The organism is Salirhabdus euzebyi (assembly GCF_014207435.1).
GTDB classification, from domain to species: Bacteria; Bacillota; Bacilli; order Bacillales; family Alkalibacillaceae; genus Salirhabdus; species Salirhabdus euzebyi.
In genome coordinates, this window is the sequence record NZ_JACHGH010000002.1 from 1 (window position 1) to 114830 (window position 114830).

The 114830-nt window shown below is 36.0% G+C and carries 132 protein-coding genes and 1 other RNA gene (1 of these 133 running past the window's edge); 110 read left to right on the forward strand and 23 right to left on the reverse strand.

Features of this window, described 5'->3' with window-relative positions; translation table 11 throughout:
• Positions 1-116 precede the first annotated feature (116 nt).
• Positions 117-365, reverse strand: a complete 249-nt coding sequence (locus HNQ94_RS03005) for a ferredoxin (protein WP_174495149.1) — start codon at positions 363-365, stop codon at positions 117-119.
• Between the two features lie 195 nt (positions 366-560).
• Between HNQ94_RS03005 and HNQ94_RS03010 the strand changes: the two genes are divergently transcribed.
• Genes HNQ94_RS03010 through HNQ94_RS03025 form a run of 4 tightly spaced genes read left to right on the forward strand, consistent with a single transcriptional unit; the run spans position 561 to position 4077 of the window.
• The gene (locus HNQ94_RS03010) at positions 561-1637 is read left to right on the forward strand and encodes a YpbB family protein (protein WP_174495148.1); all 1077 of its coding nucleotides are present in this window, start codon (positions 561-563) and stop codon (positions 1635-1637) included.
• Positions 1634-3181: a RecQ family ATP-dependent DNA helicase gene (locus HNQ94_RS03015; protein ID WP_174495147.1), complete on the forward strand. Its 1548-nt coding sequence runs from the start codon at positions 1634-1636 to the stop codon at positions 3179-3181. The genes HNQ94_RS03010 and HNQ94_RS03015 overlap by 4 nt, the downstream gene beginning before the upstream one ends.
• Positions 3165-3797 carry a CPBP family intramembrane glutamic endopeptidase gene (locus tag HNQ94_RS03020; protein WP_174495146.1) on the forward strand — a complete coding sequence of 211 codons (633 nt, stop codon included), beginning with the start codon at positions 3165-3167 and terminating at the stop codon, positions 3795-3797. Before HNQ94_RS03015 ends, HNQ94_RS03020 begins: the two co-directional genes overlap by 17 nt.
• Positions 3763-4077, forward strand: coding sequence for a hypothetical protein (locus tag HNQ94_RS03025; protein WP_174495145.1), 315 nt, complete (start codon positions 3763-3765; stop codon positions 4075-4077). Before HNQ94_RS03020 ends, HNQ94_RS03025 begins: the two co-directional genes overlap by 35 nt.
• Positions 4078-4896: 819 nt before the next feature.
• Here the strand turns inward: HNQ94_RS03025 and HNQ94_RS03030 are convergent.
• From HNQ94_RS03030 to HNQ94_RS03040, 3 genes are read right to left on the reverse strand one after another with little or no spacing between them, the layout of a single operon-like run.
• On the reverse strand, positions 4897-5466 hold the full coding sequence (locus HNQ94_RS03030) for a manganese catalase family protein (protein ID WP_174495144.1): 570 nt from the start codon (positions 5464-5466) through the stop codon (positions 4897-4899).
• 25 nt (positions 5467-5491) lie between these two features.
• The gene (locus HNQ94_RS03035) at positions 5492-5758 is read right to left on the reverse strand and encodes a spore coat protein CotJB (RefSeq protein WP_174495143.1); all 267 of its coding nucleotides are present in this window, start codon (positions 5756-5758) and stop codon (positions 5492-5494) included.
• The gene (locus HNQ94_RS03040) at positions 5755-5979 is read right to left on the reverse strand and encodes a spore coat associated protein CotJA (protein ID WP_174495142.1); all 225 of its coding nucleotides are present in this window, start codon (positions 5977-5979) and stop codon (positions 5755-5757) included. The genes HNQ94_RS03035 and HNQ94_RS03040 overlap by 4 nt, the downstream gene beginning before the upstream one ends.
• Positions 5980-6137: 158 nt before the next feature.
• Between HNQ94_RS03040 and HNQ94_RS03045 the strand changes: the two genes are divergently transcribed.
• From HNQ94_RS03045 to HNQ94_RS03270, 46 genes are all read left to right on the forward strand, one after another.
• On the forward strand, positions 6138-6773 hold the full coding sequence (locus tag HNQ94_RS03045) for a CBS domain-containing protein (RefSeq protein ID WP_174495141.1): 636 nt from the start codon (positions 6138-6140) through the stop codon (positions 6771-6773).
• 114 nt (positions 6774-6887) lie between these two features.
• Positions 6888-7664, forward strand: a complete 777-nt coding sequence (locus HNQ94_RS03050) for a metallophosphoesterase (protein ID WP_174495140.1) — start codon at positions 6888-6890, stop codon at positions 7662-7664.
• A 74-nt stretch (positions 7665-7738) separates the two neighbouring features.
• Positions 7739-8311, forward strand: a complete 573-nt coding sequence (locus HNQ94_RS03055) for a genetic competence negative regulator (protein ID WP_174495139.1) — start codon at positions 7739-7741, stop codon at positions 8309-8311.
• 114 nt (positions 8312-8425) lie between these two features.
• A complete protein-coding gene (locus HNQ94_RS03060; RefSeq protein ID WP_174495138.1) occupies positions 8426-9355 on the forward strand; it encodes a D-alanine--D-alanine ligase family protein in 930 nt (309 codons plus the stop codon).
• Between the two features lie 250 nt (positions 9356-9605).
• Entirely contained in the window at positions 9606-10886 is a 1281-nt protein-coding gene (locus tag HNQ94_RS03065; protein ID WP_174495137.1) for a Glu/Leu/Phe/Val family dehydrogenase, read from the forward strand.
• Positions 10887-11108: 222 nt separating this feature from the next.
• Positions 11109-12101 (forward strand): YpdA family putative bacillithiol disulfide reductase, encoded by a 993-nt coding sequence (locus tag HNQ94_RS03070; protein ID WP_174495136.1) that lies wholly within the window; start codon positions 11109-11111, stop codon positions 12099-12101.
• Positions 12102-12105: 4 nt separating this feature from the next.
• The gene (locus tag HNQ94_RS03075) at positions 12106-13062 is read left to right on the forward strand and encodes an asparaginase (RefSeq protein ID WP_174495135.1); all 957 of its coding nucleotides are present in this window, start codon (positions 12106-12108) and stop codon (positions 13060-13062) included.
• Between the two features lie 249 nt (positions 13063-13311).
• Positions 13312-13998 carry a glutamic-type intramembrane protease PrsW gene (prsW, locus tag HNQ94_RS03080; protein WP_174495134.1) on the forward strand — a complete coding sequence of 229 codons (687 nt, stop codon included), beginning with the start codon at positions 13312-13314 and terminating at the stop codon, positions 13996-13998.
• Positions 13999-14229: 231 nt separating this feature from the next.
• Positions 14230-15135 (forward strand): spore cortex-lytic enzyme, encoded by a 906-nt coding sequence (gene sleB / locus HNQ94_RS03085; RefSeq protein ID WP_174495133.1) that lies wholly within the window; start codon positions 14230-14232, stop codon positions 15133-15135.
• A 15-nt stretch (positions 15136-15150) separates the two neighbouring features.
• Positions 15151-16491, forward strand: coding sequence for a germination protein YpeB (ypeB, locus tag HNQ94_RS03090; protein ID WP_174495132.1), 1341 nt, complete (start codon positions 15151-15153; stop codon positions 16489-16491).
• A gap of 126 nt (positions 16492-16617) precedes the next feature.
• Positions 16618-17292, forward strand: coding sequence for a flagellar brake protein (locus tag HNQ94_RS03095; protein WP_174495131.1), 675 nt, complete (start codon positions 16618-16620; stop codon positions 17290-17292).
• A 45-nt stretch (positions 17293-17337) separates the two neighbouring features.
• Complete coding sequence (locus HNQ94_RS19790) at positions 17338-17499, forward strand: DUF5359 family protein (protein ID WP_174495130.1); 162 nt, start codon at positions 17338-17340, stop codon at positions 17497-17499.
• A 103-nt stretch (positions 17500-17602) separates the two neighbouring features.
• Positions 17603-18271, forward strand: a complete 669-nt coding sequence (cmk, locus tag HNQ94_RS03105; RefSeq protein WP_174495173.1) for a (d)CMP kinase — start codon at positions 17603-17605, stop codon at positions 18269-18271.
• 21 nt (positions 18272-18292) lie between these two features.
• Positions 18293-18889 (forward strand): lysophospholipid acyltransferase family protein, encoded by a 597-nt coding sequence (locus HNQ94_RS03110; RefSeq protein WP_174495129.1) that lies wholly within the window; start codon positions 18293-18295, stop codon positions 18887-18889.
• Positions 18890-19003: 114 nt separating this feature from the next.
• Positions 19004-20134, forward strand: a complete 1131-nt coding sequence (gene rpsA / locus HNQ94_RS03115) for a 30S ribosomal protein S1 (RefSeq protein ID WP_174495128.1) — start codon at positions 19004-19006, stop codon at positions 20132-20134.
• Positions 20135-20147: 13 nt separating this feature from the next.
• On the forward strand, positions 20148-21182 hold the full coding sequence (gene fni / locus HNQ94_RS03120) for a type 2 isopentenyl-diphosphate Delta-isomerase (RefSeq protein ID WP_174495127.1): 1035 nt from the start codon (positions 20148-20150) through the stop codon (positions 21180-21182).
• A gap of 48 nt (positions 21183-21230) precedes the next feature.
• Entirely contained in the window at positions 21231-21833 is a 603-nt protein-coding gene (locus tag HNQ94_RS03125; protein WP_174495126.1) for a YphA family membrane protein, read from the forward strand.
• A gap of 286 nt (positions 21834-22119) precedes the next feature.
• Positions 22120-23430 carry a ribosome biogenesis GTPase Der gene (gene der, locus HNQ94_RS03130; RefSeq protein ID WP_174495125.1) on the forward strand — a complete coding sequence of 437 codons (1311 nt, stop codon included), beginning with the start codon at positions 22120-22122 and terminating at the stop codon, positions 23428-23430.
• A gap of 68 nt (positions 23431-23498) precedes the next feature.
• Positions 23499-24539, forward strand: a complete 1041-nt coding sequence (locus HNQ94_RS03135) for an NAD(P)H-dependent glycerol-3-phosphate dehydrogenase (protein ID WP_174495124.1) — start codon at positions 23499-23501, stop codon at positions 24537-24539.
• A gap of 62 nt (positions 24540-24601) precedes the next feature.
• Positions 24602-24862, forward strand: coding sequence for a stage VI sporulation protein F (locus HNQ94_RS03140; RefSeq protein ID WP_174495123.1), 261 nt, complete (start codon positions 24602-24604; stop codon positions 24860-24862).
• A 245-nt stretch (positions 24863-25107) separates the two neighbouring features.
• Positions 25108-25305: a DUF2768 domain-containing protein gene (locus HNQ94_RS03145; protein ID WP_174495122.1), complete on the forward strand. Its 198-nt coding sequence runs from the start codon at positions 25108-25110 to the stop codon at positions 25303-25305.
• A 20-nt stretch (positions 25306-25325) separates the two neighbouring features.
• On the forward strand, positions 25326-26045 hold the full coding sequence (locus HNQ94_RS03150) for a YphF family lipoprotein (RefSeq protein WP_174495121.1): 720 nt from the start codon (positions 25326-25328) through the stop codon (positions 26043-26045).
• 387 nt (positions 26046-26432) lie between these two features.
• Entirely contained in the window at positions 26433-27911 is a 1479-nt protein-coding gene (gene spoIVA, locus HNQ94_RS03155; RefSeq protein WP_174495120.1) for a stage IV sporulation protein A, read from the forward strand.
• 639 nt (positions 27912-28550) lie between these two features.
• Positions 28551-28823 carry a non-specific DNA-binding protein Hbs gene (hbs, locus tag HNQ94_RS03160; RefSeq protein ID WP_174495119.1) on the forward strand — a complete coding sequence of 91 codons (273 nt, stop codon included), beginning with the start codon at positions 28551-28553 and terminating at the stop codon, positions 28821-28823.
• Between the two features lie 231 nt (positions 28824-29054).
• The gene (mtrB, locus tag HNQ94_RS03165) at positions 29055-29285 is read left to right on the forward strand and encodes a trp RNA-binding attenuation protein MtrB (RefSeq protein WP_174495118.1); all 231 of its coding nucleotides are present in this window, start codon (positions 29055-29057) and stop codon (positions 29283-29285) included.
• Positions 29286-29423: 138 nt separating this feature from the next.
• Positions 29424-30209 (forward strand): heptaprenyl diphosphate synthase component 1, encoded by a 786-nt coding sequence (locus HNQ94_RS03170; protein WP_174495117.1) that lies wholly within the window; start codon positions 29424-29426, stop codon positions 30207-30209.
• Positions 30210-30212: 3 nt separating this feature from the next.
• The gene (locus HNQ94_RS03175) at positions 30213-30920 is read left to right on the forward strand and encodes a demethylmenaquinone methyltransferase (RefSeq protein WP_174495116.1); all 708 of its coding nucleotides are present in this window, start codon (positions 30213-30215) and stop codon (positions 30918-30920) included.
• A gap of 34 nt (positions 30921-30954) precedes the next feature.
• Entirely contained in the window at positions 30955-31923 is a 969-nt protein-coding gene (gene hepT, locus HNQ94_RS03180; RefSeq protein ID WP_174495115.1) for a heptaprenyl diphosphate synthase component II, read from the forward strand.
• Between the two features lie 108 nt (positions 31924-32031).
• Positions 32032-32478 (forward strand): nucleoside-diphosphate kinase, encoded by a 447-nt coding sequence (gene ndk / locus HNQ94_RS03185; protein ID WP_174495114.1) that lies wholly within the window; start codon positions 32032-32034, stop codon positions 32476-32478.
• 182 nt (positions 32479-32660) lie between these two features.
• Complete coding sequence (locus tag HNQ94_RS03190; RefSeq protein ID WP_174495113.1) at positions 32661-33437, forward strand: CheR family methyltransferase; 777 nt, start codon at positions 32661-32663, stop codon at positions 33435-33437.
• A 281-nt stretch (positions 33438-33718) separates the two neighbouring features.
• Complete coding sequence (gene aroC, locus HNQ94_RS03195) at positions 33719-34885, forward strand: chorismate synthase (RefSeq protein WP_174495112.1); 1167 nt, start codon at positions 33719-33721, stop codon at positions 34883-34885.
• A 1-nt stretch (position 34886) separates the two neighbouring features.
• Complete coding sequence (aroB, locus tag HNQ94_RS03200; RefSeq protein WP_174495111.1) at positions 34887-35972, forward strand: 3-dehydroquinate synthase; 1086 nt, start codon at positions 34887-34889, stop codon at positions 35970-35972.
• Positions 35972-36334, forward strand: a complete 363-nt coding sequence (gene aroH / locus HNQ94_RS03205) for a chorismate mutase (RefSeq protein WP_174495110.1) — start codon at positions 35972-35974, stop codon at positions 36332-36334. Before aroB ends, aroH begins: the two co-directional genes overlap by 1 nt.
• Positions 36335-36348: 14 nt before the next feature.
• Positions 36349-37431, forward strand: a complete 1083-nt coding sequence (gene hisC, locus HNQ94_RS03210; RefSeq protein WP_174495109.1) for a histidinol-phosphate transaminase — start codon at positions 36349-36351, stop codon at positions 37429-37431.
• A gap of 11 nt (positions 37432-37442) precedes the next feature.
• Positions 37443-38546, forward strand: a complete 1104-nt coding sequence (locus tag HNQ94_RS03215; RefSeq protein WP_174495108.1) for a prephenate dehydrogenase — start codon at positions 37443-37445, stop codon at positions 38544-38546.
• A 19-nt stretch (positions 38547-38565) separates the two neighbouring features.
• A complete protein-coding gene (gene aroA, locus HNQ94_RS03220; protein ID WP_174495107.1) occupies positions 38566-39864 on the forward strand; it encodes a 3-phosphoshikimate 1-carboxyvinyltransferase in 1299 nt (432 codons plus the stop codon).
• Positions 39865-39914: 50 nt separating this feature from the next.
• Positions 39915-40763, forward strand: coding sequence for a hypothetical protein (locus HNQ94_RS03225; RefSeq protein WP_174495106.1), 849 nt, complete (start codon positions 39915-39917; stop codon positions 40761-40763).
• 25 nt (positions 40764-40788) lie between these two features.
• Positions 40789-42039 (forward strand): tetratricopeptide repeat protein, encoded by a 1251-nt coding sequence (locus HNQ94_RS03230; RefSeq protein WP_174495105.1) that lies wholly within the window; start codon positions 40789-40791, stop codon positions 42037-42039.
• A 42-nt stretch (positions 42040-42081) separates the two neighbouring features.
• The gene (locus HNQ94_RS03235; RefSeq protein WP_174495104.1) at positions 42082-42633 is read left to right on the forward strand and encodes a ReoY family proteolytic degradation factor; all 552 of its coding nucleotides are present in this window, start codon (positions 42082-42084) and stop codon (positions 42631-42633) included.
• A 401-nt stretch (positions 42634-43034) separates the two neighbouring features.
• Positions 43035-43499, forward strand: coding sequence for a DUF2487 family protein (locus HNQ94_RS03240; RefSeq protein ID WP_174495103.1), 465 nt, complete (start codon positions 43035-43037; stop codon positions 43497-43499).
• A gap of 204 nt (positions 43500-43703) precedes the next feature.
• Positions 43704-44219, forward strand: coding sequence for a Rieske (2Fe-2S) protein (locus HNQ94_RS03245; protein ID WP_174495102.1), 516 nt, complete (start codon positions 43704-43706; stop codon positions 44217-44219).
• 3 nt (positions 44220-44222) lie between these two features.
• Positions 44223-44897, forward strand: coding sequence for a menaquinol-cytochrome c reductase cytochrome b subunit (gene qcrB / locus HNQ94_RS03250; protein WP_174495101.1), 675 nt, complete (start codon positions 44223-44225; stop codon positions 44895-44897).
• A gap of 32 nt (positions 44898-44929) precedes the next feature.
• Positions 44930-45709 (forward strand): menaquinol-cytochrome c reductase cytochrome b/c subunit, encoded by a 780-nt coding sequence (locus tag HNQ94_RS03255; protein WP_174495100.1) that lies wholly within the window; start codon positions 44930-44932, stop codon positions 45707-45709.
• An 89-nt stretch (positions 45710-45798) separates the two neighbouring features.
• Positions 45799-46389 (forward strand): lipoprotein heptaprenylglyceryl N-acetyltransferase LhaT, encoded by a 591-nt coding sequence (lhaT, locus tag HNQ94_RS03260; RefSeq protein ID WP_376697726.1) that lies wholly within the window; start codon positions 45799-45801, stop codon positions 46387-46389.
• A gap of 56 nt (positions 46390-46445) precedes the next feature.
• Positions 46446-47234 carry a sporulation protein YpjB gene (locus HNQ94_RS03265; RefSeq protein WP_174495098.1) on the forward strand — a complete coding sequence of 263 codons (789 nt, stop codon included), beginning with the start codon at positions 46446-46448 and terminating at the stop codon, positions 47232-47234.
• A 54-nt stretch (positions 47235-47288) separates the two neighbouring features.
• A complete protein-coding gene (locus HNQ94_RS03270; protein ID WP_174495097.1) occupies positions 47289-47972 on the forward strand; it encodes a zinc metallopeptidase in 684 nt (227 codons plus the stop codon).
• Positions 47973-48201: 229 nt separating this feature from the next.
• On the opposite strand, the gene HNQ94_RS03275 is transcribed toward HNQ94_RS03270, so the two are convergent.
• Entirely contained in the window at positions 48202-49071 is an 870-nt protein-coding gene (locus HNQ94_RS03275) for a YitT family protein (protein WP_174495096.1), read from the reverse strand.
• 232 nt (positions 49072-49303) lie between these two features.
• Between HNQ94_RS03275 and HNQ94_RS03280 the strand changes: the two genes are divergently transcribed.
• The 18 genes from HNQ94_RS03280 (at position 49304) to HNQ94_RS03365 (ending at position 65323) form a co-directional block, all read left to right on the forward strand.
• A complete protein-coding gene (locus HNQ94_RS03280; RefSeq protein WP_174495095.1) occupies positions 49304-49651 on the forward strand; it encodes a nucleotide pyrophosphohydrolase in 348 nt (115 codons plus the stop codon).
• Complete coding sequence (dapB, locus tag HNQ94_RS03285; RefSeq protein WP_174495094.1) at positions 49648-50448, forward strand: 4-hydroxy-tetrahydrodipicolinate reductase; 801 nt, start codon at positions 49648-49650, stop codon at positions 50446-50448. Before HNQ94_RS03280 ends, dapB begins: the two co-directional genes overlap by 4 nt.
• A gap of 10 nt (positions 50449-50458) precedes the next feature.
• Positions 50459-50872, forward strand: coding sequence for a methylglyoxal synthase (gene mgsA, locus HNQ94_RS03290; protein ID WP_174495093.1), 414 nt, complete (start codon positions 50459-50461; stop codon positions 50870-50872).
• 20 nt (positions 50873-50892) lie between these two features.
• Positions 50893-52020: an N-acetyl-alpha-D-glucosaminyl L-malate synthase BshA gene (gene bshA / locus HNQ94_RS03295; RefSeq protein WP_174495092.1), complete on the forward strand. Its 1128-nt coding sequence runs from the start codon at positions 50893-50895 to the stop codon at positions 52018-52020.
• A gap of 6 nt (positions 52021-52026) precedes the next feature.
• The gene (locus HNQ94_RS03300) at positions 52027-53229 is read left to right on the forward strand and encodes a CCA tRNA nucleotidyltransferase (RefSeq protein ID WP_174495091.1); all 1203 of its coding nucleotides are present in this window, start codon (positions 52027-52029) and stop codon (positions 53227-53229) included.
• Positions 53205-54200, forward strand: a complete 996-nt coding sequence (locus HNQ94_RS03305) for a biotin--[acetyl-CoA-carboxylase] ligase (protein WP_174495090.1) — start codon at positions 53205-53207, stop codon at positions 54198-54200. Before HNQ94_RS03300 ends, HNQ94_RS03305 begins: the two co-directional genes overlap by 25 nt.
• Positions 54197-55036 carry a 3-methyl-2-oxobutanoate hydroxymethyltransferase gene (panB, locus tag HNQ94_RS03310; RefSeq protein ID WP_174495089.1) on the forward strand — a complete coding sequence of 280 codons (840 nt, stop codon included), beginning with the start codon at positions 54197-54199 and terminating at the stop codon, positions 55034-55036. The genes HNQ94_RS03305 and panB overlap by 4 nt, the downstream gene beginning before the upstream one ends.
• The gene (panC, locus tag HNQ94_RS03315) at positions 55033-55905 is read left to right on the forward strand and encodes a pantoate--beta-alanine ligase (protein WP_174495088.1); all 873 of its coding nucleotides are present in this window, start codon (positions 55033-55035) and stop codon (positions 55903-55905) included. The genes panB and panC overlap by 4 nt, the downstream gene beginning before the upstream one ends.
• A gap of 20 nt (positions 55906-55925) precedes the next feature.
• A complete protein-coding gene (panD, locus tag HNQ94_RS03320) occupies positions 55926-56309 on the forward strand; it encodes an aspartate 1-decarboxylase (protein ID WP_174495087.1) in 384 nt (127 codons plus the stop codon).
• Positions 56310-56405: 96 nt separating this feature from the next.
• Complete coding sequence (locus HNQ94_RS03325; RefSeq protein WP_174495086.1) at positions 56406-59144, forward strand: ATP-dependent DNA helicase DinG, 3'-5' exoribonuclease type; 2739 nt, start codon at positions 56406-56408, stop codon at positions 59142-59144.
• 59 nt (positions 59145-59203) lie between these two features.
• Entirely contained in the window at positions 59204-60004 is an 801-nt protein-coding gene (locus HNQ94_RS03330; RefSeq protein WP_174495085.1) for a ComEC/Rec2 family competence protein, read from the forward strand.
• A gap of 228 nt (positions 60005-60232) precedes the next feature.
• Complete coding sequence (locus HNQ94_RS03335; RefSeq protein WP_174495084.1) at positions 60233-60406, forward strand: YpmA family protein; 174 nt, start codon at positions 60233-60235, stop codon at positions 60404-60406.
• Positions 60369-60908 (forward strand): cell wall elongation regulator TseB-like domain-containing protein, encoded by a 540-nt coding sequence (locus HNQ94_RS03340; RefSeq protein WP_174495083.1) that lies wholly within the window; start codon positions 60369-60371, stop codon positions 60906-60908. The genes HNQ94_RS03335 and HNQ94_RS03340 overlap by 38 nt, the downstream gene beginning before the upstream one ends.
• The gene (locus HNQ94_RS03345; RefSeq protein WP_174495082.1) at positions 60908-62095 is read left to right on the forward strand and encodes a pyridoxal phosphate-dependent aminotransferase; all 1188 of its coding nucleotides are present in this window, start codon (positions 60908-60910) and stop codon (positions 62093-62095) included. Before HNQ94_RS03340 ends, HNQ94_RS03345 begins: the two co-directional genes overlap by 1 nt.
• 14 nt (positions 62096-62109) lie before the next feature.
• Positions 62110-63402 carry an asparagine--tRNA ligase gene (gene asnS / locus HNQ94_RS03350; protein WP_174495081.1) on the forward strand — a complete coding sequence of 431 codons (1293 nt, stop codon included), beginning with the start codon at positions 62110-62112 and terminating at the stop codon, positions 63400-63402.
• 211 nt (positions 63403-63613) lie between these two features.
• Complete coding sequence (locus HNQ94_RS03355; RefSeq protein ID WP_260400894.1) at positions 63614-64303, forward strand: DnaD domain-containing protein; 690 nt, start codon at positions 63614-63616, stop codon at positions 64301-64303.
• Between the two features lie 11 nt (positions 64304-64314).
• Positions 64315-64980: an endonuclease III gene (gene nth, locus HNQ94_RS03360; protein ID WP_174495080.1), complete on the forward strand. Its 666-nt coding sequence runs from the start codon at positions 64315-64317 to the stop codon at positions 64978-64980.
• Complete coding sequence (locus tag HNQ94_RS03365) at positions 64973-65323, forward strand: YpoC family protein (protein WP_174495079.1); 351 nt, start codon at positions 64973-64975, stop codon at positions 65321-65323. The genes nth and HNQ94_RS03365 overlap by 8 nt, the downstream gene beginning before the upstream one ends.
• 139 nt (positions 65324-65462) lie before the next feature.
• On the opposite strand, the gene HNQ94_RS03370 is transcribed toward HNQ94_RS03365, so the two are convergent.
• Together HNQ94_RS03370 and recU are read right to left on the reverse strand one after the other, a co-directional pair.
• Positions 65463-68015, reverse strand: a complete 2553-nt coding sequence (locus HNQ94_RS03370) for a penicillin-binding protein 1A (RefSeq protein ID WP_221452479.1) — start codon at positions 68013-68015, stop codon at positions 65463-65465.
• A gap of 17 nt (positions 68016-68032) precedes the next feature.
• Positions 68033-68623 carry a Holliday junction resolvase RecU gene (gene recU / locus HNQ94_RS03375; RefSeq protein ID WP_174495078.1) on the reverse strand — a complete coding sequence of 197 codons (591 nt, stop codon included), beginning with the start codon at positions 68621-68623 and terminating at the stop codon, positions 68033-68035.
• A 102-nt stretch (positions 68624-68725) separates the two neighbouring features.
• Between recU and HNQ94_RS03380 the strand changes: the two genes are divergently transcribed.
• Positions 68726-69676: a DUF2515 family protein gene (locus HNQ94_RS03380; protein WP_174495077.1), complete on the forward strand. Its 951-nt coding sequence runs from the start codon at positions 68726-68728 to the stop codon at positions 69674-69676.
• 27 nt (positions 69677-69703) lie between these two features.
• On the opposite strand, the gene HNQ94_RS19555 is transcribed toward HNQ94_RS03380, so the two are convergent.
• On the reverse strand, positions 69704-69826 hold the full coding sequence (locus tag HNQ94_RS19555; RefSeq protein WP_260400895.1) for a hypothetical protein: 123 nt from the start codon (positions 69824-69826) through the stop codon (positions 69704-69706).
• A 172-nt stretch (positions 69827-69998) separates the two neighbouring features.
• Here HNQ94_RS19555 and HNQ94_RS03385 point away from each other — a divergent pair, with 172 nt between their 5' ends.
• From HNQ94_RS03385 to HNQ94_RS03420, 8 genes are all read left to right on the forward strand, one after another.
• Positions 69999-70343 carry a hypothetical protein gene (locus HNQ94_RS03385; RefSeq protein ID WP_174495076.1) on the forward strand — a complete coding sequence of 115 codons (345 nt, stop codon included), beginning with the start codon at positions 69999-70001 and terminating at the stop codon, positions 70341-70343.
• Positions 70344-70473: 130 nt separating this feature from the next.
• Positions 70474-70821, forward strand: a complete 348-nt coding sequence (locus HNQ94_RS03390) for a DUF1798 family protein (protein ID WP_174495075.1) — start codon at positions 70474-70476, stop codon at positions 70819-70821.
• A gap of 51 nt (positions 70822-70872) precedes the next feature.
• Positions 70873-71280, forward strand: coding sequence for a cytidine deaminase (locus HNQ94_RS03395; RefSeq protein ID WP_174495074.1), 408 nt, complete (start codon positions 70873-70875; stop codon positions 71278-71280).
• Positions 71281-71459: 179 nt separating this feature from the next.
• Positions 71460-71792, forward strand: coding sequence for a CotD family spore coat protein (locus HNQ94_RS03400; RefSeq protein ID WP_174495073.1), 333 nt, complete (start codon positions 71460-71462; stop codon positions 71790-71792).
• A 95-nt stretch (positions 71793-71887) separates the two neighbouring features.
• A complete protein-coding gene (locus HNQ94_RS03405; protein WP_174495072.1) occupies positions 71888-72445 on the forward strand; it encodes an SLOG family protein in 558 nt (185 codons plus the stop codon).
• Positions 72446-72523: 78 nt separating this feature from the next.
• Positions 72524-72829, forward strand: a complete 306-nt coding sequence (gpsB, locus tag HNQ94_RS03410; RefSeq protein ID WP_174495071.1) for a cell division regulator GpsB — start codon at positions 72524-72526, stop codon at positions 72827-72829.
• Between the two features lie 88 nt (positions 72830-72917).
• Positions 72918-73301, forward strand: an RNA gene (rnpB, locus tag HNQ94_RS03415) — RNase P RNA component class B.
• 153 nt (positions 73302-73454) lie between these two features.
• Positions 73455-74591 (forward strand): THUMP domain-containing class I SAM-dependent RNA methyltransferase, encoded by a 1137-nt coding sequence (locus HNQ94_RS03420; protein WP_174495070.1) that lies wholly within the window; start codon positions 73455-73457, stop codon positions 74589-74591.
• A 60-nt stretch (positions 74592-74651) separates the two neighbouring features.
• On the opposite strand, the gene HNQ94_RS03425 is transcribed toward HNQ94_RS03420, so the two are convergent.
• The gene (locus HNQ94_RS03425) at positions 74652-75137 is read right to left on the reverse strand and encodes a PH domain-containing protein (protein WP_174495069.1); all 486 of its coding nucleotides are present in this window, start codon (positions 75135-75137) and stop codon (positions 74652-74654) included.
• 190 nt (positions 75138-75327) lie between these two features.
• Here HNQ94_RS03425 and HNQ94_RS03430 point away from each other — a divergent pair, with 190 nt between their 5' ends.
• From HNQ94_RS03430 to HNQ94_RS03440, 3 genes are all read left to right on the forward strand, one after another.
• A complete protein-coding gene (locus HNQ94_RS03430; RefSeq protein WP_174495068.1) occupies positions 75328-76830 on the forward strand; it encodes a carboxypeptidase M32 in 1503 nt (500 codons plus the stop codon).
• 173 nt (positions 76831-77003) lie between these two features.
• A complete protein-coding gene (locus HNQ94_RS03435; RefSeq protein WP_174495067.1) occupies positions 77004-77810 on the forward strand; it encodes a class I SAM-dependent methyltransferase in 807 nt (268 codons plus the stop codon).
• 204 nt (positions 77811-78014) lie between these two features.
• A complete protein-coding gene (locus HNQ94_RS03440; protein ID WP_174495066.1) occupies positions 78015-78545 on the forward strand; it encodes a hypothetical protein in 531 nt (176 codons plus the stop codon).
• A 106-nt stretch (positions 78546-78651) separates the two neighbouring features.
• Here the strand turns inward: HNQ94_RS03440 and HNQ94_RS03445 are convergent, their stop codons facing one another.
• From HNQ94_RS03445 to HNQ94_RS03455, 3 genes are read right to left on the reverse strand one after another with little or no spacing between them, the layout of a single operon-like run.
• Entirely contained in the window at positions 78652-80310 is a 1659-nt protein-coding gene (locus HNQ94_RS03445) for a b(o/a)3-type cytochrome-c oxidase subunit 1 (protein WP_174495065.1), read from the reverse strand.
• A 1-nt stretch (position 80311) separates the two neighbouring features.
• Complete coding sequence (locus tag HNQ94_RS03450) at positions 80312-80812, reverse strand: cytochrome c oxidase subunit II (protein WP_174495064.1); 501 nt, start codon at positions 80810-80812, stop codon at positions 80312-80314.
• Between the two features lie 29 nt (positions 80813-80841).
• The gene (locus tag HNQ94_RS03455; protein ID WP_221452480.1) at positions 80842-81018 is read right to left on the reverse strand and encodes a cytochrome c oxidase subunit 2A; all 177 of its coding nucleotides are present in this window, start codon (positions 81016-81018) and stop codon (positions 80842-80844) included.
• A 262-nt stretch (positions 81019-81280) separates the two neighbouring features.
• On the opposite strand from HNQ94_RS03455, the gene HNQ94_RS03460 reads away from it, so the two are divergent.
• The 3 genes from HNQ94_RS03460 (at position 81281) to HNQ94_RS03470 (ending at position 83443) form a co-directional block, all read left to right on the forward strand.
• Entirely contained in the window at positions 81281-81607 is a 327-nt protein-coding gene (locus HNQ94_RS03460; RefSeq protein ID WP_174495063.1) for a YnfA family protein, read from the forward strand.
• 22 nt (positions 81608-81629) lie between these two features.
• Positions 81630-82127, forward strand: a complete 498-nt coding sequence (locus tag HNQ94_RS03465; RefSeq protein ID WP_174495062.1) for a GNAT family N-acetyltransferase — start codon at positions 81630-81632, stop codon at positions 82125-82127.
• A gap of 635 nt (positions 82128-82762) precedes the next feature.
• Positions 82763-83443, forward strand: a complete 681-nt coding sequence (locus HNQ94_RS03470; RefSeq protein ID WP_174495061.1) for an NAD(P)H-binding protein — start codon at positions 82763-82765, stop codon at positions 83441-83443.
• Positions 83444-83483: 40 nt separating this feature from the next.
• Here HNQ94_RS03470 and HNQ94_RS03475 read toward each other — a convergent pair whose 3' ends face one another.
• Entirely contained in the window at positions 83484-84053 is a 570-nt protein-coding gene (locus HNQ94_RS03475; protein ID WP_174495060.1) for a hypothetical protein, read from the reverse strand.
• A gap of 135 nt (positions 84054-84188) precedes the next feature.
• On the opposite strand from HNQ94_RS03475, the gene HNQ94_RS03480 reads away from it, so the two are divergent.
• From HNQ94_RS03480 to HNQ94_RS03495, 4 genes are read left to right on the forward strand one after another with little or no spacing between them, the layout of a single operon-like run.
• Positions 84189-84962, forward strand: coding sequence for an SDR family NAD(P)-dependent oxidoreductase (locus HNQ94_RS03480; RefSeq protein ID WP_174495059.1), 774 nt, complete (start codon positions 84189-84191; stop codon positions 84960-84962).
• Positions 84963-85019: 57 nt separating this feature from the next.
• On the forward strand, positions 85020-86108 hold the full coding sequence (locus tag HNQ94_RS03485) for a type III polyketide synthase (protein ID WP_174495058.1): 1089 nt from the start codon (positions 85020-85022) through the stop codon (positions 86106-86108).
• Positions 86105-86614: an isoprenylcysteine carboxyl methyltransferase family protein gene (locus HNQ94_RS03490; protein ID WP_221452481.1), complete on the forward strand. Its 510-nt coding sequence runs from the start codon at positions 86105-86107 to the stop codon at positions 86612-86614. The genes HNQ94_RS03485 and HNQ94_RS03490 overlap by 4 nt, the downstream gene beginning before the upstream one ends.
• 16 nt (positions 86615-86630) lie before the next feature.
• Positions 86631-87449: a sulfurtransferase gene (locus HNQ94_RS03495; protein WP_174495057.1), complete on the forward strand. Its 819-nt coding sequence runs from the start codon at positions 86631-86633 to the stop codon at positions 87447-87449.
• Positions 87450-87506: 57 nt separating this feature from the next.
• Here the strand turns inward: HNQ94_RS03495 and HNQ94_RS03500 are convergent, their stop codons facing one another.
• Positions 87507-87707: a cold-shock protein gene (locus tag HNQ94_RS03500; protein ID WP_174495056.1), complete on the reverse strand. Its 201-nt coding sequence runs from the start codon at positions 87705-87707 to the stop codon at positions 87507-87509.
• Between the two features lie 727 nt (positions 87708-88434).
• Here HNQ94_RS03500 and HNQ94_RS03505 point away from each other — a divergent pair.
• Together HNQ94_RS03505 and HNQ94_RS03510 are read left to right on the forward strand one after the other, a co-directional pair.
• Positions 88435-89292 carry a DUF72 domain-containing protein gene (locus HNQ94_RS03505; protein ID WP_174495055.1) on the forward strand — a complete coding sequence of 286 codons (858 nt, stop codon included), beginning with the start codon at positions 88435-88437 and terminating at the stop codon, positions 89290-89292.
• On the forward strand, positions 89293-89934 hold the full coding sequence (locus HNQ94_RS03510; protein WP_174495054.1) for an HD domain-containing protein: 642 nt from the start codon (positions 89293-89295) through the stop codon (positions 89932-89934).
• 19 nt (positions 89935-89953) lie between these two features.
• Here HNQ94_RS03510 and HNQ94_RS19715 read toward each other — a convergent pair whose 3' ends face one another.
• On the reverse strand, positions 89954-90961 hold the full coding sequence (locus tag HNQ94_RS19715; RefSeq protein WP_174495053.1) for a C40 family peptidase: 1008 nt from the start codon (positions 90959-90961) through the stop codon (positions 89954-89956).
• Positions 90962-91146: 185 nt separating this feature from the next.
• On the opposite strand from HNQ94_RS19715, the gene HNQ94_RS03520 reads away from it, so the two are divergent.
• From HNQ94_RS03520 to HNQ94_RS03545, 6 genes are all read left to right on the forward strand, one after another.
• On the forward strand, positions 91147-92091 hold the full coding sequence (locus tag HNQ94_RS03520; RefSeq protein WP_174495052.1) for a thymidylate synthase: 945 nt from the start codon (positions 91147-91149) through the stop codon (positions 92089-92091).
• Between the two features lie 19 nt (positions 92092-92110).
• Positions 92111-92602 carry a dihydrofolate reductase gene (locus HNQ94_RS03525; protein ID WP_174495051.1) on the forward strand — a complete coding sequence of 164 codons (492 nt, stop codon included), beginning with the start codon at positions 92111-92113 and terminating at the stop codon, positions 92600-92602.
• 167 nt (positions 92603-92769) lie between these two features.
• Complete coding sequence (locus tag HNQ94_RS03530) at positions 92770-92976, forward strand: twin-arginine translocase TatA/TatE family subunit (RefSeq protein WP_282960544.1); 207 nt, start codon at positions 92770-92772, stop codon at positions 92974-92976.
• A gap of 21 nt (positions 92977-92997) precedes the next feature.
• Entirely contained in the window at positions 92998-93186 is a 189-nt protein-coding gene (locus tag HNQ94_RS03535) for a twin-arginine translocase TatA/TatE family subunit (RefSeq protein WP_174495050.1), read from the forward strand.
• Positions 93187-93268: 82 nt separating this feature from the next.
• Positions 93269-94021 carry a twin-arginine translocase subunit TatC gene (gene tatC, locus HNQ94_RS03540; RefSeq protein ID WP_174495049.1) on the forward strand — a complete coding sequence of 251 codons (753 nt, stop codon included), beginning with the start codon at positions 93269-93271 and terminating at the stop codon, positions 94019-94021.
• An 87-nt stretch (positions 94022-94108) separates the two neighbouring features.
• A complete protein-coding gene (locus HNQ94_RS03545) occupies positions 94109-94330 on the forward strand; it encodes a YozE family protein (protein ID WP_174495048.1) in 222 nt (73 codons plus the stop codon).
• A 56-nt stretch (positions 94331-94386) separates the two neighbouring features.
• On the opposite strand, the gene HNQ94_RS03550 is transcribed toward HNQ94_RS03545, so the two are convergent.
• Complete coding sequence (locus tag HNQ94_RS03550; RefSeq protein WP_174495047.1) at positions 94387-94710, reverse strand: YolD-like family protein; 324 nt, start codon at positions 94708-94710, stop codon at positions 94387-94389.
• Between the two features lie 101 nt (positions 94711-94811).
• Between HNQ94_RS03550 and HNQ94_RS03555 the strand changes: the two genes are divergently transcribed.
• The 4 genes from HNQ94_RS03555 to HNQ94_RS03570 all read left to right on the forward strand — a co-directional run bounded on the left by HNQ94_RS03555 (position 94812) and on the right by HNQ94_RS03570 (position 99651).
• Positions 94812-95015, forward strand: a complete 204-nt coding sequence (locus HNQ94_RS03555) for a WYL domain-containing protein (RefSeq protein WP_174495046.1) — start codon at positions 94812-94814, stop codon at positions 95013-95015.
• Positions 95016-95119: 104 nt separating this feature from the next.
• The gene (locus HNQ94_RS03560) at positions 95120-96268 is read left to right on the forward strand and encodes an exonuclease SbcCD subunit D (protein ID WP_174495045.1); all 1149 of its coding nucleotides are present in this window, start codon (positions 95120-95122) and stop codon (positions 96266-96268) included.
• 2 nt (positions 96269-96270) lie between these two features.
• Positions 96271-99384, forward strand: coding sequence for an AAA family ATPase (locus HNQ94_RS03565; protein WP_174495044.1), 3114 nt, complete (start codon positions 96271-96273; stop codon positions 99382-99384).
• 18 nt (positions 99385-99402) lie between these two features.
• Positions 99403-99651, forward strand: a complete 249-nt coding sequence (locus HNQ94_RS03570; RefSeq protein WP_174495043.1) for a DUF2584 family protein — start codon at positions 99403-99405, stop codon at positions 99649-99651.
• A gap of 97 nt (positions 99652-99748) precedes the next feature.
• On the opposite strand, the gene trhO is transcribed toward HNQ94_RS03570, so the two are convergent.
• Positions 99749-100711, reverse strand: coding sequence for an oxygen-dependent tRNA uridine(34) hydroxylase TrhO (gene trhO / locus HNQ94_RS03575; protein ID WP_174495042.1), 963 nt, complete (start codon positions 100709-100711; stop codon positions 99749-99751).
• 150 nt (positions 100712-100861) lie between these two features.
• Here trhO and yxiS point away from each other — a divergent pair, with 150 nt between their 5' ends.
• Complete coding sequence (gene yxiS, locus HNQ94_RS03580) at positions 100862-101167, forward strand: protein YxiS (protein WP_174495041.1); 306 nt, start codon at positions 100862-100864, stop codon at positions 101165-101167.
• A 256-nt stretch (positions 101168-101423) separates the two neighbouring features.
• Here yxiS and HNQ94_RS03585 read toward each other — a convergent pair whose 3' ends face one another.
• A complete protein-coding gene (locus tag HNQ94_RS03585; protein ID WP_174495040.1) occupies positions 101424-102299 on the reverse strand; it encodes an NAD(P)-dependent oxidoreductase in 876 nt (291 codons plus the stop codon).
• A gap of 455 nt (positions 102300-102754) precedes the next feature.
• A complete protein-coding gene (locus tag HNQ94_RS03590) occupies positions 102755-104734 on the reverse strand; it encodes a LysM peptidoglycan-binding domain-containing protein (RefSeq protein WP_174495039.1) in 1980 nt (659 codons plus the stop codon).
• A gap of 161 nt (positions 104735-104895) precedes the next feature.
• Here HNQ94_RS03590 and HNQ94_RS03595 point away from each other — a divergent pair, with 161 nt between their 5' ends.
• The 4 genes from HNQ94_RS03595 (at position 104896) to msrA (ending at position 108530) form a co-directional block, all read left to right on the forward strand.
• Positions 104896-105954 (forward strand): hypothetical protein, encoded by a 1059-nt coding sequence (locus HNQ94_RS03595; protein ID WP_174495038.1) that lies wholly within the window; start codon positions 104896-104898, stop codon positions 105952-105954.
• Positions 105955-105972: 18 nt separating this feature from the next.
• On the forward strand, positions 105973-106641 hold the full coding sequence (locus HNQ94_RS03600) for a uracil-DNA glycosylase (protein ID WP_174495037.1): 669 nt from the start codon (positions 105973-105975) through the stop codon (positions 106639-106641).
• Positions 106642-106846: 205 nt separating this feature from the next.
• Positions 106847-107470, forward strand: a complete 624-nt coding sequence (gene vrrA, locus HNQ94_RS03605) for a VrrA/YqfQ family protein (RefSeq protein ID WP_184351833.1) — start codon at positions 106847-106849, stop codon at positions 107468-107470.
• Positions 107471-107570: 100 nt separating this feature from the next.
• The gene (msrA, locus tag HNQ94_RS03610) at positions 107571-108530 is read left to right on the forward strand and encodes a peptide-methionine (S)-S-oxide reductase MsrA (RefSeq protein ID WP_174495035.1); all 960 of its coding nucleotides are present in this window, start codon (positions 107571-107573) and stop codon (positions 108528-108530) included.
• A 121-nt stretch (positions 108531-108651) separates the two neighbouring features.
• On the opposite strand, the gene HNQ94_RS03615 is transcribed toward msrA, so the two are convergent.
• Positions 108652-109323, reverse strand: coding sequence for a GNAT family N-acetyltransferase (locus HNQ94_RS03615; protein ID WP_174495034.1), 672 nt, complete (start codon positions 109321-109323; stop codon positions 108652-108654).
• Between the two features lie 112 nt (positions 109324-109435).
• On the opposite strand from HNQ94_RS03615, the gene HNQ94_RS03620 reads away from it, so the two are divergent.
• From HNQ94_RS03620 to HNQ94_RS03640, 5 genes are read left to right on the forward strand one after another with little or no spacing between them, the layout of a single operon-like run.
• The gene (locus HNQ94_RS03620; RefSeq protein WP_174495033.1) at positions 109436-110503 is read left to right on the forward strand and encodes an AbrB family protein; all 1068 of its coding nucleotides are present in this window, start codon (positions 109436-109438) and stop codon (positions 110501-110503) included.
• 19 nt (positions 110504-110522) lie between these two features.
• Positions 110523-110999, forward strand: coding sequence for a GNAT family N-acetyltransferase (locus HNQ94_RS03625; protein WP_246199927.1), 477 nt, complete (start codon positions 110523-110525; stop codon positions 110997-110999).
• 51 nt (positions 111000-111050) lie between these two features.
• Positions 111051-111254, forward strand: coding sequence for a DUF6501 family protein (locus HNQ94_RS03630; RefSeq protein ID WP_174495031.1), 204 nt, complete (start codon positions 111051-111053; stop codon positions 111252-111254).
• A gap of 18 nt (positions 111255-111272) precedes the next feature.
• Positions 111273-111986: a DNA/RNA nuclease SfsA gene (gene sfsA / locus HNQ94_RS03635; RefSeq protein WP_174495030.1), complete on the forward strand. Its 714-nt coding sequence runs from the start codon at positions 111273-111275 to the stop codon at positions 111984-111986.
• Between the two features lie 15 nt (positions 111987-112001).
• Positions 112002-112376: a VOC family protein gene (locus HNQ94_RS03640; protein ID WP_174495029.1), complete on the forward strand. Its 375-nt coding sequence runs from the start codon at positions 112002-112004 to the stop codon at positions 112374-112376.
• A gap of 23 nt (positions 112377-112399) precedes the next feature.
• Here the strand turns inward: HNQ94_RS03640 and HNQ94_RS03645 are convergent, their stop codons facing one another.
• Positions 112400-112786 (reverse strand): cytochrome-c oxidase, encoded by a 387-nt coding sequence (locus HNQ94_RS03645; protein WP_174495028.1) that lies wholly within the window; start codon positions 112784-112786, stop codon positions 112400-112402.
• A 198-nt stretch (positions 112787-112984) separates the two neighbouring features.
• Positions 112985-114175: a M14 family metallopeptidase gene (locus tag HNQ94_RS03650; RefSeq protein WP_174495027.1), complete on the reverse strand. Its 1191-nt coding sequence runs from the start codon at positions 114173-114175 to the stop codon at positions 112985-112987.
• Positions 114176-114350: 175 nt separating this feature from the next.
• Here HNQ94_RS03650 and HNQ94_RS03655 point away from each other — a divergent pair, with 175 nt between their 5' ends.
• Positions 114351-114587, forward strand: a complete 237-nt coding sequence (locus HNQ94_RS03655) for a ferredoxin family protein (protein WP_174495026.1) — start codon at positions 114351-114353, stop codon at positions 114585-114587.
• A gap of 78 nt (positions 114588-114665) precedes the next feature.
• On the opposite strand, the gene HNQ94_RS03660 is transcribed toward HNQ94_RS03655, so the two are convergent.
• A protein-coding gene (locus HNQ94_RS03660) for an acylphosphatase (RefSeq protein ID WP_174495025.1) crosses the window boundary here: on the reverse strand, positions 114666-114830 show its 3' portion. It continues 114 nt past the right edge of the window; only the last 165 of its 279 coding nucleotides appear in the window; its start codon lies beyond the right edge, outside the window; its stop codon occupies positions 114666-114668.

Consider the following 114830-nt stretch of genomic DNA (forward strand, 5'->3'; position numbering starts at 1 on the left):
GGGCTTAAATAAAATGACCCCGGAAGAATTCCGGGGCCATTTAATAGCCGTATAGGCGCTTTTTTTAAACTGTCCGTAAACGGGGTTACAGTTCATTTATGGACAAGGGCTTCCTTCTATTCAAATTTGTCTGGGTCACCATTAAATGTTTCTTCAGCTACCCGAATAGAATCAGTGGGGCAGCCATCAAAAGCATCTTCTAAGTCCTCGTGTAATTCCTCTGGCACTTCAGCTGTTCCAGTATTATCATCTAAAATATTAAAGGCAATGCCTTCATCATCATAATCAAAAATATCTGGAGCAGATGCTCCACAAGCTCCGCAAGCAATACATGTATCTTTATCTACTATCGTAAATTTTGGCATATATGATCCTCCTATGACTTAAAACAAGGTAAGTATTATATGAATAAAGCGTTTTTTATTTTGACTCATTAACATATTTTAAAACTGATAATAAAACTTTTCAATATATAACGTGTATAATATCATTTAAATAAGAACTTTGTTGAAAATTTGTAAATAAGTTGTCGGTTCATTATTGAATAAGGGTGATATTGTATGTTTCATACTATTCTATTAGATTCCTTCCAAAAGATACAAATGGAAAGAAGTGATTCCGCTATCTTTCATCTTTTAACGGGAAAAAAATCCTCACAAACCGTGCAAGATGCTAATACGCTAAACTTAAAAAACTACTTTGGCATATATAAAACGTTAAAAAGAAAAGATTTCGATAAAGAAATACTATATTTAATGAAACTAGGTTTTATTAAAAGTAACCCACATAATACTACATTTATTACGAACAAAGGTATAACCTTTCTTCAACATCATATGGAAAATAATAAAGGATTGCATTGGTTAAGTGGCTATCACCTACACCAAATGGCACCGGTTTTTTGGTCTCGAATTCAATTATTTATTCAAACAGCTTCTAATGTTACCCGAGGCAATAACAGATTTGTACCAATCGTCGATCAGGAATTAACTATTCAGTGGATGAAACAATTTTTTGTTCAATATAAAGGTCAATTGGATGTGATATTTAATGATATGTATGAGGAATTATGTAACCTACTCAGTAAGCAACCGAGTCAACAGGCAAGTATTTTTGTTTCTCAATTGACTGGGTTCAACAAAATAGGGTTGAGTAAATTTCAAACAGCAGATCGTTTTCAGATGACGAAGCACGATGTGGAAATGTATACGCAAAGTACACTTCATTTTATGATGAACCAAATTTATGAAAAAAAAGGACAATATAAAAGGTTATTAGATTTTATTCCAAATGATTTTCACAAGCTGCCATTGACAGAATCTGCGAAACAAACATTGCGATTTTTAAACAGTGGAATACCATTAAATACGATTGCAAAAAAGAGACGCCTTAAGTTAAATACGGTGCTGGACCATGTAATTGAAATAGCATTTGTTGATCCTAGGTTTCCAATAAGAAAATACGTGTCAGAAGAAGTGGAACAACAAATTTTAGAAGTTACGGAAAAGCTAGACACTAAACGTCTAAAAACAATTAAAGAACATTTACCAGAACATGTAGATTACTTTGCCATTAGATTAGTGCACGCTATTCATTTTCGTTCTAGCAATCCTACTAAGGAGTTGCCTACAATATGAGTTTACTTACGCAAGAAGTTGAAGAGTTAATGGAAAAGCATTTTGGCTTTTCTGGTTTTCGGGAGGGGCAAAAGGAAATTATTTCTGATGTGCTTTCTGATCATGATGTTTTAGGGATTTTACCGACGGGAACTGGTAAATCGCTATGCTATCAGTTGCCAAGTTTGTATTTAGAGGGGATAACAATTGTTGTCTCTCCTCTTATATCATTGATGGTTGACCAAGTGAAGCAATTAAAAGCGAAAGGATTTAAAAGGGTAACAGCTATTAATAGTATGTTAGACTTTCGCCAAAAAAAGCATAGAATTAATAATCTTCATCATTATAAACTGATATATTGTTCACCAGAAATGTTGCAAAACGAACACTTTATGACTCAAATTACGTCATTACACATTTCTCTATTTGTAGTCGATGAGGCCCATTGCATTTCCCAGTGGGGGCATGAGTTTCGAACAGACTATTTAAAGCTAAATGACGTAATAAAAAAATTAAAGTACCCTAGAGTGTTAGCTTTAAGTGCAACAGCTACTCCACAGGTTCAGGATGATATTGTAAAGTATCTAGAAAGACCTGAGATGAAGAAAAGAGTATACGCAATGGACAGGGAGAACCTTACATTTACGGTAGAACATGTAGAAAACTGGCAAGAGAAGATGGAACGGATCGAACACATATTGCGTATGCATCCGGTATCAACGATGATCTATTTTTCAAGCCGTGAGTGGTGTGAAAAAGTATGTTTTATGTTAAAAGAAAAAATTACAAATCTGAAAGTAGCCTTTTATCATGGAGGTATGGAACCAGATGACAGGCTGCTAATCCAACAGCAATTTATGAACGATCAGCTAGATGTTATTTGTTGTACAAGTGCTTTTGGAATGGGTGTGGACAAGCCGAATGTACGTCTCGTCATCCATTTTCATTTACCTACGCAAAAAGAGTCCTATATCCAAGAAGTCGGAAGGGCTGGCAGAGATGGGGATTCTAGTGTTGGTCTTGTTCTGTATAGCAAGGGGGATGAACAAATACCTATTCATTTAATGGAACTAGAACTGCCAACAGAAAATCAAATTAAACATGTATATGAATATGTGAATCCGCTGCAGTTAAATTCTATAGAAGAGAAACAAGAAGAAATAATTAGTCAATGTGAACTTAGTGAATCCCAATGGAAATTCATCCTGTTTCAGATGGAAAAATTTCACGTTGTTCAAGATGGGATAATTAGTAAAGACAAAGAAAAAATAGAAAACGCTTATAGACATACTGTGACGTACAAACAAGAAAGATTTTCACACAAGGTTCAAAAGTTTTATGAATTATTGGAATGGGTTCATGGGGATGAATGTAGAAGAAAAACAATATATCAGTCCTTTCAAAAGGGGTTTAAGGCGCCAACAGAAAATTGTTGCGATTTCTGTGGATTCACCTTCAACGAATGGGAACCGCTAATTGTTACGAGAGAAAGAAAAGTGCATAGTTGGATGGAAGAATTAAAAGAAATTTTTCATCAGGAGGGACCAGATGAGAAAACAATCTAGACAAGCAGAATTAATAAAAAGATTGACAGATAAAGAATTGCTTTTCCAATTATATTTATCACAAGGTTTTATTTTGCTATTAGCACTTGGGAGTAGCTATTTCTTGTTTGATTCATTTACGGATTGGAAAACGTTATATTTTTGGGACATTAATCAGTTAATTTATTTTGCTATTATACCAGCTGTCATAATCGTTATTATTGATTTAGTGCTTATGAAATATGTACCCAAAAAACATTATGATGATGGTGGAATCAATGAAAGAATTTTTACCAATCGTAGTTTTATTCAAATATTTATAATCACAAGTCTTGTGGCTATTTCCGAGGAAATGTTATTTAGGGGCGTGATCCATCATACTTTCGGGTATTTGATCGGGAGTCTGTCCTTTGCTCTTGTCCATTTTCGATATTTGTTTAAACCTGTTTTACTCATCTCTATTTTGTTTATTAGTTTTTTAATTGGATACATGTATGAATTAACCAATAATTTACTTGTTACGACAGTTTCACACTTTTTGGTAGATTTTTTGCTGGCACTTTTTATTAAATTTAAATGGGGTGGTCAAGGTGTCAACACGTATGGAGAGAAGACAGAAGAAGAAAAGTCACTTTAACGCTCAAATGGATGTCATCGAAGAAAAAAAAGCCGAGGATGTAGTGGATGTTTCTCAGCTACCTCCTCGCAGTAAGGTTCATACGAATAAAAAGGAAAAAAAGAAAGGGAAACGCTGGCATATCATAACTTTAAGGTCCATGGTTGTCCTTTTTTTCCTTATTCTTATTGCCATTCCCCTTTATTACTATTGGGGAGACATAACAAATAAAATTCAAGATAATGATAGCTTTAAATTTAACAATCCGCTTGGAGAAGAAATATTCTTTGAAAACCGGTAAAATGTAAGGGCGTCCAGTGATGGACGCCTTTTTTATAGAACTTTATGTGATGAATAGAGTTTTTGTTCCTTCGAATCATCATAGGTCCTCTCGACTTCGCTCAAGTTACTTTACGTTAGGTAAACAAGAGGATCGGTTGACGATGTTATGATTCACTAGGTCAGAAGTATAAAAAAGGATCTTTTCTAAAAGGTTATTTTCATTTATTTAACAGTTGATAGAAACTGCGACATAATTTAATGTGTCAGAATTCCACCGCTACGGAAATACACTACACGCACCTTAGGGCTCGCGCTGAGCCTCCTCACTCGCACAGAACGCTCGCTATGGGGTCTCAACGTCTTCGCTGTCCCGTGTATTCCCTTCGCTAAGCATGTGCTTATCTTTAATGTACGGATGAATTTGGAAAAAGAAAGTAGAAAAATAGTCGTATTGATAAGGAAGAATTATCTAACATGCCTATTTGGTTTACCGCTATCCTTGATTCAGAAAATCAATCTTAGCGTAGGCAGAATACACAGACTCCTACGGGATAACGCGTGTCTGAAGACCCCGCAGCAGTGGTTTTCCGCGAGGAGGCTGAGGCCGTGCCCGTGGAAAGCGAAGTATTCTGCCGAAGCGGTCGTATAGCACTCATCAAACTGCAAACCTATAGTTAAGTCGCAGTTGAAGAATATTGTGTAATCCAACAATCTATTAGAAACGGCTATAAAAAAAGATTAATTTTTCATCAAAAGAATAACTTAAACAAATAAGCAATTTAAGTGTGAATTAAGAGTTGGTGGAGTAATAGTTTCTAGATTCCATTCGTATCTTTTGCTAGAAGAAAATCTTTTTATCACGCTCCTCTTTTAGTATTTCAACTGCTTCTCTAAATCGCTGCGAATGGACAACCTCCCGTTCTCTCAAATATTTCAAACCATCGTTCAAATCAGGGTCATCGGATAAATTAATGATCCACTGATATGTTGCTCTCGCTTTTTCCTCTGCAGCAATATCTTCATATAAATCTGCAATTGGGTCCCCTTTTGCTTGGATATAGGTTGCCGTCCATGGTGCACCAGCAGCGTTGTGATAAAACAGTGCCGAATCATGGTTGACGTAGTGAGGATCTAATCCTGCTTGTTTCATCATTTCTGGAGTTGCGTCTTTTGTTAATTTATATATCATTGTTGCAATCATCTCTAGATGAGCAAATTCCTCTGTACCGATATCTGTTAGTAAACCAATAACTTTATCCGGTATTGTATAGCGTTGGTTCAAATACCGAAGTGCGGCGGCTAACTCACCGTCAGCACCTCCATATTGTTCAATTAAATATTTTGCAAGCGTCGGGTTACATGTACTAACCTTAACGGGATACTCTAACTTCTTTTCGTAATACCACATATAACGTTATAATCCCCCTTCCTTTTTATACTTGCCACGGCCAAGGGGTATCGTCCCAGGACCAAGGATAACCACTGTAGCTAGCTCCATATTGACGTAAAGGGCCATATCTTTTTTCGTATTCTTTCTTTAGCATTTTGCTTTGCTTCGCATAGTAGTTGAACTGTTGTATGGCTTCATAGTCATTTGGGTGTGTATCAAGGTAAAGTGTTAGCTCTACCAACACAAAATCCACCGCCTGAATATCCTCTAGAAGTTGATAGTATTCTGGTGGCATTGATTTATGACTCATTCGTTTACCTCCTTCCTAACAGGTGGACTTGGATATGGGCTATATAGAGCAGGCCATAAGGTTCCATATGCGAGTGCTTTTTTTGGTTCGAATTGTGGCAGAGATGGGGGTTGAAAGCCCATATATAAATTAGGTGGTGTTTCATAACCTTTTACTTTAATAGGTGGGCAAGGATCGAAAGGACTAATGTACGGGTGATAGTATTTTCTAAGGGTGTGCAATGAAATCCTCCTCTCATATTGCTTAGTTAAAATCAATTCATTTTATGTTTTGACAACTTGTCTAATTCGAATAATAATTTTATTTATAAAAGGGTATTTCTTGTTTTCTGTCGAATATATAATGCAAGTAAGATGAAAACAATTGTGAGGTGACCACCATGTTTGTAAAAGGCATAATGAAACCAAAGCATCGCTGTTTTACAACGAATCTTAATGAAACATTAACAAGTGTATTAAACTTGTTAAACAAAGAGGACATTCAGGCTGTACCTGTTCTAGAGGATAATAAGTTTGTCGGAATGATTTCTAAACAGATGATTTATCAATCCTTTTTTGAGTCAAAAGAAAGCAACAAAGAAGATTTTTTAGCTTCTCATAAAGTAGTAGACCTTGTAGATCATGCAGATTTACATATTACTGATGAAGCAGTTTTTGAAAAGACATTAACGACTTTTAAAGACTTTTCCGTGTTAGCTGTTACAGATGAAAGTAAAATTTTTATAGGGTTAGTAACTCGTTATGATGTATTAGAGCAATTCGAAAGCGCATTTGGTATGAGAAAATCAGGTGTAAGAATTGCTTTTACCTCCATTGAATCAGAAGGGCGGATTTCTAGACTGGCAGATATTATCCAACATTTCCACGGAAATGTTATTTCGCTAGCAACTTTTGATGAAACGGATAAACTAGCAAGAAGGATTGTTTTAAAAATTGAAAAAAATGAGAACGTAGAAAAATTAACGAAACGATTAGAAAAATCAGGTTTTAGAATTTTAGACGTAAAAGAAATGTAATTGGAATATCTTTTGCATATAAAGGTAATAGTTTATAATTGTACCAATAAAACCCTTGTCTTAAATTGACAAGGGTTTTCATTTAGGGAAAATACAATTAAAGGAGCTTTTTCATTGGTATACGTTGTCTTGCTATTACTAATTGGAAGCCTTTTCCTTCGTTATATGTTCAAAAAGGCTCATGCGGATTATCTTGAAAAAACAATTTGGGAAGAAGAGAAGTTTTCAAACACAAAGCCCTTAACTATATTCTTCATCTCAGACATTCATAAAAGGATCATTAACGATGAAACACTAAGCAAAACAGATGAAGTAGATTTAACTGTTATTGGTGGGGATTTATGTGAAAAAGGTGTATCGTTAAAGAGAATTAAAGAAAATATCGTAAAACTAAAAAACCTAAATGCTCCAGTGATTTTTGTGTGGGGAAATAATGATTATGAAATCAATTTTCATGACTTAGAGGTTTTGTTGAAAGAGAACGGCGTACATATTTTATGTGATGAAGTAATGGAATTCGAGCTTGCAAATGAGTTTAAGTTAAGTGTAATCGGGCTAGATTCCCCCTCTATAAAAGACGTTTATCCTAACTATGCGTTTGACAATGCTATTGGTGAATACGTCATATTAGCTATCCATGAACCTAAAACGTATCATTTACTTACTGAACAACAGCAAAATCGGGTAGACTTAGTATTAAGCGGTCACACTCATGGTGGCCAAATAAGAATCTTAGGTTGGGGACTCCAACCAAGAGGTGGTTGGAAGCAAAAGGGAAAATCTAATTTTTTAATTAGTGAAGGCTATGGAACAACTAAACTGCCCCTACGATTAGGGACAAGGGCTACTTGTCACCAAATAACTATACATTCAAAAAGTTTTGAAAAATAAAATAACTTATTATAACTATGTGTAAAGAAGTATCATAAACTGATAATAAAGAGGAAAAGGTGGGGGTGGGATAGATGAGATTAGAGCGCCTAGGATCAAATAAGTTTAAGATTTTCTTAACATTTGATGATTTAGTAGAACGTGGTTTCACCAGGGAAGAGCTTTGGTATAACTTCCCGAAAACTCATCAGCTTTTTCAAGAAATGCTTTTTGAAGCAAGTGATGAATTAGGTTTTGATATTGATGGAAACTTGCTCGTTCATGTACATCTACTTCAAGCGCAAGGTATGGTAGTCGTTGTTACACAAGAGCTAGATTTTGTAGATGAAGATTATATAGAAATGAAAGTTACATTAGATGAAAATAAAGAGTTTATTTTTTCATTTTACACTTTTGAATCTGTCATCCAAGTGTGTGAGCATTTATCCCAAATGAATATGTATGGGGGAACTGTTTATCATTGGGAAGATCAATATTATATGCAGTTAAGTGAAGAAGATTTGTTATTTGTGAATAGAGAAAACGTCATCGCTGTTATGTCCGAATTTTCTTCTCCAAGTGCAGTTACTTCTATCAGACTTAAGGAATATGGGAAAGTCATAATGGAGGATAATGCAATCCAACAAATCCAACAATATTTTAATTAGACTTTTACTTCTTCTTTATGAAAGTTTTGGTTTAATGATAGTTGCAAAAAGGGAAACATGTTAAGATGAAGTTGCCTTTTGGAAACAACGTGAACTTTGATTGGAGCGTAAAGAATGAAAGTTGTCGTATTATATGGTGGTATTTCAGGGGAAAGAGAGGTGTCCTTATCGACAGGTAAAGGCGTAATAAACGCTTTACAAAAGAAAGGGCATGATGTAATTGGTATAGACTTTCATCCTGACAAAATTAAAGAATTAACAGAACTAGATGCTGATATAGTCTTTATTGGCCTCCACGGTAAATTTGGCGAAGACGGTAGAATTCAAGGATTGCTTGATATGCTAAACATGCCTTATGTTGGTTCTGGTGTTCTGGCTTCTGCATTAGCAATGGACAAATCAAAAGCAAAACAAATCTTTGAACAAAATGGAATTCCAGTAGCAAAAGGCAAAACATACTATCGGGATAAGTTAAAGGATATTGCCTCTTTAAAAGAAGAAATAACAGAATCTTTTCCACTACCTTTTGTTATCAAACCGAATCAAGAAGGATCGACATTAGGGTTACACATCGTAAACGAATTAGAAAAGCTAGAAGAAGCAATTTATCAAGCTTTCGAGCATGATCAAGCAATCCTTCTAGAAGAATATGTCAAGGGTAAGGAATTGACCGTTGCTGTTTGGGGGCAAAAAGGGCAAGAAAGTGCTTTCCCAGTGATCGAAATTGTCCCTAAAAATGAGTACTATGATTATGAATCGAAATACACAGAAGGTGGAAGTGACCATATCATTCCAGCTAATATTGATGAAACAGTAACGAGTTTGATTCAACAATATGCCGTTAAAGCACATCAATTGTTAGGTTGTGAAACATATTCTCGTGTTGATTTCATTTTAAATGAACTAGGGGAACCGATTATTTTAGAGGTGAATACCTTACCAGGAATGACTCCTACCAGTTTATTTCCTGATGCTGCAAAGGCAGTTGGAATTTCGTATGAAGAAATGATTGAAAAATTTATAAAAATATCATTGCAACAATAGAAAAATACTTCTATAATGAAATCGCTTACAATATTTTCGTATTTATTTAAAAACGCTGTAAGATTTTGTCATATTGTTGAAAAAGATTTGCACTTAAGAAAATCTGAGCTTTTTAGTTAGTTTAGAAGTGCTTGAATAAGATTTTCTTATAAACTTTAGGGTAATGGTTGCATATTCAGTATGAATGTGTATACTAATTGCTGAAAGTAGGATTCATAATTTGTTATTGAACATTTTAGGAGGTAAGTAAATGGTTGCCGACAAACCAGCAGATTCTTCAATGGAAAACATCGATAAAATGGATGTGTTAAAGTCAACCCAGACTGTTATCAAAAGTGCATTAGAAAAGTTAGGTTATCCGGAGGAAGCTTATGAATTATTAAGAGAGCCTATTCGGTTAATGACAGTTCGTATCCCAGTAAGAATGGATGACGGAATAGTAAAGGTTTTTACAGGATATAGAGCACAACACAATGATGCTGTTGGCCCAACGAAAGGTGGAGTCAGATTCCATCCTGACGTTAATGAAAAAGAAGTAAAAGCATTATCAATTTGGATGAGTTTAAAAGCTGGTATTGTAGATCTACCATACGGTGGCGGTAAAGGCGGAATCGTGTGCGATCCTCGCGAAATGTCTTTCCGTGAATTGGAGAGATTAAGTAGAGGCTACGTTCGAGCAATAAGCCAAATTGTTGGTCCAACTAAAGATATCCCAGCACCAGATGTGTTTACAAACTCGCAAATTATGGCATGGATGATGGATGAATATAGTAGAATTGATGAATTTAATAATCCAGGCTTTATTACAGGTAAACCATTAGTGCTTGGTGGTTCTCACGGACGAGAAACAGCAACTGCAAGAGGGGTTACAATTTGTATTGAAGAAGCTGCTAAAATTAAAGGCATTGACTTACAAGGAGCAAGAGTTATCGTTCAAGGGTTTGGTAATGCAGGTGGGTTTTTAGCAAAATTCATGCATGATGCAGGTGCAAAAGTAGTTGCTATATCTGACGCACAAGGTGCATTACATGATCCGGACGGTTTAGATATAGATTACTTGCTGGACCGTAGAGATAGCTTTGGGACAGTAACAAATCTTTTTGAAAATACGATTTCTAATCAGGATATGTTAAAGCTAGACTGTGATATATTAGTCCCAGCTGCAATCGCAAACCAAATAACAGAAGAAAATGCACATGAAATTAAAGCCAATATTGTTGTTGAGGCAGCTAATGGTCCTACAACTTTAGAAGCAACAAAAATTTTAGCAGAGCGTGGCGTCCTGCTTGTACCTGATGTCTTGGCTTCTTCTGGTGGTGTAACAGTTTCCTATTTTGAATGGGTTCAAAATAATCAAGGTTACTACTGGACAGAAGAAGAAGTTGAGGAAAAACTTCAAAAGGTAATCGTGAAATCTTTCCACAATGTATATGACACAGCTCAGAACAGAAAAATTGATATGAGACTCGCTGCATATATGGTTGGGGTAAGAAAAATGGCAGAAGCAGCACGTTTCAGAGGCTGGATATAATAGTTATATGTTGATTCTTTAAAAAGCATCTCCTATTATGATGAATGTAGGAGATGTTTTTTCTTTTTTTCCATATCATAAAGTATATCAACGTATTCAATATGTTTCTAAAAATGAGAAGGATGACTAGACTTTTGCAAACACTCCAAGTTAGCAAAAACTAAGTTTTCTATACCTTATGATATGGTAGTTGATGAAGAATAAAAGAGGTGACATATAACAATGAACAAGGAAGAGGTTATTATAGTAGGAGCTGGCCCTTGTGGGATGTCTGTTGCTCTAGAGTTACAAGCAAGAGGAATAGACCCGCTTCTTATTGAAAAGGGAAACGTAGTAAATTCCATTTATCATTATCCGACACATCAAACGTTTTTTAGTTCGAGTGATAAATTAGAAATCGGTAATTTTCCTTTTATAACAGAAAAACAAAAGCCTGTCAGAAATGAAGCATTAACGTATTATCGTACAGTAGCAGAAAGAAAAAGCCTTCGCATACATTCTTTTGAAAAAGTAAATCACGTAAGGAAATCAGGAGACTCGTTTCAAGTATTTACGCAAGAACGCAATGGATTAGATAAAGAATATGTAGCGAGCTTTGTTGTTATAGCTACAGGTTATTATGATCAGCCTAACATGTTAAATGTACCAGGTGAACATTTAAATAAAGTTCAGCATTATTTTAAGGAGGCACACCCTTTCTATAATCAAGATGTTGTGGTCATTGGCGGAAAAAACTCAGCTGTAGACGCAACCATAGAACTAGAAAAAGCCGGAGCGAAAGTAACAGTACTTTATCGAGGCGATGATTATTCCAGCAGTATTAAGCCATGGATATTGCCCCTTTTTGAATCTTTAGTCAGAAAAGGCAAGGTAAATATTGTTTTTAATGCACAAGTAACCAAAATTACTGATGAAAATGTTTTCTATTCAGTACACGGTGAACAACATGTAATTGAAAATGATTACGTGTTTGCTATGACGGGATATCATCCAGATCATTCTTTCTTAAAAGATATGGATATTGAAATTGAAGACGAAACAGGTCGGCCAACATTTGATGAAAATACGATGGAAACGAATATTCCAAACATTTATGTAGCTGGTGTTATAGCTGCAGGTTTCAATAATAATGAAATTTTCATTGAAAATGGCAGATTTCATGGAGAATTAATCGCAAAATCGATTATGGAGAAGAATACGATAAATAGGAGTTAAGCTAATGAATAAAGTAATTTTGTTAACTACTGGGGGTACCATCGCAAGTGCTCCAAATAAGGATTCAGGAAAATTGTCCTCAGGTGCTTTATCTGGTGAAGAATTAGCTTCTTTATGTGAACTTCCCAGTGGCATACACATACAAATCGAATCAGTACTGCAAAAGCCAAGTATGCACATTGATTTTAACGATTATGTAAAGTTAAAAGAAAGAATTGACTACTATTTTCAGGATGAAGAAGTTGATGGGATTGTTGTTACGCATGGAACGGATACCCTAGAAGAGACTGCCTATTTTTTAGATTTAACGATACAGGATGAACGTCCCGTGGTTGTTACGGGTTCTCAACGTGCTCCTAGTGATTTAGGTAGTGATGTTTTTATAAATCTTCGTCATGCGATCTATTCCGCTTGTAGTAAAGATTTACGTAATGTTGGTACAGTTGTGGTTTTTAATGAACGAATATTTGCTGCCAAATATGTTAAAAAAGAACATGCATCTAATATTCAAGGCTTTAATGCTTTTGGGTTTGGATATTTAGGAATTATTGATAATGATACAGTCCACGTTTATCAAAAGCCTATAAGGAGAGAGACCTACTCCTTAAAAGGCCCTTTGCCTCGGGTGGATATAATAAAATGTTATATTAATGCTGATGGTTTATTTATCAAAGCAGCTTATGAAGCAGGAGCTAAAGGCATCATATTAGAAGGTGTAGGAAGAGGACAGGTAGCTCCTAACATGATTCCTGAAATCGTAAATGCCATTCAAAAACAAATTACTGTTATCATTACAACAAGCTCTGAGGAGGGAGCTGTTTATCCAACTTACGACTATCTAGGAAGTGCACATGATTTGGTGAACAAAGGGGCTATTTTAGGTACAGATCATGATAGTAAAAAAGCGAGAATTAAGTTAGCTGTTATGATGGGAGCAAAACAAGAAATTATTTCATTTTAGATAATTGATATTAGCGGATTTCTTACGAAGTAGAAATCCGTTAAATGGCTATCAGGCATTATTGCCAAGAAGGTATCAGTTAAAAACTTTATAGTACAAGTGATAGCTCGGTTCATGTGAACGGAGCTATTTTTGTTCTTAAATAACCATATATATGGTTGACTATTATCTGCAAATAATATTGCTTTCATAGTATTTTCATAATCAATAGTTCATGGTAGGATAAAGTTATGAATGGAGGGGAGTCAATTGGTTGGTATTATTTCGGCTAGTATTGCACCAGGTCTTGCTTTATTAGTCTTTTTTTATTTAAAAGACCGATTTGACTCAGAACCTTTTTCTTTGGTGTTTAAATCGTTTGCTCTTGGAGCATTACTTGTATTTCCAATCATGTTTATTCAATATGCATTTATGGTCGAGGGGATAGGTCAAAACCCCATTGTTAGTTCTTTTTTGCTGTCTGGTTTGTTAGAAGAGTTTTTTAAATGGTTTATTTTTTTATATGCAGTATATAAACACGTTTCATTTAATTATCATTATGATGGAATTGTATATGGTGTAGCGATAAGTTTAGGCTTTGCGAGCTTGGAAAATTTATTATACTTATTGGCAAATGGAATAGAGTATGCCATTGCTAGAGCTATATTTCCCGTCTCATCTCATGCTCTATTTGGTGTAATTATGGGGTATTATATCGGAAAAACAAAATTTAAAGATAAAAATAGTAAAACAATGCTATTATTAGCGTTTTTAATTCCAACACTGTTGCATGGATTTTATGATTTTGTTTTGGAAACCATTCAAAGTAACTGGATATATGTAATGATTCCATTTATGATTTTTCTTTGGTCGTATTCATTAAGAAAAGTAAAATTAGCGAATTATAATCAGCCTATAGAAGGCCCAGTTCTTATTGAAAGACAAAAAAATATATAGCTAAGGAATTAATTATAGTAAACGCTAGTTTACAAAACTCAATCCTAAATAGTTCATGTTAAGAAAATGCAACGAACGTTTGATCAAATGTAACTATATATAATTGTACAATTAGAGGCTGTTTCCAAAAGTTCTTTCTTTTGGGACTGCCTTTTCTTTATGCATAAAATTGTTCTTCCTACAAAACATATAGAGGACATAGAAATGTTTACAAAATCAGGAGGAATTTAAATGAATGCAAAAAAGTTTCTTTGTTGCTTTACCGTATTTTTATTAATGATGATCATTCCTCTTTCTACTTTTGATAACGTAGACAAATCGGAAGCCTTTAGTGGGCGTACGTTACAACAAGGGTCTACTGGTGATGATGTTATTGAGTTACAGTCTAGACTTCAATACTTAGGTTTCTATAATGGAAAAATAGACGGAGTTTTTGGATGGGGAACCTATTGGGCAACGCGAAATTTCCAATATGAATTTGGGATGAAAATTGATGGATTAGTAGGAAAAGAGACACAAGAAAGGCTTAAAAGGGCAAGTAAATTTGATAAACAATTTGTCCATCAGCAAATAAGAAGTGGGAAAGATTTTACGTATTATGGTGGAGTCCCAAAAGAACAACAGGTTAAGCAAAATAAGCAGCAAGGTGGAGGTGGGGGAGGTACCGCAGCGCCCCAGCAACAAGGTACTAACGCTAACCAAAACCAAGAAAACACTCAGGCTAACCAAGGGGGTAATCAAGCTCCTCCACAACCTACATCTGTAAATGTGCCATCTGGATACTCACAAAACGACATTCAATTGATGGCAAACGCTGTTTATGGGGAAGCGAGAGGCGAACCATATGTGGGACAAGTGGCAGTTGCTGCTGTTATTTTAAATCGTGTAGAAAGTCCAACGTTTCCGAACACGGTATCAGGTGTTATTTTTGAACCAAGAGCTTTTACAGCAGTAGCGGATGGTCAAATTTGGTTGACACCAAATGAACAGGCAAAGAAAGCTGTATTAGATGCGATTAATGGTTGGGATCCTTCCGGTAATGCTATTTACTATTTCAACCCTGATACAGCAACTTCAGGCTGGATTTGGTCTAGACCGCAAATCAAAAAGATTGGCCAACATATTTTCTGTAAATAAGGAAGGAGTGAGAAAATGCTTCGTTGGATAGCTATCGTCGTATTAACCATTTCCGTAATCGGTGTTGCTTTTTGGGGATACCAAGAGCATCAAGAAAAAAATGCTGTTTTACTTCAAGCGGAGAATACGTATCAGAGATCCTTTCATAATTTAACTTACTATGTAGATTTATTGAACGATAAAATTGGTACTGTTTTAGCGATGAATTCACCTAGAAGCTTATCTCCTCAATTAGCTGAAATCTGGAGAATTACTTCCGATGCTCATTCGGAAGTTGGGCAGTTACCATTAACTTTAATCCCCTTTAATAAAACGGAAGAGTTTCTATCTAATATAGGGGATTTTTCATACAGAACAGCAGTTAGAGAACTGGATGATGACCCGTTAACTGGAGAAGAAACAGAATTACTACAAAACCTATATCAGCAATCTGGTGATATTAAGAGAGAATTGCGTAAAGTGCAGCACATGGTATTAGAGAATAATTTACGTTGGATGGATGTGCAACTAGCACTAGTAAACAACGATACAAAAGCAGATAATACAATTATCGATGGATTTAAAACAGTAGAGAAAAGTGTAGAATCATTTTCTGAAGGAAACTTCATGAATCAAATAAATGGCGTTTCAAAAAAATCAGAAGGTGAAATACAATTAGAAGGTGAAAAGGTTACGGAAAATGATGTGAAACAAAAAGCAAATGACCTTTTTAATTTAAACGGTACGGATTTAAAAATTACCGCTTCTGGAGAAGGTTCTGATATCAAAGTGTATAGTGCTTCTTATGATAAAGATGGAACACACGGATATATGGACATTACAGAAAAAGGCGGATATTTGATATCAATGATTCAAAATCGTGAAGTACAAGACGCTTCTATTGGTCTCTATGATGGCATGAATGAAGCTACCAATTTTTTGCAAGACTTAGGATATGAAAACATGGCCGCTTATAATAGTGCACAATATGGAAATGTAGGAGTATACTCGTTCCTATATACAGAGGATGATATTCGAATTTATCCAGACTCGATTCAAGTGAAAGTAGCTTTAGATAATGGAGACGTAATTGGGCTATCAGCGAGAGAATACCTTGTGAATCACCAAGAAAGGGACATTGAAGAACCGGCAATTACGATGGATGAAGCTAAAGCTGAAGTAAATCCAAAAGTGAAAATTCAAGAAGAGTATCTTGCTGTGATAGACAATGATTTAGGTGAGGAAGTACTTTGTTATGAATTTTTAGGAACACTTGGCGATGATACGTACCGTATTTATATTAATGCCCAGGATGGATTTGAAGAGCGTGTTGAGAAATTGGAACAAACAGAAGTGAATTTTGAAACTTCTGCTTAAGGAAAGGCATAGGGCCTTTCCTTTTTTTATGTTCAGTCCAGTCCATACGTCGTTAAAGGTCGCTTGCGCTTTTCTGAATTTTTGTCATAATAGATATAACAATAGGGGGAAGTGGGGGGGAGACAATTGGATATTGGAACAATGATTACTTTGGAGACAGTACAGGACAACGATGAGGATGTTCAGGTGTTTTCCAGTAAAGTAGTTGATTTTAAAGGAACTAACATTTATATACATTATCCGATTTCAAACAAAACAGGTAGAACATCTATTGTGTTTGAAGGAACATCCTTTTCTTTCAAATATGTAGGAAAGGATGACATTATTTACTCCTTTCAAACGGAAGTAATAGCGCGGAAAAAACTAAATAACATTCCAGTTTTAGTTCTCCATTTCCCCGGTGATGATCAAGTAATGAAAATTCAGCGTAGAAGGTTTCTTCGTATAAAAACACCGTTGGACATATCGGTACGTAATGAAGGAATAGAAATATTCCCTCCGTTTACTACAAGCTCTGTAGATATTAGCGGGGGTGGGCTGGCTATATTTGTTCCAAAGAACATCCGATTTCCAGATAATTCGATGTTAAGTGTATGGATTGTTTTACCATTTAAATCGACTGAATATCAATATGTACATGTAACTGCTAGAGTGATTAGACGTATAAAAAAACAGGATACACCAGATATTGTTTCTTTAGAGTTTGAAAAGATTAGTAACAAAGATAGAGATAAAATTATTCGTTTCTGTTTTCAAAAGCAATTAGAGCAAAAAAAAGTAACCAATCAAGGCTTAGAATAAAACGCAAACGATTGGTTAACCTAACGAAAAAAAGGTCCGATGGCGATGAAAAGAATAGAAAAAATAGTAAAGCTAATTACACTTTGTCTTTTCGTGTTACTCCTAACGTCACAATGGCTTCTATTAAACACAAATATTAATTCTTACATTAATCCCGTTTACGAATATATTGGGGTAAATAAACCTATTTCATTCATAGACCAGTAATGTTGGTTATGATATGATTTGAAAGAAAAAAGGCAGGTTCATCCTGCTTTTATTCATGTAAATGAATGAACAACTTTGATGTAAGTCAGGGAGGACTTTAATGATGAAAAAGGATATTGCAATTGCTATTGATGGACCCGCAGCAGCTGGAAAAAGTACAGTAGCAAAAATAGTAGCAAAAAAACTAGCCTACGTATATATTGACACGGGTGCAATGTACCGTGCGTTAACTTATAAGGCATTACATAATGAGTTAGATTTAGAAGATGAAGAAAGTTTAGTACAGCTCTTATTGAAGACAGATATTTCATTTGATCATAGTGACGATAGTCAAATTGTGTTATTAGATGGTCAGGACGTTACAAGAGATATTCGTTCTCAAAATGTAACGAGCCAGGTATCTATCGTTGCAAAACATAAAAAAGTTCGGGAAGAAATGGTTAACCGACAAAAAAAGTTAGCACAAAACCGAAGAGTTGTTATGGATGGTAGAGACATTGGTACACATGTGATACCTGATGCAGAAGTAAAAGTGTTCTTGATTGCTACAGTAGAAGAGAGAGCGATGAGAAGACATAAAGAAAACATCGACAAAGGATTCCCTTCAGACATTGAGCAACTAAAAAAAGAAATAGAAAAAAGGGATCAGTTAGATTCAGAAAGAGAAGCTTCACCGCTAGTCAAAGCATGGGATGCTATTGAAATAGACACGACTTCTTTGTCAATTGAACAGGTAGCAGAGAAAATATTTTTGTTAGCGTCTGAAATATAAGATGAATAGAGGGAGAAGAGAATGTTATACGGATTAGGAAAATTAATATGTTCTATAATTTTTAAACCTTTATTTCTTATTAAGGTAATCGGAGCAGAAAATGTCCCTAAGAAAGGTCCAGTCATCATTTGCTCGAATCATATATCCAATTTAGACCCGCCAGTAGTAGGTATTACGTGTCCTAGACAAATACATTTTATGGCGAAGGATGAGTTATTTCAAAAAAAAGCAATTGGATGGTTACTTCGCAATATTCAAGCCTTTCCGGTAAAACGTGGAATGAAGGACAGACAAGCTTTACGGGACGGATTAGACGTACTTAAGAATAATCACACTCTTGGGCTTTTCCCAGAGGGAACAAGAAGTACAACTGGGGAATTAAAACAAGGCTTGGCAGGAGCAGGTTTCTTTGCCCTTAGATCGAATGCAGTCGTTATACCGTGCGCTGTTATTGGGGAGTACAAAGCTTTTAAAAGGGTAAAGGTTGTTTATGGAAAGCCAGTAAATTTAGAACAATTAAGAGAAGAGAAAGCTTCTGCTCAAGAAGTAGTAGATCAAATTATGGCAGATATAAAAAAATTGATAGACTCTCATAAGGCAAATGTAACAAAAGCGTGAATTTTTCAATTCATGAGAAAATTAAGCGATATTAAGCTTGACAAAAGGTTGGAAATATTAGAAGTTAGAAAAAAGGACATTTTACCGTTGTGTCGTATTGGAGGAGGGCTTTGAATGGATGAATTAAATAAAGTAGAACAACTATCTGTAGGTGATGAGCTAACAGGGAAAGTTCTAAAACTAGAAGAGAAGCATGCTATGGTGGATATTGGTTATAAGGTAGAGGGGATTTTACCTATTAGTGAAATTTCCAATTTGCATGTAGAAAAAACTTCCGATGCTCTATCTGTTGGTGAGGAAATTACCGTTAGAGTGAAAAAAGTGGAGGAAGAAGAAGTCATATTATCCAAAAGACTAGTAGATGCTGAAAAAACATGGACAGAGCTTGAAGAAAAACTAAGTTCTGGGGAAGTCTTTGAAGCCGAAGTGAAAGAAGTGGTAAAAGGTGGTCTAGTTGCAGATGTTGGATTAAGAGGTTTTGTTCCTGCATCTCATGTAGAGGCCTTCTACGTAGAGAATTTTGAAGAGTACAAAGGGAAAACGTTAACGTTTAAAGTAATAGAATTAGATCGTGATAAAAATCGTGTGATTCTTTCCCATAAAGCGGTTGTTGAACAAACTAAAGGCCAACAAAAACAAGAGCTTTTACAAAAAATTAAAGAAGGCGATGTTTTAGAAGGTGTCGTTCAACGAATCACAGATTTCGGTGGTTTTGTTGATATCGGTGGTATAGATGGACTCGTTCACATTTCCCAACTTTCCTATGAGCATGTCGATAAAGCATCTGATGTACTGACAGAAGGGGAAAAAGTGAAAGTGAAAGTTTTATCTGTTGATCGTGATACAGAGCGCATTTCATTATCTATTAAAGATGTTCTTCCAGGACCTTGGGATGAAATCGAGAAAAAAATTCAACCTGGTGAAGTAGTAGAAGGTACTGTAAAACGTCTTGTAAACTTCGGTGCTTTTGTAGAAGTACTACCAGGTGTAGAAGGACTTGTTCATATTTCTCATATCGCAGACCGTCATATTGGCACGCCTAATGAAGTATTAGAGGTTGGACAAATCGTCAGTGTGAAAGTACTTGATGTTAGTGAAGAAAACAAAAGAATGTCGTTAAGTATAAGAGAAGTGGAAATGGATAAAAATAAAAAAGAATTAGAACAGTATCAAAGAGATAGTGATCAAGGTACATTCTCGCTCGGGGATGTTATTGGTGACCAGTTAGGTAAATTAAAAGAATAGATATGGTGATACTATGAATCGATCTCAACGAAAACTTGCACATATACGTGAGGCAGTAGATCAACAGTTTCCTCGTATAAATAGCTTTGATGAAATGGAAATCATACACCAAAGCTTAACGCCTTTGAATTGGGATCAATTATCACTTAAAGTAGATTGTGGCGAACTTTCCTTGAGTTCGCCTCTTTTTGTTAATGCAATGACTGGTGGCGGGGGTATGCCAACAGAGGAAATTAATAAACAAATTGCCTTTGCTGCTTATCAAACTGGTATTGCAATGGCTGTAGGTTCCCAAACCTCAGCGTTAAAAGATGAGAAGGAAAAAAGAACGTATGAGGTTATACGTAATGAAAATCCGAGCGGAGTTGTGTTTGCTAATGTCGGGTCTGAAGTGACCGTGGACCAGGCATTAACCGTAATAGATATGATTGAAGCAAATGCTCTTCAAATTCATTTAAATACGATGCAAGAACTAATCATGCCAGAAGGTGACCGAGACTTTTCCTCGCGCCTAAGCAAAATAGAAAACATGGTGAAAAATGTAAATGTTCCCATTATTTTAAAGGAAGTTGGTTTTGGGATTTCCAAAGAGACAGCTCTTCAATTGAAAAATATTGGAGTGAAATATATTGATGTTGGTGGTAAAGGTGGGACAAGTTTTTCCTCTATAGAAAATCGACGAAGAGAAAAGCCGATGGCCGTATTTGATAATTGGGGGATTCCAACTACCTTATCCCTTAAAGAAGTGAAAACAGCTTTTCCAGCATGCCATTTAATTGCATCTGGTGGAATTCGAGATGGACTAGATGGTGCGAAATCAATTGTTTTAGGAGCAAAAATGTTTGGGATGGCTGGCCCTTTGCTAAAAACACTCGTCCAAGAGGGACAGGATGAGCTAATCCAAAAGATTCATCATATTCATGATGAATTAAAGGTTGCCATGTTAGCATTAGGTGCAAAAAAGGTGGGAGATTTAAAAGGTAGTCCACATGTTTTTTACGGAAAATCAAAAGAGTGGATTGATCAAAGAAAACTTAACTTAAATTGATTAAGCTTTAAATAAAACACCTATAATGAAAATGGTAGGTGTTTTGCTATGGAAAATATAGAAAATATACTGTTCTTTTGGCTCAGTTGGATTCTTTGGATTGTTATATATTTTTTTGAAGGGAATCAAAAAATACGTTATCGTAATGCAGTCGCCGTTTTATTGTTGATGATTGCGTCTACTTGGTATGTAAAAGTACAGGAGTTTCAACTTTTGGTTCCAATGTTTCTGAATGCTTTTATTGGAATGTATTATTTAGCATTGGAAAAGCAAAAGGGAACACTACTTTTTCTAACTATCAGTTTAACCTTTGGCTATAGTGGGTTACAGTTGTGGCAGGATTTAAACCCTTTATGGCTCTTTTTCTCTACAACATTTATTTCTGTTATAGTGGGATACATAATATTGATGGTTTTCGCAGCAAATAATACACAACGAATTGCAATCTGGCTTATTTGCACATCATTCGGACAGCTGCTGTATGGAGTAGTAAAACATTCATATGGACTAACTGTGCCAATTGGAAATTTCCAATACTTAATGGATACGGTTTTATTAATTATGATCTTTACAATTTTAAGCATAGTTAAAAGATTAGGTGAAAAAATAGAACAGACCGTAAAAAATGTACGAATAAAGATGAAAACATAATTTTATATTAGTAAGTTTGTTTATTTTTACCTGATTTGCTAAAATATAAAAGCCTAATTTTTATTACCCTTCTTTCTATAAGAAGGGTTTCTTTACAAAAAGCTTTGTTAAACTTAGTTTTGATTTTCAGCTAGTACCTTCACTGATCCTTATTCATTCTTAGGATTGTTGTCCAAGCTATTAATCAACATAAAATTGGATTAACATTTAACATAGTTTTTAAAATATGAAAGCAAAAAATATAGTTGAAAAATAAAAAAGAAATATAACAGAGGGTGAACCGAAAATGCGTAAATCTGTAGTGGCCATCGTTGGAAAACCGAATGTCGGTAAATCGACGATATTTAATCGTTTAGCAGGTGAAAGAATTTCGATTGTAGAAGATATTCCAGGTGTTACACGGGATCGAATTTACACGGGAACGGAATGGCTAAACACAAAATTTAATGTTATTGATACGGGTGGAATTGAAATAGGGGACGAGCCTTTGCTTGTACAAATGAGACAACAAGCAGAAATTGCAATTGATGAAGCTGATGTTATCATTTTTATGGTCAATGGCAAGGAAGGAATTACTGCTGCTGATGAGGAAGTATCTCGGATGCTTTTTAAATCAAACAAGCCTGTTGTTTTGGCTGTTAATAAGATTGATAACCCTGAAATGAGAGAAAAAATATATGAATACTATTCGTTAGGCTTTGGCGAACCATTCCCAATCTCAGGAACTCATGGTTTAGGTTTAGGTGACCTTTTAGATGAGGTCATCAAACATTTTCCAGAACGTGAAGTTGAAGATATAGATGAAGATATTATTCGATTTAGTTTAATTGGAAGACCAAATGTCGGAAAGTCATCCCTAGTGAATGCTATTCTTGGTGAAGAACGTGTTATTGTTAGTGATATTGCAGGTACGACAAGAGATGCAATTGATACCCCTTTTAAGCGTGAAGATAATGAATTTATTATTATCGATACAGCTGGAATGCGAAAAAGAGGGAAAGTATATGAAAAAACAGAAAAATATAGTGTTTTACGCGCATTACGTGCAATAGAACGGTCCGATGTCGTATTAGTTGTGCTAGATGCGGAAAGTGGCATTATTGAACAAGATAAAAAAATCGCTGGATATGCCCATGAGGCTGGTAAAGCAGTTGTAGTCGTTGTGAATAAGTGGGATACAGTGGAAAAAGATGATAAAACAATGGCGAAATTTGAAGAAAAAGTGCGCGGGGAATTTCAGTTTTTGGATTATGCTCCAATAATCTTCCTATCTGCTTTAACGAAAAAAAGAACCCATACGCTATTGCCTAGAATTTTGGAGGCTAGTGAAAATCACTCCAAACGAGTGCAAACAAATATTTTAAATGATGTCATTATGGATTCCTTAGCATTAAATCCAACACCATCTATTAAAGGGAGAAAACTAAAGATTTTATATGCTACACAAGTAGCTGTAAAACCGCCTACATTTGTTGTATTTGTTAACGAACCAGAATTAATGCACTTTTCATATAAAAGATTTTTGGAAAATAGACTTAGGGAAGCGTTTGGTTTTGAAGGAACACCAATTAAAATATACGCAAGACAAAGGAAGTAAAAAATGTGCGAATCTCCTAAGTCAGTCATAGCAGGCTAGAAAAAGGTATTTAGAAGGAGGAGTTTGCAATGGGGAAAATAGCGGTTCTAGGCGCGGGTAGTTGGGGAACGGCATTAGCTCTCGTTTTAGCTGATAATAAACACGATGTAAGGCTATGGACACATCGAGAAGAGCAAGCACAAGAAATTAACAAAACCCATCGTAATGGACGTTATTTAAAGAACATACAATTACCGAATAATGTAGTGGCTTTTAGTAATATGTCAGAAGCAATAGAGGACGTTACAGCGGTTGTACTTGTTGTACCAACAAAGGCTATTCGTGAGGTATCCATCCAATTAAAAGATACTTTAAATCATCCAGTAACGCTTATCCATGCGACGAAGGGACTAGAACCTGATTCGTTGAAACGAGTGTCTGAAATGATTGAGGAAGAAATCCCGCCTGCCTTGTACGGAAATGTGGTCGTTTTGTCAGGACCTAGTCATGCAGAGGAAGTTGGTGAGCGCCATCCAACTACGGTCACTGTTTCGTCCAAGGATATTGAAAAGGCAAAAAAAGCGCAGGACTTATTTATTAATGAAAACTTCCGGGTTTATACAAACCCGGATATTGTTGGAGTCGAACTAGGCGGTGCCCTAAAAAATATTATTGCCTTAGGGGCTGGAATTTCTGATGGTCTTGATTATGGAGATAATGCAAAAGCAGCGCTTATTACAAGAGGATTGGCTGAAATTGCACGCTTAGGCACGTCAATGGGTGCTAATCCCTTAACCTTTGCTGGATTAACTGGTGTTGGGGACTTAATCGTCACTTGTACGAGCCCTCATAGTCGTAACTGGCGAGCCGGTAACATGCTTGGAAAAGGTTACGACCTAGATGAAGTACTTGAACAAATGGGAATGGTTGTAGAAGGGGTTCGAACAACAAAAGCAGCCTACCAGTTAGCTACTAGCCAAAACATTGAAATGCCAATCACTAGTGGTATTCATAAAGTATTATTCAACCAAGAGAAGGCTAAGGATGTTGTTGACCAATTAATGACAAGAGGCAAAAGACACGAAATGGAAGACTTATCAAGCATTTTGGGTGACCGTTTTACTTATTAAACTCACACCATTACTCTCTTTGCATATACTATTGTGAAAAGTATTGACAAGGAGGTAAGGCTGTGAGTAAAGATTCAAATAATGTTTTCGATCACATACAGAATAAATCCAATCTTTCCGCAAATGAAATTTTTAAAGTTGCAGAATCAGTAAAAGGTGCTAATTTTAAAGATGAAAAAACAGTTCGTCAATTAGTTCGCCGTTTATCTAAAATGGCCAACAAACCTTTACCAAAGGAAAAAGAGGACAAAATCGTTGAAATGATAGCAAAACAAAATATGCCATTGGATATGAATACGTTACAAAAGATGATGAAGAAATAATGCTGCTTGGGCACTTGAGGATACGATTAGATTAACCAATGCATACAATAAATCGCAGCAATAAATCATATAGAGCTGCAAGGAAAGGGAAATATTTAGTTAAAACCGAGGTGTATGCCCCTTCACCTCGGTTTTTTTTATTGGTGTAGAACCGTGCATTGATATGCTCGCCCAGATAGTGTTACCTGCTAGGACAAAATATGATATAATGTTTTGGTATTTGGGAATGTAAAGGAGCGTTAATTATGTCCGAATCCATGTTGAAAATGTATGTTTCCTTTGCTGGAATCATCTTTCTTTTCATCGCTGTTGGTCTTATATTACTTAGTAGACATAAATTGAAAGGTGTATTAAGTATCGTAACCGGAGCACTTGCATACATATTTATGATCTTGGGTGGTCTTATTATTTTTTATATCGTATTTAGTGGACCAACTGCCTAGCTATTAACGGAGGAATTAATATGAAGAAAAAATGGCAACTAGTCTTCGTTCTATTTTTATTGCTAATCACCACAGGATGTTTATATCCGAATGATCGTTTGGCAAAAAACCAAGTTTCTAATGATTTACAACTTCAAACGGTTCAACAAGCTGTTGAAAGCTATCGAGAAGCAAAAACTGGATTGCTACCAATAAAAAATCGTAACAGTGATACACCTATTTTTATCAAATATCCAGTAGACTTTAATGCCTTAAAACAAAATGGATTTTTAGCCTCAACACCTGGTAATGCTTTTGAAGAAGGTGGATTTTATCAATACGTTATTATTAATGTGGAAACAAATCCAACTGTAAAAGTAATAGACTTAAGAATGACAGAAAAATTAAGACAATTAAATGTACAATTAGAAATGTACCGTAATAAACATCTTTACCCACCATTTGGTGAGATGATTTCTAATGGTGTATACAATTTAAATCATGAAAAAATAGGATTAGATGAGCCTCCCTATGTTGTAAGTCCTTACTCGCAAGATAATTTACCAATTGTCATTGATACGAATGGGGAACTGTTTATTGATTATAGTAAAGACTTATATCGAGCGTTAAAAGATTTTCCAAATGACTATGAACAAGGAGATGATATTCGCTATATTCTAGCGGAACAGTATCCTTTCGTTCCCGCCTACTCTCTACCATATACAATTAAAGATGGAGAGCCTGTGTTTTTCAAGGAATAGTTAGTCGCAGTTCGTTTACACATAGTTTCTTTTATTTGAGTTTTATAGTTCAATCTAGGTGAAAAAGTTAATTTTTATAGAAATTTAAAAAAAAGATGCTGTAATTAGGCATCTTTTTTTATGTTTACGTATATCGTGTTATAAAGAAGTAAAGCCAATGGAGTGACACAAAGTACATAGTGGAGTTGTTGTTGAAAAGAAAAATGGGGCTAATGTACAAGGAAGATTTCCTCATGTGCAAAAAAACCCTAAGAATTATGAAACAACCTTTTTAATATTTTAGTCATAATTTGATAGGACAACGTCATAGACTTTTAGTGTCACAGAATTGTAATCGTGTTTTGTCTTTATTTTTTGTATGAAGTTAATGTATCGGGAGGGGATCACTTGGAAAGAGTCGATATTTTTAAAGACATATCGAAACGAACAAACGGAGATATCTATCTAGGTGTCGTTGGTGCGGTTCGTACGGGTAAATCAACATTTATAAAGAAGTTTATGGATCTTGTTGTATTGCCAAACATTCAAGATGATGCAGAACGTGCTAGAGCACAAGACGAACTACCACAAAGTGCTGCTGGAAAAACCATTATGACAACAGAGCCAAAATTCATTCCGAATCAAGCTATTTCGGTTCAAGTGGATGATGGTCTAGATGTAAATGTCCGCTTAGTAGACTGTGTAGGTTATACAGTAAATGGGGCCAAAGGTTTTGAAGATGAAAACGGTCCACGTATGATTCATACTCCATGGTATGAAGAACCAATTCCATTTCATGATGCTGCAGAAATTGGAACAAGAAAGGTAATCCAGGAACATTCTACAATCGGAGTAGTCGTTTCTACAGATGGTAGCATTTGCGATATTCCTCGCGAAGATTATGTAGAAGCGGAAGAAAGAGTAGTAAATGAGCTTAAGGAAGTTGGTAAGCCATTTATTATGGTACTTAACAGTACACAACCGCATTCTCAAGAAACAGAAATGCTAAGAGAAGAATTAAAGGAAAAGTATGATATTCCTATCGTAGCTTTAAGTGTAGAAAACATGCGTGATCATGATGTGTATAACGTGTTGCGTGAAGCACTTTATGAGTTCCCAGTACTTGAAGTAAATGTGAACTTACCTAGCTGGGTAATGGTCTTAAATGATGAGCATTGGTTAAAGCAAAGATACGAAGAGGCAATTCAAGACACTGTTAAAGACATTAAAAGGCTACGTGATGTAGACCGAGTAGTAGGACACTTCTATGATTACGATTTTGTTGAACAGGCCCGTTTAGCTGGTATGGAAATGGGCGATGGAATAGCTGAAATAGACTTACAAGCTCCAGATCAACTATATGACCATGTATTAAAAGAAATTGTAGGAGTAGAGATTAGAGGTAAAGATCACCTGTTAGAGCTAATGCAAGATTTTGCTGTAGCCAAACGGGAATATGATCAAGTTGCAGAAGCATTAAATATGGTAAAACAAACTGGTTATGGGATTGCAGCCCCAACATTAGAAGACATGATGCTTGAAGAGCCAGAAATCATTAGACAGGGCTCGAGGTTTGGAGTTAGATTAAAAGCTGTAGCTCCTTCCATTCACATGGTGAAGGTGGATGTAGAGTCTGAATTTGCACCAATTATTGGTACAGAAAAGCAAAGTGAAGAGCTAGTTAGATACTTAATGCAGGATTTTGAAGAAGATCCTTTATCGATTTGGAGCTCTGACATTTTCGGACGTTCGCTCAGCTCAATCGTTCGTGAAGGAATTCAAGCAAAGCTTTCACTAATGCCTGAAAATGCAAGATATAAATTAAAAGAAACATTAGAAAGAATAATTAACGAAGGTAGCGGCGGTTTAATTGCTATCATATTATAAGTAATCAGAAAGCGGCGTAATTGCCGCTTTTTTTGTGCTTGTTTAGAAAATTATAAAATTTTGGACTTGTGGATAAGTTAGTTGCACGGTTTAGCCACGTCTAGCTCCAGCACCTCCCCCCCTCGCTTGCGCTTTTGTTCTTTAAGAAAGTGTAATTTGTTAGAGGTGTAAGAAAAACGAAGACTTTCGCGATAAGGGATTGCGAAAAGTCTTCGTTTATTTAATGGTTTTTAAAGTTTTTAAATGTTTACGAAACGGTAGGCGTTTTTGTTTAAAAAAACAAAATTTAATTTTTTCCTCCGACAAAATGTGAGGGGATAAATAAAATACAAAATAGTCAATATTATCTAAAAAAGACCCAAATCCATGCGGGACAAGCTTTCAAGTGTTGCATGGCTTGTTCATTTGTGTTACTATGCAAGTAATTCAAGACAATTTATAGGAAATTTTGCATATCTTGAAGAAATTTGCCTAATTTTATTGAATTTAGTCGTAGATTCGTTTAATATTAGGCTTGTCACCTGTTCAGGTGATTTAACTAGTATAAAAAGTAGAAAAAAAGTCAACAAATGGAATGATTGGAATTTTAAGTTCCTTTTATTCTAGAAGTTCCCTTACATTTGGGAGGAGGTGAAAGATATGAACAAGACAGAACTAGTAAATGCTGTTGCAGAGAAAAGCGATCTTTCTAAAAAGGATGCTGCTCAGGCGGTTGATGCAGTTTTTGAATCAATCACTGATTCTTTAAAAAATGGTGATAAAGTACAACTTATCGGTTTTGGTAACTTTGAAGTTCGTGAGCGTGCTGCTCGTAAAGGACGTAATCCTCAAACTGGTGATGAAATCGAAATTCCAGCTAGTAAGGTTCCTGCATTCAAACCAGGTAAAGCCCTTAAAGACGCTGTGAAGTAAGCTAGTTACATAGGGCTGTTATTGAAAAGGGGGATAAAACCCCCTTTTTCTTATGTCTAGAATTAATTAGCGAATTTCCCTAGTAAAATGAGAAAATACAACTGTTTCATTTCTTACCTTGTTTATTTTCCTTTGTCTACATATCTTATCCAAAATTACATAGATTATAAATCCTACTAATGATAAAATAGAAAACGATTTGATAACTGATTATCGTAAGGAGGAACTGTTATGAGTTCCAATTCAACTGGTGTTGATTTTTTTGTCATTAAAGCTTTAGAAGATGGTGTAAACGTCATAGGTTTGACGAGAGGTACAGACACAAGATTCCATCATTCTGAAAAACTTGATAAAGGTGAAGTGATGATCGCACAGTTCACAGAACATACCTCAGCAGTAAAAATACGAGGGAAAGCTTTAATTCAAACTAGCCATGGCGAAATGAAGACTGAAGCAGAGTAAGCAGCTCTGCTTTTTCGTACTGTATTAGTTAATTATTGGTGTTTTCAAACTCACCAAGTATCTCTAGTATGAAAAATTAGAGCCTTGTGCCATAATAAATAGAGTAGTGTTTAGTGGAGAAGGGTCAAGGTGGTTTTTTTGAACTCAATTGATATACAAAATATAAAAAATAAAATTGAGCAGTATGCGGACAATTCTTTTTTAAAGCAGTATCTTGATAAACCTTTTGTAGCAGAAGACAAGATTTTGTTTTTAAAAACTATTTTGGAGCATGCAGAAGTAGATGAAGAAAAAAAAGAAACTTACATATTAGCTACAATGTTAATGCAAATGGCGTTAGATACACATGATTTAGTCTCTATTTCACGTAGTAGCGCTACAAATAATCACCATAACAAAAAAAAGCAATTAAATATATTAGTCGGGGATTTGTTCAGTGGACTATTTTATGAATTATTAGCAAACATAAAAGACGTTCAAGTAATAAATATCCTTGCTGGATCTGTTAAAGAGGTAAATGAGCATAAAATGATTATTTACCATAATGAAATAAATTCGATAAACCATTTATTAGACGAACTAAAACAAATTGAATCATTACTCATCAAGCGAGTCTCAGAATTTGTGGGCGTAAAGCAGTTAGACTCTATTATGGAAAATTGGTTTTTAATGAAACGATTAGTCCACGAAAAAAACTTATATTCCAAAAAACAACAATCCTTTATCGTATCTATACTCTCGCAACATGATACAGAGCACCATGTTATTCGGATGATTGAAAATATGATTCCAAGAATTGCTTATAAATTAGAATCATATATAAATGAATTGCCGACTAATCAATTTGAGGGCATTAAGACAAGTTTAATAAATGAGTTAAAGAAATTATCTTTAGAGCGTGAAATCATATTGGAAGAGGGCTGACGTATGGACAAACATCAATCTAAAGCGGAAAGAGTTCATCATGTATTTGAAAAAATATACAACAGATATGATGTTATGAACTCCGTCATTTCTTTTCAACGTCACAAAGCATGGCGTAAAGACGTTATGAAGAAAATGGATGTAAAAGAGGGCTCGATAGCCTTGGACGTATGTTGTGGTACCGGTGACTGGACATTTGCCTTAGCAGAGGCTGTAGGTCGTGAAGGAAACGTTGTAGGTTTAGATTTCAGTAAAAACATGTTATCAGTTGGACAGAGTAAATTAGAACAAACAGATCTATCTCACGTATCGTTCATTCACGGCGACGCGATGAATCTTCCATTTAATGACAATACGTTTGATTATGTCACCATCGGATTTGGTTTGCGTAATGTTCCTGATTATCTGCATGTTTTGAAAGAAATGGCAAGAGTCGTAAAACCTGGTGGTAAGGTTGTGTGTTTAGAAACCTCTCAACCAACAATGCCCGTATTTAAGCAATTATATTATTTTTATTTTAAATTTATTATGCCTTTCTTCGGTAGAATTTTTGCAAAGAGCTATAATGAATACGCATGGCTTCACGAATCAGCACGAGATTTTCCAGACCGAAAGGCATTGGCGAAGTTATTTGAAGAAGCTGGATTACACCGCATTCAAGTTAAAGGGTATACTGGTGGAGTAGCAGCTATGCATTTAGGTGTTAAATAGAAATGAATGAATATAGAGATAAAAGGTGACCTACATGAAACTGTCCTCTACTTATAAGTTTTTAACGGATGATCTAAATAAAATTGAATTAGAATTATTAGAGACAATTCAGGCAGAGCACCCTGTTTTAAGAGCAGCATCAACTCAGTTACTAAAGGCAGGAGGAAAAAGAATCCGTCCTGTTTTTGTTTTGTTATCTGCCAAGTTAGGAGAATATAACTTTGAGCAAATAAAGCATGTGGCTGTGGCTTTAGAGCTGATGCATATGGCCTCTTTAGTGCATGATGATGTAATAGATGATGCAAATATTCGCAGGGGAAAACATACTGTAAATGCTAAGTGGGATAATCGAGTTGCTATGTATACCGGTGACTATATATTTGCTCGTTCCTTAGAAATTTTAGCTAAAATTGATAACCCAAAAGCGCATCAACAATTATCCAATACAATTGTAGAACTTTGTTTAGGAGAAATTGAACAGTTAAAAGACCAGTATAATGTAGATCAAAATCTAAGAACATATCTACGAAGAATTAAAAGAAAAACCGCTCTATTAATTGCCTCTAGCTGTCGGTTAGGTGCTATTGTTTCAAACTTAGAACCAAAATATGAAAAAGCATTGTTTCGATATGGATACTATTTAGGGATGTCTTATCAAATTATTGATGACATTTTAGATTTTACTGCCTCTGAGAAGGAATTGGGGAAACCAGCTGGTAGTGATTTAAAACAAGGGAATATAACCCTACCTGTTTTATATCAATTAAGTGATCCAAACTTTAAAGAACATTTGGAACATGCATTCCAACGTGCTAATATAGATAACGAAAATTTAGAGGCGATTATTAAAATTATTAAAGAGTCTCCATCTATAAAACAAGCATATCAACTAAGTGAAAACTATTTACAAAAAGCAGAAAAAGAACTAAGTATTTTTCCGGTAAACCAAGCAACCGTAGCTTTAAAAGATATCGCAAAATATATTGGTAGTAGAACTTTTTAACGATATTGGAAATAATATTTGTCAAAATCATGAATATTTGTTAGAATTTTAACGGCTTGAAGCGTTTACATTAAAGATACATACTAGATTAAGGAAGAGGTGTTCGTAATGGAAAAAACATTTTTAATGGTAAAACCAGACGGAGTACAGAGAGATTTAGTTGGTAAAATAGTGACTAAGTTTGAAGACAAAGGTTTTCAATTAGTAGGAGCTAAATTAATGCAAATCACAAAAGAACTTGCTGAGGAGCATTATGGCGAACATAAAGAAAGACCATTCTTTGGTGAATTAGTAGACTTTATCACTTCTGGTCCTGTATTTGCAATGGTATGGGAAGGTGAAGGTGTTATTGCTACTGCTAGAAATATGATGGGTAAAACTAACCCACAAGAAGCAGCACCTGGAACTATTCGTGGAGACTACGGTATAACTGTTGGTAAAAACGTTATTCATGGTTCTGATTCTCCTGAGAGTGCTGAGCGCGAAATTAGCTTGTTTTTTAAAGAAGAAGAGTTAACTTCTTATACAAAAAACAGCAACAACTGGATTTACTAATAAATGAAAGAGGTCAGTCTCTACTGATCTCTTTTTTTGTACCTAAAAAGTTTTACGTGATTTTCGTATTGGAGACACAAAATTGTCATTTTATGAAAGAAAGATGCTGAAAATTTACATACATTTAAACGAATTTAGTGTAAAATTTCCATATATATCAAAAGGGTTAGGGAGTATGCAATGTGAAGGATGACTATCAAGAGTTTGTAGAGCTCATAAAAAGAAAAACTGGGCTTGATCTGTTTCAATATAAAGAAAAGCAAATGAAACGAAGATTAACGTCGTTATGTCAAAAACGAGATTGTGATAACTTTGTTCAGTATTTTCACCTCATTATAAAGGAAAAAGAATATTTTAATGAGTTTTTAGATCGCATTACTATTAATGTTTCCGAGTTTTACCGTAATGGTAAACGATGGGAAGTTTTAGAAAAAAAGATTCTACCGAAGTTGTTACGTGAAAACCGAAATGTGAAAATATGGAGTGCAGCCTGTTCTACGGGGGAAGAGCCATATACTATTGCGATGTTACTCCATCCATACATAAATCTTAACCAAGTTAACATTTTGGCAACAGACCTAGATGAAAATGCCTTACAAGCTGCAAAAAGAGGTATTTATCTAGAGAAATCATTAAAGGAAGTACCGTCTCAAATAAAGCAGAAGCATTTCTCCTCTAAAGACGGTAACTTCTTCTCTGTTGATGAATCGTTAAAAAAATGTATTACATTCAAGAAACATAACTTGTTAAAAGATCCATACGAAGAAAAGTTTGATTTGATTGTATGCCGTAATGTGTTAATTTATTTTACGGAAGAGGCCAAAGAAATAGTTTACCGCCAATTCAGTCAATCGCTAAAACCTGGTGGTGTTTTGTTTGTCGGGAGTACAGAGCAAATATTTAATCCGAAGCAATATGGATTAGAAACAGTCGATACATTTTTTTATCAAAAGCAATAAATTACGAAAGCTACCATGCATATTATTTGGTAGTTTTTTTTATTTAAAAAATTTAAGAAGCACTACTCTACGCAAAAGGTTAAATTACTTTACCCGTGCAACGCGTTAATCTGTTATAATGATAGAAGCAGATTATTTTAGAAAATTCTTATCGTATGGGAAACTTTGATTTTATAAGTGTATTTCCTATAGTTGTATGGTCTTTAACAAACACAAACGTTTTTGGGTATGGTATAGTAATACAAAAATAAATTTCGAATACATAGTAGGGGGTATGAAGTTTGCGATATTTAACAGCTGGAGAATCTCATGGGAAACAATTAACTACAATTGTTGAGGGTGTTCCTTCGAACATGGACCTTTTACCTGCAGATATAAATGATTCCTTATTAAGAAGACAAAAAGGACATGGACGCGGTAGAAGAATGCAAATTGAAAAAGACTTAGTAGATGTAAAAAGTGGTGTGCGTCACGGCTATACATTAGGTTCACCAATTGCATTAGTGATTGAAAATGATGATTTTAAACATTGGGTGAATATTATGGGGGAAGAGCCTTTAGACCCAGATGCAGAAGTAAAAAGGCAAATAACGCGTCCAAGACCGGGTCATGCAGATTTAAATGGTGCACTTAAATACGGTCATCGTGATATGAGAAATGTTCTAGAGAGGTCATCTGCAAGAGAAACGGCAGCACGTGTAGCTGTAGGGGCAGTTGCAAAGAAGCTTCTCTCTTTATTGGATATTAAGATTGTTGGGTATACAAAAGAGATTGCTGGAATTCGTGCGAAAGATGTGGATAACTTAACGGTGGAGGAGAGGCTACAAATTTCTGAAGCATCACCTGTTCGAACCTTGGATAAAGATGTTGAGCAAAAAATGATGGATGCAATTGATTTGGCAAAAAAAGAAGGGGATTCCATCGGTGGTGTTGTGGAAGTTATAGTAGAAGGTCTCCCTGCTGGAATCGGTTCATATGTTCATTATGACCGCAAGTTAGACTCAAGAATTGCTGGTGGTGTTGTTAGTATTAATGCTTTCAAAGGAGTCGAATTTGGTCTCGGCTTTGAAATGGCAAGGAAAAATGGCAGTCAAGTTCATGACGAAATTATTTGGGATGAACAAAATGGATTTACGAGACGTACGAATCGTTTAGGAGGCTTTGAAGGTGGAATGTCTACAGGCATGCCCATTGTTGTTCGTGGTGTGATGAAACCTATCCCTACTTTATATAAGCCACTACAAAGTGTTGACATTGATTCTAAAGAACCTTTTCAAGCGAGTATCGAACGTTCAGATTCTTGTGCTGTTCCTGCTGCTGCTGTTGTGATGGAACATGTTGTAGCGTGGGAAATTGCGCGTACGTTATTAGATCAATTTCCACATGACCAATTTCCAAAATTAAAGAAAGCTTTAGACGAGTATAGAGAAGAACTTAGGAGTTTTTAAGATGGAAATGATACCAATTAAAACGACCGAAAGTGAATATAATGTTTATGTTGGCAAAGGACTACGGTTTCGTGTGGGGGAATTGCTCCCTAAAAACTATGACAACATATGGGTCATTGCGGATGATGAAGTAGCAAAATTTTCTTATGTACAGGATGTGTTAACTAGTTTCCGTAAAGATAAATCTGTATACACATCCAACATACCTGCTGGTGAGCAGTCGAAAAGTTTTGCGCAATTTGAGAGTCTTCATACAGACGCCATCAAATATGGTTTAGATCGACATTCCGTCATCATTGCGCTAGGAGGCGGAGTAGTGGGGGATCTAGCAGGCTTTGTCGCAGCAACCTACATGAGAGGAATCGATTATATACAAGTACCGACAACCATTTTAGCTCATGACAGTAGTGTTGGTGGAAAAGTGGCGATTAATCATCCTCTCGGTAAAAACTTAATTGGTAGCTTCCATCAACCGAGTGCCGTTATTTACGATTTAGAAACATTTCAAACGTTACCTCAAAAGGAATGGAGATCTGGTTTTGCTGAGGTAATCAAGCATGCATGGATTGCTGACGAAACATTACTCTTCTCGTTAATGGAACATGTAAGTTCCCTTGAGGACATGAACCATAGCATGTTGCAGAATGCCATTAAAAGAGGAATTGAAATAAAAGCAAACATTGTTGCTCAAGACGAGAAAGAAAGTGGAGTACGTAGCTATTTGAATTTTGGCCATACGTTAGGTCATGCAATTGAAGCTAGCCTAGGATATGGAAAAATAACACACGGGGAAGCTGTCGTAATTGGAATGCTTTTCGCATTACGACTTAGTGAAAAAACATTTCCTGTATCCTTCCCTACTGAGCGTTTTTTGAATTGGTTACAGGATCTTCAATACCCATTCACTATCATTTCAGAATTAGATATAGACCAGCTATTAAACCGAATGAAACATGACAAAAAGAATAGCCAGGGTAATATTCGGATGGTCTTACTAGAGGGAATTGAACAACCCACTTTAAAGGCGTTTGACGAAGCAACGATAGCTTCGGAACTAAAAGTATTTCAAAATGAGGTGAATCGGTAATGATAAGAGGAATAAGAGGGGCTACAACAGTTAAGGCAAATGAGGAAACAGAAATTATCCAAGCTACGAAAGCAGTTCTTGAAGATATAGCCAAACAAAACAACGTTGTACCGGACCAAATAGCATCTATCCTTATTTCCGTTACACATGATTTAAATGCAACATTTCCAGCAAAAGCACTACGTCTTATCGATGGGTGGAAATATGTACCTGTAATGTGTACGCTAGAAATTCCTGTTCCAAATTCTTTACCCCGTTGTATCCGTATAATGGTCACGACAAATACAAATAAGAAGCAAGAAGACATTCAACATATATACCATCATGATGCCAAACAACTACGTCCTGATTTAGTGAAGTAGAAAGGAGCTTACATATGAAACCAAAATCTAGTATTCCTGCACTAAAACCATATCAACCAGGAAAAGGAATGGAAGAAGTAAAAAAAGAACACAACCTTTCACGAATAGTAAAACTTGCTTCCAATGAAAATCTTTATGGATGCTCTCCATATGTTTCAGACAAATTAAAGGAGTTTGGGGAAAATGCACAATTTTACCCGGACGGTTATGCACTTACGTTACGGGAAAAATTATCTTCATTTTTAAGCGTAGAAATGGATAAAATCATTTTTGGAAGCGGGTCAGATGAAATCGTTCAAATGATTTGTCGTACCTATTTAGAAAAAGGTACAAATACAGTAATGGCAACACCTACATTTCCTCAATATCGCCATCATGCTACGGTAGAAGGGGCAGAAGTAAGAGAGATAGAGTTGGAAAATGGTTTCCACAACCTCACGAAAATGAGTGAAGCTATTGATGAAAATACCAGAGTTGTATGGTTATGTACGCCTAATAACCCAACAGGTAATTATATAAAGGAAGAGGATTTAATTAGTTTTATTCAAACCTGTCCTAAACATGTTCTCCTTGTAATCGACGAAGCCTATTATGAATTTGTCGTGGCTAAAGATTATCCTGATTCTATTGCACTTCATAAAGAGCATGAAAATATTATTGTGTTACGAACTTTTTCTAAAGCATACGGATTAGCAGGCTTTAGAGTTGGGTATGGCGTCGGAAACGAAGAAGTAGTTCGCAATTTAAATACGATTAGAGGACCATTTAATGTGACATCGATTGGCCAATATGCAGCATTGCATGCACTTGATGATCAAGCATTCATTGAAAAAGTTAAACAATTTAATGTCCAGACAAGAAAGAAACTAGAGGCATTTTGTGCGGCAAACAATCTTACTTTCTATGAATCAGAAACAAACTTTTTATTGATTCATTTGCCTAAATCTGGTTTAGATGTTTCCAATACGTTATTGACATATGGGTTTATCGTAAGGCCTGGAGAACTGCTTGGTATTCCAAATAGTATTCGTGTTACGATTGGTAAAGAAGAAGACATGGAGGAGTTCCAAGAGGCATTAAAAAAGAGCTTAGTATAAGGGGAGTTTAGATGAGGCGAGTTTTAGTTGTAGGTTTGGGACTAATTGGCGGATCCTTAGCAAAAAACATAAAGTACAATCAAGAAAACGAGTGTAAGGTTTATGGGTTCGACAATCTTAAGTCTACATTAGATTATGCAGTGAAATATCAATTAATCGATGAAAAAGTCGATACATTTCAACAAGGTGTAGCAGTTGCTGATATTATTATTTTGGCAACACCCATTCATATTACTATTAATTATCTAGAACAATTAAACAAAACAACTATGGATAGAAAGAAGATTGTTACAGATGTTTCTTCTGTGAAAGGGTCTATTATGGAAGTGGCTGAGCAACTAACGAATCCAAATGTTTCTTTTGTTGGTGGGCATCCGATGGCAGGTTCACATAAACAAGGAATAGAGGCTGCTAAAAGCCATTTGTTTGAAAATGCTTACTATGTTTTAACTCCATCAATTCGAGCAACAGAAGAGGATGTCCAAACGATACAGCACATTTTAGAAGGTACGAAAAGTAACTTTGTTATATTAAGCGGGGCCGAACATGACAAGATGACAGGTATTGTATCACACTTTCCTCACCTAGTGGCCTCATCTCTTGTGCATCAAGCCATCAATTGGCAATCCGAATATCCATTTATTCCAAAATTGGCTGCTGGAGGTTTTCGAGATATTACACGGATTGCTTCAAGTAATCCAGAGCTGTGGCAGGATATCTTTTTCCAAAATAAAGAGGAGATGCTTATCTTTCTCACAGATTGGATAGAGGAAATGAAAAAAGTTCAGGGTTTACTTGAAACCGAACGAAAAGAAGAAGTGATTGCTTACTTAAAACAAGCAAAAGCGTATCGGGATGGATTACCGAAGAAGAAAAAAGGAGCTATACCTAGCTTTTATGACTTATATGTTGATATTTATGATAAACCAGGTGAACTATATAAGGTTATTAAATTGTTAGCTGAATTTGAAATCAACATAACGAATATTCAAATTTTAGAAATAAGAGAAAACATGACAGGCGTTCTTCGCATTACTGTTCAGAGCGAAGAGGGTCAATTAACGGCAAAATCTATTTTAGAAAATAACGGATATGAAGTCTCTGTAGAAGAATAATAATTGAGGTTGTGAGAACATGAATAAAAAAGTGAACCTTTCTAATTATCATTTAAGCGGTAAAATGACTGTCCCTGGTGATAAATCGATGTCTCATCGAGCTGTTATTTTTGGATCTTTAGCTAAAGGCGAGACAACGATTGAACATTTTTTGATGGGAGAAGATTGTTTACGAACGATCAAAGCGTTTCAAGAAATGGGTGTCCAAATCGAGCAGGAGGGCCTGACAGTAAAAATTATAAGTGATGGTGTAAATGGTCTCCAAGAACCTAAACATCCAATCGATTTCGGTAATTCTGGTACTACTGCTCGTTTATTATTAGGTGTTTTTTCTGGTCAGTCTTTTCACTCCGTTTTAGTTGGAGACGACTCCTTATCGAAGCGCCCAATGGATCGAGTTACCGTTCCTCTTTCGTTAATGGGAGCGAAAACAGATGGTAGAGTAAATGGAAAATACCTTCCGATGAGTATTAGAGGTGGACAATTAAAGCCTATTACATATGAATTACCTGTTAACAGCGCACAAGTGAAATCAGCTATTTTATTAGCAGGGTTATTTACGAACGGAAAAACATCTGTTATAGAACCTGTTAAAACGAGAGACCATACGGAAAAAATGATTGGAGCCTTTGGTGGAAAGATTGATATGGATGGACATACAGTATCCATAGAGGGTGGCCAACAGCTGACGGGAACTTCCATTAAGATTCCAGGAGATATTTCTTCGGCAGCATTTTTCATTACAGCTGCGGCAATAACTCAAAACAGCTCTATTACAATAAGTGGAGTAGGATTGAATGAAACAAGAACAGGTATTATAGATGTTTTGAAACAGATGGGTGCTCAACTAGAAACAAATGTAACGAATCACATTGGAGATGAAATGGTAGGAGACATAACAATCCGGACTAGTGATTTAAAAGGAACAACTATAGCAGGGGACATGATTCCAAGATTAATAGATGAGTTACCTTTAATAGCCTTGGCCGCTACACAGGCAAAAGGGGTAACAGAAATCCGTGACGCAGAGGAGTTACGCTTTAAAGAAACAGATCGAATTAAAGCGGTAGTCGATGTTTTAACGAGACTAGGAGCTAATATTACAGAAGTAGAGGATGGAATGATTATTCAAGGAGGTACTTCTTTAAAAGGGGCTGTAGTGCCTTCCTATGGTGATCATCGTATCGGTATGATGTCTGCTATTGCTTCTTTGCTAGTAGTTGGGGAAGTGGAAATAGAAAATCCGGAATGTATTAATATATCTTATCCGAATTTTTTTGATGATTTATTTTCTATCGTCGTTCGCAACGAATCATAATATAAGCAAAGTCTTCATATTTTGTACCAAGTGAGTAAGGGGGACAAGATGTGAAGACTTTTTATTTTGAAAACCTAAATGTGTATAGTGACGAAAGATGGGAAAAGAAAAATATATACTTCACTAGTGATCTATTTGTACCTAAACATTACATAAACAGGCTAGAAGAGAGAAAAATTGAAGTGGATCAATTTTGGATGAGTCCAGGAAAAGTATATGTAGACATTGAATACCCACTTACTGATCAAAAATTACAAAGACACCATGTACGACAGTATTTGTACAAAGGTTGTTCACTTATTATTTCGGTTTTTGACTTAAGGAGAAATATGAAGTGGAAACAAGATTTTCAATGTTACATAGAATCACTCAGAGGAATCCCCATTGACTATATGGTTGTACCAAAAGTAAATGTGAAATATTTAACAGTAGACATGATTCGTTATTTCGGGATAAAAAAGGTACCATTTATTTTGGTGGATATCCATAAAAAAGAAGATATAAATGACATAAAATGGGGCTGGTTACGTCAAATGCAATGCGTAATGAGGATCCCTTTTGCTTATGTGAAAAGTGATTTATCAAAGCTGCTGCATGAAAAGTTCAACGAATACAATCTTATGGAGCTGTCTCCTCCCATCACTAAACATCCTCTCAAAAATCGTTCGTTAATAGAAACAGGAATTTCTCCTAAAAAAGGAGAAATAAGAATATATGGAGATGCAGATTTCAATTTGCATTTAAAAGACCAACACAAATGGGGTAAGGGGAAAATCAAAGAAGACCTAGCGCCATATATTTCAGTAATCAGAGGTAACGTGGTAAAATTAAACCAAACGATATTAGAACAAAAAGATTTCGGAAACTATTGTCAAATATCCATTCAAAATCATTTTTAATTGTTGTAAAAGGAAGGATGTAAGTATGAACGTCATAGAGGAAGCGCTAGTTGAGGTTGAACAAGGAAACACAGAAAAAGGGTTACAATTGCTTAAATCATACGAATCGCAGGCTAGTGATGATGAAAAATTTACAATAGGACAATTATATAATCAATGGGGACTAGTGAACCAATCCAAGGGAATATTTGAGGAATTATTAACAAAATATCCTGATGAAAGTGAATTAAAGCTATACTTAGCTGAAATATATATTGATATAGAAGAGGACCAAGTGGCGTTAGATTTATTAAATCAAATTACTGAAGAAGACGATCAATACATCGCTGCTCTTCTATTATCTGCTGACTTATATCAATCACAAGGATTATATGAAGTTGCCGAACGGAAGTTAATACTTGCAAAACAATTCGTACCAAGTGAACCAATTATTGACTTTGCCTTAGGCGAATTGGCTTATGCAACTGCAGAATACAAAAAATCAATTCCTTATTATGAAAAAGCATCCAAATATCAACATGTATATAATGATGTTGATGTAACCCTACGATTGGCAGAGGCGCTTGCTGCAACGGGTAAGTGGGAAGATGCTTTAGAATATTTCAAAGCGTCTAATGTAGATTCACCAGACTTTCTTTTTCGGTATGGGTTTACCGCATATCGTTCAGAACGAACAGATATTGCCGTAAGCGTTTGGGGGAAATTGTTAGAAGCAGATCCCCATTATCACTCCGTTTATTTGCTCTTAGCTAAGGCATATGAACAAGAGGGATTGATGGATGAAGCGTTTGAAACAGTTGAAAAGGGAATAAAAATGGATGAGTTTAATAAAGAATTATATTATTATGCTGGTCAACTTGCATTAAAGTTAGGTCGGACGGAAAAGTCATTGTCTTATATGAAAGAAGCCATTGCCATTGACCCGGGTTATAAGGAAGCGGTAATATCCCTTGTTGATATTTATAAAAAGGAAGAAATGTATGATGAAGTAAAGGATCTAATTAATGAGCTATTCCGCTTTGGAGAAGAGGATCCGCTGTATTATTGGGAGTTGGCAAGGGCAAATTATGAAACAGAAGAATATAATTTAGCATTAAACAACTATAATGAAGCATATAATGCTTTTACAGATGATTCAGACTTCTTAAAGGAATACGGATATTTTCTTGTAGAGGAAGGGAGGATGGAAAAGGCCCATCAGGTTCTCGCACAATATTTAGAGATTGAACCATCCGACACAGAAGTTGAGGAATTCCTACATCGTATAAGTCAATAGATCACCCACTTTTCCTTTCTTTGGGAGGAGGGCTAAAAGATTATGACGGTTTCTGTTCTTCAAAAAAAACGTTTTATTAATTGGTTTTTAAACAATTACCAATTGAAGAGAAGAGAAAGTGTGTGGATATTAAACTACTTAATGAATCATGAAAGAGTACTAAAGCATGTGCATTTCGTGGAAGAAGCAAGGTTTTGCCCTAAAGGAGTGATTATATCAACGAAGTGTGTGGATGATCCTCCGTTTCGTTTTTATAAGGAGCAAGTAATGACGTCTGACCCTGAAAAGTCGTTTCATGACATACGTCTTAACGATCACGAAACGATCTATATTCAATTGAATTTTGCTAAGTCGTACAAATGCTATCGTTTTGCGGGTGTTTTAGAGGAAAATCCTTTCATCCCGAAAGACTTTTACATTACCGAAAAGGATCAAGAGACTGCGGAGCAACTTTTAAACCAGGCCATTTACGATTTTAAACTACGTAAAATTCATGAGGAAATTGACAAAGCGCTTGATGAAGGCGATAAAGAGAGATTCCATGAGTTAATTGAACAATTGAATCAATTACCAGATGAAAAGTGTACGCAATAAGCCTCCTGAAAAGGGGGCTTTTTTATTGCTTAGGAAATTATAAAATTTCGGACTTGTGGATAAGTTAGTTGCACGGGAGAGCCACGTCTAGCTCCAGCACCTACCCCCTCGGGACATAAGTCAATCCCTTCTGTGGCATAAACCTCTACGGCAGGTCTTGTCTTATGCCTGCCTTAGGCTGAGCAAGGCGCTTGCGCTTTTGTTCTATGTAAAAAGCTCTTGTCCATGTCTGCTTCTTGAACTAAGGAAATGCTTTTAGATAGGATAGATGCGATTTTGAACTCTATTAGCTCCATACTTTCATGAAGGGCTGTTAACGAATACTTGTTAAAAACATTTTCACTTCATGTATAGTTTTAGTAAAATGTAGTAGAAAATATAAAATATATGAGGTGTAAAATATGAAATGGAACAAGAAGGACATGCAAAAATACGTACAAGCTAAGGAATATGTAGACACGGCCATTATTCCTCTTGTCCCTTTTTCGTTTAATAAGCCAGATGAGGAACAAATAGGTTTAACTTTTCAAAATGAAGTGTTAGAACTTTTTGTTGATCGAGTCGAAAGGGACTTTACAGGAAGGGTTTTTCAACTACCAAGTTATACATATATTATGTCCAATCAATTAGAACATGAAGTGGATCGTTTAAATGCTTTTTATCAGCAGATTAACGAACAACCTTTTAAACACACTTTTTACTTAACTTTTGATTCAAGTTGGAAAAGAGTAGAGCCCAAACTGGAAGGAAACCTTATTTGGACTCCAGTAATGAAGGATGGTGATTTAACGAGTAAGGAAACACAGAAGATTGTCATGGATCAAATTAAACAAATTACTGAGTTAATTCGAAACTATTGGATATAATATATTTTTGATGACTAGTTTCTCAGTCTCTGAAATTTGTTCATTGTATAGTTAGCAAAATATTTTTTGTTTTTTAATAGGACAAAACGTTAAATTTAATTGACCGTGTTTTAAGTTTACGCTATCATGGTAATGTCCTAGTAAACATGTATTTAATATACGACCCTGATCGTTGAAATATATGAGTAGAGGGGGGAAAACAAAATGAGTCAAGACAAAAAGAATCAAGTTTCCCGTCGGCAGTTTTTAAACTATACTCTTACTGGAGTAGGAGGATTTATGGCTGCTGGAATGCTTGCCCCAATGGTTCGATTTGCGATTGATCCAGTACTTCAGCCAAAAGCACAAGGTGATTATGTTTCAACTGGTAAAAGTGTGGATGAACTTACAAGTGAACCGCAACGTGTTGATTTTACTATTCGTCAAGTAGATGCTTGGTATGAATCTGATGTATCAAAGGTAGCATGGGTATACAAACAAGAAGACGGGAGTATTTTGGCATTATCACCAACATGTACTCACCTTGGCTGTTTCGTAGGTTGGAACGACAATGAGAACTATCCAAATATGTTCTATTGTCCATGTCACGATGGTTTGTACGAAAAGAGTGGTAAAAACGTGCCGGGAACACCGCCTACTGCACCATTAGCTGCGTTCGAGCACGATGTAAAAGACGGAATTCTTTATTTAGGAAAAGCAATACCGAGAGAGGAGGCGTAATACATGATAAGAAAAATTTATGACTGGATAGACGAGCGTGTAGATATTACACCAATATGGCGTGATATTGCTGACCACGAAGTGCCAGAACACGTGAATCCAGCACATCATTTCTCTGCATTTGTATATTGTTTTGGTGGTCTAACATTTTTTGTTACCGTAATCCAAATTTTATCTGGTATGTTCTTGACCATGTATTACGTTCCTGATATCGAAAATGCATGGAACTCAGTGTTCTACCTTCAACAAGAGGTAGCTCATGGTCAAATTGTTCGTGGTATGCACCACTGGGGAGCTAGTGTTGTTATTGTAATGCTATTCCTACATACGTTACGTGTTTTCTTCCAAGGTGCTTATAAAAAGCCGCGTGAACTAAACTGGGTAGTTGGTGTTTTAATCTTTTTTGTTATGTTAGGCCTTGGGTTAACAGGTTACCTGTTACCGTGGGATAACAAAGCATATTTTGCTACACAAGTAACAATTGATATTGCGGAAAGTGTTCCGTATATAGGTGATTATTTGAAAACATTATTAGCAGGAGATCCTGAAATTGTAGGCGCTCAAACCCTCACAAGGTTCTTTGCGATCCATGTATTCTTCCTGCCTGCTGCACTATTCGGTTTATTAGCAGCTCACTTTATTATGATTCGACGTCAAGGTATTTCTGGACCGTTGTAAGAATCATTCTAGCATGAAAAGGAGGGATTACTGTGCATAGAGGAAAGGGCATGAAATTTGTTGGGGACTCACGTATTCGTGAGAATGATGATAAGTTTATTCCGAAAGATTACTCGGAATATCCGGGAAAAACGGAGCCTTTCTGGCCAAACTTCTTATTGAAAGAATGGCTTGTAGGTGCTGTTTTCTTAGTAGGTTTTTTATGTTTAACGATTGCTGCCCCTGCACCACTTGAAAAAGAAGCGGACCCATCAACTGCAGGTTATATTCCGTTACCGGATTGGTATTTCTTATTCTTATACCAATTTTTAAAATATGATTTTGCTAGTGGTAATTACGTCGTGTTTGGTACGGTAATTATTCCTGGTCTTGCATTTGGTGCATTGCTGTTAGCTCCATTTCTTGATACAGGAAAAGAACGTCGCCCATTTAAACGACCTATTGCTACATCATTAATGCTAATTGGTATTGCCGCTACATTTTGGTTAACTTATGAAGCTGCTTCTCATGTTAATTGGGAAGAGCGTGCTGAAAAGGGTAAAATTGTAGAAGAAGTAGAAATTGACCAAGAAGATCCAGGGTATCAGGTTTATTCGCAACAAAGTTGTATTAACTGTCACGGTGGCAATCTTGAAGGTGGAGCTGGTCCAGCTTTAGTTGGAACAGGTTTATCCGTTGATGAAATTAAAGACATTGCCGTTAATGGTATTGAAGGTGATCCTGGAATGCCAGCAGGTTCTTTCCAAGGAACAGATGAAGAACTTCAACAGCTTGCTGAATTTATTTCAGGTTTAGGTGGAGAAGGACATTAAATGGGAAAGCTGACTTTTAAAAAAAGTCAGCTTTTCTTCACTTTACAGGTAAGTAGTATGCTGTGGTGAGCCAAGTGACAAAGAGGAGAATGTACATGTATAAAATGATTCTGATGGACAAGCGAGTATTATTACTATTATTTGTTATTAACGTACTAGGAACAATTTATGGTTATTATTGGTATCGCTCTCAATTATCTGTAACACCTGCTAAGTTTCTCATTTTTGTACCTGATAGCCCCACAGCTAGTTTATTTTTTGTATTTGTTTTATTGGCATTTATTTTAAACAAAAACATTCCATACATAGAAGCTCTTGCATTTGTAACGTTAGTAAAATATGGAGTTTGGGCAGTCGTTATGAATTTGCTAACGTATAAGGTTACTGGTACTTTAGATCCTATAGCATTTATGCTAATCGTTTCGCACGGTGCAATGGCTGTACAAGCCATTCTCTATTCTCCTTTTTATCGAATTAAATGGTGGCATTTAACAATTGCTGCTATTTGGACTTTACATAATGATGTCATTGATTATGTATTTGAAATGATGCCTGTTTATGGAAGATTAACGCAATATATGAACCAGATTGGCTATTTCACATTTTGGCTAAGTATTTTTTCTATCCTCCTTGTTTACTACATGAATGTCCGAAAGAGTAAAGAAATTCAAGCGTTCTAGTTTGTCCTACCTCTGCATACAATCTAGAAGATGGTATGGAGAGGAGTATTTGAAGGATGACACTGAAAGTAAAGAGGAATGCAATGGTCATTGTAGTGATTGTAGTGACATGGATGTATTTGTTTATCCCTACCTATTCGCAAGCAGATCACAACGGGAATAGCGAAATTAACTTCCTAGATGAAGTTTATACTGTATATGATCTAACAGAGGCTGGGAAATATAGTGCAGCAAAGTCAAAACTAAAAGAAATACTTGCAGCTGTAAAAGCAGGACACTTATCTCTTTCCTCTGAGAAGGTTAGTTATGTATCAGAAATTACGAATGAGACGATAAATGTACTTGACATAAATTTTGAAAATGAAAAAATGAAAAAAAATAAAGTTTATAGCTTTGTACTTTTAATGGAAACAGCACATAATCCGAAAAATCATTTGTTTTCTGGTTGGGAAGATCGATTAAAGGGACAAATCATGGATGTGCTTCAAAGTGAACATGTTTTTGTTGATCAAGAATATCGTGATTTTTTAGATCTATACCATAAAGTGTATCCCGCACTAAAATTAAATCAACCTACTGAAAAATGGCATGCTATTGAAGAAGAACGACAAAAATTGAATAATATTGATGATTACGAAGAAATAGAAAATGCACTAAGCGAACTGCTGTCAAATATAGGTGAAGAGGAAGAAGTAATCGTAGAACCAGAAAAAGATGATACTTCATTTGTATGGGTTTTGTTTTCCGTAGGGGGAGCAATCATCTTCACATTAATTTATGTAGGTTGGAGAAAATACAAGGGAGAAAAGAAAGCCGCAAAACACAAAAATGTTGACGAGTCATAACAATTTGACTAAAATTGACCTTAGTAAATATATATTTTAATGGAGGAGTTGCTTATGGCATTAAGTACGTATCTTATATACTTCGCAATACTTCTCATTGTGCCTTTATGGGCAAGCGGAAGAGTAAAAAAGACGTATAAAAAGTATTCAAAAGTTGAAAATTCTTCCTTTATGACAGGTGCACAAGTAGCTCGAAAAATATTAGATGACAACGGTCTTTATGACGTTAAGATTGAAGAAATAAAAGGGGTAATGACTGATCATTATGATCCAAGAGTAAAGACAGTAAGGTTGTCTACTGAGAACTATCACGGTCATTCTCAAGCTGCTGCTGCAATTGCTGCCCATGAAGTTGGACATGCGATTCAAGATGCTGAGGCATATGCTTTCTTACGTTTTCGTCATGCTTTAGTACCAGTTGCTAATTTAGGTTCTAATTTTTCCTTTATCCTAATTATTGCTGGTTTTATCTTGTACTCCACTCAACTATTTTTAGCAGGTATTATTTTTATGGCATTCGCAGTATTATTTCAGTTGGTCACTCTACCAGTTGAGTTTAATGCCTCAACACGGGCAATGGATCAACTCGTTTCTTCTGGAGTCATACGTAGTAATGAAGAGAGAGAGACGAAAAAAGTTCTTAATGCTGCTGCTCTAACATATGTTGCTGCTGCAGTTGTAGCCCTTCTAGAACTATTACGTTTCGTTCTGATGTTTGTAGGGATGAATGAGGATTAATACAGAGATTAGACTCCTAGGAGTCTAATCTTTTTTTGTACTTTAGTTTAAAACTTGGCTATCCCTCTTCGTTCAAAGAGTTGGCAGCCAAGTTCTATATAGAAATTTTTGAAGTGTCAGTCACTGTCTATGACAAATGAGTTTGATTACTAATCTAGATAAGCCTTATTTTATCGGGTGACGAATAGTCATATCTATACGTAAAGCTATTGCAGGAATTGCTCTACTTTTAAGTGATAGGATTCTTGTCTCCGTCTAGTGTAAAGCCTTCTCCCATTACGTCATGTACCGAGCTGACTGCTACAAAGGCATGTGGATCTATAGAGGTAATGATGTTTCGTAATCTGATGATTTCATTTCTCCCGACCACACAGTAGAGGACATCACGTCTTGCACCAGTAAAACTTCCTCTTCCTTGTAGTACTGTAACCCCTCTTTCCATTTCCTTCATGATGCTAGCAGCTATTTGATCACTCTTTTCTGAAATAATAGTTGCTCCTCTTGCTGAATAGGCCCCTTCTTGAATAAAGTCGATAACTCTCGTACCAATAAATACAGCTACTAATGTGTACATACCTTCAATTAGATTTAAATAGAGAGCAATAGAAGCAAAAATAACAACTGCATCAAAAAGAAACATGGTTCGGCCCATACTCCAACCGACATATTTATGAACCAATCTGGCAATAATATCAACTCCGCCCGTTGTTCCACCATATCGGAAAATAATTCCTAATCCTACCCCTATAAACGTTCCCGCAAACAAGGCTGCTAAAGTCATGTCACTTTGTAAAGGGATAGGAAAGGAATATATTTGAAATACCCATAGAAAAACAGAAACAGCAAATGTTCCAACTACTGTATAGACTAACGTTAGCTTTCCAAGTAACTTCCATCCAATAAAGAAGATTGGAATGTTTAATAGGATGTTGAGTAATCCTGGGTCCCAGTCTAAAAGGAAATAAAGCAACAAAGTTATCCCGGTGAATCCACCTTCAGAAAGGTTGTTTTGCATGTTAAAATGGACCAAACCAAATGAAAAGACGGCTGCTCCAATTAAAATAAATAAAATATTCTTAAGCTTAATCCCAATTTTCACGTAAGCTCTCCCTTCTTATGCTTTTATGTACTCAGTACTAATAATCAGGTTTTCAGTCAATCCCTATTGCACTACTAGTCTTTTTTCCTACGAGGTACTTAGGTATCTTGCAGAAGATACGTATTCATTATAGACAATGGAAAATTTTAGAGCAACACGGTTTAAATAATTTGTCAAAAAGCCCCCTTTTAGCTAACATGAAGGATGATAATGCTTTTGAAAGAGGGATCCTATGTCTGAAAAGAATTTTACAACAGAGGAAATACAAAAAAGAGTAGACGAATACATATCACAATTTAAAGAAGGCTACTTTTCTCCCTTGAGCATGTTAGCGAGATTGACTGAAGAAGTAGGGGAAATGGCAAGAGAAGTAAATCATTATTATGGTGAAAAACCGAAAAAGAAAACAGAACAAGAGAATACAATTGAAGAAGAACTTGGTGATTTGTTATTTGTCACAATCTGTTTTGCAAATTCATTAAATATTAATTTAAGTAAGGCTTTCGATATAGCAATGACTAAATTCGAAACAAGGGATAAAGACAGATGGACGAGAATAGATAAGGAGGACTTAAAATGAACACAGTAAAAATTATACTAGCAGGACCTAGAGGTAAAATGGGAAGTGAAGCACTGCGTTTAATTGAAAAAACAGAAAACTTTGAACTAGTCGGCTGTATAGATAGAAAACATAATGGAATGAAATTGAAAGACTTGGAAGGGTTCCCTGCACTAGACGCTGAAATTTATACAAACGCAGAGGAAGCATTTCAAAAAGTAGATGCAGATGTACTTATTGATTTAACATCACCAGAAGTAGGATATAAGCATACTCGTTTGGCATTAGAAAACGGTGTGAGACCGGTAGTAGGAACAACCGGTTTTACGAAAGAACAGCTTGTTGAAATTGAGAGCTTAGTAGAACAAAAAGAACTAGGTGCAGTCATTGCACCAAACTTTGCAGTCGGTGCTGTTCTGATGATGCAATTCTCCAAATGGGCTGCTAAATACTTCCCAGACGTTGAAATAATTGAAAAACATCATGATCAAAAATTAGATGCTCCATCAGGAACTGCTGTTAAGACCTCAGAATTAATCAAAGAAGTAAGGGAAGCGAAAAATCAAGGACATCCAGATGAAAAAGAAACAATTCAAGGGGCTAGAGGTGCGAATGATGACGGGATGAGAATACACAGTATCCGTTTGCCTGGTTTAATTGCGCACCAAGAGGTTATTTTTGGGGGAACTGGCCAAACATTGACGATAAAACATGACACGTACCACCGTCAATCTTTTATGAGTGGTGTGAAGTTAGCTGTAGAACAAGTACAGAAATTAAACGTACTCGTTTATGGTTTAGAAAATTTATTGGAATAGAGGAGAAAAAATGAATATTGCTTTAATTGCTCATGATGAAAAAAAGCAAGAATTAGTGGATTTTGTAACTGCCTATCAAATGATCTTTGAAAAGCATTCCCTATATGCAACAGGAACGACGGGAAAAAGAATTAGCGAGGCAACTGGATTGTCGGTTTATCGATTCCAATCAGGCCCATTAGGTGGAGATCAACAAATAGGTAGTATGATTGCGGAAAATAAGATGGATATAGTCATCTTCTTTCGCGATCCACTCACTGCTCAGCCACATGAGCCAGATGTAACAGCATTACTACGTCTTTGTGATGTGTATAAAATTCCGCTAGCAACAAATTTGGCTGCAGCCGAAGTAATGATACATGGTTTAAAAAGAGGAGATTTCCATTGGAGGGAAATTATCAACCCTAAAAAAGGTGATAATTAACGAAAGGTGAACAAAACAAAATGAGCTTAAAAATTGGAATTACGTGTTATCCATCCGTTGGTGGATCAGGCATTATTGCAACAGAACTGGGGAAATTATTAGCAGAAAAAGGTCATGAAATTCATTTTATTTCTTCAACCATGCCATTTCGATTAAAACGTCTATATTCAAATATCTATTTTCATGAAGTAGAAGTCAATAATTATCCCCTTTTTAAGCATCCGCCGTATGATTTGGCATTAGCGAATAAAATGGCTGAGGTTATTAATAGAGAGAAACTAGATGTGATGCACGTACATTATGCGATGCCCCATGCCGTTTGCGCTATTTTGGCAAAACAAATGGTGGATCATGATGTGAAGATTGTAACGACATTACATGGTACGGATATTACCGTTTTAGGAATAGATTTAAGTTTGAAGAATATGATTCGGTTTGGGATTGAAAAATCAGATGGAGTAACTTCTGTTTCAGAGAGCTTAAAGCATCAAACAGAAGAAATGCTTCATGTAGATAAAGAAATAGACGTTATTTATAATTTTGTAGATGAACGGGAATACAAACATAAATCTGTTGGTGAATTGAAACAGCAGTTAAAAATTAAAGAAGATGAAAAAGTGTTAATCCATATATCTAATTTTCGAAAAGTAAAAAGAGTGCAGGACGTTATTAGCGTTTTTCATGAGGTATCCAAACAAGTACCTTCAAAATTATTGCTAGTCGGAGATGGACCTGAATACATACATGTTAGGCAGCAGGTTCAAGAATTAGGAATTCAGGAAAAGGTAGTTTTCTTAGGGAAGCAAGAAAATGTTTCTGAACTTTTATCGATTGCTGATGTTAAATTGCTATTATCAGAAAAGGAAAGCTTCGGGTTAGTATTATTAGAAGCCATGGCTTGTGGGGTTCCGTGTATCGGAACAGACGTAGGTGGTATTCCAGAAGTGATAATAGATGGACAGACGGGATACATTTGTCCGGTAAGTGAAATAGAACTTATTAGTAACCGCGCCATTGATCTATTAACCAATAAACCATTATGGGAAAGTTTTTCAAAGGAATCGATAAAAAGAGTAAATGAACATTTTGATTCCAGTAAGGTTGTTCAACAATACGAGGAAGTATATTATCGACTTTTAAAAGGATGACGTACTATGAACCAGCTTTTTGTGGAGGGCATTCCAGTTCTTAAGAAAATAGAGAATCATGGATTTGAAGCGGTTTTTGTTGGAGGTTCTATTCGTGACTACCTTTTAAACAAACCGTTACACGACATTGATATTGCAACAAGTGCCCCACCAGAAGTCGTGCAAAACATATTTGAAAAAACGATTCCTATTGGTATTGAGCATGGTACCGTTCTCGTTTTGTATGAGGAAAAATCCTATGAAGTGACTACATATCGAGTAGAAAGTGATTATCGTGATTACCGTCATCCAGATAAAGTAGAGTTTGTTTCCAGTTTACAGTTAGATCTTTCAAGGAGAGATTTCACGATTAATGCGATGGCAATGAATAAATCAGGTGAAATTATTGATCCCTTCCAAGGACAAGTGCATTTACAGAAACGCATATTAAAAACGGTAAATGAGGCAGAAGAACGATTTACAGAGGATCCGTTACGCATGATGCGTGCTTTACGATTTGTAAGTCAATTAGATTTTAATCTTGACGAAGAAGCATTAAAAGCTATTCGAACTCACCGCTTTTTACTAGAAAAAATTGCTGTGGAAAGACTAGCAATAGAAACAGAAAAGTTATGGCGAGGTCCAGCACTTCAAAAGGCACTTTCGTTGTTACAGGAAACGGGAGTGGATGGTCATTTACCTATTTTTAAAGAAAATACACGACTGATTGACTTAGCTAGAAAATATGCGAAATCTGCTTTTCATTCTTTAGAAGAAATCGTTGCATTTTTTCATTTGCTAAAAGAGGATATTTCTATTGAACAGTGGTGTAAAAGTTGGAAACTATCTAAAGCTGTCGAAAAAGCAAGCAAACGGTTAGTAAGCTCTTTTTCTTACTATAAGGAAAAAGGTATCGATGCATACTGCTTGTATGAACTTGATCCTTCTAGAATAGCTTCTTTTGTGCATCTCACTTCATTACTTACTAAATCTATTGTTCATGAGGATGATGTGAGGAAGCGTTATGAAGGGTTACCGATTAAATCAACAAAAGACTTAGAAATAGATGGCTATGATATTGTACAAGCCTTTCCAGACATTCGGCCAGGTCCTTGGATAACGGAGCTTCTACAAGAAGTGGAGAGGAAAGTGCTTTTTCAACAATTACCAAATAACAAAGAACAAATAATGGAATGGGTGAAAAAATGGAATCCACAAGAAAAAAGTTAATCACCCTACTTGCCGAGCAGCAGGAACAATATGTTTCAGGGCAAAAGCTATCGGAGGAATTAAACATTTCAAGAGCAGCTATTTGGAAGCATATGAAGGGATTGGAGAAGGACGGATATAAAATAGATGCCATTTCTAGGGTCGGTTATCGAATAGTCGCCTTTCCGGATCAGATGAGTTTAAATACCATACAATGGGGATTGAACACTTCCTGGCTAGGACAACGAATGTATTACGAACCGCAACTAGATTCTACCCAGTCGTTAGCTCATAAGCTTGCACTAGAAGGTGCAGAACATGGGACAGTTGTTATAGCGGATGAACAGTTAAAAGGGAGAGGACGCTTACATCGAAAATGGGATTCACAAAAAGGAAAAGGCATTTGGATGAGCATCATTTTAAGACCACCTTTAGAGCCACAAAGAGCACCACAGTTAACATTGGCTAGTGCAGTTGCCATCATTGATATGTTGGCATCGCAAGTTAATGTAAAGGGACAAATAAAGTGGCCCAACGATATATTTATACAAAATAAGAAGGTTGCAGGAATTTTAACAGAAATGCAAGCGGAACAAGATTTGATTCAGTATGTCATTATTGGGATAGGTTTAAATGTAAACCAAACGGCAGAAGAAATACCTGAGGATTTACAAGAAATAGCAACTTCCTTACAAATCGAAACAGAACAAACATGGGTACGGGAAGGACTTATTCAAAACTTATTGAAGGAAATCGAATCTGTTTATGAAGAGTATGTTCAAAACGGATTTGGGTCGATTAAAAAGAGATGGGAGCTAGCCGCCTACAAGATGGGTGACTGGATTAAAGTGAAAGCAATGCGCAAAGAGTGGGATGCAAAGCTTATCGGAATACAAAATGATGGGGCATTAATTGTTGAAGATACAGATAAAGCGCGAAAGGTCTTGTATTCTGCTGAAATTGATTGGAATAAGGGCGGTGTAGACTTATGAAAACGAGAGTAACATTTCAAAAAATGAAAAGAGAACAAGAAAAAATATCAATGATTACAGCTTATGATTATCCCTCTGCTAAGCTTTCTCAGCAGGCAGAAATTGATATGATTTTAGTTGGAGATTCTCTTGGAATGGTTGTTCTTGGCTATGACTCTACAATTCCTGTTACAGTAGAGGATATGATTCATCATGGAAAGGCAGTAACAAGAGGTGCAGACGATACATTTGTCGTCATAGACATGCCATTTATGTCTTACCATATTTCCACTGAAGATACATTACACAATGCAAAAAGGTTATTTCAAGAAACGAAAGCGCAAGCTTTAAAGGTTGAGGGTGCTGGAGAAGTACTACAAACTATTGAACGACTCACACACGCAGGCATTCCGGTTGTTGGACATTTAGGTCTGACGCCACAGTCCGTTAATGTTTTAGGTGGCTATCGTATTCAAGGTAAAACGAAAAAAGATGCAGAACTACTTTTACAAAACGCTAAAGAAGTAGAAGAGGCAGGGGCTATAGCTCTCGTTTTAGAATGCGTACCTGAACCATTAGCAGAACTAATTACGAAAGAAATATCAATTCCTACAATTGGAATTGGGGCAGGGAAACATTGCGATGGACAAGTTCTTGTCTATCATGATTTGCTAAAGTATGGGGTCGATCGATTACCGAAGTTTGTTAAGCCATACGGTGATTTGAATGATGTTATTCTAAAAGCTATTAGTGATTATCACAATGAAGTGAAAAATAATCAATTTCCTACAGAAGCGTTTTCTTATATGATGGATAAGGAAGAATTAGCTAGTCTGTATGGAGGGAAAAAAGCATGAAGGTTGTTCACACCGTGAGAGAAATGCAGCAAATAGCGTTACAAAATAAACAAACAAATCAAACAATTGGCTATGTCCCTACAATGGGATTTTTACATGATGGCCATCAACGACTTCTTCAATCTGCAAAAAAAGAAAATGATATAGTAGTTTTAAGCATTTTCGTCAATCCATTACAATTTGGGCCAAACGAAGATTTTGATCGTTATCCTCGTGATGAGGAGCATGATAGGGAAATTGCAGAACAAGAAGGTGTAGACATTGTCTTTATGCCTAGTGTAAGGGAAATGTATCCTTCATCCCTATCTGTACAATTAAATGTGAATAATCGTACAAACGTATTGTGTGGCAGGTCTAGAGAAGGGCATTTTGACGGTGTAGTCACTGTGTTAACGAAACTTTTCCATATTGTTATGCCCGATAAAGCGTATTTCGGTTTGAAAGACGCCCAACAAGTCGCGGTCGTAGAAGGGTTAGTAAAGGATTTAAATTTCCCTGTTAAAATCATGCCTATTCCAACTGTTCGAGAACAGGATGGATTGGCAAAAAGCAGTAGAAATGTTTATTTGTCAAAAGAAGAGAGAGAACAGGCAAAATATTTATATCATGCATTACAGCATGGGCAACAATTGGTGAAAAAAGGAGAAAAAACAAAAGATATTATCATAAATGAAGTTATACAGTTCATAAATTCCAAAACACGTGGTAAAATTGACTACGTTGAATTATTAACTTTTCCTAATTTGGAGCAAGTTGATCAAATCAATGAGAGAGTTATATTGGCTACAGCAGTACAATTTGAACGTGCCAGGCTAATTGATAATATTATTTTTGAGAAGAATGGGGAAATAACAATCACTTCTTCTTAAAGAAAATAGGGGGAAGAGCAATGTTTCGCACCATGATGAATGCCAAAATACATCGTGCCCGTGTTACGGAAGCTAATTTAAATTATGTAGGTAGTATTACAATAGATGAAAATATTTTGGATCAAGTAGGTATTTTACCGAATGAGAAAGTCCAAATTGTAAATAACAATAATGGGGCTAGATTAGAGACTTATGTTATTCCAGGAGAAAGAAATAGTGGTGTTATTTGTTTAAATGGAGCAGCTGCTAGGTTGGTGCAAAAGGATGATGTTGTTATCATTATTTCCTATGCTGTTTTATCTGAAGCAGAATTAGCAAATCATCAGCCTACTGTAGCTATTATGAATGAGTATAATGAAATTGTAGAACTAATAAAAACAGAACCTCCATTGACGGTAAAGTAGCTCCCCAAGTGGGAGTTTTCTTTTTACCAGTAGGCATACATAATAGTGAATTAAATAAACATACATTTAACCGGTAAATAAAGAAGGTGAAAAGAAATGACTAGATTTGCCGTTGTAGACTTAGAAACGACCGGTCATACGCCAACAAAAGGCGATAAAATAATTGAAGTGGGAATTGTTATCGTGGAAGACGGCGCAATTATTGATCAATATGCTTCCTATGTTAATCCTAATCAAGAAATTCCACCGTTTATTTCAAATTTAACAGGAATTACGGACGAAGAAGTGAAGGATGCACCATCCTTTCATGAAATTGCCTCTGTAATAAGAGAAAAATGTGATAATGCCTATTTTGTGGCTCATCACGTTCAATTTGATTTAGGCTTTTTAAATGAAGCATTCCTTCAGGAAGGTCTTGCACCATTAAAAGGCAAGGTCATCGATACGGTTGAACTGGCAAGAATATTCGCACCAAGAGCATTTGGCTATAAATTATCACAGCTTGCAGAATATTTCTCCATTACACATAAACACCCACATAGGGCTCTTTCTGATGCGTATGTAACAGCTGAACTACTAATAAAATTGTTTGAAAAAGCTAGTCAATTACCTTTTGAAACACTGGAGCATTTGATGATTTTGGAATCAAAGATGCACAGTGACCTATATCCCTTACTTTCCGATTGGATGCAAGAGAAACGCTATGACATGGAAGAAAATGAATCTATAGAAGTTTATAGAGGTATTGCTCTAAGGAAATTACTTGAAGAACCACAACATGAACATAAGATAAAAGGGAGTTTTGGGGAGTTTTTAGATACTACTTTTGGCAAAAATGGTGCGTTACAAACCGTTATGCAAAACTTTGAGCCAAGGGAATCTCAGCAAGAAATGTCCGAGTCTATTTACGCTGTATTCCATGAGAAAAAGCATGCACTTATCGAAGCGGAAACTGGTACAGGGAAAACGTTAGCCTATTTACTTCCTAGTATTTATTATGCCTTACAAGAGGATGAGAGGGTCTTAATTAGTACATATACCACCCAACTACAAGCGCAGCTTTTAGAGAAGGAAATTCCTCTACTAAAAAGGTTGTTTCCTGATATGTTTGAAGCTGTGATGATAAAAGGAAAAAGTCATTATTTAAGCTTAAAACGATTCGAGCAAGAAATAATGAAGTCACCTGCTCAAGATAACTATGATGTTATCCTAACAAAGGCATTGTTATTAGTTTGGCTTACCGAAACAGCAACAGGTGATGTAGACGAACTTCAGCTTCCTTCTAGTGGACAATTCTTTTGGCGGAAAATAAATGCGGAAGCAGAAGGTATACCTGATCCACATTCTCCGTGGTTTCATAGAACCTTTTTCCAAAAAGTAAAAAGAAAAGCACAAAAATCAAACCTTATTATTACAAATCATGCTTTGTTGTGTGCGGATATTATGAATGACTATCAGTTGCTACCTACCTATAAGTTCGCCATAATTGATGAGGCTCATCATTTAGACAAAACAGCATCCAAACATTTTGGGATGCAAGTGGACTATGTTTCCGTTCAGTTTATGCTTAATGATTTGAGTGATTTAAAAATAAATTTTGTTACTAAATTTGAGGAGGATTTGTTAACAAAAGCGAAAGAATGTACAGATGAATTATTTCGCTACTTATACCAAATAGTAGCTCATCAAAAGAATAGTGAGAAAACGTTTAATGATATCGGACGTATTCAATATGTTTTTGAATCTGAACAATTAGATGACCGTACAAAAGAGCTCATTAAGGATTTAGCCTCTCGACTTATTTTTGTCTTAAAGGATTTGCTCGTTTTGTTGGACAAACGAGTAGAAACAGAAGAAGACGATGGAAAAAAAGAAGATTTAATAAGAAAAATCAATCAAATAGAAAAAGTCATTCAGCAAATCAATATTTTTTTAATAAATAAGGATACAAACTTAGTAAAATGGATAGAGATTGAAGGACAAGGCGCTAAAAATGCGGTCTACCTATATTGTGAACCAATGGAAATAGGTCCTTTGTTGCATGAAAATTTCTATGCTCGCAAAAAAAGCGTTGTTCTAACAAGCGCCACACTCACAATGAAGGGCTCCTTTCAATACCTTTTAGATAGAAATGGACTAGATGAAAAGGAAGTGGAAACGAAAATTATCGAATCTCCATTTTCTTATAAAGACCAAGTCCAGTTACTCGTTCCAAGTGATTTGCCTAACATTAAATATGATACAGAAGAAGATTATATAGCTAATATAAGTTATGCTATTTATGAATTAGCTAAAATTACATCTGGGCGAATGCTCGTATTGTTTACTTCTTATCAAATGTTGAAAAAGACGTATGAGATGCTTCGGGATTTTACAGATCAAGATGATTTTATTATTATTGCCCAAGGTGTTTCTAGTGGAAGTCGAACGAGGCTGAAGAAAAATTTTCAGTCATTTGATCAGGCAATCCTCTTAGGAACAAGCTCTTTCTGGGAGGGAGTAGATATTCCAGGAGAGGATCTCTCAGCAGTTGTAATCGTCCGTTTACCTTTTGAACCACCAAACCATCCTGTATTTAGCACGAGAGCAAATGCTTTAAAGGATCAAGGGAGAAACCCTTTTATGGATTTAGCCCTTCCAAATGCCGTGATCCGATTTAAACAGGGGTTTGGAAGACTGATTCGTTCCAGTAAGGATAGGGGAATTGTTTTGGTTTGCGATGGACGGTTAATGAAATCAAAGTATGGAAAGTACTTTACGGATTCCATTCCTAAGGTTCCTATCGTTTATGATGAAATCCACAAATTGTTAGACCATGCTAACGAATGGTTTTAATAAGTTTTCGAATTCTAACACATTCTAATGGTGATGTTCTATTATAGGATGTGAATGGGATGTGGAAGATAAGGAAATTCTTACTAGTCAGTATGATGTTTGTAGTTGTTTTTTCATACAGTATTTCTGTAAATGCAATGGTAAATAGGCTTGCTGAGGATGAGGTTCAGTTTACCTTCATTTCTCTACCGGATGGGGAAGCGCTTCTTATTACGACTGGTAGGGGTAAAGAAATTTTAGTCAATACTGGTTCTGAAAATAGTGAAGAACACTTACAAAAGCAGTTAGAAGAGGAATTAGAATCAGCTGAATTAGACATGCTTATTATCACGAGTAATGAAGGTGATACTTGTGGTAATGCGAATTATGTACTAAAAAACTATAAAGTGGGAAAAGTAATCCACTCTTCAGATGACCTAGATTGCCTTGGAAGCGATTGGGAATCTGAGGAAATACAGAAGTGGGAAGATAGAGGACTTTATGAATTAAGTCCGGGCTTGTTTTTTAGGGTTTTAAAAGGAGAAAAGGTCAATAGAATGTCACTTTATATTCAGTTCGGGAAAAGCGCCTTGTTTTTTATGTCAGAGGGTAGTAGGGAAATTGAAAATGTCATTCGGGATTTCCCTGTCGAAGTAGAAATGATCAAGGTTCCGGAATATGCGGTGAAGAATTACCCTAGTGGTGAATTACTGCAAGAGTTAGACCCTCACCTTGCGATAATTTACAACTTAAAGGAATCCAAACTCCATGATGGCTTATTAGAACGGTTAAATGAATCATGGATAGACGTTTACCACCTGAAAAAAGTAGGCACGATTAAAATTGTTTGTAACCTTTCTGATTATGAAATAAAAAAATAGTGCTCACATATTGTGAGCACTTTCAAAAATATACATAATTTGGTATGGGTTAGGATATTTTTATATTTTCTCTTTTTGCTTCTTAATGCGACTGAAATTTATTGTTATAATATATAACAGGGTTCGTTTCAGACATTCATTAGTGTATGGAACGATTGACTAATATATACTGAGTAAAATTTTCATTACTGTTACATATGTAATGATGGGGGATATGAGGTGGTCATTATGGAAGGTGTTAAAATAGAAACTTTACATACCATTAGAGTGTCATATTCGGACGACCTTTACAAAATAGTGGATGGGTTAAACCGTACCTTAAAAGAAAGGGATTTAATGTTTGGATTGGCATTGGATGAAAACGATGAAGAGACAGCAGTATTCACTATCTACAAGACGTAAAGTATTTATATGGATTAGTATTGGGACTTTATTATTGCTCTTGTTTGCTTTTATCTATTTTTTCACTGTTTATCAAACAGCAATGGACACTAAACAAGAGACATTTGCATCCTCTGAAACTAGGGCAATCCAGCAAACCCCATTAGTAAAGGTTACAGATACAAAACGCTTTAATGGTGAAGCAGCATACGATATTGTTTATGGCCAAACAAAAGAAAACGAACCTGGCTATGCTTTCATTCCTTTACAGGATGACATAGAAATCATTTTTACGTTGGAGGAAGAAGGTTTATCGGAAAACGAAATGGTTTCCAAGTGGAAAGCTGACTGCGCGGATTGCGATTTGATGTCTGTCGTACCGGGTATAGATAAAGGTAGACTACTTTGGGAAATTATTTATAAAAATAACCAAGGTAGAATTGTTTACGAATATTACTTATATTCGAATGGAAATTTATATGAACAATTTAAGTTTAAAACAGAGGAGGAGGAATTGAAATAATGAAATTGGCAGATCGCGTACAATCTTTAACCCCCTCAAGTACGTTAGCAATTACTGCAAAGGCGAAGTCATTAAAACAACAAGGACATGACGTAATTGGTCTTGGTGCTGGTGAACCTGACTTCAATACGCCGCAACACATATTAGAAGCAGCAAAGCAGGCGATGGAGGAAGGAAAAACAAAATACACACCAGCTGGTGGGCTCCCGGAACTAAAGAAAGCTATTTATGAGAAATTTTTAAGAGATCAACAATTAAGCTATGATCCCTCGGAAATTATCGTGACAAATGGAGCAAAACATGCACTTTATACATTATTTCAAGTAATACTAAATCCTGGTGACGAGGTTATTGTGCCAGCACCATATTGGGTTAGTTATCCAGAGCAAATTAAACTTGCTCAAGGAAATCCTGTCATTGTGAATGCTCTTGAAGATAATCAATTTAAATTAACTCCTGAACAGATTGAACAAGCAATAACAGAACGCACGAAGGCAATTATTATTAATTCCCCAAGTAATCCGACGGGAAGCATTTATTCAAAAGAGGAACTACAAGCTTTAGGAGACGTTTGTATAAAGCACAATTTATTAATTGTATCTGATGAAATATATGAGAAATTGGTATACGGAGATGAAAAGCACGTTTCCATTGCTCAGCTATCTGACCAACTTAAGGAAAATACAATTATTATTAATGGTGTCTCCAAGTCACATTCGATGACTGGTTGGAGAATTGGGTATGCAGCAGGGAATGAAACTGTTATTAAAGCAATGACAAATTTAGCTTCTCACTCTACATCAAATCCTACTTCTATATCACAATATGCTGCAATTGAAGCTTACTCTCAGTCAGAAGAAGAGATTGATAAGATGAAAAACGCTTTTGAGGATCGATTAAATAAATTATATGATTGGATTACGGCTATCGATGGTATTAGTTGTGTGAAACCTAAAGGTGCCTTTTACTTATTTCCAAATATACAAAAAGCAGTGGAGAACTGTGGTTTTTCTTCAGTCGATGAATGGGTAACAGCACTTTTAGAAGAAGAAAAAGTCGCTTTAGTTCCAGGCTCAGGCTTTGGTGCGGACCAAAATGTTCGATTCTCATATGCGACATCTTTAGATCAGCTAGAAGAAGCGGCAAAACGTATTAAAAAATTTGTGGATAAACATGCTACGAGGTAATAGGAGGTAACGTAATGAAAACAACAATAGATCAAGTATATAAACATCTAGACAATGATGTAACAATTGGTGCATGGCTTGCAAATAAGCGCTCAAGTGGTAAGATTGCTTTTTTACAGCTTCGTGATGGCACAGGGTTTATGCAAGGAGTAGTTGTAAAAGCGGAAGTGGAAGAGGAAGTTTTCGAACTAGCAAAAAAACTCACACAGGAATCTTCCATTTATGTGACAGGAACGATTGTAAAAGATGAGAGATCACCTTTAGGCTATGAGATGCAAGTAAAAGGTTTAGAACTAATTCATGAAGCGGTGGATTATCCCATCACACCTAAAAATCATGGTACAGAGTTCTTAATGGATCACCGCCACCTATGGTTGCGTTCGAAAAGACAGCATGCCATTATGAAAATTCGAAATGAAGTAATTCGTGCAACGTATGAATTTTTCAATACAAATGGTTTTGCAAAGATTGACCCACCAATTTTAACAGGGGCATCTGCAGAAGGAACAACAGAGCTTTTCCATACAAAATATTTTGAAGAAGATGCTTATCTATCTCAAAGTGGTCAATTATATATGGAAGCAGCTGCTATGGCATTTGGAAAAGTATTTTCATTCGGTCCAACATTCCGTGCGGAGAAATCGAAAACACGTCGTCACTTAATTGAATTTTGGATGATTGAACCAGAAATGGCGTTTATGGACCATGAAGATAGTTTGCAATTACAAGAGCAATATGTTGCTTACGTGGTAAAGTCTGTTTTAGATAATTGTAAAATTGAACTGAACACATTAGAGCGTGATGTGGCAAAGTTAGAAAAAATTACTGCACCATTCCCGCGCATTACGTATGATGATGCTGTTGCGTTCTTAAAAGATAAAGGCTTTGATGATATCGAGTGGGGTGATGACTTCGGGGCTCCGCATGAAACAGCAATTGCGGAAAGCTATGAAAAACCAGTTTTCATTACACATTATCCAACGGAGCTTAAAGCCTTTTATATGAAGCCTGACCCTAACCGCCCTGAAGTAGTGCTATGTGCGGACTTAATTGCACCAGAAGGCTACGGGGAAATCATTGGTGGCTCTCAACGTATTGACGATTTGGAGCTAATGGAGCAACGTTATGAAGAACATGACTTAACAGGTCCTGCTTACCAATGGTATTTAGAACTTAGAAAGTACGGAAGTGTTCCGCATTCCGGTTTTGGATTAGGTTTAGAAAGAACAGTGGCATGGATTTCTGGTACAGAGCACGTAAGAGAAACCATTCCATTTCCACGTTTGTTAAATCGTTTGTATCCATAATGTAAATAGGTAATGGCCTCCAATTTGGGGGCCTTTTTTCATGATTAGCTGAAATAATTTTTATTTGGTTGATATATTTTAAATTTGGCTGATATATCACTAATTCCGTCGATAAAAGTGATATACCGGCTGATATATGAAAAAAACACCAAAACGAATGGCGTACCTTACACGACCATTAGATGGTATAATAACTTTGAGGTGGATTACATTGCAAAACAAAGCATTTTTTTATCATCAATTATTATTTGACCAAATGACATTACCAAAAAGCTTGTTACTCCAATATAAATCACTAGGGATAACAGAAAATGAAATGGTAGTGCTTCTTCATATATATCGGCTTCAACTAGAGGGTAACCGTCTTCCATCTATTCAAGAGCTAAGCACGTTTATGTCCTTAAATGAGCCTGCAATTGCGCAAGTTTTAAGAAAATTAATGAAGGATGGCTTCATTAAAATTGAGCAATTTCAAGAAAATGAAGTGATGCATGAATGGTACTCCTTAGAACCACTATGGAAAAAACTCTATGAAAAAGAACAAGTCGTTAAACAACAAGAGACAGAAGGAAATTTATTTCTTTTATTTGAACAAGAATTCGGACGAGCTTTGTCTCCGATAGAAATAGAAACGATAAACCATTGGATAGATGATGATCAGGCGAAGCCGGTTTTAATTAAAGCTGCACTTCGAGAAGCTGTCTTAATGGGGAAATTAAATTTTCGATATGTTGATCGTATTTTAAATGAGTGGAATAAAAAAGGTGTTAAATCAGTTGATGACGCTCGTAAAGTGAGTCAATCATTCCGAACCCATTCCAACACTCAACAGTCATCAGCTAAACAACAAAAACGAGATACGTCAGTCTATTATAATTGGCTTGAGGGAGAGAACGAATAGGGGGAGTTTATATGCTGAATAAGAACCAAATAAGGCATGTACTAGATACGATGGGTGATATGTTTCCAGAGGCTGAATGTGAGCTTAATCATTCCAACCCTTTTGAGTTAGTTATTGCTGTGTTATTATCTGCACAATGTACAGATGTTTTAGTCAATAAAGTAACAAAGGGTTTGTTTGAAAAATACAAAGAGCCAGAAGATTATTTAGCTGTTTCTTTAGAAGAACTACAAAATGATATTCGCTCCATTGGCTTATATCGAAATAAAGCGAAAAACATTAGAAAACTTTGTGAAATTGTAATTCATGAATATAATGGGGAAGTACCTCCAGAACACGAAAAGCTAGTACAGCTTCCTGGTGTAGGTAGAAAAACGGCAAACGTAGTAGTATCTGTCGCTTTTGGTATTCCAGCTATAGCTGTTGATACACATGTAGAAAGAGTGTCGAAGCGGTTAGGGATTTGTAAGTGGAAGGATTCAGTGTTAGAGGTTGAGAAAACACTTATGAGAAAGGTGCCAGAAGAGGAATGGAGTGATACCCATCATCGAATGATCTTTTTTGGCCGCTACCATTGCAAAGCACAAAATCCTCAATGCCCAGTCTGTCCTTTACTTGATATTTGTAGAGAAGGACAGAAAAGAATGAAAAAGAGAGAGAAATCAGCAAATGTTTAAAGAAGTAAAAGCATACATTGACGACTGGAAATCTCACGAAAGTGAACTAGCCGAATGTTTTCGAAATAAACAGTTACAGTATTCAGAAAAGGAAATGATTCGTCAAATAAAGCAATTTAAAACAGCATTATATTTCTGTAATGAAATAAATCCAAAAGAAAACTTAAAGCCCTCAGATGTATCTGAAATGGAATATAGACCTGTTAACATACTAGAGCGACTTTCTTTTATGGAAGAGCGCCCAAATCATTACCATTCCTTTATTCAGCTAAGGGAATGCTTTCATGAGTTAGAAAAAATATATGCAAGGGCAAAAGTGATGAAACAAAGAAAAGGGATCTAGCTCCAGATTTTGAAAAAGAATCTTTCGTTTCAGCGTGTTTATACTTTTGAATTATGTGTCATTAACACAAAAAAGGTTGTCGCCAAAAGGTAATTTCTACACTATTGGGACAACCTTTTTATTTTGTTTAGCCTGCGGATCAGTTTAATAAATCAGTGATGCCGCCACCGATATCACCATCGCCGTCATCTCCACCATCACCGCCGTCTCCATCTACTGGTTCATCACCATTACCGTCACCATTGCCATCACCCTGACCATCGCCGTCACCTTGGCCATCACCATCTCCATCTCCCCCGTCACCATCACCGCCAGGAAGATCATCTAGTATGTCACCGGGTTCCTCTTCTTCTTCTGGAATTTCGATTCGGACAGTAACTGGCTCACTTCGATTATCGTTTGCTCCAATAGCGGTTACTTCAAATACATATTTTTGTCCAGGTTCTATTTTCGTCACCAAAACATTCGTATTCTCTGTGTTTGTTACGACGTGCATTTCGGAGTTTTCTACGCCAGCTCTTATTTCAAATTTAATTTCTTGTTCCTCATTTTCTTCATAGTTCCACTTCAATTCTACCGCATTTTCACTCTCTCTATATTCTGCAGATAGGTCTTGAACAGGATCGAGTTGATCAAATTTTTCTGAAGTATCTTTTGGTTCATGCCCCTTAACAAAAAGCTCATGAATGATTTGATCGTCTGGTGTGTATTCACTTGGAAGTTTAGCAGGGTTTGATCCCTTCTCAACAGCTATTTCTACTACGGAGGCTGGTTTGACAAAGTCAGCTGTCTCCACACCCTCTGATATATGCTGCATTACATGTCTAAACATCGCCGTTGGTATTTGTTTTCCTTTTCCTTCTATGGTCTTTTCAGTTTCGGAATACCCAGTCCAAACAGCGATAGTAAAGTTAGTTGTGTATCCTGCAAACCAAGAATCTTTATCATCATTCGTTGTTCCAGTTTTACCAGCAATAGGTAAGCCTGGAATATTAGCATTTGTACCTGTTCCTCCAGGACCTAAAACATCCTTTAACATGTCTGTGATCATATATGCAGTATAATCAGACATTGCAACTTTTGGTTCTGGTCTAAAATCTACTTCTTTATCATTCGGATAAATTACTTTTCTTACTGCATATGGTTCGTTATAGAAACCTTCGTTTCCAAAAGCGGCATATGCTCCGGCCATTTGAAGTGGATTTAAGTAAATATTTCCGCCACCGATAGCATCAGATTCTAAAATACCATTTTCAGGTGTTGGAATTCCTAGTTTGTTAATAAACTGTCCAGCTTTATCAATGCCAACTTCTTGAAGGGCCTTAAGTGCTGGAACGTTACGAGAACGATAAATATGATAACGCATTGTTTGCCACCCTGAGTGTTGTAAGTCATAGTTTTTAATTTCTCTTTTATCACCCATTGTGTAATTATATTTCTCATCATTAATTTGATAGTAGGTTGATGCTCTTGTATTCTCAATTAGTGGGCCGTAGTCTAACAATGGCTTCATGGTAGATCCAGGGTGACTGCTACCTTGGATTGCATGGTTAAAATCAGCACCAATTCCTTGTTTTGCGTTTCGTCCACCACCAATTGCGAGTATTTCCCCCGTTTTAGTGTCTAGTACAGAAATACCAGTTTGGAGCTCGTCATCCGGATACAAGCCATTTATCGGGTTGTCCTCGCTATTGCTTAACAGGAATTCAACTTGTTCTTGAGCCTTTATATCAAGTGTCGTATAAATTTGTAAGCCGTCCTGGTAAATATCTACATCCTCTCCAAGCTCAGCTTTTACTTCTTGTATCACACGTTCAAGAAAATCACTATATGGAATGTTCGTTGCATAATCTTCCACTACCATATCTTCTACTTTTACTTCTTTGGCAGCAGCTGCTTCTGCTTCTGTTATTTTTTCATGCTGAACCATTAAATCTAAAACAATATTTTTTCGTCTTTCTGCATTCTCAGGGTTTTTTAATGGGTCAAAGACGTTTGGTAACTGGGGGATACCAGCTAACAAGGCTGCTTCTGGTAATGTTAGATCATCTAAGTTCGTTTTACCAAAGTATACTTCTGCAGCTTTTGCCACACCATAAGTAGAGTTACCATAATGAATTTTATTTAAATACATCGTCAGTATTTCTTCTTTTGAATAATCCTGTTCTAGTTTAATGGCTAACCACTGTTCTTGAACTTTTCGTTTGACTGTTTTTTCTCGTTCTAAGAAAGCATTTTTAACAACTTGTTGCGTAATCGTACTGGCACCTTGTGCACCAAATCCATCTGTAATATTCGCCCAAACAGCTGCACCGATACGTCTGAAATCAATACCGAAGTGTTTATAAAAACGAGCATCTTCTGTTGCAATTACAGCATCTTCCAGTATTTTGGGGATTTGGTCATACTCAATTTTTGTCCTTTTTTGTGTGCCTAAATCAACGATTAACTCACCATTCCTATCATAAATTTTAGATGATAAAGGATCTGAAAGAGCTGAAGCTTGTAGGGACGGTGCTCCTGAAACATAATATGCAAATAATCCTATAACACCTGCAAATAGAACTGCACCGATGATAGACATAATGATTAATATTTTTTTCCAATTCCATTTGGATAATTTACCTTTTTTAGTTTTCTTCGTTTTTTTCTCTTGTCTGCGTTGCATGCGAGATCGGCTATTTTCTGCCATCATTAATCTCCTCCCGATTAAAAGTAGAGTTTATCGATTATTTTGATATAATCAACCCTTGCTTGGAAAGTAAAAGGAATGCTATGTCCATGGTCCTTAATAAAGGTGATAGGCATGGATTTTCTTCCTCCTTGGAACTGCTGATCCCAGAATTGTATGAAGAATTCAGCAGGTAAATAATAGGTGTCTTCTTGTTTGGAGAAACGGATAATGAAAAAGCATATCCCTCCATGTTGTAAAACTTTCCTCATATGTTCAACTTGATGTTCATGTATATTGGCTAATGGTAAAGAGGATACATTTCTCGTTTCCTTAGCTTCGAAATCAATATATTTTCCTTTATAAAGACCATTATAATCTGTTGTAGATGCTTGTTTAAAGTATGCTTCCTTAATAACAGCTGCACTTCTCTTCGGATAGTCTACTTGTACAATTTGAACAGGAGTAGGTTTTTTATGAACAACGGCATGATTCGTTTCTAAGTAAAAATGATTCGTTTCATTTATATCATTTTCGAGGGTCATTCCTCGATTTGCAAAATCATTCTTTTTTTGGCCAGTCCGAATCGATGGTTGTCCTTTTCCTTTTCTTCCATTTGGGTAATTCATAAAATCCTCCTCTATATTGCAGTATCATACCAAATATTAAAGAAAAAAGATAAGGAAATAATAAATTCTGTATGACATTTTCTCGCAAGGGTGATTATTCCAATGGAAGATCAACTAATCAAAAAAATTCAAGAATCTACTCAATTGCACAATAAAAATAACATTACGCGAACAAAGGCTTATCTACATTATTATCAAAATCAGCAGGAAATAGAATGGGCATTTTTAGCTAGTATGGTGTCACGGAATGCTGGTTGGAATATGACAGATTTAAAAACACATACTTATCGACAATTATTATCAAAAAAAATGGCACGCTTCTTATATATGACGTATGAAAGAGCAAATTGGTTCATTTTTGCTGATGCTTTTCCACAATTATTAATCTATAAACATTCCGTTCTTGAAAATAGACCGCTTTTTCACTTGTTAAAAGCCTTTCATGTATCTACGTTTATGATGAAGGAATGGTCTCACTTTTGGATTTATCAAGATAAAAAAAGATTAGTAAAGGCACAAATTATTAATGAACAAAATTTAATTGAAAAACCTGTAGTACAGCAACCGTTTTTTAAATGGAAGGTTTTTCATAGCCTACCTTATTTCATGCAGGATCGTATACATCTGAATTCCGTATTATTTCCAACGCCATCAGGAAAATTATATGGTTTATTTATCAAGAAGTTTACAGATGTTCATCAAAGAATAAAGATTGGGAAAAGATTAGCATCCATTTTATTTTCTCCGAGACTTTATGAAGGGTTTTATACGTTCGCACAGGAAGTAGAACCAACAGGTAAACGACAAGAGTATGAAAGGAAATTACACGGTACATTTATTAGCTCTGATTCTTTAGAAGACCTTTTTCCTACGATAAGGCAAGAAAATAACGTTCACGAAGATTGGTCTGTATGGAAAACAGTTTCGAAAGAGGACTGGAAAGAGGAAATAGTCCAGCCAAAAGAAATAGGGGAGTTGTTTTATAAAAAAAGAGGTTTGATAAGAAAAGTAGCCAATAAGAAGGAGACCTTTTTTAAGCCCTTGTCAAAGTGACAGGGGCTTAAAAATATGCTTTAAAGATTAAGTAGATGGACGATTTGGACCGTCTAACTTCGGATTTCCATCACCTTTCCAACCTTTACGAGTAGGTTCTTCCTCTACTTTTTGATCTGTACGCTTCTTTTCTTCGTTTTTCTTAGCCATTGAAATCCCTCCTTAACGTTATTTTGAAGCATGTCGGAAAAACTATTCTTTTTTTCTTTTTTATCGAATGACTTGTAACATTTCTTCTATGTTTGTCGCTCAGAAAGGATTCTTACGTTTAAAGAAGAATTAAGGGATACAAAGATTCGGATAGGAAGGGAGACGGTTGTAAATGGCTTTAGCCTATAAAAAAATACATCACTATGAAGATAAGGTATCAAAAAATGAATTTGAAAAGATCATAGGTGATTTAATGGATAACATGCAGGTGCTACAGGAAAAAATATCGTTTAAAGCTGATATGGCAATTGAAAAGGAACTTTACAAACAACGCAAGGAAATCCATCGGCTACAATCTGAATTATTAAGTTTTCATGAAAAAGTAAAGCAATTAGAAAAACAAGCACCAAAAAGTACGGAATCAATTCTCAAAAGAGAAGATCACCTTTTTCGGAAAATGTATACGTCTTTAAAAAAGAGTATGTTAATAAACAAATGGATAACGAAGAAACAATAACCTATATGTTGGAAAGAAGGCTATAGTAGTCATTAATACTACTTGTAGCCTTTTTATTTAGAATAACAAATAAAAATAGGTGAATTGGAGAGAATAACATGTTAAAGTGGAATAAAAAGGGATGTTGGACATGAATTCACAATTAGCCAACCTAATAGATCAAATATATGAAGAAGTGTTAGCTAAAGGATTAGAGCGATTTGATAACGGTAATGCTATTGATAAAAAGAGTAGAGAAGGATTTGAGCAAGTTAAAGTCCAAACAAAACACCCTTTTTCCTTAATCGATAAATGGGAGGAAGAGACGTTAGCAGCTATTCCAGAACTTCCTATTTACCCTAATCAAGTCCAAAATACGAAAGAGAATATGGAATTGCTTTTATTACATAGCTATTATCATGACGTAAAAAGAAAAAGATTTATGGAGCTTTATCATTCCATTGATTATGTAATGAATCAAATGAAAGGAAAGCCCTGAATTCGCTTTACATATACGAGCTATATGAGAAAACATTGGGAGGAAGTCATAATGGATCAACAGACATTGTTAAGTCACGCAAAGGATGCTTGGAATAATGCATACGTTCCATACTCCAAATTTAGAGTAGGAGCTGCCGTATTAACGAAAAGTGGAAAAGTATATAAGGGATGTAACATAGAAAATGCTGCTTATCCTGTTACATGCTGCGCGGAAAGAGTGGCGATTTTTAAGGCGATATCAGAAGGTGAAAAAGAATTTCAACATATAGCAGTGGTAGCGGACACAGAACGACCAGTACCTCCTTGTGGCTCATGTCGTCAAGTATTGAGTGAATTTTGTGAGCCAACGATGGAAATCCAAATTGCAAATTTAAAAGGGGATACGAAAACAATGACGATGGAGGAATTATTGCCATTCTCCTTTACCCCTCAGGATTTAGCGGACGGTCAAAAATAGCAAAAAACCCTTACCAACTTTTGGTAAGGGTTTTTCTTCCACCATATTAAAATATTTTCTTATTTCTAGGCACGGATACAATCTCTAGTTATAAAGCAAAATTAGGTTTATGACTTAGTACATGTCTCCTTTCTTCATAATATAGTATTAATGTATAGAAAATGAAAGGAGAGGATAGGATGCATCATCATCATAAACATTGTAAACCAACGGCGGTAAGCCCTGTAGAAACTGTGGTATACCCTACAAAACATTGTGTGAAAAATACACACTCTGTAAATGAAGTTAATCATGTTCATCCAGCTCATACAACTGTTGTAAACCATCATTTACAAAAGAATAAACACTACTTTCCTCATACAACGTCATTCGCTAACACTTATGACGCTGTAAATATAAATATGGGCCCTGTACCACCGGCACCGCCACTAGGAACTGTCGTTCCTGCACCAGGAGCTCCTGTACCACCGGCTGGACCAATGAATCCAGCATTTAATCCTTATGCACGCTAATAATGTTATGTGGAAGGACTGGTGTTTTCAGTCCTTCCTTTACCATTTGTAAAAAGATGAGTCTCAACACATTATCCATCTAAAGGAATGAAAAAATGAATGTTTTAACGATTACAGGTTATAAACCTATGGAATTAGGCATATTTAATAGCAATGATAAACGAATACCTTATATTAAAGAAACAATAAAGAGGAGATTGCTTCCACTTATTGAGGATGGAATTGAATGGATCTTAATTTCTGGACAAGCTGGCGTAGAACTATGGGCTGCTGAAGTGGTCCTTGAGCTTCAATTAGAATATGACATAAAGTTAGCTGTTATTCCACCATTTACAAACCAGGAGCAGAGATGGAAAGAAGACCTTCAGCTTGTTTATCAAGAAATAGTCGAACAAGCTGATTTTTATGAGCCCTTAGTGAAAAAAGAATATGAAGGACCACATCAATTTAAGATAAAAGATAAATGGTTGATTCAGAAATCAGACGCTTGTTTAATACTTTATGAACCGGAAAACGAAGGGACACCCAAATTTTTCTTAGAGGAGGTGAAGCGTCAAAATAAACCAAATTTTCAATTGTTTTATATTACATCCTTTGATTTAGATGATACTTTTAGGGATATGGAACTGAATTCGTCTAATTTTATCGAATGAAACATAATTGTAAATTGACTTTTCTATACTAATTTGAAAGAATATTAATTAAGTTGTTATGATTTTGGGGTGAATAGAATGTTTGAACGAGTTCAATTAACGAGTAAAGATATTTTAGAGAAAGACTTTAAAACTGCTATAAGAGGTTATAATCAAGAAGAAGTAGATCAATTTTTAGATGTAGTCATTCAAGACTATGAAGCACTACAAAGCGAAGTGGAAAGACTTACACAAGAAAATGCGCGATTAAAGCAACAATCTACAGACCAACCTAGAATGAGACAAGCACAAGCCCAGTCAACAACAGGTCATGTCAACTACGATATTTTAAAACGATTATCGAATTTAGAAAAAGCAGTATTTGGCAAGAAGTACGTAGATTAGATGAATAGGTAATATTTACATTTTGCAAACGATTGAAATCATGTTATAATTTGTATTCCATGATAGGTGATGTGGAAACAACAATTGAATGTTCGGGTAATTGCTGTATGACTTAATCATGCAGAGGAAAGTCCATGCTCGCACAGTCTGAGATGGCTGTAGTGTTCGTGCCTGACGAATTCATAAGTTAGGGTAGCCTATTGGCTAACGGCAGGGAACGTACCTAAGTCTTCGGATATGGTATTAATACCTTGAAAGTGCCACAGTGACGGAGTTCAACTAGAAATGGTTGAAGTGGAACGAGGTAAACCCCACGAGCGAGCAACCCAAATAATGGTAGGGGCACTCTCCTGAGGGAAATGAACCAATATGGAGGGACAAGCAACTTGTTGCTTGTAGATAGATGATTACCACCTGAGTACGAGGTTGACCGCCGTTCGTAGTACGATGGTACAAAACATGGCTTACAGAACATTCATAGGTCAGCTCTACATCAATCGATCGAGCAAGCCTTTTCTAAGCGAACATAATCGTTTGTTTAGAAAAGGCTTTTTACATTTGTTTTAAGGGTATACTATACATAGAAGAAGGTATGTTTAATACAAAATGTTGGAGGATCTCAAGTATGGCAAATCAATTTACACTAATTGCAACATCTGCTGCAGGTTTAGAATCGATTGTAGCGAATGAAGTAAAAAATTTAGGTTTTGACAATGTAAGAGTAGAGAATGGCAGAATTGAGTACGATGCAGATGCATACGGAATCGCTAAAAGCAATTTATGGTTACGCACGGCTGACAGAGTTAAGCTTCTTGTAGGTGAATTTGAAGCAAAGACATTTGATGAGTTATTTGAAAAAACGAAGGCATTACCATGGGAAGAATACATACCGGAAAATGGACAAGTCCCCGTAATTGGGAAATCTGTAAAGTCTACCCTTTATTCTGTGCCAGACTGTCAATCAATCGTTAAGAAAGCGATTGTTAATCGTTTAACACAAAAGCATGGACTTATAGATAGGCTACCAGAAAACGGTGCTCTGTACCGAGTAGAAGTAGCTATATTAAAAGACAAAGTGACATTAACCCTGGATACATCGGGTACGGGGCTACATAAAAGGGGATATCGTGTTAAACAAAATGAGGCCCCTCTAAAAGAAACACTAGCTGCTGCTCTCGTTCAACTAACGAATTGGAGGCCAGACGAACCATTTGTTGATCCTTTTACAGGTTCGGGTACCATTCCGATTGAAGCTGCTTTAATTGGTCAAAATATTGCACCAGGCTTTAATAGAGAATTTGCGGCAGAAGAGTGGGATATTGTTCCACAAAAGATTTGGGATGAAGCATTAACCGAAGCAGAAGACCTAGCTAATTATGATCAAAAACTTAATATTTTTGGATATGATATTGACCACAAAATGATTGAAATGGCGAAAGGGAATGCATTAGAAGCAGGGTTTGCTGACTTAATCAACTTCAAGCAAATGCAAGTAAGTGATCTTAACCCGAAGGAATCCAATGGTTATCTAATAGGAAACCCACCATATGGAGAGCGTATTGGGGAAAAAGATGTCGTGGAAAAAATGTATCGCGACCTTGGTAACATTATGAAGAATCACCCAAGTTGGAGCGTGTATATATTAACATCACACCAAGATTTTGAAAAGCTATACGGTCAAAAGGCAACAAAGAAGAGAAAGCTTTACAACGGCTTTATTCGAACTGATTATTATCAGTATTTTGGGAAGAGAGAAAAATAAAGCTATAGAAAAAACGGGATCCCAAACTAAATAGTTTAGGACCCCGTTATTTAGTTAATTTTAAATGCCTAGTACTTGTTTTTTCTTTTGGGTAAATTCTTCTTCTGTTATTATGCCTGCATCTCGTAATTCTGCAAGTTGTCTTAATTCGTCAACACTATTACTACTTTCACTCGGAGCTGAAGAGCTTTGTCTTTTCCCCATATTATCCCTTACGTAAGAAATAAAATCCTGGACGTTTTCTCCTTGAATCCATTTCATTTTAACTTTATTTCCGGACGCAAAAAAAGAAATTTTATGACCTAGCATTCCTTTCCCAGATTCAAATGAACTGATATTTTCTAAGGGGAATGATTCTAATTCATAACCAGTTAATTTTTTAGCATAAAACACAACTCTTTTGTCGGTTGCGATAAAAATGCCATTCCTTACACTGTCGTTCCCTAATATCTCGGTTTCATATGCACCTAAAACGCATTCTTGAACCTCTTCATTTGGATCTAAATATTCCTGTGCCTTGGTTAATAGCTTGTCTATTTTAGCCATTTAAATCCTCCTCATTTATCTGATTCTTATTATAAAACGATACCCTACTCTTTATCATACCATTTTGTAGATAATTAACAGAAATAGTTCAATTGAAATCTTTTATTTTTTGAAAAGTGAAACATGTTTTTCTTTTTAAACTAATTTAAGGTAAAATAGATACGCATATAGGAAAAAGGGAGTGAAGCAATTGACTAAAAATTACACGAAAACAGAGCAGGAATTTTTAGATTATTTAGCGGAAATGGAATCTTATGGTGAAGCAATCAGTTTAATGGCTTGGGATTTACGGACAAAGGCACCGAAGAAGTCTGTTAAGCTGCGTTCGAATACTATAGGTGTCCTTTCTCAAAAAATTCATCAAATGTCTACTTCCGATAAAATGAAACAATTTATTTCGGAACTAAAAGGTAATACAGAGGATGAAATCATACATAAATCGGTACTTGAATGTGAAAAAGATTATGAGCGAAACGCAAAAATACCTGATGATGAATACAAGGCATATGTAATGCTTCAAGCGGAAGCTGAATCCGTATGGGAGGAAGCACGTGAAAAATCAGATTTTGCTATGTTTCAACCATATTTAGAAAAACTAGTGGATTATAATATTAAATTTGCTAACTATTGGGGCTATGAAAAAAATATTTACGATGCACTTCTTGATATGTATGAGCCGGGTGTGACAGTGGAGGTTTTAGATCAAGTATTTCCAGCCCTTAGAGACTCGCTTACACCCTTGATTGAAAAAGTACAACAATCTAATCATAAGCCTGATACGTCCAGTATTTTAGTACCTTTCCCGAAAGAGAAACAAGAAGCTTTTAGCTTGGAAATTCTAGAGGAAATGGGCTATGACTTCCAATCAGGTCGCTTAGACGAAACAGTTCATCCATTTATGATATCGTTAAATCCAAACGATGTTCGCGTAACAACTCGTTATGATGAAAATGATTTCCGTATGGCAATTTTCGGTACCATCCACGAAGGTGGACATGCCCTTTACGAGCAAAATATTAGTGAGGATTTAGTTGGAACGCCTTTAGCAACTGGAACTTCTAACGGTATTCATGAGTCCCAATCTCTTTTCTGGGAGACATATATATCTCGCAGTAAAGCATTCTGGAATCGTTATTTCAATACATTGAAAAAATACGCACCAGAATCTATATCATCTTTATCCAATGAAGAGTTTTATCGTGCTATCAATGAAGTGAAGCCGTCATTTATCCGTGTTGAGGCAGATGAAATGACGTATCCACTACATGTAATGGTTCGTTATGAGTTAGAAAAAGGATTAATCAATAAAGAAATTGAAGTGAAAGATTTACCACGTTTATGGAACGATAAGATGGAAGAGTACTTAGGCATTCGTCCTACCAATGATCGTGAAGGCGTACTTCAGGATGTACACTGGTCAGGAGGAGCGTTTGGTTATTTCCCTTCCTATGCGCTAGGATACATGTACGGGGCTCAACTTTATCATGCGATGAACAAAGAATTAAACGTAAACGAATTAATTGAAAACGGAGAGCTAAACAAAGTGAAAGAATGGTTAACTAAACACGTACATCAATACGGTAAGTTGAAAAAGCCGTTGGAAATCTTAAATGATGTGACTGGTGAAGGGTTAAACGCTGATTACTTAGTTAATTATTTAGAGAACAAATATAAAGAAATTTATAAGTGGTAAACCAATAATTCTCACACGAAATAAGGATACAAATCTTTATATGATTTGTACCCTTATTTTTTTCTATTTTAAAAGGAATGCCTAAATAACATTTGGGAAAATGTGTTAAAATGAAAAACGCAAATAATGCTTAATTTAGCTTTTATATACAGCTTACTTTTAGGAGGGGTATAATGGATAGAAAACAATATACAGAAGCAAATCGAAAGGCTTGGAATGAAGTAAATGCAAAGCATCAAAAATCCAAAGTGGAGCAAGGTAAATTGGAAAAATTTAAACAAAAAGGCTATTCCAAGTTGGATAAAACAATAACACAAACTTTGAATGCAGTAGGGATTGTAGGTAAAGATGTTGCGCAGGTCTGTTGTAATGACGGGGAAGAAACGATTTCTTTAAAAAACATGGGAGCAAATTCTGTAACAGGTTTTGATATAGCTGATGAGGCGATAAAATCAGCACGGGAACTTTCTCAGTTTTCTGGGGTAGATTGTGAGTTCGTGCAAACCGATATTTATGATATACCTGAACAATTTTTTTCGAGTTTCGATTTAGTTTACATATCCGTTGGAAGTTTAATGTGGTTTCCTAGTATGGACGATTTTTTTCAAGTGGTTGCGAGACTGTTAAGAAAAGATGGGATAGTGATTATTTATGAGGTGCATCCTTTCTCACTGATGCTAGATAATGAAGATAAACAAAATCCTTTTGAATTAAAGCTTTCTTATTTTATTGATGAGCCTAGAATATATAATGATGGATTAGATTACATAGAAAATGAGAAATATCAAGGGGCTCCAATTTATAATTTTGATCCAACTCTATCACAAATTATAAACGGCATGATTAAGAACGGGTTCAAAATTGAAAAATTAGATGAATATCCGCATGATATGTCAGCTCTATTTGAACACTTGAATAATAAAGAAATAAGGATTCCTTTAAGTATGAGCATTGTTGCAAAGAAAAACTGGAATGTTTAACTAGATTAGCTTAGTAGTCTTTAAAGCATAAACATTATTTGATGGAACAGTTGTATTAGGATAGTTGATTATTCCAACTGCTTCCACGTAGGGACTATAGGAGAGAAGAGTAACTCCCTTATATTTTCTATCTATAACTATAGAAAATCATAGAGAAGGATTACATTATCATTTATGGAAAGTTATTTTATAGGGGGATTTACTTTGATTGGTTGGTTAATTATTGCTTGCGAGGTTGGTTTTTGGGTGTTGGTATTATCGGGATTAGTTGCTAGATATGTTTTCAATCAAAAAAGGATAAGTGCCATTTTACTTATTTGTACACCGATTGTAGATATTGTATTGCTCATTGCTACATTCATTGATTTGAAAAATGGAGCAACTGCCAGTATTGTTCATGGAATTGCAGCAATCTACATAGGTGTTAGTGTAGCTTTTGGACATCGTATGATTAAATGGGCTGACGAGCAATTCGTACATAGATTTTTAAATGGTAAAAAACCAGCTAAAATAAAAAAACATGGCAAAGAACATGCCAAAGAAGAGCGTGCTGGTTGGTATCGTCATTTGTTATCTTGGTTGATAGGCGGAGGAATATTAATAGGTATCATTCTTTATATCAACAATGACATACAGACAGAAGCATTACTTCGTACGCTAAAAGTATGGTCAATGGTTTTGGTAATAGATTTTTTCATTAGTTTTAGTTACACTCTCTTTCCGAAAAAAGCATAGCATTTACCAAAAAAGCTAACGGTAGGAAAATCGAATTTCATTTCGATTTCGCCGTTAGCTTTTTTAAGTAAAATATTTTTTAAATAACAGGTGTTTTTCTTCGTTTTTAACTATTTCCGATAGGCCACTTAAATCCTGGTGAGCCTGGAGGAGAGTTCTGAATAATATCAATTAATGGAATAGTATATGCAAATAAGATTAGAACCACAGCAATGCCAATCCATAGTCTCCAATTTTCGAAAACTTTCGGAGTTGCTCCATCATGGTCACCGTATTCAGCAACTGGGAATTCTTCAACACCTTCTGGACTACTATTAAATGCTAATTTAATGAAGATGTAGAACATAAGTAGAATACCGATAAATAATATTGTTCCTCCAATTGCTTGTGCTATTTGATAACCTATCCACTCTTGTGCTTGTTCTGTTCCGCCATAAACCGAATAGTCCGAACGACGTGGTGCGCCTAAAAGTCCTGCAATATGCATGGCCCCAGACATAATTGTCATACCAACAGTCCATATAATCGTTTGAATAATACCTAAACGGTTAAGTTGAGGCGTTAATTTTTTGCCTGTTAAGTGCGGTATTAGCCAATAGGAAATACCGAAGAATGTTAACATTACTGTTGTTGCAACGGTTAAATGGAAGTGACCTGTAACCCATATGGTGTTATGGATTACACCATTTAATTGGTTAGAAGCGTTAATCAGTCCACCTGCACCACCAGGGATGAAAGCTGCCATACCTATAAACGGTGCAAGGAAACGAACGTCTTTCCAAGGTAAAGCTTTAAACCAACCGAATAAACCAGAGTAACCTTTTGCACGGCCAGCCATTTCGAACGTAGCGAACATAGAGAATGCTGTTAATAACGAAGGAATAGCAACCGCAAATGTTAATACTACTTGAATGTATTTCCAAAATGGATCAATACCAGGTTCAGTTAACTGATGATGGAATCCAACTGGTATCGAGAAAAGCAAAAACAATAAGAATGAAAGTCTTGCTAAAGCATCACTAAATATTTTGCCACCAATAATTTTCGGGATGATTGTATACCATGCCATATAAGCTGGTAGTAACCAGAAATAAACTAGTGGGTGACCAAAATACCAGAATAGTGTACGACTGACTAGAACGTTAATTTCATCAACCATCCCCAGTGACCAAGGAATGAATTGGAATAACACAGTAGTTGCTACACCAAGTGTACTAATAAACCAAATTAACATATTGATAACAACCATAAATGCCATAAGTGGAGATTTTTCACCAGGATTTTGTTTTTTCCATTTTGCAAGCTGATGGAAGTTAACAAAACATGCTATCCAAGTTCCGACAACAAAAAGAGCAAGCCCTATATAGTAAAGTGGATGTGCTTGTAAAGGTGCGTAGAATGTATATAGAACATTCGCTTTACCTAATAAAATCATCGTAGCTGCTAAGACAGTGCCAATCATCATGATCCAGTAACCAACCCATGCAAGCTTTCTTTGTCCATTAGACATGCCTACACTTTTACTCATTAGAGCATATTGAAAACCGATGATAAAGAATGTTGTTAAAACTAACCCTAAAATTACCCCATGAACAGTAAGTATTTGATAATAGCCAATTCCAAATGGTAGTTTGAATGTACCAGAGCGTACTAATGTTTGTAGCAATCCCATTAAGCCACCAATTAATAGGGAAGCAAAAGCAACATACATGAAAGACATAATTAATCGTGCTTCAGGTTTAGATATATCTAATTTTTTAATCATTTTAATACACCTCCACAACCGCCATCATAAGATGATGACCCAATCCACAGTATTCATTACAAAGCAATGTGTATTCTCCTGGTGTATTTAATGTTGTAACGTAATCACTAATATAGCCAGGCTCTAACATCATATTTACGTTTGTTCCAGCTAATTGAAATCCGTGAACAACATCAGATGTAGTTGCTTGAAATGTAACTTTTGAGCCTGCAGGAATGCGGATCTTTCTTACAGTATTTCCTTCAGCGTCTTTTCCTAAATCATAATTAAAAGCAGTAGCTAACACATTGACAACATATTCGTTTTCCCCAACTTGATGTAAACCTAAATTTTCTTCTTTAAATGATTCATGCGCTTGAACGTTTGCTGGATCAAGTGTTACTAAACAACTTGGTGGTTGAGTACCTTGATAAAAAGCCCCTATACCTAATATCGTTAAAAACACGAGCAGTGATCCAGTACCAAAAGCGATCCAAATTTTTTCATACTTATGCAAATGCATGCATAGTCCCCCTAACCAACATTAAATGTTTAACGACTTAAAAATAAACTCCAAACCCCAAACCAAGAAACAACGATAATAACCCCAATCCCCATTACGGCTATAAATGTTCCTTTAAGGTTCGGTTCGTGAGAAGAGCTTTCCTTGTCCGTAGCTATTCCTCTTAAGTTTGTATCCGTCTCCTTAACAGGTTTTGTGTTGGACATGTGACATCCCCCATTCCTTTCCAATTTGTGATTACATATCTATACTACAAATTAGACTGACATTTTGAATAGATGCTGGGACCATGATTCACAATTTGTTCATTTTATGGACTAATTTTGTTCAAAAAGAAAGTCAATAATCGTGTCTAGACGCGATTTTCCATAAATTTTGTAACAAATATGATAAAATAACTTTGTTTAGTTATCGCTAATGAACTAATATAACGGCTTTAGGTATAAGTGAAAAAAAGGTGTGTATGAAATGACTTATGCAATTGTGTTATTTATAGTGGCAGGCCTCGCAGAAATTGGAGGAGGCTATCTTATATGGCTGTGGTTAAGAGAAGGTAAACCGTTTTATTGGGGAATAAGTGGCGGAATAGCATTAGCATTATATGGGGTTATCGCTACTTTTCAAACCTTTCCTTCGTTTGGTAGAGTTTATGCTGCATATGGAGGGGTCTTTATAGTTCTATCTATCTTATGGGGTTGGGGGATTGATAGGAAGACACCTGATTTATATGATTGGATAGGGGCAACCATATGTTTGGTTGGAGTATCGGTCATATTGTTTGCCCCACGCAATTGAATAACCTTTTTGGGGAATTAGCGTGCAGATTAGGGAAATAAAGGTTGAAGATGCAGAAAATTTTAGCGGGCTTGTAAAACAAGTTGAATCCGAAACCAATTTTATGCTAATGGAAGCTGGAGAAAGAAGAACTACTCCTGAACAACAACAAAAACAAATAGAACTTATCCAACAACAAAGGAACTCCACTATATTTGTTGCAGAACAAGAAAATCTATTAGTAGGGTACTTAATAGTCATAGGAGGACGTGTAACAAAAACAAAACACTCTGCTTATTTAGTTATCGGTATTTTAGAAGAATTTAGGGGTGTTGGTATAGGAACAAGACTATTCCAACAAGCAGAAAATTGGGCAAGAAAACAGGCAATTACGAGACTAGAATTGACTGTCGTAAAACAAAATGAAGCAGGCGTTGCTTTATATAAGAAAAGTGGATTTGAAATAGAAGGTACGAAAAGAAACTCGCTTATGATAGATGGAACATATGTTGACGAGTATTATATGTCAAAACTTCTATGAATTTTTGAAACATCGCTGCTATTTGTACACAGTTGATGGAAAATGCGACGTAACTAGATGTGTGCAAATCCAACCGCTACGGAAATACACTACGCGCACCTTAGGGCTCGCGCTGAGCCTCCTCACTCGCACAGAACGCTCGCTGTGGGGTCTCAACGTCTTCGCTGTCCCGCAGGAGTCTACGTGTATTTCCTTCGCTAAGCATGTGCTTATTTTTAATGTACGGATGAATTAGGAAAAAGAAAGTTAAAAATATAGTCATATAGATAGGGAAGAATTATCTAACATGCCTATATTACCACTATCCTTGAATTAGAAAGTCAATCTTAGCGTAGGCAGATTACGCAGACTCCTACGGGATAGCACGTGTCTGAAGACCCCGCAGCGGTGGTCTTCCGCGAGGAGGCTGAGGCCGTGCCCGTGGAAAGCGAAGTATTCTGCCGAAGCGGTCGTATACACTCATCAAAATGCAAAGCTATAGTTATGTCGTAGTTTAAATAAACTATCCAACTAATTTTCCAGAAACAGTCTTTCGAAACTAAAAGTGGGAGAGTAATTTTTCATATCTACTTGGTATCTATATAAGTTAGAGTGTAACTGTGTCAGGTTAATAAGAATGAAATGGAGGGGAGTTAATGACGCACGGAAAAACAGCACTTATTGCAGGAGCAAGTGGGTTGGTTGGGAATAAACTTCTTCACGAACTCTTACAGGGACAGGAGTATAAAAAGGTTTATAGCTTAGTAAGGTCACCCAGTGGTATCGAACATGCTAAGTTAACAGAGGTGGTTTGTAATTTTGATAAGCTAGAGGATGTAGAAGAATACTTTTCCGTTGATGATGTATTTTGTTGCTTAGGAACCACCATAAAAAAAGCAAAGTCTAAAGAGGCGATGTATAAAGTGGACGTCGAATATCCTTTAGCGATTGCGGAGTTAGCTAAAAAAAATAACGTCCAACATTTTTCAATTATAAGCTCTATGAATGCAAATGCTAATTCTATTTTATGGTATCCAAAAATGAAAGGAATACTTGAGAATAAGCTAACAGCCATTTCTTTTCGTTCTATTTCGATTATGAGACCATCCCTTTTACTAGGGGAGAGAAAGGAATTTAGATTAGGAGAAGCTATAGCAAGCAAAATTTTTACAGCAATATCCTTTCTTCTCAAAGAGTCATGGAAAAGCCGGTTGGCTATAAATGCCGAAACGGTTGCGAGAGCAATGTTCTACTTATCCCAAATAGACAAACAAGGAGTAGGCGTCTACACTGCAAATGAAATAAAAAATATGAGCAGCCTCATGGATAAAAAATAAACCTACCGATTTGGTAGGTTTATTTATATCTGTTTATTTATTAGCTTAATTCTGTAGCAATGCTAGGTGCAAGAAGTCCAAGACCTTCATAAAGAGTACCTAGTTTTGCTTCAAATGAAGTGAAAAGTTCTTCAGCAGCAGCGAAATCTGTTTCATCTGCAGAAAGAGCTGTTACATATGCTTCATAAGAAGCTTTAAGATCAGCTAATGCTTCTTCGAAAGAAGCTTTTGCTTCTTCAGAAACTTCACCTTCAAGAGTAAATGAATCTACTGCAGTTACAGCTTCTTCAGCTGCAGTTAAAGCATCTGCTTTTAAAGTCTCTAAATCTTCTGGCTTAGCTTCTGGGTTAGCAAGTTCTGCAACGTAAGAAGCGATTGCTTGGTGGTTCCCTTTAATTGTGTTAGTTAAAGAAAGTTGGTTGTTAAGTAGAGCAGCTTTTGTTGCGTTTTCATCTGCAGCTGCGTCTTCACCTTCAGCATCTGTGTTTTTGTCTTCACCGCTAGTTTCACCAGCATTTGCATCTCCAGACGTGTTATCATCTTCAGATTGTGAACAACCAGCAAACACAAATACTAGAGCAAGTGCTAATAGCATTAATAGTTTTTTCATTTTTTATTTTCCCCCTTATTATAAATACAGTTAGTAGTGTATACTGAGGTCAACAAATTGTAAATAATTTGTTAAAATGTTACAAAAATAAAAAAATTCTGAAGTTTTGACACATTTATAGAAAGGGGAACAATGATGGAAACCTATTTACCATCCTTTCATTTGGAAGGAAAAACGGCTGTTATTACAGGAGCAACTAAAGGAATTGGGAGAGCAATTTCAATTTCGTATGCAGAAGCAGGAGCAAATGTAATTCTTATATCAAGAACAAAATCTGACCTTGATCAACTGAAAACAGATTTGGAAATGCGAGGTACGAATGTTCAAACAATTATTGGTGATGTACAACAATATAAAGAAATAATAAAAAGGGTAGACGATGTTATAGGGGATCGATCTATTGATGTCTGGGTTAACAATGCTGGGATGAATATTCGTAGTGAAGCAGAAAAAGTAACGGAAGAAGAATGGGATCAAATTATTAATACAAATATGAAGAGTGCCTTCTTTTTTTCTCAATATGCTGCAAAAAAAATGAAAGAACAGGAGTATGGGAAAATTATTAATATTTCTTCTGTTGCAGGTCATGTCGCTTTACGCACGGGGGTCGTATATGCAATGACAAAAGCAGCCCTTATTCAAATGACAAAAACTTTATCGTTAGAGTGGGGTAAATATGGGATCCGGGTCAATGCGATTGGACCTTGGTATTTTCCGACTTCTTTAACGGAAAAATTACTTCAAAATGAGCAATACGTTCAGGACATTGTTGACCGAACTCCTTTAAAAAGAATAGGAGAACTAAAAGAGCTAGCAGGTACAGCAGTGTTTTTAGCAACTGAAGCTAGTGATTATATTACTGGACAGACAATTTTTGTTGACGGTGGAATGACTATTTATGGGTTTTAGTTGATAGAATAGGTTTACTTTAAAAGGGTAAAACTAACAGTAAAAAAGGATGAGATGATGCCATACATAGCGTCTGTCGGTGTTAGTAGCCCGCCATATAAAATTTCTCAAACTAAAGCGAAAACGTTAATTAAAGAAATTTTTCCTAGAGCAGAAAGAGAATTGGAGCGACTGCTACCCGTTTTTGATAATGCGTTTATAGAAGAACGCCAATTTGTCGTTCCAGTAGAATGGTTTGAACAAACACATTCTTTTGAGGAACGAAATAACCTTTACATAGAAGAAGCAACTCAACATAGTGTGGCAGCAATTAGAGACTGTGTACAAAACAATGTACTATTATCAGAGGAAATGCTTATAGAGCAAATAGACTGTTTTTTATTTGTTTCTAGCTCTGGAATTGCTACACCCACCATAGATGCTAGATGTATAAATGAATTACCTTTTCGGGATGATATCACTCGTATTCCGATATGGGGGTTAGGCTGTGCTGGGGGCGCTTCTGGATTAGCTCGTGCATATGAGTGGTTGAAGGCAAATCCTAAAAAAACGGCTGTTTTAGTTAATGCAGAGCTTTGCAGTCTAGCATTCCAAAAAGATGATAACAGAAAAAGCAATTTCATCGGATCGGCGCTTTTTGGGGACGGCGTATCAGCCTGTTTATTAGTAGGAGACGAAAGTCCATATTTGAGGAGAGTGAAGTCTCCTGTAAAAATTAAAGGCACTAGTTCAAAAATGAAAAAAGATTCTTTAAATGTGATGGGCTGGGATGTTAAAAACACAGGATTTCATGTTATTTTTGCTAAAAGTATACCAAGTCTAGTTAACTATTTTTGGAAAGAGCATGTAACAGACTTTTTGGAACAACAGGAAGAGGATAAGGAAAATTTTGCTTTTCTTACTGCACATCCAGGAGGATTAAAAGTGTTAGAGGCTATAGAAGAAACGTTACCGTGTTCTCGGGAAGCCTTACGCTTTTCTTATGATGTATTAAAGAAACATGGAAACATGTCATCACCAACAGTCCTATATGTTTTAAAAGAGGCGATGGAGTCAATGCCAAAGATAGGAACACGAAGTCTCTTAACAGCCTTAGGTCCTGGATTTAGTTCTGAAATGATGATAATAGAGTGGGGTATAGCATGATCTATTTTTGGATATGGATTGTCATTATCATACAAAGGATAGTAGAGCTTATTGTTGCGAAAAGCAATGAGAATTGGATGAGAGGTAAAGGAGCAAATGTAGTTAAAGAAGGACACTATAAGTGGATAGTCGTGACACATGTCTCTTTTTTACTATGGGTCATGATAGAAGCCTATTTATCACATAGTTTAACGGCGAATATCGGGGAAATGCTCATTATTTCATTTGTGTTATTGCAACTTTTTAGACTTTGGTGCTTATTCTCTCTCGGTAGGTTTTGGAATACGAGAATTATTATTTTACCAGGAGCAGAACTGGTAAAGAAAGGGCCATATAAATTCATTAATCATCCTAATTATTTGGTTGTTGGACTAGAGTTTATAGTTATTCCCTTATTATTTAAAGCTTATATTGCTGCTATTCTTTTTCCTATTTTACATGTAATTTTAATGTGTTATCGTATACCATTAGAGAATAAAGTTTTAAAAGAAGTTAATGAGGAGTAGTAAGGGGGAAAGAGAAATGATCAAAGAGGCTTCATGGGCCTACAATATGCTAGGCAAGGATAACATCGTGTTTGTTGATTGTCGTTTTAACTTAAAAGATCCTAATGAAGGACAAAAACAGTATCAAGACAATCACATACCTGGAGCAATCTATTTTGATTTAGAAAAAGATTTAAGTGGAACAGTAGAAACAACTGGGGGACGCCATCCATTACCAAAGCTAGGCTCTTTTATGGAGAAAGTGAAACAAGCGGGAATTAACAATAATTCCACTATTATTGCTTATGACAATGGTCATCCTTTTGCTTCTCGTTTTTGTTGGCTAATGAAGTACCTTGGTCATACGAAAACTTTCATATTAAATGGTGGCTACGATCAATGGGTGCAGAACGGATTTCCAGTTGAGAAAGAAATAAGACACAATACGAGTGGGACGTTCCAACCTACTATCCAACAGCATCTTGTCATTGATCAAGATGGAATAAATAAGAAAAAATATGATAGTAATGTAGCAATGATTGATTCTAGGTCTTATGAACGTTACATGGGCCGCTTCGAACCAATTGATAAAAAGGCAGGACATATTCCAGGGGCAAAAAATTTTGATTGGATGGGTCTTTTTCATGAGAATGGAAATTGGAAACAGAAAGAAGAACTAGAGAAGCACTTTTCGAGTTTAAAACCATACGAAGAGCTAATAGTATATTGTGGCTCGGGTGTAACAGCTACACCGAATGTCCTTGGACTATGGGAAGCGGGTTATTCCAATGTGAAGCTTTATGTAGGTAGCTGGAGTGACTGGATCACGAACCCAACAAACCCTATTGAACCATAAAACAGTAATAACGGTAACTGCCTTTCGGCGGTTACCGTTATTTATATGCGTCGTCTATTATAGTTTCGTTACGTTAGCTGCTTGAGGTCCACGATCTCCCTCAACGATTTCAAATTGTACGTTTTGCCCTTCTTCAAGCGTTTTGAAGCCTTCTTCTTGAATAGCAGAATAATGAACGAAAACGTCATCTGCTCCTTCTACTTGAATAAAACCATAGCCTTTTTCTGCATTAAACCATTTTACTACACCGTTTTGCATGAATAAAATCCTCCTAAAATCACTCACAAAAAAATGTGTTTATTTCACAAACAAGATGGTGATTTTAATCAATAAAAAAGGTAACTCCTATAGAAGTTAAGGACACAAAATCCATTTACTTCTATAGAAGTTACCTGTCTTTTATGAATCCTTACATCCTATTTGTTACTTAAAATTATATCGAAAACTAATAATTCAGTCAATAAAAGGGATTGGAAAAAAACTTCGAAAAGCCCTATTTCATAATAGAAGTTTTTTTAGTAAGATAAGTAGGAATTCTTCAAGCTGTTTTTTAATTAGAATCCTGTTTTACACAATATACTTTAACTACAAAAGTAACTTTGTAATTTGGTCAGTGCTATATGACCGCTTCGGGGTCTTCAGACACGTGCTATCCCGTAGGAGTCTGCGTACGCTAAGATTGATTTTCTATTTAAAGATTAGTGTTATGATCTAGGCATGATCAGAAAATTTTTCCTTATTACTACGAATATATTTTACTTTCTTTTTCCCAATTTATCAGTAGATTAAAGATAAGCACATGCTGAGCGAAGGGTATACACGTAGATTCCTACGGGACAGCGCGAGCCCTAAGGTGCGCGTAGTGTATTTCCGTAGCGGTTGGATTTGCACACATCAAGTTACGTCGCATTTTCCATCAAATACGAAGTAAAAACAAAACTCTTTACTGAAAAGAGCCATATTTTAATGATAGGAGTTAGAAATAGTGACTATCCAAATTGGATTAACTGGCTGGGGTGATCATCCTTCTTTATATACTGATCCAGTATCATCGTCAGAAAAGCTTACTGCCTATGCTTCCCATTTCCCTGTCGTAGAAGTGGATTCAGCTTTTTATGCGATTCAGCCTGAAAAAAATTATAGAAAGTGGATGAAGCAAACACCTGACAGTTTTTCATTTGTTATTAAGGCTTTTCAAGGTTTAACAGGACACGATCGAAAAGATTTACGCGATGATCAAATGAAGTCATTATTAGATGCTTACATACAATCTATTTCCCCCGTAATGGAGGCTAAGAAGTTGAATGCCATTCTATTTCAATTTCCGCCATGGTTTAAAGTCGACAAAGAAAATATCCATCGATTAAGAGTCATAAGAGATTATTTATCTTCTTATCCTTTAGCGTTAGAGTTTCGAAATCGCTCCTGGTTTCAACCAAAGTATAAAGAAAAGACAATTGCCTTTATGAAGGAGGAAAAATGGATTCATTCTATATGTGATGAACCACAAGCAGGTGAAGGATCTGTTCCTACTATTTTAGAGCCAACACATGAAAAAACGTTGATTCGATTTCACGGTAGAAATGTTCATGGTTGGAATAAAAATGGGAGAGATAACTGGCGAGAAGTTCGTTTTTTATATCGCTATAATCAAAAAGAATTATTGGAGTGGGTGAAATGGATTCAGACCCTACAACAAAATACAAAGGATATAACTATTCTGTTTAACAATAATTCCGGTGGGGATGCTGCAGATAATGCGAAGCAACTTATTAACCTGTTAGGAATTGAGTACGTTGATTTGAACCCAAGACAAATGGACTTATTTGAAGGAGAGATATAGATGAATAAGCAACAAATGATACAGAAGACTGAAGAATGGGTAAAAAATAAATTTGAAAAAGATGGGTCCGGACATGACTTTTGGCATATCCAACGAGTGGTCACTTTAGCAGAAAAAATCGCAGAAAAAGAAGGGGCAAATATCTTCACGTGTCAGATGGCTGCCTATTTACACGATATTCCGGATGAGAAACTAGTCGACGATGTAGAAAAAGCAACAGAAGAAGTAATCCGTTTTTTGCAAGCTTTGGGACTAACCGAAGACGAAATATCACCTATTTGGAATGCTTTAAAAGACGTGTCCTTTAAAGGAAATCATACAATACCTCAAACAATTGAGGGTAAAGTAGTTCAGGATGCTGATCGATTAGATGCACTTGGAGCTATTGGAATTGCGAGAACCTTTGCTTACGGAGGAAACAAAGAAAGGCTGATGCATGATCCAACTCGTCCCTTATTAGATGAGACCAAGGGATATCGAGACAAAAATACAACATCTGTTCAACATTTCTATGAAAAGCTTTTTAAATTAAAGGATTTAATAAACACGGAAACAGCGAAAAATATAGCAGAGGAAAGGCATGCATTTATGAAACAATTTTTAGATGCTTTCTTTAAAGAATGGAAAGGGGACGACTATTAATCATCCCCACAAATCGAACTTATTGAGCAACACGTTTTGCACCGAGATAGCGCTGATCCCAATAAGATGTGCTCATGTGACTAATGGTGACACCACTATTTCCAGCATGAATAAAGCTACCATTTCCTAAGTATATACCAGCATGAGATGGACCAGGTTTATATGTTTCAAAAAACACGATATCACCCACACTAGGACTGTTTACCGACACTGTTGCATTCCACAAATCTGTAACTGTTCTTGGTAAGTGATAGCCTTTTTTCTTAAAAACATACTGTAAGAAACCACTACAATCAAAACCGCTTGGGGATTCACCGCCCCAAACATAAGGAGTGCCCAAGTACGATTTAGCTATGCTAATGAGACTACCAGATTCAACTGGAACACTGCTTTTTACTGTTTGTTTTTTCGGTGTGTGCTGAACGGTATGAACGACAGCGTTTTGTTGAGCGGTTCTAGTAGCTTGAAGATGTTCCACAAATTGTTTGTCTAGTTCCGTTTTAACTGGGATTTTATGATCTTCCTGAAACCTTTTTGCGGCTGTTTTTGTCATGGGACCATAGATACCATCAATACCACCGTCGTAATAACCAAAATAGTGTAAAGCTTTTTGAATGCTTTTTACATCTTCACTATACATACCGATATCTATTTTTTCTTCTTGAATGGATTGGAGCGGTTCTAAATAATGTTGTTGTTCAACCTCAATTAATTTATATATTGTTTCTTTATTCGCTCTACCTGTTTGATTGAGGTTATATTTTAATTGGAATTTTTTTACATAATGTTCTGTAATCACACCAAAATCACCGTCAACTTCGCCTTTGAAGAGCTCCAAAGTTTTCATTTTCTTTTGTAACACACTGACAGCTTCATTGTGCATACCAAAGGTCAACGTTTCTGAATCCGTTAATATTTCGTTTTGTTTTTGCACGTCAACATCTAAATATGCTGAAAAAGGCTGTGATAAAGCTAAACTTCCTGCAAGTGTACCAAATAGAATAGGGTGCTGATTTAAACCTGGCATGAAAACACCACCTTTTTGTTTTTAGCTGTAACCAATTATATGATGGCCGAATTAAATTATGTTCAATGAAACAAACATGTTACAATATTGTAAAGAAAACGCATGTTACAACGACGAGTTACTCATTAACACGATTTATTTTAAAAGGATGATATAGAAAAAACGGGGAATATGGAGGACTTCTAATGAAACAATATTTAGACTTATGTGAACGGATTTTAGAACAGGGCATAAAGAGAGAGGATCGTACTGGTACCGGTACGATTGGTATATTTGGCTGTCAAATGCGTTTTGATCTTTCAAAAGGATTTCCTTTAGTAACAACAAAAAAGGTACCGTTCCGCCTTATTGCTAGTGAATTACTTTGGTTCCTAAAAGGTGATACGAATATAAAATATTTACTAAAACATAACAACAATATTTGGAATGAGTGGGCGTTTAAAAAATGGATCGAGAGTCCTGGTTATGATGGCCCAGATATGACGAATTTCGGTTTAAGAGCTTTAGAAGATGAAGCTTTTAAAAACCTTTATGATGAGCAAATGAGTATTTTTAAAAATCGAATTTTACATGATGACGCTTTTGCAGCTACATATGGTGAATTGGGGGATGTTTACGGGAAACAGTGGCGAGATTGGAAAACAACTACTGGCGGGACAATTGACCAAATTCAAGATGTGATTGAACAAATAAAAACAAATCCTTCATCTAGAAGATTAATAGTGAGTGCATGGAATCCAGAAGATATTCCATCTATGGCATTACCACCATGTCATACATTATTTCAATTTTATGTTTCAGAAGGAAAGTTATCCTGTCAACTTTATCAACGCAGTGGCGATATATTTTTAGGCATTCCTTTTAATATAGCAAGCTATGCGCTGCTTACTCACTTAATCGCACATGAATGTAACTTAGAAGTAGGGGACTTTGTCCATACTATTGGCGATGCGCATATTTATGTAAATCATCTTGAACAAGTGAACACACAATTACAAAGGGAACCAAAACCCTTACCGATTTTAAAGCTGAATTCAGCAGTAACATCTATATTTGATTTTGAGGTAGAGGATATTATGGTGGAAGGCTATGATCCACATCCTACTATTAAAGCTCCAGTAGCAGTATAGAAAAAGAAGGTGACAAGCAATGATTTCATTATTAGTAGCAATGGATAGAAACTACGTGATTGGAAAAGATAATGACCTCCCATGGCATTTGCCAAATGATTTGAAGTTTTTTAAGGAAACGACTTTACACCATACTATAGTTATGGGTAGAAAAACATATGAATCGATTGGGAGGCCCTTACCGAAAAGGAATAATGTTGTCTTAACCACGAATCAAAACTTTCAGGCTGAAGGATGTAAAGTTATTCATTCCTGGGATCCTGTTTTGGAATGGAATGAGAAAAATCCGGATGAAGAGATATTTGTAATTGGTGGTGCCCAACTTATTAAGGATGCGATACATTTTGCTAATAAAATGTATTTGACTGAAATAGATGAGGCATTTGACGGCGATACGTATTTTCCTCCGTTTTCGATGAAAGACTGGGAATTAGTTCGTAAAGAAAAAGGAATAAAGGATGAGAAAAATCCTTATGACTACTATTTTTGTACGTACCTTAGGAAAATGTGAATTTTTTTCAAACGTTCAAATAAATGTTTGCAAACGGAAGTAAAATAAGAGAAAATGATGGAGTACATTAGAAGGACTTATTTGTTGTATCATTTAAACTGTTGATGGACTAAGGTTATTGTTTTGTTTAGCCGTTTTTAAATAAAGCTTGTTGGAAGGTGATTGCAATGATGCAAATCGGAATTCCTGGATTAATTTTAATCCTTGTAATTGCACTAGTTATTTTCGGTCCTAAAAAATTGCCAGAATTAGGACGTGCTACTGGTGAAACGTTAAAAGAATTCAAAAAGTCTACTCGTGAACTAACGGGTGATGTAACCGATGAGGTTAAAGAAGTAAAAGATATCGTATCAAATGATCAAAAAAATTCCTAGCCTCTTGAGGGGTGATTATAAATGGGAAACATCGGAATCCCAGGTTTAATATTAATTTTAATTGTGGCGCTTGTTATTTTTGGGCCATCCAAGCTTCCGGAAATAGGTAAAGCGGTAGGTTCGTCTTTAAAAGAGTTTAAACGAGCTGCTAGTGGACTTATGTCTGACGATGATTCAGATAAAGACCGAAAAAAAATTGATGACAAATGAGATGATGTCGAAGGTGTAAGGAATTCCCTTACATCTTCTTTTCTTCCAAGCTAATGTAAGTTTGGGTGTGGAGGTGTAACGAATGTCACAGGAAGATCAGTCCTATGTTGGTCAAGAAATGGAATTAACCGAACATATTGGCGAATTACGTAAGCGCCTGTTGTGGACTTTATTTATATTTCTCCTCTTTTTTATAGGCGGTTTTGTTTTCGTAAAAGAAATTTACTCTTTCTTCACAAGAAATCTAGATTTTCAATTGGTTGTTTTAAGTCCTGGTGAAATTATGTGGATTTACATAATGATTGCTAGTGTAATAGGTATTACTGCAACAATACCTTTTTTCTGTTTTCAAGCTTGGCTTTTCGTGCGCCCGGGCTTAACGAAAAAAGAAAGAAATGTAACGCTTATGTATATCCCAGCCGTTTTTCTCCTGTTTATCGGGGGATTAAGTTTTGGGTATTTCGTCATCCAAGAGTTTATTTTTAGCTTTTTGATTTCCTTAGGGGAAGACATGTTTGCTAACATGTTCACAGCCGGCAAATATTTCCGATTTGTTCTTTCAACCACACTACCATTTGCCTTATTTTTTGAGGTGCCATTAATTGCGATGTTCTTAACGAGCTTAGGGATTATTGATCCACATAAAATGAGAAAGGTTCGGAAATATGCTTATTTCGTTTTAATAATTTTAGGTACGATGTTATCTCCACCAGATTTTCTTTTACAACTTCTTGTAGCAGCTCCACTAATCGTGTTATATGAAATTGCTATTATCATGTCTGGAGTAGTTTATCGACGTAAGGTTGCAGAAAACGAACAAGTTCCTGTAGAATAAATAGCAATATTAGTAGAAAACTTGGTATATGCCAGGTTTTCTTTCTATTTGAAGCTTGTTTATTTATGTAAATAGGGGGAGTAAACATTGCGCTCGTTTTACCACTTTATGATGAAATATAGAGGGATGAAAAAAAACGCATTAGAAAGACAGCTTGCAGATTGGATTTTTCAAGATCATGATTTTCCGAAGCATTCCACATCACACGATGAAATAAGTCGGTACTTAGAGTGGAATATTCCGTTTTCGTCTGCTTTGCAAGTATTTGATGAATTATGGGAAGTTTATGAAGCAGAAGTGTTAGAATAAAAAATTGGAAACGACGCCAGCGGCGTCGTTTTTTATTGCATTGCTAGAAGTGAATTTTACTTAACATAAATAATGGATGGAAAAGGGACGATTTCCTTTTTTTCGCTATCTGTTTCCAGCAGTAGTGTCTGTTGGAAAGAATCTATTTTTGTGATGATTCCGTTAACTGTCTCCTGTGTCCCTTTTTTGTGCACGGTCAACTGGACAGGGATTTTTTTTGAGTATGCCTCTTGAAGCTTTACATTCATTTCCTCTAGCTCTTGTTCATCTAAAAGAGGAATTGGTCTTTCATTTGCTTGTTCCCACATTTTTTTTAATTCCACTACGTGCTCTGGGAGCATAAGGGATGTCCATTTAATATTTCCCCGATCCTTTAACATACGATCACCTCCAAGAACATTATATACGAACACACATTCTATTTAAAGTGGATAAGGAACAAATGTTCGGTTATAATAGAAGAAAGAAGGAGGTTTTATAAATGACTCAAAACAAATTTAAAGCCGAGCGATTAGTGGAAATTATTTATATGAGTGCTAACGGGAAACTCTCGCAACGATTAGTGAAAATTCAGGGAGAAAATAAGGAGAAGTATTTCGGTTATTGTTATTTACGCAGAAGTTTTCGTAGTTTTTATAAAAATCGAATTCTAGCGATGGAAGTGAGAAAGAAACAAGCCATGTAAACCATCCTTTCTATTCCCCAGCAAGATATTCTTTTCCAATATCCCCACTTAGTTAATTCATGATAAGATAAGATTAAGACCAAAAATAATGGAGTGTATTTGAGATGAAAATTGTACACACAGCAGATTGGCACTTAGGGAAAATCGTTCATAATGTTTATATGACAGAAGATCAAGAGCATATATTGGCACAATTTATAGAAGATATGAAAAAGGTAAAACCAGACGTTATTATTATTGCAGGAGACTTATATGACAGGGCAATACCGCCAAAAGAAGCGGTTGAACTGTTGAATCGCACGTTAACAACTATTGTCTTTGAATTGAAAATTCCAATCGTAGCTATCACGGGAAATCACGATAGTGCGGAAAGGCTTAATTTTGGAACTCAGATGTTAAGCAAAGCACAATTACACATCCATACAAGAGTAGAAAAAGACATGCAGCCCGTCGTCATGGAAGATGAACATGGTCCAGTCTACTTTCATCTTATTCCTTATATGGAACCTGCAGAGGCAAGAGTCGTGTTTGAAAATGATACTATTCATACCCACCACGAAGCAATGGAAGAAGTCGTCAACCACATCCGATCAAATTATGATGTAGAAAAAGATCGACATATTGTCATTGGACATGCTTTTTTAGCAGGTGGAATGGAATCAGATTCGGAAGATCGGTTAACGATGATAGGAGGGACACCTTATGTGGAGGCGGAGCTTTTCCGTCCTTTTACGTATACAGCTCTAGGGCATCTACACCAGCCTCAAAAAGTAAAATATGAACATATTCGTTATGCTGGGTCTCTTTTTAAATATTCTTTTTCAGAAGTAAATCATAAGAAATCCTTTACGATTATTGAGTTAGATGAAAGTGGGGTTCAAAGCATTGAACAGCATCCGTTACACCTTAGAAGAGATATGTTGCTATTAGAAGGCTATATGGAAGACTTATTAAACATAGAGGATGTGATGGATGATTATGTTCATATACGTCTATTAGATGACGGAGAAATAATGGATCCCATCGGAAAGCTCCGAAAAAGATACCCAAATATATTGAAGTTAGAACGGAAAATGAGAGGTATTGAGCATCTAGCCGACTTACAAAAAGTAAAGGAAAGACAGCAAATGTCCCATGCAGATTTGTTTTATTCCTTCTATGAAAATATGAAAGGTGAGGCAATTCCGGATAATAGAAAAAGCATCATGAGCAAATTGATTCAGCATTTGATGGAAGAGGAAAGGAGGCAATAACCATGCGCGCAATTACATTAACAATGTCTGCATTTGGACCGTATAAGGAAAAACAGACAATTGACTTCACACAGCTTGGTGATGAGAGTTTGTTTCTTATTACAGGTCCAACTGGTGCAGGGAAGACAACCATTTTTGATGCGATGTGCTTTGCTCTTTATGGTAAAGCTAGTGGTGATGACCGCGACCACGACACGTTAAGAAGTCATTTTGCTAGTGTGGATGATCATACAGAAGTTTCCTTTCAATTTTCTCTTCATCAAAAAGTATTTGAAATTGTTCGAAGCCCAAAACAAGAAAAAAGAAAAGCACGCGGAGATGGCTATACAGAACAGCCACCTCAAGCAGAGTTATATGAAATTATACATGGGGAAAAACATTTATTATACGCTAAAGTGAAAGAAGTTAATGAAGCCATTGAGGATATGCTTCAGTTAGACTATGAGCAGTTTCGGAAAATGGTCATGATTCCCCAAGGAGAGTTTAGACGATTAATTTCGGAAAATAGTAAGGAAAGAGAAGAAATTTTACAAAAGATTTTCCGCACCTATTTTTATGAAAGAGTTACCAAGCAGTTAGCTGACGAAAGTAAAAAACTTCAACAGCAATTGGAGCGATTAACAAATCAAGAAGAGCAAGAAATAAAGGCTATTCAATGGCCAGAAGACTACGATATAGAAGTGGCTGATACGAAACAAGCAAGAAAAGATTTACAGCTTTATATAACTCGCGAAATAGAGGAAATGAAGAAACAAGAAGATGCTCATCATGTTAAAAAACAGGCGCTAAATAAATTGCAAGACCAATACTATTTAGCAAAAGAACTGCAAAACCAATTTAGTGAACACGATCAATTGAAAGAGAAATTGGAGCAATTAGCAACTAAGCAAGAGGAAATAAATATAGATAAGAAGAAGCTACAAAAAGCAAAGGATGCCGATCGCGTCGAAGGGTATGAAATCCAAGTAAATCAAAGAAAACAAGAATTTAATGGGTTACAACAGGCAGGCAAGGATAAGGAAGAAAATTTACAAAAAGTTCTCGTTTATTTTGAGGAAGTAGAAAAGAAATTTCATACAGCAAAAGAAGAAGAACAAGAACGAGAGTCACTGAAAGAGTCCGTTCGTAAAATGAAAGAAGAACATGAAAAATTAAAGATATATGTTGAGTTAAAGAGGCAAGAGAATGTGCTCGCTACTTCTCATAACGAACAGGTTACTTCCTTGAAACAGTTAGAACAAAAGGGTCAAGAAACAGAACAACAATTAGAAAAAATGGAGAAAGAAACCGAGGGAATACAGCAAATAACCGAGCAATTTTATGAGCTTTCTGCAAGAGAAAAGGAATTTGAACAACTGTTGAAAAAGGGCGCGCAACTTAAGCAAGAAAATACTAAGTTAGTCCGATTCAGACAGCTTTTTAAACAAATTAAAGAAAAGTATGATACAGCATTAGAGGCTGAAAAGGCACAAAAATTAGAATTACAGCAGTTAGAACAATCTCAGCGTCATGAACAAGCAGCTGTTTTAGCGAAAACATTAATAGAGGGGGATGCGTGTCCCGTTTGCGGCTCTTCCCATCATCCGTATAAAGCTCAATTCGGCCGTGAAACAGTCACGGACAAACAATTAGAGGAAAAAAGACAACATGTAGAAGCTTATGAAAAAAATGCCGAGGAATTACAAAAACAATATGTCGATATTACTTCAGACGGACGTTCTCAAGGAAAAACAGTTAAACATTTAGAAGAGGAATTAACGGACCTAACCAATACCTCTTTACATGCAGATAATATTGAGTTGAAAATGTCTGAATGGAAACAAGAATATGAAAGCATTTCAAAAATGAAGCAACAAATGGAGGACCAGCTAAAACAATTAAGAAAAAAACAAGAGGATCAGAAAACGTGGAAACAGCATGTTGTGGAACTACGTAAGCAGGTACAAGAAAAGTATACAGAACTGCAATCCTTAAATGAAAAGCTTATTAAAGTACAGTCTCAATTGGAACAAATGGGTGGAGAAATACAAGATCCATCAATTGATGTACATGTTTTTGCCGAAAAAATTACTGAAAAAGAAAAGGAATACAGAGACAAAATAGAGAATTGGAATAATCTACAGCAACAATTTGAGAAAGCAAAGGATCAAAAGAACAGCTTGCAGGTAGAAGTTCAGTCGATTAAGGAACAATTAATCAAAGCAGAGGAAATACTTAATCAAGTAAAGAAAGAATTTAATAGGGAAGTTGAGGCAAAAGGTTTTTCGTCTGTTGCGGAATATGAGCAATCAAAAATGGAAGAGCAGCTACAATCTGAGTTAGAACAATCAGTTAAAACGTTTGAAGAGCATCTTCATGTAACGAAAAGCAGATATGAATTTTTGACTAAAGAACTACAGTCAAAAGAGCGTCCAGAAGTGAAAAATATAGAAGAAGAAATTAAGCAAAGAAACGAACAATTAAGTGCGGATGCAAAAGCTATTCAGCAAAAACAAATAAAAATTGATCGCCATGAAACAATAGCTGGGCGTTTAGACGTAATTATGGATGAAAAGAAAGTATTAGAACAGAGCTACTTTGATATTGGAGAACTTGCGAAACTAGCAAGGGGCGACAACCAGTTACGTTTATCTTTTGAAAGATATGTCCTTTCTTCGTTTTTAGATGAAATATTGTTCCAAGCTAATATAAGGTTGGATCAGATGACCGATCACCGATATCAATTAGTAAGAAGTGATCAAATTGCTAAACGAGGCGCCCAAAGTGGATTAGATTTAGAAGTAATTGACTTTTACACCGGCCAACAACGTTCTGTTAAGACACTTTCTGGGGGGGAAGGCTTTAAGGCAGCTTTAAGCTTAGCTTTAGGAATGGCTGATGTCGTACAAGCCCACTCAGGTGGAGTAGAATTAGATACATTATTTATTGACGAAGGTTTTGGAACATTAGATGAAGTATCTTTAGAACAAGCATTACATTGCCTAAGTGATTTGCAAAAAGGTAATAGAATGCTTGGGGTCATTTCGCACGTACCAAAACTAAAGGAAGAAATAAGAGCAAAGTTAAATATTGAGACATCTAGTGCTGGCTCCAAGGTTCGTATATCTATTTCTTAATAAAAGTGAGGTGTTAACATGTCCGTACCTTTAACGATTGAGTGGAGAATTGTGACAGAAGGAAAAGAAAAAAGAATTGATTCAAAAGAAAATATATTTGAAATTGTTTTCTCAGGATATAAACTTTTTCCTATTGATTCACCACTGGACATCATGCGTCATAAAGAATCAGATCAAATTGGCACTGCCATTGTGAATAAGATTACGTTTGAGAATAATCAAACCATCTGCACGTATCAATTAGTAAAGTTATATAGCGTTAATTAATTTGTCGCAAATAGAGATATTTTGCGGTTTCCGGGGAAATATAATGGGAAAATAATAAAGAAGGAGACGGCCAATGCCGTCTCCTTCCATTTATATTTTAAGCTTTTACGCTATTTTCTTGTTCAATTTTATCTAATCTTTCTTGAACTGCTTCAGGAGAAAGATTGTGTTCAATTATATAACGGTTACGTGGAGAAACGCGACACTCATGAGAACAACTGCGCATATATTTATGTTCATTTTCCTCTGAACATAAAATTTTCTTATTACAGTCAGGATCTGCACAGTTTACATATCTTTCACATGGTGTACCATCATAATAATCTTTTCCAACAACCACATGTTCTTTTTTGTTTACTGGAACAGCAATACGCTCATCAAACACATACAATTGTCCATCCCATAGTTCCCCTTTTACTTCAGGGTCTTTACCGTACGTTACGATACCACCATGAAGTTGTGCAACATCGTCAAATCCTTCTTTTAGAAGGAATCCAGAGAACTTCTCACAGCGAATACCACCAGTACAATATGTGATAACTCGTTTACCTTCTAATTTATCTTTGTTTTCTCTTACCCAATCAGGTAATTCACGGAATGTCTCGATATCAGGTCTAATAGCTCCTCTGAAATGGCCAAGATCATACTCGTAGTCATTACGTGCATCTAGAACAACAGTGTTTTCATCTTTTAGTGCTTCATAAAATTCTTTTGGTTCCAAATATTTACCTGTTGTTTGGTTAGGATCTACATCATCTTCAAGACGAAGGGTAACCAATTCAGGACGAGCACGTACTTTCATTTTTTTGAAAGCATGTCCATCCGCTTCATCAATCTTGAAAACCATATCGCTGAAACGAGGATCATGATGCATAGCTTCCACATATTTGTTCGTTTGTTCAACAGTACCAGAAACAGTACCATTTATTCCTTCTTCAGCGATCAAAATACGACCTTTTAAGCCTAAATCGTTACAAAATTCGAGATGCTCATTTGCATATGCTTCAGGGTCTTCAATTTTGACATACTTGTAGTACAATAATACTTGGTATTTTTCCATTGTTATTACCACCTATCAATTCATATTTGCAAGATATAAATGTGTTTAGGTTAGGTGTTCTTTTACATTGTCTCTTGCAACATCATATTTTAGCAGTATACTTACTAAAAATCAATCAGAAAAAAAATTGGCAAAAGGGGTCGAGAAGCTATGTGCAACAAAAAAGAACTAGAGAAAAAAATAGTTGAGCAATACCAAGCTGATGAAAACATGATGATTCTTATCTTTGCACAATGGTGTATAAATAATGAGTTGGAACCAATGGATATTTATAAAAAAGCATATCCGAATCAAGAAATGAACTTAGCTTTACAAAAAGTTTTAGAATTAACTGTTCCGAAAGAAGAAGCAGAGGATATTCCAGACACCACATTACTTAACGTCTTGCAATTGTTTGGGAATGACGATTTAGCATTTGAAGTAACAAAAGAAATGGAAAAATTAAAGAAGTCATAAGTGAAAAGGGATGCAGATAGTCATTTGCATCCCTTTTTGATGATCAAATTAATTAATTTGAAAGAAACCAAGTGATAATTGAAGGTATCCTACCTATGATTGCAGACTGAATCGGGATAATTGAAGGTATCCCGCCTATCATTACAGACTGACTCAAGATTATTGAAGGAAACCCGGTAAAAATTGCACAGGACTCAAAATAATTGACTGAAAAGCGGAAATATCAACTCGGCATAAGTATTTTTAAGGAAGTAACTTATTCAAAAAGCTTAATCAATGCTTGTGTGCCGCTATCTTCATCCCCTTGTTCGGCTAGCTGGGTGTATAAAGATAGGGATAGTTCTAACCCCGGAGTCATCATGTTCATTTCTTTTGCTGTTTCTAATGCAATTTTCATATCTTTAATAAAATGCTTTACGTAAAATCCAGGGGCATAGTTTTCTGCAATCATTCTAGGTGCTAAATTATTTAATGACCAGCTTCCTGCTGCACCTGTCGTAATGCTTTCCAGCACTTTCGTTGGATCTAGTCCAGCTTTTTTCGCATACGTAATCGATTCACAAACTCCTACCATATTAGTAGCAATCGTAATTTGATTGCACATTTTTGTATGTTGGCCTGCACCAGCTGGACCCTGGAGAATAATGTTTTGACCGAGTACTTCAAAAATAGGCAGGATAGATTGAAATGCTTGCTCCTCACCGCCAACCATTATAGCCAGTTTACCTTCCCGTGCTCCAATGTCACCGCCTGAAACAGGGGCATCGAGTGCACTAATCCCTACTAGTTTTGCTTCTTTATATATTCTTTCAGCTAAATATGGCTTAGATGTAGTCATGTCAATGATATATGTACCTGCTTTTGCATTTTCTAATATACCGGCTTGTCCAAAATAGACTTCTTCTACGTCAGTAGGGTAGCCAACAATCGTAATAATTACATCAGAAGTCGCCGCTAAATCCGCTACAGATTGTTTCCATTTGGCACCAGCTTCTAAAAGTTCATTTGCTCTTTCTTTTGTTCTCGTGAATACGTTTAATGCATACCCGGCTTTCAGCAAATTGGAAGCCATGCTTTTCCCCATAACTCCTGTTCCAATAAATCCAATCGTCCTTTTTACATTCGTTGTCATCATAATCCTCCCTACCGATGTTCATAAAATCGCCATACTGTTTTCATAAAACCGTCATACTATACCCGTTTGACGAGCTTGTTCTTCTATTATACTAAAATTAACAAAATAGTTGGGGGGATTAATATGCTATCTGCTATTTTATTTGGATTAATTTTGACGGGCTTTGTTGGCTTTATCATATTTGCTGAAGTTACCGCTGAATAGGGATGGAAAAAGTAAGCTACTAAAAAGGATAGAGAAGCAACAGGTAACTGTTCACTCTATCCTTTTTCATTGCTTAGGAAATTATAAAATTTCGGACTTGTGGATAAGTTAGTTGCACGGGGGAGCCACGTCTAGCTCCAGCACCTACCCCCTCGGGACATAAGTCAATCCCTTCTGTGGAAAAAACTCCACGGCAGGTCTTGTCTTATGCCTGCCTTAGGCTGAGCAAGGCGCTTGCGCTTTTGTACTTACTGTAAGCCTGCCGCTTTTTCTACTTGTGCTTGGTGAGATGGATCAGCTTTACCGTCGATATGACGGGTACTGTTTCCGAAATAAACATCAAAATGTCCCGTAATGCCGTTATTGGTTATATATTCTCTTTCATGTGGCATAAAACTCATACTAGCTGCTATTTTTCTTCCGTCTACCTCAAGAATTACAGCTCTAGGTGTCCAAGAGTACCCACCCCATATAGATTGTGCGATGGTGGAGTCATTGGCCGTAACTGTCTCACTATCTGCGTGGTTTGCCCCAATTGTTCGTTTAATAAAAAAGCTTTTTCCAGTTGCAAAATCAGTAACTTTTGCTGTTTTTCCAATAGTGAATACATATTGAGCTTCTGTCCACCAATCAAGATATTCCCCATGTTTTTCACTTACAACAGGTTTAACAGCAATATTGTGCATCGGTATCTTAAGGGTTTGACCAATTGATAAAGCACTACTAGTCGTTAGGTTGTTAGCTTTTAATAATTCGTGCTGGGGTATACCGTAACGAATACTTAATCCCCATATGTTATCACCAGAAGCAACAGTATGTGTTTGATACGTAATCGTATTATTTGTCGTTGTAGATGGTTCATTTAAACCATTCGGAATGGTTAATACTTGCCCAATTTGTAAAACATCTGAATTCAATTGATTAGCAGTACGTAATTGATCTACTGTAATGTCAAATCTGTTGGCTATTACGGATAAACTATCTCCTGAACGAACCATGCAAGTAAAAGTGGTTCTTACCTCATCCAGGACTGGAACAGGATCGGTTTTCGCTTCACTTTTAGGAGGGATTGTTAATTTTTGTCCAATCTGTAAGGAATCTGTTGTTAGTTGATTAGCTGCTCTTAAATCAGCAACCGTAAGACCAAGTCGTTGGGTAATCGTCCATAAATTGTCTCCTGCTACAACAGTATACGTTGATGATCTTTCCGTTGGTTTTTCCGTTTCTGTTTCCCCTATGTAGGATGGAATCGTTAATACTTGTCCAATGCCAAGAACATTGGTATTTAGCTGATTTACTTCACGTAATGTATCCACCGTTACATTATTTTTCCTTGCGATTGAATATAATGTATCTCCTACTACAACGGTATGTATTTTTGTCTGCTCCAATGGTGTATTAGTATTTGATGGACTAGGTGGATTTGCTGTACTAGTTGTAGGAATCGTTAGTACCTGTCCAATCTGTAACGCAATGGAGGTTAAATCGTTCGTACTAACTAGTTGATCGACGGAAACTTGAAAACGCTTCCCAATAGAATAAAGTGTATCGCCTGGTATGACTGTATAATTTGCCCCCTGTGTAGGAGCAGGTTGTTCAGTTGTTCCAGTTTGAACACGACTTTCTCCTATATTGTTCAATAGAACTGGTATAATAAGCGTCTGTCCAATTTTCGTTGCATCACTCGTTAACTTGTTGGCTTCCTTAATTGCATCTACGGTTGTATCGTAATTTTTTGCTAATACCGATAAATAATCTCCGCTACCAACGAGGTGGATGGCTTTTGGTATAATGAGACGTTGATTTAACTGCAGTGTATCGGTAGTTAATTGATTTGCTTTTTTCATAAGATCTACAGTTGTATTATATTTTCGTGCTATATTCCACAGTGTATCCTTTGCAGTTACCTCGTAATAAATTAAACTGGATACATTAGCCTGTGTGGTGATAGGTGTTTGTGATGCTGCTTGTATTTTATTCACATGTAACGTAAATGGGATGGCCGTTACAACAATACCCCCACAAATAATTTTGACTACTGAAACCCGAAGTTTTGGATAACGTTCTTTAACAATTTGTTTCGCTGTTTCCAGAAAGTCCGTCCTCGCTTTTGGTTCTGATCCTAACTCATCGGCGAACTCGGCTAAACTTTCATCAACGTATAGGAGTAATTCATATTCATCTCCGTTTTTATTTTGTTTGAGTTCATACCTTTGAATATTATCCATTCAAATTAATCTCCTCTTGGCTTATTAATTGAAAACATTCGTAGTTTTTATCAAATACATACTATTCATTCCTATTCTACTTAAATGGAAAGGATAGACGCTCAAGCTTTCTTCCCCTAATATATAAAGAAGAACGAGATAAAAAGTAGTGAGGTATAATCATGGAACATTTACAGCAGAAATTAGCAGAAGTACAAAGAAAAGAGAATCTATCTAATCGTCCAGCTTTTTTAGGCGAAGGAGCATGGCATTATGCCTTTTTAGCTACATTGAAAACTGGTGAGCAATTTGTTATTCGTTTCCCTAAGGAAGTTGCGTATGGGAGAAAAGTTGAATTCGATGAGAAGGAACTTCGTGCAGAGTATGGTGGTACGCAAGCTTTTTACCAGTTTGCTAATCAAGTCCAACCTCATATTTGCCCGTCTTTTTTTACTTATTACATTCATCCAGAACTAACCTATACGATGGAAACTTTTGCTGGTAGCACGATTAACTTACATGCGTTAACAGAAACGGAAGCATTTGAAATTGGTGCACAGTATGGTCACTTTTTTATGGAAATGAACAAAAGACCAGCTCCTTTAGAGGGAATTGGTTATTTAGCGTGGGACGAACATAAAAACATAATTCGCGGGTCCCATCAGTCAAATATATCTGTCTTCATGGAAGAGGAAAATCACGAACTTTTAGAGGATTTAAAAGTATTTAAGCATGCATCTGGTACGCTAAAAATCATTGAAGCTAAATTGAAAGAGTGTTTACAAACAAGAAATATAACGGAGAAAAACATTTCCTTTACGAATCAAGATACATCACCGGAAAATATTTTAATTCATCATAAACAAATTAAAATAATTGATCCTTTTCCTGTACTTTATTATGGACATGCCTTTGCCGGAAACTTTATAAACAATTATCAAACACTGTTTTTAGCTTTACATAATTCTCCTCGATATAAAAAACATGAATTTACAAAGGTTCAACCGATATTAGAAGCAGTTGCAAATGGGTTTAGTAATAGCTACACAGGTCCCGACAAAGAAATGGGTGAACTAGTGAAGCGAGAAGAATTCATACAATTGTTCCAAACGACAGTTGATCATATTCGCTTATCTGAAGGAGAGCTTCCAATGGAAAAACAACTGCGGTATGGCACAATAGACGTAATCCAACGGAGAATACCTGCTTTTTTAAAAAAACTAGAACAATTTCAACTTTAATCAAAGGATGTTTCATTTATGTTTAAAAAGTTACCAGCTGATTGGGCTCCTTATATACAAGAGGAATTGACAAAACCTTACTTCCTAAATTTAGAACAATTTTTAATGGAGGAATATACACATTATCGTGTTCATCCAAAAAAGGAAGATATTTTTAATGTTTTCGATTATACGCCTTTTCAAAAAGTGAAGGTCGTTATTTTAGGGCAAGATCCATATCATGGACCCAATCAAGCTCATGGACTAAGTTTTTCTGTTCAACCGAATGTTTCCGTTCCTCCATCGTTAAGAAATATTTTCAAGGAGTTAGAGAGTGATTTAGGGTATAAGGCACCTCAACATGGCCATTTATTAAAATGGGCGGATCAAGGTGTACTTCTGTTAAATACGGTTTTAACAGTACGGGAAAATGAAGCGAATTCACATCGTAATCAAGGTTGGGAAATGTTTACGGACAAAATACTAGAAGTAATAAATGACAAGAAGGAACATGTCGTTTTTGTCCTGTGGGGGAATCATGCAATTCAAAAAGCAAAGAAAATCTCTCGCGAAAAGCATTATGTTCTAAAAGGACCACACCCAAGTCCACTTTCTTCTTACCGAGGCTTCTTCGGTAGTAAACCTTTTTCAAAAGTGAATAGTTATTTGAAAAGTGTCGGTAAAGAAGAAATTAATTGGCAACTATAAGAATAAGAAATGGCCTTCCAGCTTCTTTTCAGAGTGGAAGGCTTTATTCTATAGAAAAATAGAAATTAATTCTGTAATTGCCTACACTTTGACGACCTCTCTTTCGTACAGTAGGAGTAGTACATTTGTTTAAGGGAGGTAACTCATAATGCCACCGAATATGCAACGACCTAACCCATTTAGTATGCGACAGGGGCCACCTAGGATGCCACAAAATACGAGAGGTTTTTTTCAACAACCAAATGCGAATGTTCAAGGCCAAGCTAGTGGTGGAGGGAATAAGATAGGCGGAATGCTTCAAAAGCTGTTTAAGCGTACACCCAAAACCCCAACTGGAGGCGGTCCCGCAGGCTTTGGTGCAGGACCAGGCATGGGATCAGGCTTTGGTCCAGGATTCCCAGGATTCGGATCAACTATGGGTGGGGAAAACCTAGGTAATGTAGCAGGAGGAGCGGGATTAGATAAAGCTACTAGTATGTTAGGAAATGTTCAAAAGGCGATAAACCTAGCACAGCAAGCAACCCCTATGATTCAGCAATACGGTCCAATGGTAAAAAATCTTCCGGCCATGTTACAAATGCTTAAAGCGATCAATCAATCAGATGATACAGATGAAGAGGAGAATGATTCCGATGAAGTAGAAACTTTGGATGAGGAGGAAGATTCAGGAAGTGAGCCTGAGGAAGAAGAAGAAGATGCTGATTTAGAAGCATTTTTAACTGACGAAGATGAAAAGGATAAAGAGGATAAAGAGAAGCCCAAGAAAAAGAAAACAAAAACAAAAAAACAACCAAAATCAGGAGCATCAACACCAAAAGTATTTGTGTAAATCCCTCATAGAAGGTAGCAGCGCTAATATTTGTGAATGAGAGCCATACACTATAAAATAAACATAACAAATCATACAACCACATTAGGGGGTAACCATATTGGCAAATCATTTAGAAAAAGCTACTTTCGCTGGGGGTTGTTTTTGGTGTATGGTTGAACCATTCGACACCAGACCAGGTATTCATTCCGTTATTTCCGGCTATACAGGTGGTCACAAAGAAAATCCAACTTATGAAGAGGTATGTCAGGAAACAACAGGTCATTATGAAGCGGTACAAATTACTTTTGATCCTGCTATTTTTCCGTATGCGGATTTAGTTGAAATTTATTGGACATTAATCGATCCGACAGACCCGGGTGGACAGTTTCATGATCGAGGAGGCTCCTATCGCACTGCGATTTTTTATCACAATGATCAGCAAAGAGAAATCGCTACAGTATCGAAAAAAAGGCTTGATGAAAGTGGGAAATTTAAGAAACCAATCGTCACGGATATATTGCCTGCATCCACTTTTTATCCAGCTGAGGAGTATCACCAGGATTACTATCAAAAAAATCCACTTCATTACAAAATGTACAAAAAAGGCTCTGGTAGACAGGATTTTATCGAAAATAACTGGGGTTCCAACAAGGGCTTAACAGATTTGAAAAAGACGTTAAACCCAATTCAATATAAGGTTACGCAGGAAAATGGTACAGAAACACCTTTCCAAAATGAATATTGGGATTATGAAGGGGAAGGCATATATGTAGACATTGTCTCTGGGGAACCATTATTTTCATCTAAGGATAAATACGATGCTGGTTGTGGATGGCCAAGCTTTACGAAACCAATATACGATAAACAAATAAAGGAAAAGTTTGATGAATCCTATGGGATGAGGAGAACAGAAGTTAGAAGTAATTATGCAGACTCTCATTTAGGTCATGTGTTTGATGATGGACCGCTTGACCAGGGTGGATTACGTTATTGCATTAACTCGGCCGCATTGCAATTTATCCCAAAAGAGGAGATGGAAGAAAAGGGATACGGAAAATTACTTTATTTGTTTGAATGAAAAAGAAAGGTGTTTTCTTTCATCTGAAATCGGGTACAAATGTAATAGATAAATAAACATAGTAGTGTCTAGATAAAAGAGCTAAACTCGGTAAGTTCGGGTTTAGCTCTTCGTGTTCTCGTTAACGCTTAAACGGATTTTTCCACTCCATTAATAAGCCATAGTTCAAAGACTCCTCATCTTCCAAGTAATCTTTTACAGGATGAACGGGAGTTCGTCCTGACTTCAATAAAAAAGTAATGACAGGATCATAAATATGACCTTCAACTACTCCTTCCACAAATTGTTGAGGAGAATACACATGGGCATATTTATGATAATTTGGCATCCTTCCACCACCTAGAAGTCTGTCTAATTGCATGTGAATCACTACTTCATACATGGACTGCATAAGTACTTGACCTAATCCGTACGATCGATAGGATGGTGACACACATATATCTACTACATATAAGGTGTTTCCCTCGTTGTTATGATTTCGGATATAACCATTATCTGTTATTTGCTCCCAAGTGTGCTCTTCTCGATCATCTTCAATATCAACGATTAAACCTGTCATGGATCCCACAATCTTTCCATCCATTTCTATACAAAGGGCTCCATCTGGAAAGTAAGCAACATGATTTTGAATTTGTTTCACATTCCACCATAGCTCAGAAGGAAAAGGTGGCGGAAAAGCTTCTTTTTGTACCGATAACAGTTCGTCAAAATCTTCGGTTGTATAATTTCGTACGATCGCATTTTTAGGTTTTTTCGTTTTTTTATCAAAAACAAATAATTGTTTATACAACACTTATCACCTCTTTAAAAAGTCTCCTAAGTACATCCCATGTAGTATGAATAAGTATAATGATACAATAGCTTATATGTTAAAAATTTTCACCTATTTGAAATGAGGCATAACAATGAACAATATCTACATATATAAAATTATCCTATCCATTTCTCTATCTATCATTGGAGGAATCCTCTTTCACTATATACATATACCTTTACCGTGGATTTTAGGCCCTGTGACATTTTTACTTGTCTACAAAAGTATTTGGAAAAAAGAAACGATTTCTTCTCTTCACCTTCGAAACATTAGTTTTGTGTTATTAGGTATTCAGATTGGCAGTACCTTCACAACACATACATTTGAAAATGTCACACCTTATTTTTTCCCATTTCTAATGATGACACTGTTACTCATATTTGTAGGTTTATTTGCTGCTTTTTTAATTGCTAAATACATAAACCTTGATATGACAACAAGTATACTGGGTGCTGTGCCAGGCGGACTTTCAGCAATGATTGCCCTAAGCGAATCCTTTAAAAGTAACACGGTTTATGTAACGATCTTTCATTCTATTAGGCTACTAGCTGTTTTATTTATCGTCCCTTTCGCAGCAACCCATCTTTTCTTTCAGGCTAGGGAATTCGAGACTACCTTTACTTTACCAGTGGATAATGGTCATATTGCTACAGTTGCCCTATACTTTTTGTTTTATTTCCTAGCCAAGGTAGCAAGTAAAAAAGTCCCTGCGAGCTACGTAATCGTCCCAATGATTTTAACAGGAGTTTTGAATGCAAGCGGCTTTACGATGTACCATCTACCAGCTTATTTTTTTATTGGCGCCCAAATTTTATTGGGAATGTATTTAGGGCATACGGTTTCTGTTAGGGATATTATGAAAGTGGGAAAATATTGTTACGTATTCTTATTATTAAATATTGGCTTAATAGCTTTTTCCTTTTTACTCGGTTACTTATTTACTTTATTTACGACGATGGATTTAGTAACGGCTATATTGAGCTTTGCTCCAGGTGGATTAGTAGAGATGGCATTAACAGCTGAAGCAGTAGGGGGAGACCCATCGATAGTAAGCTCTTTACAAGTTATTCGGTTATTAATTATAGTCATATTACTACCATTGTTATTGCAGATGATCATACCTAAATTAGAAAAGAGAGTGAAGGTAGATGGTGTTTAAAACCTTTGAGGAATTTTCGATGGAAAAAGTAAAACAATTTTTTGTGAATCAGTGGGGTTCTTCTCAAATTGTTGTTTCTACTGGTATTTTTTCTATTGATGATTTAGATGGTTTTGTGAGTATAACAGACGGGGGCGAAGTAAATGGGTTACTGTCCTTTACGTTATATGAAGCAGAAAAAGTGTTAGAAATTGTTTCTTTGGATAGCTTAGAGGAGGGGAAGGGAATTGGATCCAAACTCATTCAACTCGTTGAAGAAGCTGCTGTCCAACGAAGCTGTACGTCGATTAAATTAATAACAACGAACGACAATTTGCATGCGGTCCACTTTTATCAAAAACGAGGCTTTCGATTAACTCAAGTTTTTATAGATGCGGTGAATAAAGCGAGAAAGGTGAAACCCCAGATCCCATATGTAGCATATAACGGCATTTCCATCATGGACGAATGGGAATTTACAAAACCACTTAGTGGGCAAGGGATTATTGAAAAGTAATGAAAATATAGCTATCATAAATTATTAGCAATAGAAAAGGAGCGATTGACGATGATTCATAAAAATTGGGAAAATAATAAGACTATTAAACAAATTGAATGTGTACATGCAGATGCAAAAAAATATATTGTCCATAATGTCCTAACACCAGGAAAAGTGTATGATGTTAAAAATGAAACCGATGAATTTTATTTCATTATCGATAATACAGGCAAAATGGGTGGCTTTTTGAAGGACTATTTCAAAGAAGTTTAAGTTTGCTGGGGGATTCATATGTTTTTACCATTTGAAAATAAGCTGCACAAGGCAATATATAGAGAAAGAGTAAACCGATTTATTTTAACGTGTCAGCTAGTAGAGACGAATGAACTAATAACCGTTCATCTTCAAGACCCAGGGCGTCTTATAGAATTACTAGTACCTGAAAATTTCATATATGTTTCTTATCACGATGAGCCCCATCGAAAGACAAAATGGACGGCAGAAATTATCCAAAAACCGAACGAAACTGTTTTTGTTTCTCTCCGTTCAACGCTACCGAATAGATTAATAAGTATGGCTTTAAAGGCTGGGCAATTAGGTGAATATAAACCTCTAAGCTATTCCAAACAAGAGTATACTTATGGACATTCTAGGTGGGATTTTTTGCTCGAAAATGAACAACGGAAGTATTTGCTTGAAGTGAAAAGCGTAACGATGGAAAAGCAAGGAACTGGTTACTTTCCCGATGCACCAACTAAGCGGGGAAAAAAGCACGTAGACGAACTTCAGGCCATTCAGCAAAGAGGGGAATATCAAACAGGTATTTTATTCGTTTGTCAGCGAGAAGATATTTCGATTGTAAAACCTGCCGATTGGATTGATCCAGCTTTTGCACAATCATTAAGAATGGCACATGAAAATGGGGTAGAAATTAAAGCAAGGGTTTGCCGAGTTGATTTAAAAGGTATTTATTTAGGGGAAATGATACCTGTTGAACTTTCGTAAAGGAGAGGAAGTAACGTGTTTCATGTAAAAGGGATTGACCACATCCAACTTGCTGCACCTGAAGGCTGTGAGGAAGAAGCGAGAAAGTTTTTTACAGGCCTGTTAGGATTAAAAGAAGTGGAAAAGCCAGATGGATTAAAGAAAAATGGTGGGGTTTGGTTTCAATGCGGAAACCAAGAAATACATATCGGAGTAGAAAGTGCTTTTTTAGCTGCTAAAAAAGCACATCCTGCATTCTACATTGAGCAAATTGAAGAATTATATGAGTATTTAGCAACTCATCATGTTGCTGTAGAAAAGGATAATCGTTTACCAGGTTACACACGGTTTTACGCAAAGGATCCATTCGGAAATCGACTAGAATTTTTAGAAAGGAAGAAGGATGTGTGATGGTCACGCATCCTTCTTTTTCTTTACTTCGTTTTTCCTTTTAAATTAAACAATATATTATAGACAAAAAACAAAACACCAACAAGTACAAGTGTTGCTCCAGTTGCTGTACCAGCTATTAAAGGAGTACTATCCATATTACCTGTTTGCAGCATGATGAATAAGGCTACCATCATGACTGGTAGTCCTATGTTATGTAACCAAAAGTGAATTTTTGCTGAAATATTGTTTGTAAGTTCAGGAAATACAACATATATAAGTCCAATAAGTGTTAAAGCAGTCCATCCAAGTAAATTAAGATGAGCATGAACCCCGGTTAGATTATACATATGTGCAGTAGACATATAATATCCAACACTTACACCAAGTAAGAAATAAACAGCAGATATTTTTATTAAACGAATCCCCATTACATTTTCACCACCTTCCTGGGAGATATTTTATTACACTACAAAAAAAATTGATATTATACCTTCGTATAATTTTTTATTAAGGCTCTTCTTACATAGGTTGTTGCTATTTATTGAAAATTCGAGGTAGCTTATGTTCAGAAATAAAAGCTATCCCGCTATCTTTTTGAAAAATCACCAATCTTTTAGTAAACATCTTTATAAATAAAGGCTCGCTAAAAATATGCCTAAACTTTCTTGATAAATTTCATCAAATTGTGCTAACGGTAATGGATTAACTCCTTGCCCCAGCTCGATCGTAAACCCTGGTCTTCTCCATTTCTGAATAAACCAATCTTTATAGCCGGCATAACTATCAACTGTTTGAATAGGGGCGTATCCACTAACCCGAGTAAACTCATTTACTATTGTTTCTGCTTCTGGAGGTGCTAAATTTTCAAATCCCCAATAAATCACCTCTCCTTGAGTATGGAAAGCAAGTGCCCGATTGAATCCACGATTTCCTGTTAACTCCGCTATTGCAATCGCTTCTGGTTCTGTTAATGGTTGCTCACCAGGATAATCTCTTGGTGCAGGTTGTTGTTCCTTACGTTCTGCTTCAATTTCCCATTTTGCAGGATATTGATTATTTAAATCTACACCACGAATATTAGCCTTCCAATTAGAGAAATCTGTACTACCATTGTTAATGTTTAAAACCTGTTGTCGATATGCTTCTTCTTCTGGGGGACCTTCAATCACTAAGTTAACACCATCTGGATTGACCATTGGTACTACCGAAAGTAAAACTTCTTCGTAATAAGGGTTCATATTTAAACCGCGAATTGGTTGTTGATTTGTCAAAGCGAGTAAATAATCGTTCAAAAAGGTCATAATAATAGGAGTAGTGATCCATTCATTCGCATGGAAAGATCCATTTACATGTACTTTTTTTGTCCCTTTTCCAATAACGAGTTCGGGAATTGGTTTGTTCATGACCGACTTGCCTATTTCAAACGTACTCATAAATGGATAAATATATTTAAGTTGTCGCATGTTTTGGATAAAATCTTCATACGTATATGCTTGTTTCCCATTTACAACACGCCAAGTTACTCTTCTTGGTAACGTTATCGTTTCACCTACATTAAGTTGAGATGTATTTTTTTCTCTATTTACGAATGATAATGATTGAAAAGGGATATTTTGTTGTTGAGCAATAGACCATAGTGTATCACCGGCTTGAACAGTATAAGTTTCCGTGACAAATCCAGGAATTCTCACTGTAGCTCCAGTGTCTAATTGGGTAGGGCTAATATTTGGATTGGAATCGATAATAAATTGAAGAGGTAGTTGGAAAGTTTGACTATATATCCAAAAATTATCACCTGATTGTACCGTTATATTCATCAAATACCTCCAGTTTGATCATACTCTGAACCAATATATGATAAGGACTAGGAGAATATTTATGAAAAAAGCAATAAATTATTCCGAAAAAAATATTTTAAAAAAAGAGGATTTTTACTAGTAAACGTATAATAGTATAATAAAGAGTAGACTACCTAATAAAGGAGGGCTTATTTTGGCATTCGTAATTACATCACCTTGTAAAGAAGAAAAAGCAGGAGAATGTGTAGAAGTTTGCCCGGTGGAATGCATAGAAGAAGGTAAGGATATGTTCTATATTGACCCTGACATTTGCATTGACTGTGGTGCTTGTGAAGCTGTTTGTCCGGTAGAAGCGATTTATCATGAAGACGATGTACCTGATGAGGAAAGAGAATACATTCAAATAAATAAAGAGTTCTTTCAATCATAAGGACATAACAAGGGGCTGTTTCACTTAGAAACAGCCCCTTACGTATGAAAAGAGTTTAAGGCAAGTACTCCCATATGCTTATAACTTTACTTTGAAATCATTAAAACCTTTCCTATCATCTGAAAATGAACTAATTTCCACATGCTTTACCTTAGCAAAGGGTCGTGGACCTTTTTTTATTTCTTCGGTAAACAGCTTGACTGCTTCCTCTTTGCCTTCTGCCTCTATTTCCACCGTACCATC

Excerpts from the sequence above, each read along its gene's own strand:
- HNQ94_RS03235 (WP_174495104.1), top strand. The coding sequence starts at position 42,082 with ATGACGGTTTCTGTTCTTCAAAAAAAACGTTTTATTAATTGGTTTTTA.
- HNQ94_RS03395 (WP_174495074.1), top strand. The coding sequence starts at position 70,873 with ATGGATCAACAGACATTGTTAAGTCACGCAAAGGATGCTTGGAATAAT.
- HNQ94_RS03650 (WP_174495027.1), bottom strand. The coding sequence starts at position 114,175 with ATGAATATAACGGTACAATCAGGTGATAATTTTTGGATATATAGTCAA.
- lhaT (WP_376697726.1), top strand. The coding sequence starts at position 45,799 with ATGTACATGTATAAAATGATTCTGATGGACAAGCGAGTATTATTACTA.
- aroH (WP_174495110.1), top strand. The coding sequence starts at position 35,972 with ATGATAAGAGGAATAAGAGGGGCTACAACAGTTAAGGCAAATGAGGAA.
- HNQ94_RS03435 (WP_174495067.1), top strand. The coding sequence starts at position 77,004 with ATGGATAGAAAACAATATACAGAAGCAAATCGAAAGGCTTGGAATGAA.
- HNQ94_RS03335 (WP_174495084.1), top strand. The coding sequence starts at position 60,233 with ATGGAAGGTGTTAAAATAGAAACTTTACATACCATTAGAGTGTCATAT.
- HNQ94_RS03230 (WP_174495105.1), top strand. The coding sequence starts at position 40,789 with ATGAACGTCATAGAGGAAGCGCTAGTTGAGGTTGAACAAGGAAACACA.
- HNQ94_RS03340 (WP_174495083.1), top strand. The coding sequence starts at position 60,369 with ATGAAGAGACAGCAGTATTCACTATCTACAAGACGTAAAGTATTTATA.
- HNQ94_RS03135 (WP_174495124.1), top strand. The coding sequence starts at position 23,499 with ATGGGGAAAATAGCGGTTCTAGGCGCGGGTAGTTGGGGAACGGCATTA.
- HNQ94_RS03265 (WP_174495098.1), top strand. The coding sequence starts at position 46,446 with ATGACACTGAAAGTAAAGAGGAATGCAATGGTCATTGTAGTGATTGTA.
- HNQ94_RS03645 (WP_174495028.1), bottom strand. The coding sequence starts at position 112,786 with ATGGGGATTCGTTTAATAAAAATATCTGCTGTTTATTTCTTACTTGGT.
- HNQ94_RS03025 (WP_174495145.1), top strand. The coding sequence starts at position 3,763 with ATGGAGAGAAGACAGAAGAAGAAAAGTCACTTTAACGCTCAAATGGAT.
- HNQ94_RS03595 (WP_174495038.1), top strand. The coding sequence starts at position 104,896 with ATGGAACATTTACAGCAGAAATTAGCAGAAGTACAAAGAAAAGAGAAT.
- HNQ94_RS03055 (WP_174495139.1), top strand. The coding sequence starts at position 7,739 with ATGAGATTAGAGCGCCTAGGATCAAATAAGTTTAAGATTTTCTTAACA.
- HNQ94_RS03555 (WP_174495046.1), top strand. The coding sequence starts at position 94,812 with ATGACTCAAAACAAATTTAAAGCCGAGCGATTAGTGGAAATTATTTAT.
- ndk (WP_174495114.1), top strand. The coding sequence starts at position 32,032 with ATGGAAAAAACATTTTTAATGGTAAAACCAGACGGAGTACAGAGAGAT.
- rpsA (WP_174495128.1), top strand. The coding sequence starts at position 19,004 with ATGGATGAATTAAATAAAGTAGAACAACTATCTGTAGGTGATGAGCTA.
- hepT (WP_174495115.1), top strand. The coding sequence starts at position 30,955 with ATGAAACTGTCCTCTACTTATAAGTTTTTAACGGATGATCTAAATAAA.
- hbs (WP_174495119.1), top strand. The coding sequence starts at position 28,551 with ATGAACAAGACAGAACTAGTAAATGCTGTTGCAGAGAAAAGCGATCTT.
- HNQ94_RS03175 (WP_174495116.1), top strand. The coding sequence starts at position 30,213 with ATGGACAAACATCAATCTAAAGCGGAAAGAGTTCATCATGTATTTGAA.
- HNQ94_RS03535 (WP_174495050.1), top strand. The coding sequence starts at position 92,998 with ATGGGAAACATCGGAATCCCAGGTTTAATATTAATTTTAATTGTGGCG.
- HNQ94_RS03030 (WP_174495144.1), bottom strand. The coding sequence starts at position 5,466 with ATGTGGTATTACGAAAAGAAGTTAGAGTATCCCGTTAAGGTTAGTACA.
- HNQ94_RS03425 (WP_174495069.1), bottom strand. The coding sequence starts at position 75,137 with ATGGCTAAAATAGACAAGCTATTAACCAAGGCACAGGAATATTTAGAT.
- sfsA (WP_174495030.1), top strand. The coding sequence starts at position 111,273 with ATGTTTTTACCATTTGAAAATAAGCTGCACAAGGCAATATATAGAGAA.
- sleB (WP_174495133.1), top strand. The coding sequence starts at position 14,230 with ATGAATGCAAAAAAGTTTCTTTGTTGCTTTACCGTATTTTTATTAATG.
- HNQ94_RS03005 (WP_174495149.1), bottom strand. The coding sequence starts at position 365 with ATGCCAAAATTTACGATAGTAGATAAAGATACATGTATTGCTTGCGGA.
- HNQ94_RS03070 (WP_174495136.1), top strand. The coding sequence starts at position 11,109 with ATGAACAAGGAAGAGGTTATTATAGTAGGAGCTGGCCCTTGTGGGATG.
- HNQ94_RS19555 (WP_260400895.1), bottom strand. The coding sequence starts at position 69,826 with ATGGCTAAGAAAAACGAAGAAAAGAAGCGTACAGATCAAAAAGTAGAG.
- panD (WP_174495087.1), top strand. The coding sequence starts at position 55,926 with ATGTTTCGCACCATGATGAATGCCAAAATACATCGTGCCCGTGTTACG.
- panC (WP_174495088.1), top strand. The coding sequence starts at position 55,033 with ATGAAGGTTGTTCACACCGTGAGAGAAATGCAGCAAATAGCGTTACAA.
- tatC (WP_174495049.1), top strand. The coding sequence starts at position 93,269 with ATGTCACAGGAAGATCAGTCCTATGTTGGTCAAGAAATGGAATTAACC.
- HNQ94_RS03480 (WP_174495059.1), top strand. The coding sequence starts at position 84,189 with ATGGAAACCTATTTACCATCCTTTCATTTGGAAGGAAAAACGGCTGTT.
- HNQ94_RS03075 (WP_174495135.1), top strand. The coding sequence starts at position 12,106 with ATGAATAAAGTAATTTTGTTAACTACTGGGGGTACCATCGCAAGTGCT.
- vrrA (WP_184351833.1), top strand. The coding sequence starts at position 106,847 with ATGCCACAAAATACGAGAGGTTTTTTTCAACAACCAAATGCGAATGTT.
- trhO (WP_174495042.1), bottom strand. The coding sequence starts at position 100,711 with ATGGAAAAATACCAAGTATTATTGTACTACAAGTATGTCAAAATTGAA.
- HNQ94_RS03460 (WP_174495063.1), top strand. The coding sequence starts at position 81,281 with ATGACTTATGCAATTGTGTTATTTATAGTGGCAGGCCTCGCAGAAATT.
- HNQ94_RS03590 (WP_174495039.1), bottom strand. The coding sequence starts at position 104,734 with ATGGATAATATTCAAAGGTATGAACTCAAACAAAATAAAAACGGAGAT.
- HNQ94_RS03270 (WP_174495097.1), top strand. The coding sequence starts at position 47,289 with ATGGCATTAAGTACGTATCTTATATACTTCGCAATACTTCTCATTGTG.
- HNQ94_RS03215 (WP_174495108.1), top strand. The coding sequence starts at position 37,443 with ATGAGGCGAGTTTTAGTTGTAGGTTTGGGACTAATTGGCGGATCCTTA.
- HNQ94_RS03330 (WP_174495085.1), top strand. The coding sequence starts at position 59,204 with ATGTGGAAGATAAGGAAATTCTTACTAGTCAGTATGATGTTTGTAGTT.
- HNQ94_RS03475 (WP_174495060.1), bottom strand. The coding sequence starts at position 84,053 with ATGAAAAAACTATTAATGCTATTAGCACTTGCTCTAGTATTTGTGTTT.
- HNQ94_RS03325 (WP_174495086.1), top strand. The coding sequence starts at position 56,406 with ATGACTAGATTTGCCGTTGTAGACTTAGAAACGACCGGTCATACGCCA.
- HNQ94_RS03365 (WP_174495079.1), top strand. The coding sequence starts at position 64,973 with ATGTTTAAAGAAGTAAAAGCATACATTGACGACTGGAAATCTCACGAA.
- HNQ94_RS03385 (WP_174495076.1), top strand. The coding sequence starts at position 69,999 with ATGGCTTTAGCCTATAAAAAAATACATCACTATGAAGATAAGGTATCA.
- HNQ94_RS03450 (WP_174495064.1), bottom strand. The coding sequence starts at position 80,812 with ATGCATTTGCATAAGTATGAAAAAATTTGGATCGCTTTTGGTACTGGA.
- HNQ94_RS03345 (WP_174495082.1), top strand. The coding sequence starts at position 60,908 with ATGAAATTGGCAGATCGCGTACAATCTTTAACCCCCTCAAGTACGTTA.
- HNQ94_RS03565 (WP_174495044.1), top strand. The coding sequence starts at position 96,271 with ATGCGCGCAATTACATTAACAATGTCTGCATTTGGACCGTATAAGGAA.
- HNQ94_RS03500 (WP_174495056.1), bottom strand. The coding sequence starts at position 87,707 with ATGCAAAACGGTGTAGTAAAATGGTTTAATGCAGAAAAAGGCTATGGT.
- HNQ94_RS03035 (WP_174495143.1), bottom strand. The coding sequence starts at position 5,758 with ATGAGTCATAAATCAATGCCACCAGAATACTATCAACTTCTAGAGGAT.
- gpsB (WP_174495071.1), top strand. The coding sequence starts at position 72,524 with ATGTTTGAACGAGTTCAATTAACGAGTAAAGATATTTTAGAGAAAGAC.
- bshA (WP_174495092.1), top strand. The coding sequence starts at position 50,893 with ATGAGCTTAAAAATTGGAATTACGTGTTATCCATCCGTTGGTGGATCA.
- der (WP_174495125.1), top strand. The coding sequence starts at position 22,120 with ATGCGTAAATCTGTAGTGGCCATCGTTGGAAAACCGAATGTCGGTAAA.
- asnS (WP_174495081.1), top strand. The coding sequence starts at position 62,110 with ATGAAAACAACAATAGATCAAGTATATAAACATCTAGACAATGATGTA.
- HNQ94_RS03525 (WP_174495051.1), top strand. The coding sequence starts at position 92,111 with ATGATTTCATTATTAGTAGCAATGGATAGAAACTACGTGATTGGAAAA.
- HNQ94_RS03010 (WP_174495148.1), top strand. The coding sequence starts at position 561 with ATGTTTCATACTATTCTATTAGATTCCTTCCAAAAGATACAAATGGAA.
- HNQ94_RS03405 (WP_174495072.1), top strand. The coding sequence starts at position 71,888 with ATGAATGTTTTAACGATTACAGGTTATAAACCTATGGAATTAGGCATA.
- HNQ94_RS03630 (WP_174495031.1), top strand. The coding sequence starts at position 111,051 with ATGATTCATAAAAATTGGGAAAATAATAAGACTATTAAACAAATTGAA.
- HNQ94_RS19715 (WP_174495053.1), bottom strand. The coding sequence starts at position 90,961 with ATGCCAGGTTTAAATCAGCACCCTATTCTATTTGGTACACTTGCAGGA.
- HNQ94_RS03445 (WP_174495065.1), bottom strand. The coding sequence starts at position 80,310 with ATGATTAAAAAATTAGATATATCTAAACCTGAAGCACGATTAATTATG.
- HNQ94_RS03550 (WP_174495047.1), bottom strand. The coding sequence starts at position 94,710 with ATGTTAAAGGATCGGGGAAATATTAAATGGACATCCCTTATGCTCCCA.
- HNQ94_RS03570 (WP_174495043.1), top strand. The coding sequence starts at position 99,403 with ATGTCCGTACCTTTAACGATTGAGTGGAGAATTGTGACAGAAGGAAAA.
- HNQ94_RS03600 (WP_174495037.1), top strand. The coding sequence starts at position 105,973 with ATGTTTAAAAAGTTACCAGCTGATTGGGCTCCTTATATACAAGAGGAA.
- HNQ94_RS03520 (WP_174495052.1), top strand. The coding sequence starts at position 91,147 with ATGAAACAATATTTAGACTTATGTGAACGGATTTTAGAACAGGGCATA.
- HNQ94_RS03280 (WP_174495095.1), top strand. The coding sequence starts at position 49,304 with ATGTCTGAAAAGAATTTTACAACAGAGGAAATACAAAAAAGAGTAGAC.
- HNQ94_RS03560 (WP_174495045.1), top strand. The coding sequence starts at position 95,120 with ATGAAAATTGTACACACAGCAGATTGGCACTTAGGGAAAATCGTTCAT.
- HNQ94_RS03245 (WP_174495102.1), top strand. The coding sequence starts at position 43,704 with ATGAGTCAAGACAAAAAGAATCAAGTTTCCCGTCGGCAGTTTTTAAAC.
- HNQ94_RS03125 (WP_174495126.1), top strand. The coding sequence starts at position 21,231 with ATGGAAAATATAGAAAATATACTGTTCTTTTGGCTCAGTTGGATTCTT.
- HNQ94_RS03300 (WP_174495091.1), top strand. The coding sequence starts at position 52,027 with ATGAACCAGCTTTTTGTGGAGGGCATTCCAGTTCTTAAGAAAATAGAG.
- HNQ94_RS03390 (WP_174495075.1), top strand. The coding sequence starts at position 70,474 with ATGAATTCACAATTAGCCAACCTAATAGATCAAATATATGAAGAAGTG.
- HNQ94_RS03530 (WP_282960544.1), top strand. The coding sequence starts at position 92,770 with ATGATGCAAATCGGAATTCCTGGATTAATTTTAATCCTTGTAATTGCA.
- HNQ94_RS03625 (WP_246199927.1), top strand. The coding sequence starts at position 110,523 with ATGGAAAAAGTAAAACAATTTTTTGTGAATCAGTGGGGTTCTTCTCAA.
- panB (WP_174495089.1), top strand. The coding sequence starts at position 54,197 with ATGAAAACGAGAGTAACATTTCAAAAAATGAAAAGAGAACAAGAAAAA.
- nth (WP_174495080.1), top strand. The coding sequence starts at position 64,315 with ATGCTGAATAAGAACCAAATAAGGCATGTACTAGATACGATGGGTGAT.
- HNQ94_RS03240 (WP_174495103.1), top strand. The coding sequence starts at position 43,035 with ATGAAATGGAACAAGAAGGACATGCAAAAATACGTACAAGCTAAGGAA.
- recU (WP_174495078.1), bottom strand. The coding sequence starts at position 68,623 with ATGAATTACCCAAATGGAAGAAAAGGAAAAGGACAACCATCGATTCGG.
- ypeB (WP_174495132.1), top strand. The coding sequence starts at position 15,151 with ATGCTTCGTTGGATAGCTATCGTCGTATTAACCATTTCCGTAATCGGT.
- HNQ94_RS03485 (WP_174495058.1), top strand. The coding sequence starts at position 85,020 with ATGCCATACATAGCGTCTGTCGGTGTTAGTAGCCCGCCATATAAAATT.
- HNQ94_RS03370 (WP_221452479.1), bottom strand. The coding sequence starts at position 68,015 with ATGGCAGAAAATAGCCGATCTCGCATGCAACGCAGACAAGAGAAAAAA.
- HNQ94_RS03065 (WP_174495137.1), top strand. The coding sequence starts at position 9,606 with ATGGTTGCCGACAAACCAGCAGATTCTTCAATGGAAAACATCGATAAA.
- aroB (WP_174495111.1), top strand. The coding sequence starts at position 34,887 with ATGGAAATGATACCAATTAAAACGACCGAAAGTGAATATAATGTTTAT.
- HNQ94_RS03020 (WP_174495146.1), top strand. The coding sequence starts at position 3,165 with ATGAGAAAACAATCTAGACAAGCAGAATTAATAAAAAGATTGACAGAT.
- HNQ94_RS03420 (WP_174495070.1), top strand. The coding sequence starts at position 73,455 with ATGGCAAATCAATTTACACTAATTGCAACATCTGCTGCAGGTTTAGAA.
- mtrB (WP_174495118.1), top strand. The coding sequence starts at position 29,055 with ATGAGTTCCAATTCAACTGGTGTTGATTTTTTTGTCATTAAAGCTTTA.
- fni (WP_174495127.1), top strand. The coding sequence starts at position 20,148 with ATGAATCGATCTCAACGAAAACTTGCACATATACGTGAGGCAGTAGAT.
- HNQ94_RS03380 (WP_174495077.1), top strand. The coding sequence starts at position 68,726 with ATGGAAGATCAACTAATCAAAAAAATTCAAGAATCTACTCAATTGCAC.
- hisC (WP_174495109.1), top strand. The coding sequence starts at position 36,349 with ATGAAACCAAAATCTAGTATTCCTGCACTAAAACCATATCAACCAGGA.
- dapB (WP_174495094.1), top strand. The coding sequence starts at position 49,648 with ATGAACACAGTAAAAATTATACTAGCAGGACCTAGAGGTAAAATGGGA.
- HNQ94_RS03145 (WP_174495122.1), top strand. The coding sequence starts at position 25,108 with ATGTCCGAATCCATGTTGAAAATGTATGTTTCCTTTGCTGGAATCATC.
- HNQ94_RS03470 (WP_174495061.1), top strand. The coding sequence starts at position 82,763 with ATGACGCACGGAAAAACAGCACTTATTGCAGGAGCAAGTGGGTTGGTT.
- HNQ94_RS03620 (WP_174495033.1), top strand. The coding sequence starts at position 109,436 with ATGAACAATATCTACATATATAAAATTATCCTATCCATTTCTCTATCT.
- HNQ94_RS19790 (WP_174495130.1), top strand. The coding sequence starts at position 17,338 with ATGAAAAGAATAGAAAAAATAGTAAAGCTAATTACACTTTGTCTTTTC.
- qcrB (WP_174495101.1), top strand. The coding sequence starts at position 44,223 with ATGATAAGAAAAATTTATGACTGGATAGACGAGCGTGTAGATATTACA.
- aroA (WP_174495107.1), top strand. The coding sequence starts at position 38,566 with ATGAATAAAAAAGTGAACCTTTCTAATTATCATTTAAGCGGTAAAATG.
- HNQ94_RS03585 (WP_174495040.1), bottom strand. The coding sequence starts at position 102,299 with ATGACAACGAATGTAAAAAGGACGATTGGATTTATTGGAACAGGAGTT.
- mgsA (WP_174495093.1), top strand. The coding sequence starts at position 50,459 with ATGAATATTGCTTTAATTGCTCATGATGAAAAAAAGCAAGAATTAGTG.
- HNQ94_RS03455 (WP_221452480.1), bottom strand. The coding sequence starts at position 81,018 with ATGTCCAACACAAAACCTGTTAAGGAGACGGATACAAACTTAAGAGGA.
- HNQ94_RS03490 (WP_221452481.1), top strand. The coding sequence starts at position 86,105 with ATGATCTATTTTTGGATATGGATTGTCATTATCATACAAAGGATAGTA.
- HNQ94_RS03510 (WP_174495054.1), top strand. The coding sequence starts at position 89,293 with ATGAATAAGCAACAAATGATACAGAAGACTGAAGAATGGGTAAAAAAT.
- HNQ94_RS03305 (WP_174495090.1), top strand. The coding sequence starts at position 53,205 with ATGGAATCCACAAGAAAAAAGTTAATCACCCTACTTGCCGAGCAGCAG.
- HNQ94_RS03045 (WP_174495141.1), top strand. The coding sequence starts at position 6,138 with ATGTTTGTAAAAGGCATAATGAAACCAAAGCATCGCTGTTTTACAACG.
- HNQ94_RS03400 (WP_174495073.1), top strand. The coding sequence starts at position 71,460 with ATGCATCATCATCATAAACATTGTAAACCAACGGCGGTAAGCCCTGTA.
- HNQ94_RS03060 (WP_174495138.1), top strand. The coding sequence starts at position 8,426 with ATGAAAGTTGTCGTATTATATGGTGGTATTTCAGGGGAAAGAGAGGTG.
- cmk (WP_174495173.1), top strand. The coding sequence starts at position 17,603 with ATGAAAAAGGATATTGCAATTGCTATTGATGGACCCGCAGCAGCTGGA.
- HNQ94_RS03495 (WP_174495057.1), top strand. The coding sequence starts at position 86,631 with ATGATCAAAGAGGCTTCATGGGCCTACAATATGCTAGGCAAGGATAAC.
- yxiS (WP_174495041.1), top strand. The coding sequence starts at position 100,862 with ATGTGCAACAAAAAAGAACTAGAGAAAAAAATAGTTGAGCAATACCAA.
- HNQ94_RS03015 (WP_174495147.1), top strand. The coding sequence starts at position 1,634 with ATGAGTTTACTTACGCAAGAAGTTGAAGAGTTAATGGAAAAGCATTTT.
- HNQ94_RS03150 (WP_174495121.1), top strand. The coding sequence starts at position 25,326 with ATGAAGAAAAAATGGCAACTAGTCTTCGTTCTATTTTTATTGCTAATC.
- HNQ94_RS03110 (WP_174495129.1), top strand. The coding sequence starts at position 18,293 with ATGTTATACGGATTAGGAAAATTAATATGTTCTATAATTTTTAAACCT.